General features: G+C 71.9%; 117 protein-coding genes and 2 pseudogenes (2 of these 119 only partly in view). 64 read left to right on the top strand and 55 right to left on the bottom strand.

All coding sequences use genetic code 11. The annotated features are described in order from the left end of the window. The 5 genes from ileS to V6U86_RS10255 form a co-directional block, all read right to left on the bottom strand. Positions 1–2,969: the 5' portion of an isoleucine--tRNA ligase gene (gene ileS / locus V6U86_RS10275; RefSeq protein ID WP_334501236.1), read on the bottom strand. Its footprint begins 202 nt before the window's first position; only the first 2,969 of its 3,171 coding nucleotides appear in the window; it begins with the start codon at positions 2,967–2,969; its stop codon lies off the left edge, out of view. A gap of 106 nt (positions 2,970–3,075) precedes the next feature. Then, positions 3,076–3,741: a hypothetical protein gene (locus tag V6U86_RS10270; RefSeq protein ID WP_334501234.1), complete on the bottom strand. Its 666-nt coding sequence runs from the start codon at positions 3,739–3,741 to the stop codon at positions 3,076–3,078. A gap of 30 nt (positions 3,742–3,771) precedes the next feature. Next, the gene (locus V6U86_RS10265; protein ID WP_334501231.1) at positions 3,772–4,287 is read right to left on the bottom strand and encodes a hypothetical protein; all 516 of its coding nucleotides are present in this window, start codon (positions 4,285–4,287) and stop codon (positions 3,772–3,774) included. 64 nt (positions 4,288–4,351) lie between these two features. Continuing rightward, on the bottom strand, positions 4,352–5,071 hold the full coding sequence (locus V6U86_RS10260; protein ID WP_334501228.1) for a hypothetical protein: 720 nt from the start codon (positions 5,069–5,071) through the stop codon (positions 4,352–4,354). After that, entirely contained in the window at positions 5,064–5,636 is a 573-nt protein-coding gene (locus tag V6U86_RS10255) for an RNA polymerase sigma factor (protein WP_334501226.1), read from the bottom strand. The genes V6U86_RS10260 and V6U86_RS10255 overlap by 8 nt, the downstream gene beginning before the upstream one ends. Positions 5,637–5,765: 129 nt before the next feature. Here V6U86_RS10255 and V6U86_RS10250 point away from each other — a divergent pair, with 129 nt between their 5' ends. Continuing rightward, positions 5,766–6,101, top strand: a complete 336-nt coding sequence (locus tag V6U86_RS10250; RefSeq protein ID WP_334501224.1) for a hypothetical protein — start codon at positions 5,766–5,768, stop codon at positions 6,099–6,101. 324 nt (positions 6,102–6,425) lie between these two features. On the opposite strand, the gene V6U86_RS10245 is transcribed toward V6U86_RS10250, so the two are convergent. The 6 genes from V6U86_RS10245 to V6U86_RS10220 form a co-directional block, all read right to left on the bottom strand. Further along, positions 6,426–8,579 (bottom strand): FtsX-like permease family protein, encoded by a 2,154-nt coding sequence (locus V6U86_RS10245; RefSeq protein WP_334501222.1) that lies wholly within the window; start codon positions 8,577–8,579, stop codon positions 6,426–6,428. Beyond that, positions 8,576–9,256, bottom strand: a complete 681-nt coding sequence (locus tag V6U86_RS10240) for an ABC transporter ATP-binding protein (RefSeq protein ID WP_334501221.1) — start codon at positions 9,254–9,256, stop codon at positions 8,576–8,578. The genes V6U86_RS10245 and V6U86_RS10240 overlap by 4 nt, the downstream gene beginning before the upstream one ends. Continuing rightward, positions 9,253–9,777, bottom strand: coding sequence for a PadR family transcriptional regulator (locus V6U86_RS10235; protein ID WP_334501218.1), 525 nt, complete (start codon positions 9,775–9,777; stop codon positions 9,253–9,255). Before V6U86_RS10235 ends, V6U86_RS10240 begins: the two co-directional genes overlap by 4 nt. Before the next feature lie 114 nt (positions 9,778–9,891). Then, positions 9,892–10,254, bottom strand: coding sequence for a fluoride efflux transporter CrcB (crcB, locus tag V6U86_RS10230; protein ID WP_334501216.1), 363 nt, complete (start codon positions 10,252–10,254; stop codon positions 9,892–9,894). Then, positions 10,251–10,724, bottom strand: a complete 474-nt coding sequence (locus V6U86_RS10225; RefSeq protein ID WP_334501214.1) for a fluoride efflux transporter FluC — start codon at positions 10,722–10,724, stop codon at positions 10,251–10,253. Before V6U86_RS10225 ends, crcB begins: the two co-directional genes overlap by 4 nt. Positions 10,725–10,817: 93 nt before the next feature. Further along, positions 10,818–12,038, bottom strand: coding sequence for an MFS transporter (locus tag V6U86_RS10220; RefSeq protein ID WP_334501212.1), 1,221 nt, complete (start codon positions 12,036–12,038; stop codon positions 10,818–10,820). Between the two features lie 135 nt (positions 12,039–12,173). Here V6U86_RS10220 and V6U86_RS10215 point away from each other — a divergent pair, with 135 nt between their 5' ends. The 7 genes from V6U86_RS10215 to V6U86_RS10185 all read left to right on the top strand — a co-directional run bounded on the left by V6U86_RS10215 (position 12,174) and on the right by V6U86_RS10185 (position 17,447). After that, on the top strand, positions 12,174–12,623 hold the full coding sequence (locus V6U86_RS10215; protein ID WP_334501210.1) for a MarR family winged helix-turn-helix transcriptional regulator: 450 nt from the start codon (positions 12,174–12,176) through the stop codon (positions 12,621–12,623). Between the two features lie 78 nt (positions 12,624–12,701). Next, positions 12,702–14,009, top strand: a complete 1,308-nt coding sequence (gene paaK, locus V6U86_RS10210) for a phenylacetate--CoA ligase PaaK (protein ID WP_334501208.1) — start codon at positions 12,702–12,704, stop codon at positions 14,007–14,009. A 56-nt stretch (positions 14,010–14,065) separates the two neighbouring features. Next, positions 14,066–14,191: a hypothetical protein gene (locus V6U86_RS10205; RefSeq protein ID WP_334501206.1), complete on the top strand. Its 126-nt coding sequence runs from the start codon at positions 14,066–14,068 to the stop codon at positions 14,189–14,191. A 66-nt stretch (positions 14,192–14,257) separates the two neighbouring features. Beyond that, positions 14,258–15,364: a nucleotide disphospho-sugar-binding domain-containing protein gene (locus tag V6U86_RS10200; RefSeq protein ID WP_334501204.1), complete on the top strand. Its 1,107-nt coding sequence runs from the start codon at positions 14,258–14,260 to the stop codon at positions 15,362–15,364. Positions 15,365–15,419: 55 nt separating this feature from the next. Continuing rightward, positions 15,420–15,992, top strand: coding sequence for a dienelactone hydrolase family protein (locus tag V6U86_RS10195; RefSeq protein WP_334501201.1), 573 nt, complete (start codon positions 15,420–15,422; stop codon positions 15,990–15,992). Between the two features lie 34 nt (positions 15,993–16,026). Next, positions 16,027–16,845, top strand: a complete 819-nt coding sequence (locus V6U86_RS10190) for a class I SAM-dependent methyltransferase (protein ID WP_334501198.1) — start codon at positions 16,027–16,029, stop codon at positions 16,843–16,845. A 56-nt stretch (positions 16,846–16,901) separates the two neighbouring features. Continuing rightward, positions 16,902–17,447: a YciI family protein gene (locus tag V6U86_RS10185; RefSeq protein ID WP_334501195.1), complete on the top strand. Its 546-nt coding sequence runs from the start codon at positions 16,902–16,904 to the stop codon at positions 17,445–17,447. Positions 17,448–17,511: 64 nt separating this feature from the next. Here the strand turns inward: V6U86_RS10185 and V6U86_RS10180 are convergent, their stop codons facing one another. Beyond that, the gene (locus tag V6U86_RS10180; RefSeq protein WP_334501193.1) at positions 17,512–19,644 is read right to left on the bottom strand and encodes an AAA family ATPase; all 2,133 of its coding nucleotides are present in this window, start codon (positions 19,642–19,644) and stop codon (positions 17,512–17,514) included. Positions 19,645–19,838: 194 nt separating this feature from the next. On the opposite strand from V6U86_RS10180, the gene V6U86_RS10175 reads away from it, so the two are divergent. The 5 genes from V6U86_RS10175 to V6U86_RS10155 all read left to right on the top strand — a co-directional run bounded on the left by V6U86_RS10175 (position 19,839) and on the right by V6U86_RS10155 (position 28,279). After that, the gene (locus tag V6U86_RS10175; protein WP_334501190.1) at positions 19,839–22,736 is read left to right on the top strand and encodes a helix-turn-helix transcriptional regulator; all 2,898 of its coding nucleotides are present in this window, start codon (positions 19,839–19,841) and stop codon (positions 22,734–22,736) included. 138 nt (positions 22,737–22,874) lie between these two features. Next, positions 22,875–23,645 carry a DUF5995 family protein gene (locus V6U86_RS10170; RefSeq protein ID WP_334501188.1) on the top strand — a complete coding sequence of 257 codons (771 nt, stop codon included), beginning with the start codon at positions 22,875–22,877 and terminating at the stop codon, positions 23,643–23,645. A 373-nt stretch (positions 23,646–24,018) separates the two neighbouring features. Then, on the top strand, positions 24,019–24,420 hold the full coding sequence (locus V6U86_RS10165; protein WP_334501186.1) for a hypothetical protein: 402 nt from the start codon (positions 24,019–24,021) through the stop codon (positions 24,418–24,420). 87 nt (positions 24,421–24,507) lie between these two features. Next, the gene (locus tag V6U86_RS10160; protein WP_334501184.1) at positions 24,508–26,604 is read left to right on the top strand and encodes an amino acid transporter; all 2,097 of its coding nucleotides are present in this window, start codon (positions 24,508–24,510) and stop codon (positions 26,602–26,604) included. 172 nt (positions 26,605–26,776) lie between these two features. Beyond that, on the top strand, positions 26,777–28,279 hold the full coding sequence (locus tag V6U86_RS10155; protein WP_334501182.1) for a hypothetical protein: 1,503 nt from the start codon (positions 26,777–26,779) through the stop codon (positions 28,277–28,279). A 279-nt stretch (positions 28,280–28,558) separates the two neighbouring features. Here the strand turns inward: V6U86_RS10155 and V6U86_RS10150 are convergent, their stop codons facing one another. Beyond that, a complete protein-coding gene (locus tag V6U86_RS10150) occupies positions 28,559–28,765 on the bottom strand; it encodes a hypothetical protein (RefSeq protein ID WP_030327576.1) in 207 nt (68 codons plus the stop codon). 257 nt (positions 28,766–29,022) lie between these two features. On the opposite strand from V6U86_RS10150, the gene V6U86_RS10145 reads away from it, so the two are divergent. Next, positions 29,023–29,850: a hypothetical protein gene (locus V6U86_RS10145; protein ID WP_334501177.1), complete on the top strand. Its 828-nt coding sequence runs from the start codon at positions 29,023–29,025 to the stop codon at positions 29,848–29,850. A gap of 36 nt (positions 29,851–29,886) precedes the next feature. Here V6U86_RS10145 and V6U86_RS10140 read toward each other — a convergent pair whose 3' ends face one another. The 3 genes from V6U86_RS10140 to V6U86_RS10130 all read right to left on the bottom strand — a co-directional run bounded on the left by V6U86_RS10140 (position 29,887) and on the right by V6U86_RS10130 (position 32,482). Continuing rightward, entirely contained in the window at positions 29,887–31,143 is a 1,257-nt protein-coding gene (locus V6U86_RS10140) for a low temperature requirement protein A (RefSeq protein ID WP_334501175.1), read from the bottom strand. 96 nt (positions 31,144–31,239) lie between these two features. Then, positions 31,240–32,196, bottom strand: coding sequence for a 5'-3' exonuclease (locus V6U86_RS10135; RefSeq protein ID WP_334501172.1), 957 nt, complete (start codon positions 32,194–32,196; stop codon positions 31,240–31,242). A gap of 58 nt (positions 32,197–32,254) precedes the next feature. Then, entirely contained in the window at positions 32,255–32,482 is a 228-nt protein-coding gene (locus tag V6U86_RS10130) for a hypothetical protein (protein WP_334501171.1), read from the bottom strand. Between the two features lie 174 nt (positions 32,483–32,656). Between V6U86_RS10130 and V6U86_RS10125 the strand changes: the two genes are divergently transcribed. Continuing rightward, positions 32,657–33,544, top strand: a complete 888-nt coding sequence (locus tag V6U86_RS10125) for a winged helix-turn-helix transcriptional regulator (protein ID WP_334501169.1) — start codon at positions 32,657–32,659, stop codon at positions 33,542–33,544. A gap of 71 nt (positions 33,545–33,615) precedes the next feature. On the opposite strand, the gene V6U86_RS10120 is transcribed toward V6U86_RS10125, so the two are convergent. Then, positions 33,616–34,983, bottom strand: coding sequence for a glycosyl hydrolase family 18 protein (locus V6U86_RS10120; RefSeq protein ID WP_334501167.1), 1,368 nt, complete (start codon positions 34,981–34,983; stop codon positions 33,616–33,618). 201 nt (positions 34,984–35,184) lie between these two features. Between V6U86_RS10120 and V6U86_RS10115 the strand changes: the two genes are divergently transcribed. The 3 genes from V6U86_RS10115 (at position 35,185) to V6U86_RS10105 (ending at position 38,043) form a co-directional block, all read left to right on the top strand. Continuing rightward, the gene (locus V6U86_RS10115; protein ID WP_334501165.1) at positions 35,185–36,300 is read left to right on the top strand and encodes a M24 family metallopeptidase; all 1,116 of its coding nucleotides are present in this window, start codon (positions 35,185–35,187) and stop codon (positions 36,298–36,300) included. Then, complete coding sequence (locus V6U86_RS10110) at positions 36,297–37,439, top strand: acyl-CoA dehydrogenase family protein (protein WP_334501162.1); 1,143 nt, start codon at positions 36,297–36,299, stop codon at positions 37,437–37,439. The genes V6U86_RS10115 and V6U86_RS10110 overlap by 4 nt, the downstream gene beginning before the upstream one ends. 97 nt (positions 37,440–37,536) lie before the next feature. Next, on the top strand, positions 37,537–38,043 hold the full coding sequence (locus V6U86_RS10105) for an Lrp/AsnC family transcriptional regulator (RefSeq protein ID WP_334501160.1): 507 nt from the start codon (positions 37,537–37,539) through the stop codon (positions 38,041–38,043). Here V6U86_RS10105 and V6U86_RS10100 read toward each other — a convergent pair. Beyond that, positions 37,973–38,584: a histidine phosphatase family protein gene (locus V6U86_RS10100; protein ID WP_334501158.1), complete on the bottom strand. Its 612-nt coding sequence runs from the start codon at positions 38,582–38,584 to the stop codon at positions 37,973–37,975. The two genes, V6U86_RS10105 and V6U86_RS10100, sit on opposite strands and share 71 nt — an antisense overlap. Before the next feature lie 156 nt (positions 38,585–38,740). Here V6U86_RS10100 and V6U86_RS10095 point away from each other — a divergent pair, with 156 nt between their 5' ends. Both V6U86_RS10095 and V6U86_RS10090 read left to right on the top strand, forming a co-directional pair. Next, complete coding sequence (locus tag V6U86_RS10095) at positions 38,741–38,935, top strand: CsbD family protein (protein ID WP_124856785.1); 195 nt, start codon at positions 38,741–38,743, stop codon at positions 38,933–38,935. A 416-nt stretch (positions 38,936–39,351) separates the two neighbouring features. Further along, entirely contained in the window at positions 39,352–40,011 is a 660-nt protein-coding gene (locus V6U86_RS10090; RefSeq protein WP_334501151.1) for a polysaccharide deacetylase family protein, read from the top strand. A gap of 60 nt (positions 40,012–40,071) precedes the next feature. Here the strand turns inward: V6U86_RS10090 and V6U86_RS10085 are convergent, their stop codons facing one another. Next, complete coding sequence (locus V6U86_RS10085) at positions 40,072–41,463, bottom strand: KamA family radical SAM protein (protein ID WP_334501148.1); 1,392 nt, start codon at positions 41,461–41,463, stop codon at positions 40,072–40,074. A 153-nt stretch (positions 41,464–41,616) separates the two neighbouring features. On the opposite strand from V6U86_RS10085, the gene V6U86_RS10080 reads away from it, so the two are divergent. The 9 genes from V6U86_RS10080 to V6U86_RS10040 all read left to right on the top strand — a co-directional run bounded on the left by V6U86_RS10080 (position 41,617) and on the right by V6U86_RS10040 (position 52,114). After that, positions 41,617–42,666, top strand: coding sequence for a zinc-binding alcohol dehydrogenase (locus V6U86_RS10080; RefSeq protein ID WP_334501628.1), 1,050 nt, complete (start codon positions 41,617–41,619; stop codon positions 42,664–42,666). Positions 42,667–42,670: 4 nt separating this feature from the next. Then, the gene (locus V6U86_RS10075) at positions 42,671–44,236 is read left to right on the top strand and encodes an amidohydrolase (protein ID WP_334501146.1); all 1,566 of its coding nucleotides are present in this window, start codon (positions 42,671–42,673) and stop codon (positions 44,234–44,236) included. Then, positions 44,233–45,792 carry a lysine 5,6-aminomutase subunit alpha gene (locus V6U86_RS10070; protein ID WP_334501144.1) on the top strand — a complete coding sequence of 520 codons (1,560 nt, stop codon included), beginning with the start codon at positions 44,233–44,235 and terminating at the stop codon, positions 45,790–45,792. The genes V6U86_RS10075 and V6U86_RS10070 overlap by 4 nt, the downstream gene beginning before the upstream one ends. Beyond that, positions 45,789–46,550, top strand: coding sequence for an OAM dimerization domain-containing protein (locus V6U86_RS10065; protein WP_334501142.1), 762 nt, complete (start codon positions 45,789–45,791; stop codon positions 46,548–46,550). The genes V6U86_RS10070 and V6U86_RS10065 overlap by 4 nt, the downstream gene beginning before the upstream one ends. Continuing rightward, entirely contained in the window at positions 46,547–46,957 is a 411-nt protein-coding gene (locus V6U86_RS10060) for a hotdog domain-containing protein (RefSeq protein WP_334501140.1), read from the top strand. The genes V6U86_RS10065 and V6U86_RS10060 overlap by 4 nt, the downstream gene beginning before the upstream one ends. Before the next feature lie 103 nt (positions 46,958–47,060). After that, on the top strand, positions 47,061–48,398 hold the full coding sequence (locus V6U86_RS10055; RefSeq protein ID WP_334501137.1) for a glutamate mutase L: 1,338 nt from the start codon (positions 47,061–47,063) through the stop codon (positions 48,396–48,398). A 581-nt stretch (positions 48,399–48,979) separates the two neighbouring features. After that, a complete protein-coding gene (lnt, locus tag V6U86_RS10050; protein WP_442934913.1) occupies positions 48,980–50,683 on the top strand; it encodes an apolipoprotein N-acyltransferase in 1,704 nt (567 codons plus the stop codon). A gap of 34 nt (positions 50,684–50,717) precedes the next feature. Then, positions 50,718–51,527 (top strand): polyprenol monophosphomannose synthase, encoded by an 810-nt coding sequence (locus V6U86_RS10045; RefSeq protein WP_334501135.1) that lies wholly within the window; start codon positions 50,718–50,720, stop codon positions 51,525–51,527. Between the two features lie 68 nt (positions 51,528–51,595). Beyond that, positions 51,596–52,114 carry an FxsA family protein gene (locus V6U86_RS10040; RefSeq protein WP_334501133.1) on the top strand — a complete coding sequence of 173 codons (519 nt, stop codon included), beginning with the start codon at positions 51,596–51,598 and terminating at the stop codon, positions 52,112–52,114. An 81-nt stretch (positions 52,115–52,195) separates the two neighbouring features. On the opposite strand, the gene V6U86_RS10035 is transcribed toward V6U86_RS10040, so the two are convergent. The 3 genes from V6U86_RS10035 to V6U86_RS10025 all read right to left on the bottom strand — a co-directional run bounded on the left by V6U86_RS10035 (position 52,196) and on the right by V6U86_RS10025 (position 55,322). Then, positions 52,196–52,537 carry an RNA polymerase-binding protein RbpA gene (locus V6U86_RS10035; RefSeq protein ID WP_030327608.1) on the bottom strand — a complete coding sequence of 114 codons (342 nt, stop codon included), beginning with the start codon at positions 52,535–52,537 and terminating at the stop codon, positions 52,196–52,198. A gap of 230 nt (positions 52,538–52,767) precedes the next feature. Continuing rightward, a complete protein-coding gene (locus tag V6U86_RS10030; protein ID WP_334501129.1) occupies positions 52,768–53,922 on the bottom strand; it encodes a hypothetical protein in 1,155 nt (384 codons plus the stop codon). Positions 53,923–53,948: 26 nt separating this feature from the next. Then, a complete protein-coding gene (locus V6U86_RS10025) occupies positions 53,949–55,322 on the bottom strand; it encodes an MFS transporter (protein ID WP_334501127.1) in 1,374 nt (457 codons plus the stop codon). A 57-nt stretch (positions 55,323–55,379) separates the two neighbouring features. Between V6U86_RS10025 and V6U86_RS10020 the strand changes: the two genes are divergently transcribed. The 3 genes from V6U86_RS10020 to V6U86_RS10010 are packed head-to-tail and all read left to right on the top strand — an operon-like array spanning position 55,380 to position 58,244. Next, on the top strand, positions 55,380–56,027 hold the full coding sequence (locus V6U86_RS10020; RefSeq protein ID WP_442934912.1) for a TetR/AcrR family transcriptional regulator: 648 nt from the start codon (positions 55,380–55,382) through the stop codon (positions 56,025–56,027). 55 nt (positions 56,028–56,082) lie between these two features. Continuing rightward, a complete protein-coding gene (locus V6U86_RS10015; RefSeq protein ID WP_334501125.1) occupies positions 56,083–57,423 on the top strand; it encodes a flavin-containing monooxygenase in 1,341 nt (446 codons plus the stop codon). After that, the gene (locus V6U86_RS10010) at positions 57,420–58,244 is read left to right on the top strand and encodes an SDR family NAD(P)-dependent oxidoreductase (RefSeq protein WP_334501123.1); all 825 of its coding nucleotides are present in this window, start codon (positions 57,420–57,422) and stop codon (positions 58,242–58,244) included. Before V6U86_RS10015 ends, V6U86_RS10010 begins: the two co-directional genes overlap by 4 nt. Positions 58,245–58,253: 9 nt before the next feature. On the opposite strand, the gene V6U86_RS10005 is transcribed toward V6U86_RS10010, so the two are convergent. Then, positions 58,254–58,904: a LysE family translocator gene (locus tag V6U86_RS10005; protein WP_334501121.1), complete on the bottom strand. Its 651-nt coding sequence runs from the start codon at positions 58,902–58,904 to the stop codon at positions 58,254–58,256. Between the two features lie 232 nt (positions 58,905–59,136). On the opposite strand from V6U86_RS10005, the gene V6U86_RS10000 reads away from it, so the two are divergent. Together V6U86_RS10000 and V6U86_RS09995 are read left to right on the top strand one after the other, a co-directional pair. Continuing rightward, a complete protein-coding gene (locus V6U86_RS10000; protein WP_334501119.1) occupies positions 59,137–59,628 on the top strand; it encodes a J-domain-containing protein in 492 nt (163 codons plus the stop codon). Between the two features lie 31 nt (positions 59,629–59,659). Continuing rightward, entirely contained in the window at positions 59,660–60,199 is a 540-nt protein-coding gene (locus V6U86_RS09995) for a GNAT family N-acetyltransferase (RefSeq protein ID WP_334501117.1), read from the top strand. A 3-nt stretch (positions 60,200–60,202) separates the two neighbouring features. Here the strand turns inward: V6U86_RS09995 and V6U86_RS09990 are convergent, their stop codons facing one another. Next, complete coding sequence (locus V6U86_RS09990) at positions 60,203–60,769, bottom strand: maleylpyruvate isomerase N-terminal domain-containing protein (protein ID WP_334501621.1); 567 nt, start codon at positions 60,767–60,769, stop codon at positions 60,203–60,205. 72 nt (positions 60,770–60,841) lie between these two features. Here V6U86_RS09990 and V6U86_RS09985 point away from each other — a divergent pair, with 72 nt between their 5' ends. Beyond that, positions 60,842–61,864 carry a helix-turn-helix domain-containing protein gene (locus V6U86_RS09985; protein ID WP_334501116.1) on the top strand — a complete coding sequence of 341 codons (1,023 nt, stop codon included), beginning with the start codon at positions 60,842–60,844 and terminating at the stop codon, positions 61,862–61,864. Between the two features lie 7 nt (positions 61,865–61,871). Here the strand turns inward: V6U86_RS09985 and V6U86_RS09980 are convergent, their stop codons facing one another. Both V6U86_RS09980 and V6U86_RS09975 read right to left on the bottom strand, forming a co-directional pair. Further along, complete coding sequence (locus V6U86_RS09980; RefSeq protein WP_334501114.1) at positions 61,872–62,345, bottom strand: hypothetical protein; 474 nt, start codon at positions 62,343–62,345, stop codon at positions 61,872–61,874. Between the two features lie 56 nt (positions 62,346–62,401). Further along, a complete protein-coding gene (locus V6U86_RS09975) occupies positions 62,402–63,265 on the bottom strand; it encodes an NmrA family NAD(P)-binding protein (RefSeq protein WP_334501112.1) in 864 nt (287 codons plus the stop codon). Positions 63,266–63,351: 86 nt separating this feature from the next. Between V6U86_RS09975 and V6U86_RS09970 the strand changes: the two genes are divergently transcribed. After that, positions 63,352–64,071 carry a TetR/AcrR family transcriptional regulator gene (locus V6U86_RS09970; RefSeq protein ID WP_334501110.1) on the top strand — a complete coding sequence of 240 codons (720 nt, stop codon included), beginning with the start codon at positions 63,352–63,354 and terminating at the stop codon, positions 64,069–64,071. 335 nt (positions 64,072–64,406) lie between these two features. Then, positions 64,407–65,789 (top strand): FAD-dependent monooxygenase, encoded by a 1,383-nt coding sequence (locus V6U86_RS09965; RefSeq protein WP_442934918.1) that lies wholly within the window; start codon positions 64,407–64,409, stop codon positions 65,787–65,789. A 99-nt stretch (positions 65,790–65,888) separates the two neighbouring features. Here the strand turns inward: V6U86_RS09965 and V6U86_RS09960 are convergent, their stop codons facing one another. Next, positions 65,889–66,641: an aminoglycoside phosphotransferase family protein gene (locus tag V6U86_RS09960; RefSeq protein ID WP_334501108.1), complete on the bottom strand. Its 753-nt coding sequence runs from the start codon at positions 66,639–66,641 to the stop codon at positions 65,889–65,891. Between the two features lie 47 nt (positions 66,642–66,688). Then, the gene (locus tag V6U86_RS09955; protein WP_334501106.1) at positions 66,689–66,943 is read right to left on the bottom strand and encodes a hypothetical protein; all 255 of its coding nucleotides are present in this window, start codon (positions 66,941–66,943) and stop codon (positions 66,689–66,691) included. A gap of 330 nt (positions 66,944–67,273) precedes the next feature. Here V6U86_RS09955 and V6U86_RS09950 point away from each other — a divergent pair, with 330 nt between their 5' ends. Then, positions 67,274–68,281 carry an RNA polymerase subunit sigma-70 gene (locus V6U86_RS09950; protein WP_334501104.1) on the top strand — a complete coding sequence of 336 codons (1,008 nt, stop codon included), beginning with the start codon at positions 67,274–67,276 and terminating at the stop codon, positions 68,279–68,281. An 18-nt stretch (positions 68,282–68,299) separates the two neighbouring features. Here V6U86_RS09950 and V6U86_RS09945 read toward each other — a convergent pair whose 3' ends face one another. From V6U86_RS09945 to V6U86_RS09920, 6 genes and pseudogenes are all read right to left on the bottom strand, one after another. Beyond that, positions 68,300–68,887: a dihydrofolate reductase family protein gene (locus V6U86_RS09945; protein ID WP_334501102.1), complete on the bottom strand. Its 588-nt coding sequence runs from the start codon at positions 68,885–68,887 to the stop codon at positions 68,300–68,302. A 164-nt stretch (positions 68,888–69,051) separates the two neighbouring features. Next, complete coding sequence (locus tag V6U86_RS09940) at positions 69,052–70,113, bottom strand: hypothetical protein (RefSeq protein WP_334501100.1); 1,062 nt, start codon at positions 70,111–70,113, stop codon at positions 69,052–69,054. Further along, complete coding sequence (locus tag V6U86_RS09935; protein ID WP_334501616.1) at positions 70,110–70,463, bottom strand: PadR family transcriptional regulator; 354 nt, start codon at positions 70,461–70,463, stop codon at positions 70,110–70,112. The genes V6U86_RS09940 and V6U86_RS09935 overlap by 4 nt, the downstream gene beginning before the upstream one ends. Positions 70,464–70,642: 179 nt before the next feature. Beyond that, complete coding sequence (locus V6U86_RS09930; protein ID WP_334501098.1) at positions 70,643–70,774, bottom strand: hypothetical protein; 132 nt, start codon at positions 70,772–70,774, stop codon at positions 70,643–70,645. 27 nt (positions 70,775–70,801) lie between these two features. Beyond that, a pseudogene (locus V6U86_RS09925) lies at positions 70,802–70,960 on the bottom strand (recombinase family protein); the annotation flags it as partial. Positions 70,961–71,079: 119 nt separating this feature from the next. Continuing rightward, positions 71,080–72,078, bottom strand: coding sequence for a GlxA family transcriptional regulator (locus V6U86_RS09920; RefSeq protein WP_334501096.1), 999 nt, complete (start codon positions 72,076–72,078; stop codon positions 71,080–71,082). A 70-nt stretch (positions 72,079–72,148) separates the two neighbouring features. Between V6U86_RS09920 and V6U86_RS09915 the strand changes: the two genes are divergently transcribed. Further along, entirely contained in the window at positions 72,149–73,129 is a 981-nt protein-coding gene (locus tag V6U86_RS09915) for an NADP-dependent oxidoreductase (RefSeq protein WP_334501094.1), read from the top strand. 63 nt (positions 73,130–73,192) lie between these two features. On the opposite strand, the pseudogene V6U86_RS33360 reads toward V6U86_RS09915, so the two are convergent. Together V6U86_RS33360 and V6U86_RS09910 are read right to left on the bottom strand one after the other, a co-directional pair. Beyond that, positions 73,193–73,255: pseudogene (locus V6U86_RS33360) on the bottom strand (hypothetical protein); the annotation flags it as partial. Beyond that, the gene (locus tag V6U86_RS09910) at positions 73,252–73,515 is read right to left on the bottom strand and encodes a DUF4158 domain-containing protein (protein WP_334501092.1); all 264 of its coding nucleotides are present in this window, start codon (positions 73,513–73,515) and stop codon (positions 73,252–73,254) included. The pseudogene V6U86_RS33360 and the gene V6U86_RS09910, both read right to left, overlap by 4 nt. Positions 73,516–73,811: 296 nt before the next feature. Between V6U86_RS09910 and V6U86_RS09905 the strand changes: the two genes are divergently transcribed. Both V6U86_RS09905 and V6U86_RS09900 read left to right on the top strand, forming a co-directional pair. After that, entirely contained in the window at positions 73,812–74,471 is a 660-nt protein-coding gene (locus tag V6U86_RS09905) for an HAD family hydrolase (RefSeq protein WP_334501090.1), read from the top strand. Between the two features lie 70 nt (positions 74,472–74,541). Continuing rightward, complete coding sequence (locus V6U86_RS09900) at positions 74,542–75,090, top strand: NUDIX hydrolase (protein ID WP_334501088.1); 549 nt, start codon at positions 74,542–74,544, stop codon at positions 75,088–75,090. Here the strand turns inward: V6U86_RS09900 and V6U86_RS09895 are convergent, their stop codons facing one another. The 3 genes from V6U86_RS09895 to V6U86_RS09885 form a co-directional block, all read right to left on the bottom strand. Further along, positions 75,091–75,741, bottom strand: coding sequence for a DUF6518 family protein (locus tag V6U86_RS09895; RefSeq protein ID WP_334501086.1), 651 nt, complete (start codon positions 75,739–75,741; stop codon positions 75,091–75,093). 115 nt (positions 75,742–75,856) lie between these two features. Beyond that, positions 75,857–76,318, bottom strand: a complete 462-nt coding sequence (locus V6U86_RS09890) for an HNH endonuclease (protein ID WP_334501084.1) — start codon at positions 76,316–76,318, stop codon at positions 75,857–75,859. A gap of 33 nt (positions 76,319–76,351) precedes the next feature. Next, the gene (locus tag V6U86_RS09885) at positions 76,352–77,284 is read right to left on the bottom strand and encodes a LysR family transcriptional regulator (protein ID WP_334501082.1); all 933 of its coding nucleotides are present in this window, start codon (positions 77,282–77,284) and stop codon (positions 76,352–76,354) included. Positions 77,285–77,411: 127 nt separating this feature from the next. Between V6U86_RS09885 and V6U86_RS09880 the strand changes: the two genes are divergently transcribed. Both V6U86_RS09880 and V6U86_RS09875 read left to right on the top strand, forming a co-directional pair. Next, a complete protein-coding gene (locus V6U86_RS09880; protein WP_334501080.1) occupies positions 77,412–78,665 on the top strand; it encodes an MFS transporter in 1,254 nt (417 codons plus the stop codon). Further along, positions 78,665–79,231 (top strand): GNAT family N-acetyltransferase, encoded by a 567-nt coding sequence (locus V6U86_RS09875; RefSeq protein ID WP_334501078.1) that lies wholly within the window; start codon positions 78,665–78,667, stop codon positions 79,229–79,231. Before V6U86_RS09880 ends, V6U86_RS09875 begins: the two co-directional genes overlap by 1 nt. Positions 79,232–79,330: 99 nt before the next feature. Here the strand turns inward: V6U86_RS09875 and V6U86_RS09870 are convergent, their stop codons facing one another. After that, entirely contained in the window at positions 79,331–80,071 is a 741-nt protein-coding gene (locus V6U86_RS09870; protein ID WP_334501076.1) for an SDR family oxidoreductase, read from the bottom strand. 134 nt (positions 80,072–80,205) lie between these two features. On the opposite strand from V6U86_RS09870, the gene V6U86_RS09865 reads away from it, so the two are divergent. Then, the gene (locus V6U86_RS09865; protein ID WP_334501074.1) at positions 80,206–80,688 is read left to right on the top strand and encodes an RrF2 family transcriptional regulator; all 483 of its coding nucleotides are present in this window, start codon (positions 80,206–80,208) and stop codon (positions 80,686–80,688) included. A gap of 34 nt (positions 80,689–80,722) precedes the next feature. On the opposite strand, the gene V6U86_RS09860 is transcribed toward V6U86_RS09865, so the two are convergent. Further along, a complete protein-coding gene (locus V6U86_RS09860; protein WP_334501071.1) occupies positions 80,723–82,276 on the bottom strand; it encodes an ArnT family glycosyltransferase in 1,554 nt (517 codons plus the stop codon). Between the two features lie 122 nt (positions 82,277–82,398). On the opposite strand from V6U86_RS09860, the gene V6U86_RS09855 reads away from it, so the two are divergent. The 5 genes from V6U86_RS09855 to V6U86_RS09835 all read left to right on the top strand — a co-directional run bounded on the left by V6U86_RS09855 (position 82,399) and on the right by V6U86_RS09835 (position 86,011). Continuing rightward, positions 82,399–83,430: an aldo/keto reductase gene (locus tag V6U86_RS09855; protein ID WP_334501068.1), complete on the top strand. Its 1,032-nt coding sequence runs from the start codon at positions 82,399–82,401 to the stop codon at positions 83,428–83,430. Further along, positions 83,427–83,933, top strand: a complete 507-nt coding sequence (locus tag V6U86_RS09850; protein ID WP_334501066.1) for a DinB family protein — start codon at positions 83,427–83,429, stop codon at positions 83,931–83,933. Before V6U86_RS09855 ends, V6U86_RS09850 begins: the two co-directional genes overlap by 4 nt. Before the next feature lie 24 nt (positions 83,934–83,957). After that, positions 83,958–84,551, top strand: coding sequence for a GNAT family N-acetyltransferase (locus tag V6U86_RS09845; RefSeq protein ID WP_334501064.1), 594 nt, complete (start codon positions 83,958–83,960; stop codon positions 84,549–84,551). Positions 84,552–85,043: 492 nt separating this feature from the next. Beyond that, positions 85,044–85,811 carry a DUF5753 domain-containing protein gene (locus tag V6U86_RS09840; RefSeq protein WP_334501062.1) on the top strand — a complete coding sequence of 256 codons (768 nt, stop codon included), beginning with the start codon at positions 85,044–85,046 and terminating at the stop codon, positions 85,809–85,811. Then, the gene (locus V6U86_RS09835; protein WP_334501060.1) at positions 85,802–86,011 is read left to right on the top strand and encodes a DUF397 domain-containing protein; all 210 of its coding nucleotides are present in this window, start codon (positions 85,802–85,804) and stop codon (positions 86,009–86,011) included. Before V6U86_RS09840 ends, V6U86_RS09835 begins: the two co-directional genes overlap by 10 nt. Before the next feature lie 66 nt (positions 86,012–86,077). Here the strand turns inward: V6U86_RS09835 and V6U86_RS09830 are convergent, their stop codons facing one another. Continuing rightward, a complete protein-coding gene (locus V6U86_RS09830; protein WP_334501058.1) occupies positions 86,078–87,310 on the bottom strand; it encodes an MFS transporter in 1,233 nt (410 codons plus the stop codon). Between the two features lie 68 nt (positions 87,311–87,378). Here V6U86_RS09830 and V6U86_RS09825 point away from each other — a divergent pair, with 68 nt between their 5' ends. The 7 genes from V6U86_RS09825 to V6U86_RS09795 all read left to right on the top strand — a co-directional run bounded on the left by V6U86_RS09825 (position 87,379) and on the right by V6U86_RS09795 (position 91,660). Beyond that, the gene (locus V6U86_RS09825) at positions 87,379–87,882 is read left to right on the top strand and encodes a MarR family winged helix-turn-helix transcriptional regulator (protein WP_334501056.1); all 504 of its coding nucleotides are present in this window, start codon (positions 87,379–87,381) and stop codon (positions 87,880–87,882) included. Positions 87,883–87,936: 54 nt separating this feature from the next. Next, complete coding sequence (locus V6U86_RS09820) at positions 87,937–88,452, top strand: DUF2087 domain-containing protein (RefSeq protein ID WP_334501054.1); 516 nt, start codon at positions 87,937–87,939, stop codon at positions 88,450–88,452. A 52-nt stretch (positions 88,453–88,504) separates the two neighbouring features. Further along, positions 88,505–88,981, top strand: a complete 477-nt coding sequence (locus V6U86_RS09815) for a MarR family winged helix-turn-helix transcriptional regulator (protein WP_334501052.1) — start codon at positions 88,505–88,507, stop codon at positions 88,979–88,981. 77 nt (positions 88,982–89,058) lie between these two features. Then, a complete protein-coding gene (locus tag V6U86_RS09810; RefSeq protein WP_334501050.1) occupies positions 89,059–89,472 on the top strand; it encodes a DUF6069 family protein in 414 nt (137 codons plus the stop codon). Positions 89,473–89,570: 98 nt separating this feature from the next. Then, positions 89,571–90,065: a GNAT family N-acetyltransferase gene (locus V6U86_RS09805; protein WP_334501048.1), complete on the top strand. Its 495-nt coding sequence runs from the start codon at positions 89,571–89,573 to the stop codon at positions 90,063–90,065. Positions 90,066–90,164: 99 nt separating this feature from the next. Beyond that, the gene (locus tag V6U86_RS09800) at positions 90,165–90,590 is read left to right on the top strand and encodes an Hsp20/alpha crystallin family protein (RefSeq protein ID WP_334501046.1); all 426 of its coding nucleotides are present in this window, start codon (positions 90,165–90,167) and stop codon (positions 90,588–90,590) included. Between the two features lie 71 nt (positions 90,591–90,661). After that, complete coding sequence (locus V6U86_RS09795; protein WP_334501044.1) at positions 90,662–91,660, top strand: tyrosine-type recombinase/integrase; 999 nt, start codon at positions 90,662–90,664, stop codon at positions 91,658–91,660. 7 nt (positions 91,661–91,667) lie between these two features. Here the strand turns inward: V6U86_RS09795 and V6U86_RS09790 are convergent, their stop codons facing one another. From V6U86_RS09790 to V6U86_RS09780, 3 genes are all read right to left on the bottom strand, one after another. Then, positions 91,668–92,039 carry a VOC family protein gene (locus V6U86_RS09790; RefSeq protein WP_334501042.1) on the bottom strand — a complete coding sequence of 124 codons (372 nt, stop codon included), beginning with the start codon at positions 92,037–92,039 and terminating at the stop codon, positions 91,668–91,670. Between the two features lie 67 nt (positions 92,040–92,106). Then, positions 92,107–92,523 (bottom strand): CAP domain-containing protein, encoded by a 417-nt coding sequence (locus tag V6U86_RS09785; protein ID WP_334501040.1) that lies wholly within the window; start codon positions 92,521–92,523, stop codon positions 92,107–92,109. A gap of 80 nt (positions 92,524–92,603) precedes the next feature. Continuing rightward, a complete protein-coding gene (locus V6U86_RS09780) occupies positions 92,604–94,307 on the bottom strand; it encodes an acyl-CoA dehydrogenase family protein (protein ID WP_334501038.1) in 1,704 nt (567 codons plus the stop codon). 148 nt (positions 94,308–94,455) lie between these two features. Here V6U86_RS09780 and V6U86_RS09775 point away from each other — a divergent pair, with 148 nt between their 5' ends. Both V6U86_RS09775 and V6U86_RS09770 read left to right on the top strand, forming a co-directional pair. Further along, on the top strand, positions 94,456–94,914 hold the full coding sequence (locus V6U86_RS09775; protein WP_442934911.1) for an Rv0361 family membrane protein: 459 nt from the start codon (positions 94,456–94,458) through the stop codon (positions 94,912–94,914). Further along, positions 94,898–96,094, top strand: coding sequence for a low temperature requirement protein A (locus V6U86_RS09770; protein ID WP_334501036.1), 1,197 nt, complete (start codon positions 94,898–94,900; stop codon positions 96,092–96,094). The genes V6U86_RS09775 and V6U86_RS09770 overlap by 17 nt, the downstream gene beginning before the upstream one ends. A gap of 15 nt (positions 96,095–96,109) precedes the next feature. Here V6U86_RS09770 and V6U86_RS09765 read toward each other — a convergent pair whose 3' ends face one another. The 9 genes from V6U86_RS09765 to V6U86_RS09725 all read right to left on the bottom strand — a co-directional run bounded on the left by V6U86_RS09765 (position 96,110) and on the right by V6U86_RS09725 (position 105,038). Beyond that, complete coding sequence (locus V6U86_RS09765) at positions 96,110–96,826, bottom strand: thymidine kinase (protein ID WP_442934910.1); 717 nt, start codon at positions 96,824–96,826, stop codon at positions 96,110–96,112. A 56-nt stretch (positions 96,827–96,882) separates the two neighbouring features. Beyond that, a complete protein-coding gene (locus V6U86_RS09760) occupies positions 96,883–98,274 on the bottom strand; it encodes an MFS transporter (RefSeq protein ID WP_334501034.1) in 1,392 nt (463 codons plus the stop codon). Between the two features lie 17 nt (positions 98,275–98,291). Continuing rightward, positions 98,292–99,059, bottom strand: coding sequence for a glycerophosphodiester phosphodiesterase (locus V6U86_RS09755; protein WP_334501033.1), 768 nt, complete (start codon positions 99,057–99,059; stop codon positions 98,292–98,294). 83 nt (positions 99,060–99,142) lie between these two features. After that, entirely contained in the window at positions 99,143–100,345 is a 1,203-nt protein-coding gene (locus tag V6U86_RS09750) for a serine hydrolase domain-containing protein (RefSeq protein WP_334501031.1), read from the bottom strand. Positions 100,346–100,490: 145 nt separating this feature from the next. Then, entirely contained in the window at positions 100,491–101,135 is a 645-nt protein-coding gene (locus V6U86_RS09745) for a response regulator transcription factor (protein ID WP_334501611.1), read from the bottom strand. Between the two features lie 2 nt (positions 101,136–101,137). Beyond that, the gene (locus tag V6U86_RS09740; RefSeq protein WP_334501029.1) at positions 101,138–102,541 is read right to left on the bottom strand and encodes a sensor histidine kinase; all 1,404 of its coding nucleotides are present in this window, start codon (positions 102,539–102,541) and stop codon (positions 101,138–101,140) included. A gap of 36 nt (positions 102,542–102,577) precedes the next feature. Beyond that, entirely contained in the window at positions 102,578–103,378 is an 801-nt protein-coding gene (locus tag V6U86_RS09735) for an ABC transporter permease subunit (protein WP_334501026.1), read from the bottom strand. Then, positions 103,375–104,112, bottom strand: a complete 738-nt coding sequence (locus tag V6U86_RS09730; RefSeq protein ID WP_334501024.1) for an ABC transporter ATP-binding protein — start codon at positions 104,110–104,112, stop codon at positions 103,375–103,377. Before V6U86_RS09730 ends, V6U86_RS09735 begins: the two co-directional genes overlap by 4 nt. Positions 104,113–104,264: 152 nt before the next feature. After that, positions 104,265–105,038, bottom strand: coding sequence for a lysophospholipid acyltransferase family protein (locus tag V6U86_RS09725; RefSeq protein ID WP_334501022.1), 774 nt, complete (start codon positions 105,036–105,038; stop codon positions 104,265–104,267). 152 nt (positions 105,039–105,190) lie between these two features. Between V6U86_RS09725 and V6U86_RS09720 the strand changes: the two genes are divergently transcribed. The 5 genes from V6U86_RS09720 to V6U86_RS09700 all read left to right on the top strand — a co-directional run bounded on the left by V6U86_RS09720 (position 105,191) and on the right by V6U86_RS09700 (position 110,539). Beyond that, complete coding sequence (locus tag V6U86_RS09720) at positions 105,191–106,603, top strand: cytochrome ubiquinol oxidase subunit I (RefSeq protein WP_334501609.1); 1,413 nt, start codon at positions 105,191–105,193, stop codon at positions 106,601–106,603. Between the two features lie 15 nt (positions 106,604–106,618). Continuing rightward, positions 106,619–107,617, top strand: a complete 999-nt coding sequence (gene cydB / locus V6U86_RS09715; protein ID WP_334501020.1) for a cytochrome d ubiquinol oxidase subunit II — start codon at positions 106,619–106,621, stop codon at positions 107,615–107,617. A gap of 156 nt (positions 107,618–107,773) precedes the next feature. Next, on the top strand, positions 107,774–108,961 hold the full coding sequence (locus tag V6U86_RS09710; RefSeq protein ID WP_334501018.1) for a GNAT family N-acetyltransferase: 1,188 nt from the start codon (positions 107,774–107,776) through the stop codon (positions 108,959–108,961). Positions 108,962–109,025: 64 nt separating this feature from the next. Beyond that, the gene (locus tag V6U86_RS09705) at positions 109,026–109,610 is read left to right on the top strand and encodes an RNA polymerase sigma factor (protein WP_334501016.1); all 585 of its coding nucleotides are present in this window, start codon (positions 109,026–109,028) and stop codon (positions 109,608–109,610) included. After that, positions 109,607–110,539, top strand: a complete 933-nt coding sequence (locus tag V6U86_RS09700) for a CU044_5270 family protein (protein WP_334501014.1) — start codon at positions 109,607–109,609, stop codon at positions 110,537–110,539. Before V6U86_RS09705 ends, V6U86_RS09700 begins: the two co-directional genes overlap by 4 nt. A 102-nt stretch (positions 110,540–110,641) precedes the next feature. Here the strand turns inward: V6U86_RS09700 and V6U86_RS09695 are convergent, their stop codons facing one another. Continuing rightward, positions 110,642–111,094: a MarR family winged helix-turn-helix transcriptional regulator gene (locus V6U86_RS09695; RefSeq protein WP_334501012.1), complete on the bottom strand. Its 453-nt coding sequence runs from the start codon at positions 111,092–111,094 to the stop codon at positions 110,642–110,644. A gap of 96 nt (positions 111,095–111,190) precedes the next feature. Between V6U86_RS09695 and V6U86_RS09690 the strand changes: the two genes are divergently transcribed. Then, a protein-coding gene (locus V6U86_RS09690; protein WP_334501010.1) for a MarR family winged helix-turn-helix transcriptional regulator crosses the window boundary here: on the top strand, positions 111,191–111,204 show its start. It continues 439 nt past the right edge of the window; 14 of the gene's 453 nt are visible here — the first part of the coding sequence; its start codon is at positions 111,191–111,193; the stop codon falls past the right edge of the window.

Here is a 111,204-nt window from a genome sequence, read left to right as displayed (position 1 = left end):
TCGCGGCGGGCCTGCTGGATGATGCGGACGACATCGCGTGCGACACCCTCGGCCGCCAGTTCGGGGGTGATCTCGGTGTCCAACGCGATCGTCACGCCGCGCTGGGACTCCACCACCCAACCGGTGCGCGGCACCTCGGTGATCAGGATGTCGTCCAGGCCCACCTCGACCTGCGCGCCGTCTACCGACACCGGGTACGTCCCGTTCGCCCGGACGCCGTCGACCAACTCCCGGGGATCCACGCCGGCAATGGCCTTCGCGACGTGCTGGGTGCGGTTGCCGAACCGGCGGCCCAGGCTCCGGAAGTTCGCCTTGACCTGCACGTCGATGACCCCGCTCTGGGGGTCGAGCGGCTGGAGGACCTTGACGTTCAACTCGTCGCCGATGTCGTCCAGCAACGCCTGCGGGAGAACGGTGCCGGCCGGCAGGCCCACCAGCGCCCGGCTCAACGGCTGACGGATGCGCAGACTGCTCGTCTTACGCGCGGACCGGCCCGCCTCCGCCAACGCCCGCGCCGTGGCCACCTGGGCCGACAACTCCGGGCTGATCAGTGTGGTGTCGGGGGTGGGCCAGGTCGCCAGGTGCACCGACTCCGGAGCGGACGCGGCACCACGCCGGACGACCTGCTGCCACACCTCCTCCGTGACGAAGGGAATGAACGGCGCGAGTAGCCGGGTGAGGATGTCGAGGCACTCGTACAGGGTGGTGAGGGCATCGGGGTCGCCCGCCCAGAAACGCTGCCGCGACCGCCGCACGTACCAGTTCGACAGGTCGTCGATGAAGTCGGCGAGCAGTCGGCCGGCGCGCGCCGTGTCGTAGTTCTGCAGTCGTTCGTCGACGGCCGCCGCGAGGGCGTGGACCTCGCCGACGATCCACCGGTCCAACACCGGGCGCTGGGCGACCGGTTGCGCCAGCTGCGGCGCCCACGTCGAGTTCGCCGCGTAGAGGGAGAAGAACGCCGCGGTGTTCCAGTAGGTCATCAACACCTTGCGGACGATCTCGTCGAGTGGGCCGGGCCCGATCCGGCGCGGCGACCACGGTGAGCCGGAGCAGGCCATGAACCAGCGCACCGCGTCCGCGCCGTGGGTGTCCATCAACGGGATCGGCAGCAGGATGTTGCCCAGGTGTTTGCTCATCTTGCGGCCGTCCTCGGCCAGGATGTGCCCGAGGCAGACGACGTTCTCGTACGGGGACCGGTCGAAGACCAGCGTGCCCACCGCCATCAGCGTGTAGAACCAACCCCGCGTCTGATCGATCGCCTCACAGATGTACTGGGCCGGGTAGGTGCGCTCGAAGATCTCCTTGCTGCCCGGCACGTGGGGGTAGCCCAACGACGCGAACGGCATCGCTCCCGAGTCGTACCAGGCGTCGATCACCTCGGGGACCCGGGTGGTGATCCGGCCGCACTCCGGGCAGGCGAAAGTGATCTCGTCGACGTACGGGCGGTGCGGGTCCAGCTCGGACAGATCGGCGCCGGCCAGCTTTCCGAGCTCCGTACGGGAACCGACAGCTGTCACGTGGTTGTCCGGGCATCGCCACAGCGGCAGCGGGGTGCCCCAGTACCGGGAGCGGGACACCGCCCAGTCGATGTTGTTCTTCAGCCAGTCGCCGTACCGGCCGTGCTTGATGTGCTCCGGGAACCAGTTGGTCTTCTCGTTCTCCCGTGTCAGCTCGTCGCGTACCTCGGTGGTCCGGATGTACCAGGACGGCTGCGCGTAGTAGATCAGTGGGGTGTGGCACCGCCAGCAGTGCGGGTAGGGGTGCTCGAACGGCTCGTGCCGGAACAGCCGACCCGACGTGCGGAGCCGGTCGATGAGCAACGCGTCGGCGTCCTTGAAGAACACGCCGCCGACCAGGTCGATGCCGTCGTTGAACCGCCCGTTCGGCGCGACCGGGTTGACCAGCGGCAACCCGTACGCGCGGCAGACGGCGAGGTCGTCCGCGCCGAACGCCGGTGCCTGGTGCACCAGGCCGGTGCCGTCCTCGGTCGTGACGTATTCGGCGAGGACCACCCGGTGCGCGTCCGGGATGTCCACCAGGTCGAACGGCCGCTCGTACCGCAAACCCTCCAGGGCCGACCCGGGTACGGTCGCCAGGATCTCCGCCTCGTCGCCGAGGACCCGCCGGGTCAACGGTTCGGCGACGACGAATGTGCCCTGCTCGGTGCGGGCGACGGTGTACGTCACGGTGGGATGCACGGCGACGGCGGTGTTGGACACCAGGGTCCACGGGGTGGTGGTCCAGATCAGCAGGTCGACACCGCTGTGTCCGGCCACGTCTCCGCGCACCGGGAACCGCACGTACACGGAGGGGTCGACGACAGTCTCGTACCCCTGCGCCACCTCGTGGTCGGACAGGGTCGTGCCGTCGCGGGTGCAGTACGGCGCGACCCGGAAGTCCTCCACCAGGCGCCCACCGTCGTGGATCTGCTTCAGCGACCACCAGACGCTGTCCACGTACTCCGGTGACATCGTCTCGTACGGATGCTCCAGGTCGATCCAGTAACCCATCCGCTCGCTGAGCTGCACGAACTCGTCGACGTGCCGGAGCACCGAGGTACGGCAGTGGGCGTTGAACTCGGCGATGCCCATTTTCTCGATGTCGGGCTTGCCGCCGAGCCCCAGTTCCTTCTCGACCGCGAGCTCAACCGGCAGGCCGTGACAGTCCCATCCGGCGCGGCGTGGCACCGAGAAGCCCCGCATCGTCCGGTACCGGGGAAAGAGGTCCTTGAAGACCCTCGCCTCGATGTGGTGGGTGCCCGGCGTGCCGTTGGCGGTCGGCGGCCCCTCGTAGAACACCCACGGCGTGCCGTCGGCCGTCTGCTCCAGGCTCCGGCTGAACACGTCGTTGGCCTGCCACCACTCGATGACGGCACGGTCCATCACCGCAAAGTCAATCTTGGTGGACAGTGGCACGAATGGCGACTGCGATGGACCGTCCGGCACCGGCGCTCTCCCTACACTCCACATCCGCTCACGCGGGCATCAGCTCACTGCCCACGCGGGGACGAAGCGCCGGATCGGTGCCGATGCCGCCCAGCATAGCTGCCCGAGCTCAGCGCCCGTGGCCGGAGCGTCAGGCGTGCAGCCAGATGCGGAGAGGGCCGGTGGTGGTGAAGCCAGCGGAGAGCGCCGGCGTCAGGTCTGAGGTGGTTTCGTACCCGACCAGCGGTGCGTTGGGCAGGGTCGCGCACACCGCGCGCCAGATGTCTTCGGAGTCGTCGGTGTGGGTGAACAGGTTGGAGACGCCGTACGGGCCGTCGCCGCTGAGCACCGCTCCACCGGTGAGCACGCCCCGAGCGTCGTGGCGGGCGAGCACCCGTACCCGCGGGTCGGCCAGGAGTGCGGGGCGGAACAGCTCCCCACCGCCGTGGGCCGCCGCCCAGGACGCCAGGTCGTCGGGGGTGCTGACCGGGTCGAGGGGCGCGTCGGCCGGTGGCACCGCCGGTTGACGCTGGATCCACTGCGCGTCGAAGAGCACCCGGAACCCGTACCCGGACAGGTCGAGATCGGCGAAGCTGTCCTTCACCGACGCGCCGGGCCCGGCGTCGATCCTTCTCAGCAGGGCCTCGGCATCGACGCCCGGTCGCAGGGTGACCGCGTCCGGGTACCACTGGGGCGACCGGTGCGGGACCGACCAGGCGTCGGCGTCGGTACGGCTGACCAGTCCGTGGCTGCCGCAGACGATGTCGCACCACTCGGCGTTGTTGCGGGCCGCCGCCACCCGTACGTCCTTCAGCACGCCAGGCAGCCTAGACGACCGGCCGCCGGCTCACTCGGCGTAGACCAGGTCCATCGTGTCGGTGTGCCCGGACCAGCTCAGGTCGAGGCGCCAGCAACCGGCCTGGGGCAGGTCGATGATCGACGGACCGGGGCCGCCGGGGACCTCCCGGATCACCTGCGTGTCGGTGCCGTCCAACCTCGCGGTGATCACCAGGGTTGCCGGTGCGACCGGGTCGGGCGAGGTGGTGGCGGCCCGGGCCACCCAGAGGATCTTGTTGTTCGACCCGTCCTCGCGGACCTGCCGCAGCGGATGGGCGAACAGCACCGCCACGATGTCACCCTTCCCCCCGAAGACGTGCGGGACCCGCGCGTCCCCGCTGAATCCGGCGTCCGCCCAGTCGGGCAGCGACCCCGTTTCGACCCGTGCCGCGCAGGCGGTCGGGGTGCTCGCCGTGGCGGTGGCTGTGGTGGCGGTCGGTGCGGCCGATCCGTCGCTGGCCGTGGTTGTGCACCCCGCCAACAGGGCCACCGACGAAACCAGCATCAACCTGCCCCGTGAACCCATCTCTACCCCTTTCGATACACCGGCCGTCGTATATTCAGGACACCGGCCGTGGCCGGCAGGTTCCCTAGCGCAGCGAGCGGGCGATCTCGATCGCTTCGGCCTTGGTGAGGTCGCCCTCCAGCCGGTAGCTCACGTCGTTGTCCTGCCAGATCAGGGTCGAGGCGGCCAGTCGGGCGGTCTCCCTGCGGATCTCTCCCGCCCGGTCCACGTAGGACAGCACGTGTGGGCCGTCGACCCAGACGGCGAAGTCGCCGTTGACCTGGACCCAGGTCGCTCCCGGCGGGATGACCTCCTTGTGGAAGGACAGGTCGAGGTGCCCGTCGAACGCGTCGACGCGCAGCGCGCCCCCGTCGTAGAGCAGCGTCGCCACCCGGTATCGGTCCGTGGCGTCCGGGTCGGCGACCAGCACCTGCTCGGGCGAGCCCAGCCTGGTCGGCAGGCGGATCGGGAAGCGGACCGCCCGTTGCGCCTCGTCCAGGGCGACGACCCGCTGCCCCGGTAACGGCGACGCGCCCCCGCCGGGCGGCGTCGGGGCGGGCCCGGTGGCGATGCTGACCCCGGCGAAGCGCAGCAGCCCCGTGACGACGTCGGCGATGGCGGCCCGCGTCGGCGGCAACACCGCCACCAGCACTGTGACGATCGCCACCGCGGCGAGCGACCGCCACCGCCGCCGCCGGGACGCGGGCGTGCTGAGTCGTACCCGGACGCGGGCGGTCACGTCGGGCGGATCGGGGGTGTCCAACCAGGCGGAGAGGTCACGCAGCTCCCGTTCGAGGTCACCCATGCCGGACCTCCTCACGGTCGAGCAGGCCGCGAAGCTTCGCCAGCGCCCGGGACGTGCGTGACTTCACCGTGCCTCGGGGCCAACCCAGCGCCGCAACTGTCTCCTCCTCGCTGAGATCGAGGAAGAACCGGCACACGAGCACCTCACGGTCGCGTACCGGCAGTTGCCGTAGCGCCTGCACCAGCGACGCCCGGCGCTCCCCGGCGAGGACCGCGCCGACCGCGTCGTCCTCGACGATCTCGGACGTCGGGTCCGCTGCCGCTGCCCGCAGGACGAGCCCGTCGCGCCGGCCCCGGGAGCGGTGCAGGTTGCGGGTCTCGTTGGCGACGATCGCGAGCAGCCACGAGCGGAAGGAGGCGTCGCCCCGGTAACGGGACAACTTCCGGTACGCCTTCACGAACGCCTCCTGGATGACATCCTCGGAGTCGGAGCCCGCGCCGAGCAGCACCGCCGTCCGGTGCGCGGACGCGGTGTGTCGGGCGACCAGGAGGTCGTACGCCTCCAGGTCACCGGCCCGAGCGCGGGTGACGAGCGCCTCGTCGTCCAGGGGAGCCTCCGTTCGCATCACCCACATGACACCGCCCACGCCTGGCGGGTTCCAGTCTTCGTCGGGTCAGCTGTCTCCCACCCGGCGTGCAGCGTATTGCCAGGAAGCGGTGCTGCACTGGAGGAGCGTCGAGGAGAGGGGCGGGGCATGGGCTGGTTCAATCGGCGGTCACGGGGTGCCGAGGCGACCCCGACGAAGCTGGACCGGGAGGCGACCCGCGACGACCTCGCGGCGTTGGAGGCGTTCGTCGCCACCCGGCGCGGGGTGGAGTTCTACCTGGAGCCGGAGACGACCGCGACGGACACCACAGTGGTGGCGATCGCCCACGACGGCGAGTGGATCCGTCGCCGTACCGGAACGCCCCGCGCGGCCGGGGCCATCGCCCGCAAGCACGCCGTGCCGCTCTACGAGGCGGCGCGCACCGGCTACCCGGAGCGGATGCGGACGTGGAGCCGGGCCCACCCGGAACGCCACGCCCGCTGATCGGGGTTTCGTGCGATGTCGGTCGTCACGCGTGAGGCGTGACGCCCCCCGGGTGGGCGAGCACCGTGGGCCCCGGCATGTGTGCTCCGGCGCCTGTGGAGCTGAATCGTTGGCGACATCACCGGCTACGACCGGGAGCCAAGGCGGCTGAATCGTTGGCGACATCACCGGCTACGACCGGGAGCCGAGGCGGCTGAATCGCCTACGACATCAGCTCGAAAGGCTGCGGGGACACCCTGCGCACCCCGACTCGCGGGCCGACTGGGCGGCACTGGCCCGGGCCCGGTGGTCGCCGTCGCCACCACCGGGCCCAGCATCTGACAGTCACTCGCTGCGGGCGGTCTCCGGCCCGGTTATGCGTTCCAGCAGCGGCAGGGTGGAGGCGATGACGCCGAGGCAGGCTGCCAACCCGACGACGACGATCACGTAGAAGCGTGGCTCCGGCGCGATCAGCGTGTAGCCCATCTGCGCCCGCAGGAACAGGTGCGCGGCGAGCAGGCCCATCCCGATGGCGACGGCGGCGACGGCGAGCATCGGTACGGCACTCTCCAGCGCCACCACCCGACGCAGCACCCGCACCGGTGCGCCGCTGAGGCGCAGCAGGCTGAACGGGCGTCGGCGTTCGGTGAGACCACCGATCACGCTGACCGCGAGGCTGCACCCACCGAGCGCGAGGCTGGCGATGATGATGACGTTGGCGAGCTGTTCCCAGGCGCGCAGCGTATCGGCGAAGTCCGACTCGAAGTCGCCGGGCACGTTCGGCCCGACCCAGAAGGTCGGGAAGGCGACCTCCAGCACGGTGCGGGTGCGCTCGACGGCGGCAGCGGAGCCGTCCGTGCCGACGACCATCGCTCCGACGGGTAGCCGTTGGAGTTCGTCGAGGGTGAGCGACGCGGCGGGCCAGACCGTCGCGGGCGACGCCGACTCCCGCCAGCGGCTGAGGCCGTACGGCACCTCGATGACGCTCGCGCCGTCGCCGCACCGGCCGTACGCGCTCGGGAGGTCGGTGCACGCGATCACCCCGACCTCGCCGGAGTTGGTCACCACCGGGTTCTCGCGGATGGCGGTCGCCGAGCGCACCCCGGTGATCGCCCGCAGCTCGGCGAAGAGCGTGTCGGGCACCGACGCTCTCTCCTCGTCGAAGACGGTGGTCACCGTGCCCGCGTCGGTCGAGCCGGTGGGTGCCGGGCCGCGGTTGGCGACGATCGTGGTGATCACACCGACGGCGACGCTCGTCACGAACAGGGCGAGCATGATGCCGCTGATCGCCCGGAAGCCGGCCTTCGGGTTGTCGGCGAGGCGTCGCGCGGCGATGAGCGTGGCCGGGCGGTTGGCGTACCGGGCCATGATTCGGGCGCCGACCATCGTCAACCACGGGCCGGCGAAGATCAGGCCGGCCATGATGAGCAGCAGGCCGGGCAGGAAGATCGCAGTCTGGCCGTCGGACGACTCGGGCCGGTAGCCGAGTGCGAACACCAGCACTGCGACGCCGAGCACCATCGGGATCAGCCGGTAGGCCCGTGGCGCGCGGGGGGTGACCCGACGGGTGACGCCCAGCGGCGAGATCCGTACGCGGCGCAGCGAGATCTGTGCTGCCACCGCCGCGCCGGCCGGGACGCCGAGCGCCACGAGCAGGGTGTCCAGCACGCCCAGCGACATGTCGCTGGGGAAGAACGGCATGCCGGTGAACGGGATGCCCGCGAGCGGGTCGCGGAAGGCGTAGAACAGTCCGAAGCCGACGGCGGTGCCGGCGACGGCGGCGGCCGCCGCCTCCACCGCGGCGACGATCGCGATCTGCCGGGGTGTCGCGCCGACCAGGCGCATCGCGGCGAAGCGCTGCTCCCGGCGGGCGGCGCTGAGCCGGGTGGCGGTGCCGATGAAGATCAGCACCGGGAACAGCAACCCGCCGGCGATCACGCCCAGGATGAGGTTCACTGCGGTCTCGGGCAGGGCGGGGGCGTCGCCGACGCTGGTGACCTGCTTCGCGGCGGGTAGCTCGGCGACCTGGTCGGGGGAGCCGCCGGCGATGACGAGCAGGGTGTCCGGTGAGGTCAGCGCGGCCGGGCCAACGGTGCCGAGGTCCCGCCCCGGGTAGCGGTCACCCAGTTGGTCGGCCGGGTGGGCGGCCAGCAGTTCGCGGAACGCGGGCGAGGCGTAGTACTCGCCGGGGCCCGGGATGCTCGGGATGCCGACCGGGGTGGGCGCGGTCGAGCCGGTCGCGGCGACGTCGATCCGAACGATCTGCTCACCGTGGAAGTAGTCCTGCCGGGTCGACCACCACAGCGGGTCGGCGTCGCCGGTCGAGGCGTTGGGATACATCGACGCGTACCGGGTGAGCTGCGCGTTCGTGGCGTTGACCCCGGCGAGGGTGGTCAGCAGCAGCCCACTGCCGATCGCGACGGCGGCGGCGATGACGAGCAGGCGGGTGAGCGCCTCACGTCCGCCGGCCAGGGCGAGGCGGAGCCCGAAGCGGATCATGAGGCGATCCGGTCCGGCGCGTTCACGCGCCCGTCGCGGACCATGACCTCACGGTCGGCGTACGCGGCGATCCTGGCCTCGTGGGTGACCAGGATGACCGTGGTGCCCTGCTCGCGGGCGGCGCTGACCAGCAGGTCCATGACCTGCTCGCCGGTGAGCGAGTCGAGCGCGCCGGTCGGTTCGTCGGCGAAGAGCACCTGCGGCTCGGCGACCAGGCCACGGGCCAGGGCGACCCGTTGCGCCTGCCCGCCGGACAGCTCACCCGAGCGCCGCTGCTCCAGGCCGTCGAGGCCGAGGCGCGCGAACCAGTCGTACGCCTTGTGGAGCGCCTGCTTGCGGCGTACGCCACTGAGCAGCAGCGGCAACGCGACGTTCTCCACCGCGGTGAGCTCGGGAACGAGTTGACCGAACTGGAACACGAAACCGAACCGGTCCCGCCGTAGGCTGCTGCGCTCGGTCTCAACCATGGCGTGCACCCGGGCCCCGTCGAAGAGGATCTCACCGGAGTCGGGCACCAGGATGCCGGCCAGGCAGTGCAACAGGGTGGATTTGCCCGACCCGCTGGGCCCCATGACGGCGAGGATCTCGCCCGCCTCCACGGCGACGCTGGCGCCACGCAGGGCGGGGGTCTGACCGAAGGAGAACTCGACGTCGCGCGCTTCGATCACGACGCTCACGGCCGCACCTCTTTCCGCAGGGCGTCCAGTCGGGCGCCGGTCATCTCGATCCATCGGAGGTCCGCCTCCAGGTGGTAGAGGCCGTGGTCGGCGAGGAGCGCGTCGACCAGGTTGCCGGCGCGCTTGATCTCGGTCAGCTCCCGCATCCGACGCAGGTGGGCGCTGCGCTGGGTGTCGAGGTATTCGGCGGCCGGCCGGTCCAGCATCAGCGCGAGCACGACCTTGGCGAAGAGCACCGTCTGCTGGTGCGGCTCCGGGTCGACAGGTTGGGTCAGCCACTGCTCGACCTCCGTCGCACCGACGTCGGTGATGACGTAGCGCTTGCGGTCGGGGCCGGCGCCCGGCGCGACGTCGCTGATCACCACCTTGCCGTCGCGGGCCAGTCGGCTGAGGGTGGAGTAGACCTGGCCGAACGGCAGTGGCTTGCCCCGGCCGAAGAAGGCGTCGTAGTCGCGCTTGAGGTCGTATCCGTGGCTGGGCTCTCGTTCGAGGAGGCCGAGCAGGGTCAGTGGCACGCTCATGCCAGCACCATACACTGAAGGTATACCTCGGGTATATACCCTCAGTGTGTTGCTGGTCGACGCCTGGTCCAGGCGTTGGTGGCGGTGCGATCGGGGTGCGGCGGCGGTGCGCGGTCAGCCGGTCAGAGCGCGGGCCAGGGCGTAGCCGGCGGTGGCCGCGGCGAGGCCGGCGGCCACGCTGCCCAGCACGTTGGCGAGCGCGAGGAGCCGATGGCCGCCCCTGGTCAGCCGCAGCGTCTCGTAGCTGAAGGTGGAGTAGGTGGTCAGCGCGCCGCAGAACCCGGTGCCGAGCAACGCGCTGACCGCCGGGCTGGCCGGCCAGCCGACCAGGACGCCGAGCACCAGCGACCCGACGACGTTGACGAGCAAGGTGCCCCAGGGGAACGCCGAGCTGTGCCGGGCCTGCACGGCCCGGTCGGTGAGGTAGCGCAGCGGCGCGCCGACGGCCGCGCCCAGCGCGACGAGCAGGACGGTCACCGGGTTGCCCGCCGCAGCAGCCCGGCGGTGACGACGTCGCCCAACCCGACCGCGACGAGCGCCCCGAGCAGCGTCGCCGCGAGATACGCCAGCGCGGTGCCCGCTGCGCCAGCGACGATCGCCTGCTGGATGTCGACCGCGTAGGTGGAGAAGGTGGTGAACCCCCCGAGCACCCCGACCCCGAGGAGCGGGCGAGCCAGCGGGTGTCCGCCGCCGAGGTGCCCGAGCACCGCCATCAGCACGCCGATCAGCAGGCAGCCGGTCGTGTTGATGGCGAACGTGGCCCACGGGAAGCCGGTCGGTGGGTGTGGAACGGCGTGTTGCAGGCCGGCCCGGGCCAGCGCGCCCAGCGCCCCGCCGGCCGCGATCGTGGCGAGGATCGTCGCGGGGCGCGCGGTCAGCTCGCGGCGGTCGGCGGGGACGCGCAGATCGACGTCGGGGTCGGTACGCGGCTCGAACGGCTCTGGCACGGCTCCCCAGCGTAGTGCCGGCAAATTTGGCGTCAGCGCGCTGCCGGCGACCGCGGCGTCAGCGCCCCGGCCCGGTGCCCTCCTCCCGGCGGGTCAGGCCGCGGCGTCCACCAGGCTCGCCTCGGCCCGGGCCGGTTCGTCGCGACGGGCCAGGCGCAGCGCGCCGAGGAGTACGCCCAGGCCGGCCAGGGTGAGTGCGGCGCCCGCCCAGATCGGCGAGGTGTAGCCGAACCCGGCGGCGATGGTCACCCCGCCGATCCAGGCACCCAACGCGTTGCCGAGGTTGAACGCGGCGATGTTCGCCCCGGACGCCAGGGTCGGCGCCTGGTGGGCGTACCGCATGATCCGCATTTGCAGTGGCGGCACGGTCGCGAAGCCGAACCCGCCCATCAGCACCAGCGCGACGACGGTCAGCACCGGGTTCGCGGCGGTCAGCGCGAAGCCGACGAGCACCACGGTGAGCACCGCCAGGACGATGACCAGGGTGCGCGACAGCGACCTGTCCGCCGCCCGGCCGCCGAGCAGGTTGCCCGCGAAGAGCCCCACCCCGAAGAGGACGAGCAGCCACGGCACGGTGCTGGTGGCGAAGCCGCTGACCTCGGTGAGCGTGTAGGCGATGTAGGTGAACGCGCCGAACATCCCGCCGAAACCCAGGACGGTGATCACCAGGGAGAGCCAGACCTGCGCGTGGGTGAAGGCCCGCAACTCGCCGCGCAACCCGCCGGCCGGACGGTCGGCGTTGGCGGTGTCGCCGGTCGGGATGAGCAGGGCCAGCCCGATCAGGGCGACCACTCCGATGACGGTGATCGCCCAGAACGTCGACCGCCAGCCGAAGTGCTGCCCGAGGAAGGTGCCGAAGGGCACGCCGAGCACGTTCGCGATGGTCAGGCCGGCGAACATCATGGCGATGGCGCCGGCGCGGCGGGCCGGCGCGACCAGACCGGCGGCGACCACCGCGCCGATGCCGAAGAACGCGCCGTGGCAGAGCGCGGCGACGATCCGGCCGGCCATCATCACGGCGTAGTCGCCGGCGACGGCGGAGAGCAGGTTGCCGATGATGAAGAGCACCATCAGGCCGAGCAGCACCGGTTTGCGCGGCAGCCGGGTGACCGCCGCGGTGAGGGCGACCCCGCCGACGGCCACGCTGAGCGCGTAGCCGGAGATCAACCAGCCGGCGACCGGCTCGCTGACCGCGAAGTCGGCGGCCACCTCGGGCAGCAGCCCCATGATCACGAACTCGGTGAGCCCGATGCCGAACGCGCCGATGGCCAGCGCGATCAGGCCGGGCGGCAGGGATTTTTGGCGTACGGACATGGTCTTCCCATCGGGAGAGGGCAAATAGAGGGCGTGTGCAACTACACGCGCCAGCAACGAAATACTTGCACGCGCCTTATATCGGCGCAAGCGTGGTAGCCTGGGGACCGTTCAGATCACACCGAGGAGGCAGCCATGGGCATCGCCGACGACGCGGTCGAGATCCGCGCGCAGGGCTGGCGCACCCTCGCCGCCCTGCACGGGCTGATCGAGACGTCCCTGGAGCGGGCCCTGCAGGCCAGCCACGACCTCTCCGTCGTGGAATACACGGTGCTCGACGCGCTCTCCCGGCAGGACGGCTGGCACATGCGGATGAGCCAGCTCGCCCGCGCCGCCGCGCTCTCCGGCAGCGCCACCACCCGCCTGGTCACCCGCCTGGAACAGCGCGGTCTGCTCACCCGGATCCTCTGCGCCGACGACCGGCGCGGCATCTACACCGAGCTGACCCCGACCGGCTCCGAACTGCTCGCCCAGGCCCGACCGACCCACGACCGGGTGCTCACCGATGCGCTCGCCCAGGCGGAGGCCACCCCCGAGCTGGCGCCCCTGGTCGACGCCCTGCACCGGCTGCCGGCCGGCCGCTGACCGCCCGGCCGGCGGGGGCGACCGCGGGCGTACGGTACCCGCAGCCCCACCGGGACCGCCGCGCCAAGGAGGCAGCCGATGCAGGACCGCACCCCTCGTCCCGAGGAGCTGGAGCCCATCGAGCGCGCCGGCATCGACGAGCTGCGCGCCCTGCAACGCGATCGACTGCGCTGGTCGTTGCGGCACGCGTACGACAACGTGCCGCACTACCGCCGGGCGTTCGACGCGGCCGGGGTGCACCCCGACGACTGCCGGGAGCTCGACGACCTGGCCCGCTTCCCGCTCACCGGCAAGGCGGAGCTGCGGGAGAACTATCCGTTCGGCATGTTCGCCGTACCCCGGGAGCGGGTCGCCCGCCTGCACGCCTCATCCGGCACCACCGGCCGGCCGACCGTGGTCGGCTACACCCGCGACGACCTGCGCACCTGGGCGCGCCTGATGGCCCGCTCGATCCGCGCCTCCGGCGGCCGGCCCGGCGACCGGGTGCACGTCGCGTACGGTTACGGGCTCTTCACCGGCGGTCTGGGCGCGCACTACGGCGCCGAGGAGCTGGGCTGCACGGTCATCCCGGTCTCCGGGGGCATGACCGAGCGTCAGGTCATGCTGATCCGTGACTTCGAACCCGAGGTCATCATGGTCACGCCCAGCTACCTGCTGGCCATCGTCGACGAGATGCGCCGCCAGGGCATCGACCCGCGCGCCACCTCACTGCGGGTGGGCATCTTCGGGGCCGAGCCGTGGACCGAGGACATGCGACGGGAGATCGAGCAGCAGGTGGACATCCACGCCGTCGACATCTACGGGCTCTCCGAGGTGATGGGTCCCGGCGTGGCGACCGAGTGCGTCGAGACCAAGGACGGGCTGCACCTGTGGGAGGACCACTTCTACCCGGAGATCATCGACCCGGTCACCGGGGCCGTGCTGCCCGACGGTGAGCGGGGTGAGTTGGTGTTGACCTCCCTGACCAAGGAGGCGATGCCGGTCGTGCGCTACCGCACCCGCGACCTGACCCGGCTGCTGCCCGGGACCGCCCGGCCGATGCGCCGGATCGAGAAGATCACCGGCCGGACCGACGACATGATGATCCTGCGCGGGGTGAACATCTTCCCCACCCAGATCGAGGAGCTGATCCTGCGGATCCCGCAGTTGTCGCCGCACTTCCAGTGCGTCCTCGATCGGCACGGCCGGTTGGACACCCTCACGGTGCGGGTGGAGCGGCGGGGCGGCGTCGAACTGGACGCCGCGCAGAGGGCCGGCGGCACGCTGGTCCAGCTGGTGAAGAACACAATCGGCGTGAGCGTGGCGGTCGACGTCCTCGCCCCGGACACGGTGGAACGGTCGATGGGCAAGATGCGCCGCATCGTCGACCAGCGACCGTCCGCCTGACCGCTGCCCGACCTACCGGGTCGGAAGCTGTGGGCGCCTCGCCCTACGCTCGGCCGGTGGACACCATGACGTACGGCCACCTGGGCCGCTCAGGTCTGCTGGTCAGCCGGATCGGCCTCGGCACCATGAACTTCGGGTATTTGGCCCGGCCGGGAGAAGCCCCACAGTCCTACGCCTGGTGAGCCGATGGCCCCGAAGGGCAGCAAGCGGGCCCCGGGCGTGGCCATGGTCGACATAGGATCCTGCCCATGCGCGTGCTGGTGGTCTCCGCCCCGCTCGTCGGGCACGTCTTCCCGCTGGTGCCGCTCGCGGTCGCCCTCCGCGACGCCGGCCACGACGTGCTGGTGGCCACCGGCGGCGGAGCTCTGGCCGCCGCCGAGGCGGGTCTGCCGGTGCACGACATCGCGCCGGGCTTCGAGTTCGGCCGGATTGCGCTGCGGGTCCTTCCCCGTCATCCGCTGATCGCGCGTGCGGAGCTGGCCGGCACCGCCGGCACCCGTGGCGCCGGCCTGCTGTTCGGCGCGCTCAACGACCAGCTCACCGACCCGGTGGTCGCGCTGGCCACCCGGTGGCGGCCGGATCTGGTGCTGTACGAGCCGTTCGCGGTCGCCGGTGCGGTGGCCGCCGCGCGGCTCGACGTGCCGGCCGTACGCCAGGAGAACGCCCTCTTCGACGGCCGGGACCTCGTTCGCGCCACCGTCGCCCGGCTCGGCGCGGCGCTGCGCCGCCACGGCCTCACCGAGCTGCCCGCGCCGGCCGCCGCCCTCGCCGTGGCCCCACCCAGTGTTGCCACGCAGGGCGGCTGGCCGATGCGCTACACGTCCTACGTCGGCGGCGGGGAGTTGCCGGCCTGGCTGCGCGAGCCGGGTGAGCGCCCCCGCATCCTGGTCACCCGCAGCACCCTCACCGGCCCCGGCGACCGGGGGCCGATGCCCGCCGTGGTGGCCGCCGCCGCCGAGGTGGACGCCGAGATCGTGCTGGTCCGCCCCGACGAGCGGTCGGCCCGTTCGGTGCCCGGCAACGTGCGGGTGGTCGACTGGATCCCGCTCGACGAGGCGTTGCCGGCGAGCGCGGCGCTGGTGCACCACGGTGGTGCGGGCAGCGCCCTCGGCGCCCTCGCCGCCGGCCTGCCCCAGCTGGCCACCACGGGTCCGGGGGACCGGCGGCACAACGCCGAGCTGGTGGCCCGCCGGGGCGCCGGCCTGGCGTTGCGGCCCCGGGACATCACCGCGCGGGCGCTGACCCAGCTGCTCACCGACGAGCGCCTGCGGACCGCTGCCGCGCAGGTCAGCCGCGAGATCGCCGAGATGCCGCCACCGACGGACCTGGTCGCGCGACTGGCGGCACTGGTCTGACGCCCACCCCGCGTGGCCACCCCGGATGCACTGTCGACTGCGGCAGGATGACCGGATGCGACACGTCGTGCTGTTCCACTCCGTGTACGGGCGGCGGCCCGCCGTGCGCGCTCTCGCCGACCGGTTGCGCGCCGCCGGGCACCGGGTCAGCACCCCCGACCTGTACGGCGTCCCGGCCACCGACACCGTCGAGGAGGGCTTCGCGCTACTCGACAAGATCGGCCACGAGGTGGTGCTGGACCGGGCCCGCGACGCGCTGCGTGACCTGCCACCGGAGACGGTGCTCGCCGGCTTCTCGATGGGCGCCGGGGTGGCCGGGGCGCTGCTGGCCGAACGCCCCGCCGCCGCCGGCCTGCTCCTGCTGCACGGCACCGGCGGCGCCCCGGACGCGGTCCGACCCGGGTTGCCGGTGCAGCTGCACCTCGCCGATCCCGACCCGTACGACGCGCCGGACGAGGTCGACGAGTGGCAGCGGGCGCTGACCGACGCCGGCGCCGACCTGACGGTCTTCCGCTATCCCGGCGTGGGTCACCTGTTCACCGACCCGGAGCTGGCCGAGTACTCACCGGACGCCACCGCGGCGGCCTGGCCACGCGTGCTGGCCTTCCTGGCCGCCGGCGGAGCGTGACACCATCATCAAGATCCTCGAAGGGCGCCTGGCAATGACGACGACGGCCTTCGACGAATATGAACGGTCGCGCTGGGCCGGGCGCGCCGGAGCGTACGACCGCAGTCTCGCCACGCTCTGCGCGTACCCCGCGCCAGCGTTGTTGGACGCCGCCGACGTCCGGGCGGGCACGCGGGTGCTCGACGCGGGCACCGGCTCCGGCACGGTGGCCAGGCTGGCGTGCGCGCGCCACGCCAGCGTCGTCGCCGTCGACGCCGAACCCAGCATGGTCGAGTTGGTGCGCGAGCGCGTTCCGTCCGTCGACGAAGTCCGTCTCGCGTCGCTGCCGCACCTCCCGTTCGCCTCCCGGTCGTTCGACGCGGCCGTGGCGAACTTCGTGATCAATCACGTGGGCGATCCGCTGGCCGCGATCACCGAGCTGCGACGGGTCGTCCGGTCCGCTGGTCGGGTCGCGGTCACCGTGTGGCCGCACCCGCCGCCCGAGGCGCAGAGCCTCTGGGGTGAGGTCTTCGACGCCGCTGGGGTCGAACGTCGCGCCGCCGCCCCGACGGTGGACGCCGACCGAGACTTCCCCCGTACCTCCGACGGGTTGGCGGGCCTGCTCGACCAGGCCGGGCTCACCGACGTACGCTGCGACACGATCACCTGGGCGCACCGCACCGACCCGGAGGCCTGGTGGAGCGGCCCCGCCAACGGCATCAGCAAGCCAGGTCTGGTGATGGAGACCCAGCCGGCGGCCATGATCACCCGCATTCGTGCCGCGTACGACGAGCTGACCGTCCGCTACCGTGGCTCCGACGGCCTGCTCGCGCTGCCCACCGCGGCGCTGCTGGCCTCGGCGTCCGTACCGTAGCGGCCAGGGCGGCACCCGGCCCGCCTTCGATGCGGGGCACCCGGCGAGAATGCGGCGTGGACTTTCTCTGTTACCACAGTGACCGGCCCGGCTCGGCGGTGTTGCGCGACGAGTTGTTGCCCGAGCACTGGTCCTACATGGACCGGTACGCGACGGGAATGATCGCCCGTGGCCCGACCTTCGTCGGCGACACGCCCACCGGCAGCGTGCACATCGTCGACGTGCCCGACCCGGCCGCCGCGCGAACCTTCGCCTTCGAGGAGCCGAACTACCAGGCCGGCGTGTACCGGGACGTGCTGCTGCGCCGGTGGCACAACATGCTGGGCCGCACCATGTGGGACTTCCCTGGCGGTCGGACCGGCGGCAACCGTTATCTGGTGCTCGGCCTCGGCGCCGGGCAGGCCGCCGACTTGGCCGTGCCACCCGACCCGGACGAGCTGATCGCGTACGGACCTCTGCTGGCCGACGACGGCGTCACCTGGCTCGGCACCGCCGCGCTGCTCCGGGCGCCGAACCCGGACGCGGCGCGCGCCATCCTGACGGCCGACCGGTATGCCGACATCGAGGTGCACAACTGGCAGTTCGGCGGGCGACCGTCCTGACCTGCCCTGCCGACCAGTCGGCGTGGGGCCGGTCTGGCTGCCGGGCATCAAGTGATCATCGGAGTCAGGCGGAGGCGGGCAGGCCGTCCAGTGGGCGGATCAACGGTGGGCGGGGTGCTGCCCGCACCATGCCCGGTGGAGTGCCGGCGTCGGCGAGTGTCCACCGCCCAGCCGAACTCGCCGGCCTGGGGCGGATCGACGCCGCGGGCCGTCCGACGTCCCGGAATGGGTCACCGCCCGCACTGCGCCGAGGTCGGGACGCGGCTGTGGCCGGCCTCGGCAATACGTCGCCCGCCGAGGCGACGGCGCGGAGCTGGCGTGGGCCCGCCGTACGGTTGACGTCGGGACCCGACGCGGCGGGACGGGGGGTCATCGTCGAGGTGGGCCTGCCTCGCCTCAGCGCGGTCGGGCCGGTGGCGTCACCCGGCGATGCCGGGGCCAGCGCCGCGGAGACGGCGTCGAGGTGCGGCACGTCGGCGGCCCGGCGTTGGAAGAGGGCCCGCAGGGCGCGGGGCAACCGCTCGACGGCGACCTGGCGCAGCGCGGGCGCGGCGAACGCGTACCCGTCGACGCGGTGGGGAAGCAGCAGCCCGGCGGCGACCAGACCGCGCAGTGCGGGTGCGGACCGGCCGGGCGTCCAGCCGAGCGCCCGGTCCACGGCCGCGCCGGAGACCAGGCCACCGAGGGTGGCGGCGGCCATCAGCACCGCCCGCCGCTCACCGTCGAGGTGGTCCAGTTCCGCGCCGACGGCCCGGCGAAGCGCCTCGGGCAGCGGAAGTGCCGTCGCATCGGCACCGTCCATCAGCGACGCGACGTACGCCGCCGCGTGCCCGGGGCGGCCTCCCACCAGCGGCAACAGTCGGTCGACCAGGGCCACCGGCTGCCCGGCCCGAGTGAGCAGGTGGCGCAGCAGCCGCCCGGACTGCACCGTCGCCAGCGGGCCGATCGTCACCCGTCGGGCCGGGCCGGGCCGGGTGTCGGCCCACTGCGGCTGGTGCACGGTGAGCAGGGCCAGCGGCAGCCCGCGCTCGGTGGCCGCGCTGAACAGCGCGTGCAGGAACCGGCTCACCGCCGGCGCGGCCCGGTCCAGGTCGTCGACGGCCACGATCAGCGGCCGGTGGGCGGCCAGGCGCAACAGGACCTCCCGGCAGATCGCCGCGCCGGCGAGGGCGGCGGCTGAGCCGTCCGGGGTGGTCAACATCCGCTGCAGCGCCGGGACGGCGGTGGCCACCCTGGTCGGCGGGAACAGCGGCGTCAGGGTGGCGACGAGCCGGTCGTGCACCGCCGCCGGGCCGTCGCTGTGCCGGATCCCGGCGAGGTCGCGAAGCAGGTGCGCGACCGGCGCCAACACCTGATCGGGGTACGGCTGGCACGCCGCCACGCACCAGCGGACCGACGTTCCGTCCACCGTGGTCAGCCCCCGGGTCAGCTCGTGCAGCAGCCGGCTGCGGCCACTGCCGGTGGGGCCGACCAGCGAGATCCAGCGTGGTGTCCGGTCCCGAATGGCCCAGCTCAACTGGTCGCGGATGGTGGCCAGCTCGCGGCGTCGACCGATCAACGGGCCGTCGTGCCGGTCGGCGCCGGGGCGTACCGGACCGACGGCGTGCCAGAGCGGCACCGGCGGCACCCGACCGGCGACCGGCACCGGCGTCAGCTGACGCTGGGTGATCAGGCCGGCGGTGGCGCGGGCGGTGGCCGCGCAGAGCGCGACGCCGCCCGGTGCGGCGTACTCCTGCAGGCGGGCGGCGGTGGTGATCACCGCGCCGCTGGCGACGCCGTGCCCGCCGGTGACGGCGTCGCCCAGGTCGACCACGACCTCGCCGGTGGCGACACCGACGCGGACGCGCAGCCTGATGTCGTCGAGCATGGGACGACGGTCCAGCGCGGCCTGGATCTCGAGCCCGGCACGCACCGCCCGGTACGCGTCGAAGCCGTCGGAGTGTCGAGCGCCGAAGAGGGCCATCACGGCGTCGCCGATGTACTTCTCCACCACCCCCTGCCAGCGGTGCAGCACACCGGCGACGGTGTCGAAGTACGCCTGCTGCAACGCGCGGACGTCCTCCGGGTCGAGCCGGTTCACCAGGGCCGTGGAGCCGACGATGTCCGCGAAGAGGACGGTGACGACACGCCTCTCCTGCGGCACGGGCCAGAGCGGGGTGACGGCCCGCTGCGTACCGACGATGATGCTGGTGGTCATGGGTGTCGCACCGGCCTTTCTCCCCGCTGTTGCCTGATCACCTCCGGAGATTGGCATTCCTGGGCCGACGGGGGATCTGCCGAACGACGTATGTCGGCCACCCGCAACCTTTAGTCGCAAAGTCGACGCGAGGAGTACCACAAGCGGTAGACAGCCGTAGAACGGTGTGGGGCCCTGTGATTAGGCTGCGTGGCATGGCCAGCGATGTGGACACCGCACCGCTCGTGGGCCGGGCCGAGCTGGTGCAGACGGTTCGGTCCGCGTTGCTCGGTGACGCCGCGCACGGGCAGACCGCAGCGGTCTTCCTGACCGGCGAGAGCGGTGTGGGAAAGACCCGGCTGTTGGGTGAGATCGGCGACCACCTGCGGGAGCGCGGCGCCGTGGTGCTCACCGGCAGCTGTCTGGACATCGGCGACGCCTCGCCGCTGCACCCGCTGTTGCAGGCGCTGCGCCGGTTCGACACCGAGGTGTCCACCTCGCACGCCCGCACCTCCTCGGCGGTGCGGGGGCTGCTGCAGATGTTCGCCGACGAGACCGCCGGCCCGGACGGCGCGGGCGCGCTGCTGGAGCGGGTCTCCCGGGGCCTGCACCTGATCGCCGAGGGTCGCCCGCTGGTGCTGATCCTGGACGACCTCCAGTGGGTCGACCGCAGCACCCGGCAGCTCCTGCTCTACCTGCTCGCCGGCCTGGGTGATCTTCAGCTGTCGGTGCTGGCCGCGGTGCGTGCCGAGTCGTTGCAGGGCGCGCACCCGCTGCGCCGGGTGCTCACCGAGCTGCGTCGGCTCCGGACGGTGCGGGTGCTCGACCTGGCGCCGCTGGGTCGGGCCGACAGCGAGACGCTCGCCGCGGCGGTGGTCGGCCGGCCGCTGGGCGCCGAGGCGGCCGAGCAAATGTGGCAGCGCAGCGGCGGCAACCCGTTCGTCATCGAGGAGCTGGCCCGCGACCTGCGCGATGGCCGCGACGGCCTGTCCGAGACGCTGCGGGAGGTCTTCCTCGACCGGGTCGACGCGCTGCCCCAGCACGCGCACGCCGTGGTGCACGCGGTGGCCGCCGGCGTCGAGCCGGTGCAGCACTGGCTGCTGGCCGAGGTGCTGCGGATGCCGGAGGACGAGCTGATCGCCGCGGCGCGGGCCGCGGTGGCGCACCGGCTGTTGGTCGGCGCCGACGACGGCTACCGGCTGCGGCACCGCCTCGTCGCCGAGGTGCTGGCGCACGAGCTGCTGCCGGCCGAACGCTCCGGGTTGCACCGCCGCTACGCCGAGGCGCTGACCACGGCCCCGGCCGAGCTGCACCAGGCCCGGCTGGCGCACCACTGGCGGCTGGCCGGCGAACCGGCGCGCGCCCTGCCGGCGACGGTTGCCGCCGCTCAGGAGGCCGAGCGGCTGCACGGTTACGCCGAGGCGCACCGGCACTGGTCGGCGGCGTTGCAGTTGGCCGCCGGGCCGGGCCCGCTGAGCGTGGACCGGGTCGAGTTGCTCGAGAACGCCGCCGAGGCGGCCCACCACTGTGGGGAGCACGCCCGCGCGTTGGCGCTGCTGGAGGAGCTGGTCGCGCTGCGGGGTGGCGAGCCGAGCTGCGAGCTGCACATCCGTCGCGCCCGTTACCTGGCCGCCGCCGGTCGCTCCGCGTTGGCCGAGGAGGAGTACCAGCGGGCGCTGAAGGCCGAAGACTGCTCTCCGCGGGACCGGGCCAGCGCCGCCGCCCGACTGGCCGAGCTGCTGCTGCACCTGGGTCGGTACGCCGACGCCGGCGAGCGGGCCCGCGAGGCGCTGGCGTTGGCCGAGAACGTGGAGGGCTCGGCCACCGAGGTGGTGCTGGCCAGTTCGGCGCTGGGCTACAGCGACGCCTTCCTGGAAGACCCGGACGCCGGTCTGGCGGTCATGCGCGACGCCCTCGACACCGCCGAGCGTGCCGGTCAGCCGGAGGACGTCGCCTGCGCGTACCTGCACCTGGCGGAGCTGCTGACCGGGCCACTGAACGTCCTGGAAGAGGGCGTGGTGGTGGCCCGTCGGGGTGCCGAGCGGGTCGCCGAGCTGGGGCTGGGCCGCACCTGGGGCACCCGGCTGCTGGCCATCGCCATCAACGGGCTGTTCCGGGTGGGCCAGTGGGCCGAGGCGGAGAAGGTGGTGGCCGCGGCCCTGCGGCACCGACCGTCCGGTGCGGACGCCGTGGAGTTGCTGCTGGCCCGGTGCCGACTCTCGGTGGGCTACGGCGACATCGAGGCGGCCGGTCGGGACCTCGACGCGGTGGCGACCCTGCTCGCCGGAGGCGGGGCGCGACACGTCATTCCGCTGCTCACCCTGCGCTCCGGGCTGGCCATGTGGGAAGGCCGACACGACGTGGCCCGGCAGGCGGTGCAGCGTGGCCTCACCGAGAGCCGCTCCGACGACGTGATGATCCTCTCCGCGTTGGTCTGGCACGGCCTGCGGGCGGAGGCGGAGGCGCACGCCAGCCGCAGCGTGGAGGTCGACCCGACGGCGGTACGCCGGCTGCGCGACGTGGCCGAGCGGATGGCCCGCAAGAGCGCCGGGGCCGCCCGGCCGGTGCGCTCGGTGGTGGAGGGCTTCCTGGCCCTGTGCGCCGCAGAGGTGAGCCGCCTCGACGGCAGCGACCCGGAGCTGTGGGCCGTGTCGGCCACCGAGTGGGATCGACGCAACCACCCGTATCCGGCGGCCTACTCACGGCTGCGGCAGGCCGAGGCGCTGCTGGCCCGCCGCAGCCGGGTGGCCACCGCCGGCAAGCTCCTGCGGGAGGCGTACCAGGTCGCGCAGGGTTTGGGCGCGGTGCCGTTGACCTCGGAGATCCGCGAGCTGGCCGGGCGGGCCCGGGTGTCGCTGGACGAGCACGACGCCACCACCGGTACGCGCAGCGCGCCGACCGAGGCGTCCGACGACGAGTTGACGGCGCTCACCGCACGGGAACGGGAAGTGCTCGCCCTGGTCGCGGAGGGGTTGACCAACAAGGAGATCGGGCAGCGTCTGTTCATCAGCGAGCGGACCATCGGTGTGCACGTGTCGCACATCTTCGACAAGCTCCAGGTCCGGACCCGGGTGCAGGCCAGCGCGATCCAGTTGCGCAACCAACGGGGCTGACTGACCACTCCGACGTATCCCGGCGCGTGTGCGCGCCGGGATACGTCGTTCTACTGATCCGGCGGGCCGGTGTCGGCTGAGAGGCTGGGCCGCGTCGACGACGGCACGGGGGATGCCGCCGACCACGATGGAGGAGAAATGATCGAACCGGTCTGGGGGCCCGTGCACCGGGACATCGTCGACCTGCTGGCCGACCACCCCGCTGACGTGCCGGCCGTGGTCGATCACCTGACCAAGCTCCAGGACCTGCTGGTGCGGCTGCCACCGTTGGAGGCCAGTTGCCCCCTGGCTGACTTCAACAAGCTCTACCTGACCATCACCAGCAGTGTGCTGGACGGGTTGTACGACGACCGCTTCATCGACCCGGCCTTCCTTTCCCGGCTCGACGTCGAGTTCGCCGCCCGGTATTTCGACGCGATGCGGTTGTGGACCGACTCCAGCCCCGGCACCCCGAAGGCGTGGTCGTGCCTCTTCGAGCGGATGCGGGGGCCGGATGCCCGCCCGCTGCCCTCGGCGGCGGCCGGGGTGAACGCGCACATCAACTTCGACCTGCCGTTCGCACTGGTGACCACGTTCGACCACCTGGAGTCGGAGCCGGTCGACGGCAGCGACCAGCACCACGACTACCTCGAGATCAACAACATCTTCGCGGACAAGATCCCCGGCCTGCGCCGTGGCTACTTGGAGCGGTGGCAGTTGCTCATCGACATGCTCAACGGTGACATCGACGACTGGTACCAGGGGGAACTGGTCCAGTACACGCGCGATGTCGCCTGGCGTAACGCGCAGAAGATCTGGCGGTGCCGGCACGACCCGGACGCCCGCGAGTGTGAGCGCACACGGTTGGACGACAACGCCGCGGCGCTCGGCCGGCTGCTGCTCTCGCCCCTCGGGGCGTTCCTGCAGTAGCCGGGACGGGGGGTCCCCGCGCTCCGCCCAGTGGGGGCGGCGGAGCGCGGGGGCGCGTCCCACCAGTTCCACCCCGCGAGGCCGCCCGAGGTCGGGTCGGTCACGCAGGGGACAGCCGGTCGGCCCGGGGGGTGTCGACCGTCTGCCACCGTCGGCCGGCCCGGGGGGTGTCGGCCGGCGGTGGGGGAGCGCCGAACGGGGGGCACGGCGACGGCGTGCGGATCCGGGGGTGTCGACGGGCTCGGATCGGGTACGCCCGCGCCATGACCGTCCTGGCCCGGCGTCGGCCCGCCGCCCGCCCCCGGCCCGCGCGGCCCGGCCCTCTGCGGCCGGGTGGCCCGGTGTCGCGACCCACCGCTCGGCCCGGCACCCGATGACCGGCGTCCCGGCCCGATTTCCGTTCCGCTTCGATCCGGTGTTCCGCCCGGTGCTGGCGCTGCTGGGGGTCCGACCGGCGACGGCCTGGGTCGCCGTCACCGAACGGGACCTGACGATCCGGTACGGGCCGTGGCGGCTGCGGACCGCCCGGGACAACGTCGTCGCCGTCGAGCTGAGCGGGCCGTACCGCTGGTGGCGGGCGATCGGCCCGCACCTGTCGCTGGCCGACGGTGGTGCGACCTTCGGCAGCAGCGCGGTCGGCGGGATCTGTCTGCGCTTCCGCGTACCGGTGCCGGCGCTGCTGCCCGGGGGACGGCCCCGGCACCCGGCGGCCACGGTGACTGTCGCCGACCCACCCGCGTTGGCCCGGCTGCTCGCCGTCGCGGACCTGTCCTGAGCAGGCCGTACAGGTGCCTGGTTCCGCCGATCGGGGGCGGGGGGACCGCCTACCGTCGGATCAGGACCTGTGAGGGTGGGACTGGCGATGGGTGACGAGCACCGGGCGAAACCACGACGCTGGAGCGGGCGCCGGCACACGCCCACCGGGCCGGACCCGGCGCTGCGGGCGGCCCGCGATCCGGCCCGCCCGCATCGGGGCGGCCGGCCGGGGGTGGTGGTGCCCGAACGGGTGCCCACGCCGGCGCGCTCGGCGCCGCCGGCCAGTCCGCTGCGCCGGTGGCTCTTCCAGCACCAGGTGCAGCCGCCGGGCCCCGAGGCGACCGAGGGGCAGAACCGTCGGCACGCCTGGTGGCAGGTGATGTGCCTGACCGGTGTGGACTACTTCTCCACGCTGTCGTACCTGCCGGGCATCGCGGCGGTGGCGGCTGGTGCGCTCTCCCCGCTGGCGACTCTGTTGATCGTCGTGCTCACCCTGTTCGGCATGCTGCCGATGTACCGGCGGGTGGCCCAGGAGAGCCCGCACGGGCAGGGTTCGGTGGCGATGTTGGAGCGGTTGCTGCCGTTCTGGCGGGGCAAGATCTTCGTCCTCGTGCTGCTCGGCTTCGTGGCCACCTCCTGGCTCATCACGATCACCCTCTCCTCGGCCGACGCCACCGTGCACCTGTTGCAGAACCCTTACCTGCCGGACACGGTGCACGGGTCCCTGGTGCCGGTCGTGGTCACGGTGGTGCTGCTCCTCGTCCTCGGCGGGGTGTTCCTGCTCGGATTCCGTGAGGCGGTGGTCGTGGCCATCCCGCTGGTCGCGGTCTTCCTGGTGCTCAACGCGGTGATCGTCGTGGTCGCGCTGGCCCGGATCGTCGAGGACCCGGGCATCGTGTCGAACTGGACGGCCGCGGTCACCACGAGCGGCGGCGGACCGGGGCATGTGCTGCTCACCGCCGTGTTGGCGTTCCCGCTGCTGGTGCTGGGGCTGTCCGGCTTCGAGACCGGGGTCAGCATGATGCCCCTGGTCGCGGCCGACGGTCCGGACAAGCAGGCCCGGCTCGCCGCCCGGATCCGCAACACGCGTCGGCTGCTCACCACCGCCGCGTTGATCATGTCGGTGTACCTGATCTCGACGACCTTCGTGACCACGGCGCTCATTCCGGCGGAGGAGTTCCGGCCGGGCGGCGGCGCGAACGGGCGGGCGCTGGCCTTCCTGGCGCACACCTACCTGGGTGAGGAGTTCGGCAGCGTCTACGACGTGAGCAGTGTGCTCATCCTCTGGTTCGCCGGCGCCTCCGCGATGGCCGGGTTGATCAACATCGTGCCGCGCTACCTGCCGTCGTACGGCATGGCGCCGGAGTGGGCGCGGGCGGTGCGCCCCGTGGTGATCGTCTACACCGTCGTCAGCGTCGGCATCACGATCGCCTTCCGCGCCGACGTCAACGCCCAGGCCGGCGCGTACGCCACCGGGATCCTGGCGATGATGGTCTCCGGGGCGGTGGCGGTGACGATCGCCGCGGCCCGTCGCCACCGGCGTGCCTCCGCGATCGGCTTCACCGTGCTGACCCTGGTGCTGCTCTACGCGCTGCTGGAGAACGTCATCGAACAGCCGGACGGGATCACGATCTCCGCGCTGTTCATCCTCGGCATCATCGTGGTCTCGTTGGTGTCCCGGGTCACCCGGACCACCGAGCTGCGGGCCGAGCGGATCGAGTTCGACGAGCCGGCCCGTCGGTTCATCACCGAGTCTCTGGCGCACGACGGGCAGCTGCACCTGATCGCGAACAAGCGGCAGAAGGGCTCGGTGAAGGAGTACACGCTCAAGGAGCGGGCGCAGCGCGGGATGAATCCGGTGCCCGGGGCCGCGGACGTGCTGTTTCTGGAGATCGACGTGGTCGACCCGTCGGACTTCAGTCAGGTGCTGCGCGTCCACGGGATCGAGGTGGGCGGCTTCCGGGTGCTGCGGACCAACAGTCCGGCCGCGCCCAACGCGATCGCCGCGATCCTGTTGGCCCTGCGGGACGTCACCGGGGTCCGGCCGCACGCGCATTTCGAGTGGTCGGAGGGGAGCCCCATCGCGCACCTGGCGCGCTACCTCATCCTGGGTCGGGGGGACACCCCGCCGGTGGTGCGGGAGATCATCCGCCGGGCCGAACGGGACCCGCTGCGCCGGCCCGGTATCCACGTCGGCGGGTGACATCGATGCCGGTCTGACAGCTTTGAAGATGAAAGAGGGGACTATTCACGTTCACACCTTCCTGTCCGTATTGCGGACCTATCGTGACGTTTGGTGGTCGACGAGCACGTCGAGCCCTCCGCGCCCGAATCAGCGCGGTCACGTCAGGTAGGCAGGAAGGTAGGCACCGTTGATGTCCACGTACCGAGAGGGAGACCGCGCGACCCGGCCCAGACGGCGGTCCCGATGGTTCATAGCCAGCGGTTTACTGGCGGGGAGCCTGGTCGTGGGAGCGGCCGGCGCGGCTGCCGCCGCCGACCGCGCCCTCACCCTCCCAGGTCTGGCCCGCCTCACCCCGACGGCCGACGACGATCGCCGCGACGGCGACCGGCAGACGTCGCAGCAGGGCGAGGACGGCGCCGAACGGGCCCGTCCCACCACCCCGGGCACCGGCAAGCGAGGAGTGGTGTCGGTGCCGTGCGACGCCGCGAAGCTGGTGGCGGCGCTGGTCGCGGCCAACGCGGAGGGCGGCGGCGAACTCCGGCTCGCGCCCAAGTGCCGCTACACCCTCAGCGAGGCGTTCCACGAGACCGACCAGTACGACGGCGGGATCCGTGACGCCCGGGAGGCCGCCGACGCCGCGGAGACCCCCGGTGACGCCGAGGCACCGCCGCACAACCCGGCCGACGACACCGCCGGCCTGCCGGTGATCTACCAGGCCATCACGATCGACGGCGCGGGCGCCACCATCGCCCGGGCCGCCCAGGCCGCCCCGTTCCGCTTCTTCACCGTCCGCGACGGCGGCGAGTTGACCCTGCGGGACATGGAACTGCACAACGGCCGTTCGGCGATCGAGGGCGGCAGCGTGCACGTGGTGCACGGCGCCACCGCCGTGGTGGAACGAGTCACCGTCTCGCAGAGCACGTCGCTGTCGCCCGAGGGCGGCGGTGGCGGCATCTTCAACGACGGCAACATGGTGGTCACCGACTCGACGTTCGTCGGCAACAGCGCATCCGGCGCCGCGGGCAAGGGCGGGGGCCTGCTCAACGGCGGCGTGCTGACGCTCAAGCGCTCCGAGTTCCACCGCAACAGTGCCAACGGGTACGGCGGCGGGCTCGGCAACTACCGGGGCGCCGCCGACGTGGAGAGCGTCTCCTTCACCCAGAACAGCGCCGCTCAGGGTGGTGGGCTGGCCAGCTTCTCGGCCCGGACGAAGGTCTCCGACACCGAGCTGCTGAACAACACCGCGCAGGTCGGCGGCGGGGCCGCCAACTCCGACGCGGTGCTGGTGATGCGCACGATGACCATCCGCGGCAACACGTCCACGGTCAACGGCGGCGGCATCTCGACGGTGAAGGGCCTGACGCCGCTCGACGACAGCGTGGTCGAGGGCAACACCACTCACGGCTTCGGCGCCGGCATCTACGCCGAGAAAGCGAACCTGCTGGTGCGAGGCAGTGACGTGACCCGGAACGAGGCCGTCGGCGCGGCGTCGCAGGGCGGCGGCATCTACGCCAGCGCGGGCTCGGTGGCGATCTACACCAGCAAGGTCACCCACAACGCGTCGACGCTGAAGCCCGGCGGTGTCTTCGGCATGCACGCCCAGGTCAAGATCGACGATGAGAGCGTGGTCGTCGAGAACGAGCCGACCAACTGTGAGGGCAGCCAGGTGCCGATCGCGCACTGTTTCCGCTGAACGTCGACCCGCGCACCCATCCCGAGCGCGCGGGCGAGCCGCCCCGATGACCAGTCGGGGCGGCTCGCCTGCGCCTGCCCTGGTCAGTCGCTGACCGCCCATTGGCCGCCACGCGGCCGAAGAGACCGCCTGCAAACCAGCCTCCTAGGATGCCCTACGGGATGTGACCCGTCCGCGCTACGGCAGCCCGAACCGGGCCACCCACGTCATCGACCCCCGCCCCGAAACGCGTCGGCCCGTGCTCCCGGATTTGGGAGCACGGGCCGACAGGCGTCTGTCCTACTTGGAAGGCTCCGGCAGCTTGCAGTCGACCTTCGGGTTGGCGCCGATGTAGTTCAGTGGCCCGGCCACGATCGTGACCAGGATGGTGCCGGCCTCGGCGCAGTTGGTGTCGTCACCGCTGTAGTAGCCGCGCTGACCGGCGGCGATCGCGCCGATCACCAACCAGATCACGACGATGACTCCGAGAATCGAGGTGCCGCGCATCGCTGCCTCCTGAGGTATGTGGTGGATCTGAGGTGCAGCCGTTGTACCCAATCGGGTCGCGCGGCTAACGGTTGCGTGCTACGCCCGCCTCCCGGCGGATCCTCCATCCGGCCGATGCCGTCCGCCGTTGCGTACCGCCCGGGCATCCGCCGCCCGCACCGGGTAGCGCCTGTCGGCTATCGGATCGGCGACCGACCTCGCCTTCATCCGGTCGAGTGGACGTAGAACTGCCTCACGGCCCCGCCGAGGAGGACTCAATGGACGCCCCGACACCGCCCCTGTACATCGACCGCCCCGAGGACGTCGCGGTCGCTGCCCGCGCGCTGGCTGGCGGCGCGATCGTCGCGGCGGCGTTCGCCAACTTCTACGTCATCGTCGCGCGCCCCGACGCGGCCACGGTGCGTCGGGTCAACCTGGCCAAGGGCCGACCGGTCCACCAGGTCGGCAGCATCACCACCGCGGTCGGTCGGATCCCGGGGATGTTCGACTGGACGCGGATCTCGCCCCGACTGCCGGTCGGTCGGGTGCGCGCGCTGATGGACGCCCTCTACGGGGCCGGGCCGTTCGGCTTCCGGGGCCCGGCGGCCGACCGGCTCCCCGACCACCTCACCCAGGTCGACCAGGCGATGCGGACCACCCAGGTGATCGCACCGGGCCTCACCTGCCCGTCCAATGCGCTCTTCGAGCGGGCGCTCGCCGAGACCGGAACGGATCACCTCTACATCACCTCGGCGAACCGGTCCCGGCATCTGACCGGCGCGGCGGAGGAGCCGGCGCACTGGAAGGCGGGAGCCCTCGCCGCGGATTTCGCCCACCTCGACGATCTGGTGGTGCTCGTCCACCGGGACGAGGCCGCCGCCCGCGCCGCGTACCCCGGTTACCTCACCACCTCGGTCACCCTGCTCTCGTTCCACGCACCGGAGGGTGACCTCGAAGAACCACCGGTGCTCACCGTCGACAGGCACGGATCGCTGCACCTGGACGACGTGCGCCGCGCCGCCGCGCCGCTGGGCCTGCAGGTGCGCCTGGCGGACACCGCCGGGCAACGGTTGCGGGTGCGGGGGTACGCCGGGGCGTTGGTGTGAGCGGTGCCAGTTGTGACCGGCCGGTGGGGGGTTGGTTCAGTGCGGCGGTGCCGGGGCCTCCGGTGGCTTGCCGTGGCTACGCCGGAAGTCCGCGTAGGCCACGCCGGCCAGCACCAGCAGCCCGCCGAGCGAGGCGAAGACCGGCGGCAGGTACAGCACGCCGGGGGCGATGGTCAGCAGCGCCAGCACCCCACCGGGTCGGGACCACGACACCCGGCTGAACACCTCGTACTCGAACGAGGCCCGGCCGGTCAGGAACAGCGCCGGGCCGCCGAGGATCACCGCCAGCCAGGCCGGTGGGGTCCGCCCGGTCGGTTCGTGCAGCACCAGGTGGAACCCGGACGCGGTGGTGACCACGCCGGCAATCATCAACAGGTGGGTGTACGGCGCGGTGAACAGGAACTTACTGGGTGACCGGGCCGCCTGGATGGCGGTCGGCAGCAGCTCGCCGGACTTGTGCACGTAGATCCGCCAGAGCAGCAGCGTGGTCAGGAATGCCACCGCGAAGGCCCCGATGTTCTCGGCCTCGTTGTGCTCCATGCTGAACATGGTGCCGATCGTCAGGATGGCGTCGCCGAGCGCGATGATGAAGAACTGCTGGTAGCGCTCGGAGAGATGCTCCGCGGTGACGTTGCGCTGTTTCTCGGGCACCACGCCGAGCCCCGGCACCGGGTACGCGAGCCGGAAGCCGAGGTAGTCGATGGCGAGTGCGATGGCCCAGCACACGATCCGGGCGTCCCCGCTGACGAACGCGCCGATGAGCCACGGGACCGCCGACACCGTGAACCAGACGAAGATGCGGGCCGCCCGACGCTGGGTCTGCGGTTCGCGGCGTACCGCTGGCATCAGGAACAGCCCACGCCCGAGGTGGATCGCCACGTACGTGCCCGCGAACACGAGCCCCCGGGCGTTGAACGCCTCCGGGATCGCCGTGGTCATCAGCAGCGCGCCGAACATCACGGCGCTGATCAGCAGTTTGATCTCGGTGCGTTCCGGGTTGTAGAGGTCGGTGACCAGCGTGGTGATCGCCCAGGTCCACCAGACGGCGGCCAGCATGATCAGTGCCTGGGCGGCCCGGTGCCAGTCGAGCTGGTTGACCATTCCCCGCGAGATGAGCGCCAGCGCGACCACGTACACCAGGTCGAAGAAGAGTTCGAGCAGGGTGACCCGGCGCGTGCCCTCCGGGTCGCGCACCGGGGGACCGCTGGCCCGTGGCGATCCGGGCTCCGGCGCGGCGAGGTGCACGGGATACTCCTGCGGAACCGATCGACTCGACGGACCGGTCCGGTCCACCGCTACCGACGGTAACGAGCGGGGGAGCGCGGGATTCCGCGTTCGCCCGCTCGTCCCCCAACCGGGTTGATCGACTCGGGTTTTCCCAGGTCGGGGCTATCCCGCTTGCCGGGAGGTCGACGGCGCCCCGTCGCCACGGGGGGCGGCGAGGGCGTCGACCAGACGGCGGGCCGAGCCGGCCAGGTTCCATCGTTGGGCGAGCTCGAGCAGCCGGTCCGGGTCGGCCGGCGCGGTCGGCAGCGCGGTGGGCAGCTCCGGCAGGGGGACGTCCAGGGCCACCCGGACCACTGTCGGCGCGACGGCGAGATAGTCGCGCGCCGCGACCAGTTTGGCGCGCAGGCCCGGTGCGAAGGACGAGTCGGAGTCGTCGAGCGCGGCCAGGATGCCGGCGATGCTGCCGTAGCGCTCGATCAGCCGGGCGGCGGTCTTCTCGCCGACGCCGGCCACCCCGGGCAACCCGTCACTCGGGTCGCCGCGCAGCGCGGCGAAGTCGGCGTACCGGTCTGCGGGCACGCCGTAGCGGGCCCGCACCGCGGCGTCGTCGCAGTCGTCGAGCTTGGCGACGCCGCGCCCGACGTAGAGCAGCCGGACCGCTCGGGCGTCGTCGACGAGTTGGAACAGGTCGCGGTCGCCGGAGACCACCTCGACCGGGCCCGGCTGGGTCACCGAGAGGGTGCCGAGCACGTCGTCCGCCTCGTAGCCGGTCGCGCCGACCGCGGTGATGCCCACCGCGGTCAGCACCTCCAGGATCATCGGCACCTGCGGGGAGAGGGTGTCCGGGACGATCTCGCCGCCCTGCGGTGCGACCCGGTGCGCCTTGTACGACGGCAGCAGGTCGACCCGCCAGGCTGGGCGCCAGTCGTGGTCCAGGGCGCAGACCATCCGGTCGGCGCCGCGCACCCGGATCAGGGTGGCGAGCATGTCGAGGAAGCCACGCACCGCGTTGACCGGGGTGCCGTCCTCGGCCTTGGCGGCGGACTCGGGAATGCCGAAGTAGGCCCGGAAATAGAGGCTGGCTGCGTCGATCAGCAGGATCGGGGGTCGGTGTGCCACGCCGGACAGCCTGGCACAGCCGTCCGACGATCTGGGGTACGCCCGGCCGCTGGTGGTGTCAGCGTCGCTCGTCGGGCCGGTAGACGGTCTCCCGGCGGGCCAGGTGCTGCACGACGTAGCTGGTCACCAGCAGCAGGATCGCGACGACCACCTCGACCCAGGCGGCGACGCCGTCGGCGACGGTGACGGCGATGATCAGCAGGACCAGACCGACGAGTGCGAGGACGCCGGCCCACAGTTGGCGGCGACGGCGGGTCGCCGCCCGGCTCGCCTGGTTCGCTGCCATGTCGGTCCTCCCGGTCGGGGAGTCCGGGCGGCTCCCCGCTTCCAGGCTATGGCTCCGGGAGGCGTTCGATGAGGAAAACCGACGCGCGGGGCGTGGACCGCGCTCCGATCGTCGTCGCGGTGCGTTCCAATCCGGAACGGACTATAGTCGCGGCGGAGCGAATGGAGGTGGCTGGTGCGGCGAGAGGATCTTGCCGATGCGGACTGCGGCATCGCGCAGGCGCTCGGCGTGCTGGGGGACTGGTGGACCTTCCTCATCGTTCGCGACGTCGCCGGCGGGACGACCCGCTTCGACGCGCTGCAGCGGGAGCTGGGCGTGAGCCGGCGGGCGCTGACCGAACGCCTCGCCGCCCTGGTCGAGCACGGTGTGCTGGAGCGCAGGCCGTATTCGCGACACCCACCCCGCTACGACTACCTGCTCACGGCGAGGGGCGAGGGGCTGTTGCCGGTGTTGATCGCGTTGCAGGACTGGGGGACGAGGCACCTCATGGGCGATGGTGACGTGACCGCGACGGCCGACGCCGGCTCGGCCGAGGCGCGCCGTGCGCACGAGCTGGTGGGCCGGCGACTCCCCGAGGTCGTCCTACCCGCCGCCGACGGGCAGCCGGTCGCGGTGGCCGCGACGGACACGTGGACCGTCCTCTACCTGTTCCCCGGGGCGTACGCGCCGGGGACGCACGGCTATCCGCTCGGCTGGGCGGAGATTCCGGGCGCCCGGGGGTGCACCCTGGAGTCGACCACCTACGCCAAGCGGCACCCGGACTTCCAGGCCGCCGGTGTGCGGGTGTACGGCGTCAGCAGCCAGCGACCCGACCAGCTCGCCGCCTTCGCCGCGTACGCCGAACTGCCGTTTCCGCTGCTGTCCGATGAGGATGGCCGGCTGGGGGCGGGGCTGCTGCTGCCGGTGTTCCGCGCCGGCGGGGTGAACCGGTTCAAGAGGCTGACGCTGCTGGTCGACCCGACGGCGGTGGTACGAGCCGTGCAGTTCCCGGTCACCGACCCGGCCGGCTCGGTGCAGGAGATGCTCACCCTGGTCCGTGAGCTCGCAGGGGCCCCCGACTGACGCCTTCGCGTCGATCGGGGACCATGCGAGCATCCTGCGGGCCCGCCACCGGGGAGCCTGCGGGCGAGGTGTCAGGCCGGGAGCGTCCAGCGCTGGTTGGCGCCGGCGAAGCAGTCCCAGATCTGCAACCGGGTGCCGTCGGCGGAGCTGTTGTCGGTGGCGTCGAGGCACTTGTTCGACTGCGGGTTGCGTAGCGTGCCGTTGGACTGCGCCTGCCAGACCTGTGCGCCGCTGCCGTTGCAGTCCCAGAGTTGGACCTTCGTGCCGTTGGCGGTGCCGCCGCTGGTGATGTCGGCGCACTTGCCGAGGGCGCGTAGCGTGCTGTCGCTGGCCACGGTCCAGGTCTGCGCGTTGGTGCCGTTGCAGGTCCAGAGCTGGATGGCGGCGCCGTTGGCGGTGCTCGCCGAGGCCACGTCGACGCACTTGCCGCCGATGCCGGTGATCCGACCGGTACGACCGGCGGGCGGCGGGGTGGTGCCGCCCATGATGGTGTCGTACATGGCGCTGAGCAGCGAGGTCGAGCCGGACATGTCCTGGCTCAGCTCCCAGTTCATCACTCCGCCGGCGTTGGCCAGCGCCCACTGCGTCTTGCGCTTGACCGTCGGGATGCCGTTCCAGCACTGCTGGCTGCCGCCGATGGTGGCGCAGTCCCGGTTGGCGTTCGCCGGGTCGAGTCCGACCAGGTACGAGTAGTTGTAGTACACGGGGCGGCTGTAGAACGGGATACCGAGGACTGCCTTGCTGGCCGGCAGGCCGCGGGCTTTCCACAGGTTGACGCTGTTGATCGACCAGTCGTAGTTGGCGTGCGGGCTGCCGCCGTCGTACGCCATGATGTTGAGCCAGTCGACCTGGTTGAACACGGCCGTCTGGACGCCCTGGACGCTGGGGCCCTCGGAGACCACGGCGGCGGTGAGCAGTTTGCCGCGACTGCGCATCGCGCTGCCGAGCTGCGTCATGAGCGCCGTGTAGTTGTTGGCCGAGGTGCCCGGGTCGGGGTATTCCCAGTCCATGTCGACGCCGTCGAGGTTGTACTGGTTGACGAGGTTGACCAGGTTGTTGACGAAGGTCGTCCGGGTGCCGGAGTTGGCCGCGAGGGCCTCGAAGGCCGAGTCGTTGCCGTCGTTCCAGCCGCCGACGGCGATGGAGACCTTCACGTTGTTGGCGTGCGCCTGGGAGACCAGCGAGGAGAGCCGTCCGCCGTCCACCCCCTGCAGGCTGCCGTTGCTGTTGGGGAGCACGAACGCGTAGTTGATGTGGGTCAGTTTGTTGTACTGGATGGTGTTGATGTTGCCGGCCCAGGAGGGCATGTAGCCGACGCTCTTGAAGTTGTTCGGCAGCACCACGGCCTGCGCGGCGGTGGGGACGAGGGTGAGGGTGGAGGCGGCTGTGGCCAGCGCGAGTGTGCCGGCGGCGAGGGCGCGGCGCAGTGGTGAGGACATCGGGGGCCTTCCCGTGGGCGGGGGATGACACCCGCCCGCGCAGGGTTGTCGCGGGCGGGGGGTGCGGGACGCAGGTACGGGTGGGCCTCGAGGCAGCCAAATCTTAAAGAGTGTTAACTGTCGGAGTCAATCAACATCTGTGGATTTCCGGCGGGACGGTGCGAATAGGGGGTTTGCCCAAACGACCGTTAAGCTGACGGGGTGGGAATCGACGAGCTGTATCCGCCGGATCGCCTGATCGCCGCGCAGCGCGCCACCGCCGCCGCCGGCCTGGACGCCCTGTTGCTCACCCCCGGCTCCGACCTGCGATACCTGACCGGATACGACGCCCACGCGGGGGAGCGGCTGACCTGCCTGGTGCTGCCCGCCGAGGGCGAGCCGACCCTGATCGTGCCGAGGTTGGAACGCCCCGCCGCGGAGGCGTCCCCCGCGCCGGCGACCGGGGTGCGCATCGTCGACCACGTCGACGGGACCGACCCGTACCCCCTGGTGGTCGCCGCCCTCGACGGCCCGGTCGCGGCGGTCGGGCTCGCCGACCGGATGTGGGCCGAGCAGGTCCTCGGCCTGCGCGCAGCGCTGCCCGACGCCGCCCAACGCCTCGCCGGGGAGGTGCTGCGCGAGCTGCGGATCCGCAAGTCCCCGGCGGAGGTCGCGGCGCTCGCCGAGGCCGGCGCGGCGATCGACGAGGTGCACCTGCGGATGGGCGAGTGGCTGCGCCCCGGCCGCACCGAGGCCGAGGTCGCCACCGACATCGCCGCAGCGATCCGCGCCGCCGGGCACGTCACCGTCGACTTCGTCATCGTGGCGGCCGGCCCCAACGGCGCCAGCCCGCACCACGGCACCTCCGACCGGCCGATCGGCGTCGGCGAGCCGGTGGTGGTCGACATCGGCGGCACGATGGCGTCGGGTTACCGCTCGGACTGCACCCGCACCTACCTGGCGGGTGGGCCGGCGCCGGCCGACTTCCTCGACTACTACGCGGTGCTGCGCGACGCCCAACGCGCCGCCGTCGAGGCGGTGCGGCCCGGAATCACCGGCGCGGCGGCCGACGCCGCGGCCCGGGCGCCGATCACCGCCGCCGGTTACGGCCCCGCGTTCCTGCACCGCACCGGCCACGGCATCGGTCTCGACGGGCACGAGGAGCCGTACCTGGTGGCCGGCAACGACAGACCCCTCGAAGCCGGCATGGCGTTCTCCATCGAACCGGGCATCTACCTGGCGGGGCGGCACGGCGCCCGCATCGAGGACATCGTCGTCTGCACCACGGACGGCGTGCAACGGCTCAACACCACCCCCACGGAGCTCATCGCGCTATGACTGTCGACCGGATCCTCCCCACCGACGAGGCCCACGACCTGCTGGGTCTCGCCACCGAGCTCGCCGACGGCGAGCTCGCGCCGAAGGCCGCGGCCTTCGAGGAACGCGCCGAGTTCCCCCGCGAGGTGCTGCGGACGCTGGGCCGCGCCGGCCTGCTCGGCCTGCCCTACCCCGAGGAGTACGGCGGCGCGGCCCAGCCGTACGAGGTGTACCTGCAGGTGCTGGAGATCCTGGCCAGCCGCTGGCTCGCGGTCGCCGAGGCGGTCAGCGTGCACACCCTGTCCTGCTATCCGGTGGCGGCGTTCGGCAGCGACGAGCAGCGCAAGCTGCTGCCGGACATGCTCGGTGGCGAGTTGCTGGGCGCATACTGCCTCTCCGAGCCGCAGGGTGGCTCGGACGCGGCGGCGCTGACCACCCGGGCGGACCGTGACGGGGACGCGTACCTGGTCTCCGGCACCAAGGCGTGGATCACCCACGCCCGGACGGCCGACTTCTACAACATCTTCTGCCGCACCGGCGGGCCCGGTCCGAAGGGGATCTCCTGCCTGCTCGCCGACGCCGGCACGGCCGGCATCACCCCGCAGGCGGCCGAGCGGACGATGGGGTTGCGCGCGTCCCCGGTGGCGCAGATCGCCTTCGACGAGGCGCGGGTGCCGGCCGACCGGCTGATCGGCGGCGAGGGGATGGGCTTCACCATCGCGATGTCCGCGCTGGACTCCGGCCGGCTGGGCATCGCGGCGTGCGCGGTGGGGCTGGCCCAGGCCGCCCTGGACTACGCCGTCTCCTACGCCCGCGAGCGGCAGCAGTTCGGCCGCTCCATCATCGACTTCCAGGGGTTGGGGTTCCTCCTCGCCGACGCGGCCACCCAGATCTCCGCCGCCCGCGCGCTGACCCTGGCGGCGGCCCGGCTGCGCGACGCCGGCCGCCCGTACGCGATCGAGGCGGCCAAGGCGAAGCTCTTCGCCACCGACATGGCGATGCGGGTGACCACCGACGCGGTGCAGGTGCTCGGCGGCGCGGGTTACGTGGCCGACCACCCGGTGGAGCGGTACATGCGCGAGGCGAAGGTGTTGCAGATCGTGGAGGGCACCAACCAGATCCAGCGGATGGTGATCTCCCGGGCCCTCGCGAAGGGCTGACGACGGCGCGTGGTGGCGCGGCTGCGATGGGTGCGTCGCGGCCCGCCACCCCGGTACCTCGTCGCCGTGCGGCGGTTTTCCCGGTAGGTTGCACGCCGTGGAGGAGATCGACCGCGCTATCGTCGCCGCGCTGACCGCCGACGGCCGTTTGTCGTACACCGACCTGGCCGAGCGGGTGGGGCTGTCGGTGTCCGCCGTGCACCAGCGGGTCCGCCGGCTGGAACAGCGCGGGGTGATCAAGGGGTACGCCGCCCGGGTGTCGTTCGAGGCGCTGGACCTGCCGCTGACCGCCTTCGTGGCGATCCGGCCCTTCGACCCGTCGCAGCCGGACGACGCCCCGGAGCGGCTGGCCCACCTGCCGGAGATCGACTCCTGCTACTCGGTGGCGGGGGAGGACTTCTACATGCTGCTGGTGCGGGTGGCCAGCCCCACCGACCTGGAGCGGGTGCTGCAGGACATTCGCACCTCGGCGAACGTCACGACCCGCACGACAGTGGTGTTGTCCACGCCGTACGAGAACCGGCCGCCGAAGATCAGCGCTGCGGCACCGAGTCGGTCGCGGTCCCGGGCGCCGGAGGAGCCGGCTGGTTCCACCGCAGGATGACCTGCCGGCCGTGTTCGTGGCCGAGCGCGCTGACCGTGGCGGTGTCCAGGCGTAGCCGCCCACCGGCGGACGGGGGCAGGCCGATCCAGCGGGCACCGAGCACCCGCAGGCTGTGCGCGTGCCCGACCAGCGCGACGGTGCCACGGTCGAGCAGCGGGGTGACGCGTGTCAGCACCCGGTCGAGCCGTTCGCCGACCTGCGCGGGGGACTCCCCGCCGGGGCAGCCGTCGGTCCAGATGTTCCAGTGCGGATCGTCGTCGTGGATGTCGACGGTGGTGCGGCCCTCGTACTCGCCGTAGTTCCATTCGCTGAGGTTCTCGTCGACGGCGTCGACGGTGAGCCCGGCCAGCTGCGCGGTGCGCAGCGCCCGGGAGCGGGGACTGGCCAGCACGCTGACGAAGCGCCGGCCGGCCAGGAACGCGGCCAGGGTGCGGGCCTGTCGCTCGCCGTCGGGGGTCAGCTCCAGGTCCGTGTACGAGGTGTGCCGCAGGCTGGCGCTCCAGGTGGTCTCGCCGTGCCGGATCAGCAGGAGCTCTCCCATGCGGTCAGTTAACCATCGTCGCCTGGGCCGACAGGCCGTCCTCCCTCAACCTATCTTCCTAGGACGCCTTAGCGGGTGTGCCAACCGGCACCGCCGGTTTCAGCACCGGGAGACCGGGCAAGTGAGCCTCGACAACCGCCAGACCGAGGAGGCGCGATGAGCTTCACCGAGAAGGCCAAGAACAAGGTTGAGCAGATGGCCGGCGCCGCGAGGGAGCGCGTCGGCGACATGACCGACAACGAGCGGATGCGTGGCGAGGGCGCCAGCCAGGAGAGCGACGCGCGCGCCAAGCAGGCCGGTCAGAACGTCAAGGACGCCGGTCGCAACATGAAGGACTCCTTCACGAAGTGACCTGAGCGGTCCGCGGGTCCCCGGGCGTCGATGCCGTCCGGGGACCCGTCGTGCTGCGGTTACTGGGTGTTGTTCGTGCGGCAGGCGGGGGGCGTGCGGGGCAGTGAGGGTGGCTCGCGTTTGGGATGATCGGCGGCGTGATTCGCGCTCGACTTCGTCCGTTGTGGTGTGGCGTACTCGCGGCAGTGACCGTTGTCGGCGGGGCCGCGTGTACGGCGTCTCGGGTGCCGCCGCCGGACCGGCCGGTCTTCGTCGGGTCGTCGGCCTCGTCGACCCCTACCGGTGCGCCGTCGGCGGTCGCCTCTTCGGCGGTGCCGTCGACGCGTGTTTCTCCGGCGGTACCGTCGGCCGCCGTCTCGTCGCCGCCGGCGGTTGCCACGACGCCGGGCGCGACGCCGATCGGGAGCAGGGCCCCGGTGGTGGATCATGGCCCGCGCACTGGTGCCAAGGTGGCGTTGACCTTCGACGCGGACATGACCAACGGGATGTTGGCCAGCCTTCGCACCGGCCGGGTGCGGTCGTACGCCAACCTGCGCATCCTGGACCTGCTGGAGCGGGAGCAGGTGCCGGCGACGTTCTTCCTGACTGGCAAGTGGGTGCAGCGGTATCCGGACGTGACCCGGCGGATCGCCGGCAATCCGCGCTTCGAGTTGGCCAACCACACCTACGGGCACGCGGCGTTCACCGCCGGTTGTTACGACCTGCCGCGGCTGTCGGTCGACAAGTTGGCCGGCGATGTGGCGCGAACGTTCGAGGTGATCGAGCCGTACGGGGGTCGGCAGACCCGGTACTTCCGGTTTCCGGGGCTCTGCCACGATGCGGCGGCGCTGGACGCCCTGGCCCCGTTGGGTGTGACGGTCGTTGACGGGGACGTGGTCAGCGGCGATCCGTTCGCGACGGCGTGGAAGCCGTTGGTGCGGGCGGTGTTGGACCACGTCCGCCCGGGGTCGGTGGTGATCATGCATGTGACCGAGGCGAACGCGGCGATGACCGATGAGGCGTTGCCGCACATCCTGGCGGGGTTGCGGGAGCGGGGGTTGGTGCCGGCGCCGTTGTCGGAGGTGCTGGCCGGCTGAGGGTTCCCGGATACCCGACACCCCCGGGAGCGAGCTCCCGGGGGTGTTCTGTGTGGAGGGTCAGTCGTCGCGGTGGTCGGCCCACCACTGCTGGCCGTCGGCGGGGAGGGTGTCGATCGGGTCGTAGTAGGCGTAGCGCTTGTTGAGCGCCTCCAGGTCGGCCGATTCGATGGACGTGCGGTAGTTCTTCGTCCAGTAGGAGATGCCGCGCTCACGGTCGTAGTCGGTGAGCATGTGCACCCAGCGCTTACCGACGAAGGGGACGTCGCAGACGATGCGGGGGGTGGCGTAGCCGGGGAGGTAGCCCATGATGTCGTGCTGGAGTTGCTGGGCGTGCCAGACCGGGACGCGCCAGTGTTCGGCGTTGGGGATCATGTCGCACATGTAGAAGTAGTACGGCAGGATCCCGGCCTCACCTTGCAGGGCGAAGCAGAGGTCGAGCAGTTCCGGGGTGGTGGCGTTGACGCCGCGCATGAGGACGCCCTGGTTGCGGACGTCGCGGACGCCGACGTCGAGGGCGGTCTGGGCGGCCTTGGCGACCAGTGGGGTGAGGGACTGGGCGTGGTTGACGTGGGTGTGGATGGCGAGGTTGACGCCGCGGCGGGCGGCGGTGCGGGCCACCCGCTCCAGGCCTTCGACGACGTCGGGCTGCAGCCAGTGTTGGGGCAGGCCCATGAGGGCCTTGGTGGCGAGCCGGATGTCGCGGACCGTCTCCAGTTCCAGCAGGCGCATGAGGTACGACTCGAGGTTGCGCCAGGGGACGTTGGCGACGTCGCCGCCGGAGACGACGACGTCGCGTACGCCGGGGTGGGCTTTGAGGTAGGCGATGTGGGCGTCGTAGCGGTCGACGGGCTTGAGGGTGAGTTTGAGTTTGTCGACGGTGGGGGTGGAGTTGCCGACGAGGTCCATGCGGGTGCAGTGCCCGCAGTACTGGGGGCAGGTGGACAGCAGTTCGGCGAGGACCTTGGTGGGGTAGCGGTGGGTGAGGCCTTCGGCGACCCACATGTCGTGCTCGTGGAGGCTGTCGCGGCTGGCGTAGGGGTGTGAGGGCCAGTCGGTGCGTCGGTCGGAGGCGACCGGGATCATGTAGCGGCGGATGGGGTCGGCGAGCAGCGCCTCGGTGGTGGGGGTCGCGAACGGCACCATCGTGTTGATCATCTGGGGTGGCACCAGCATGGACATGGTGGCCAGGGCCTTCTGGTCGGCCTCGAGGTCGGCGTAGAAGGTGTCGTCGATCAGGTCGCCGAGGACGGCGCGGAGCTGCTTGGTGTTCTTGACGCAGTTGACGCGCTGCCACTGGGCGGATTCCCACTGGTCTCGGGTGACGTGGCGCCAGCCGGGGAAGCGGGTCCAGTCGGGTTCGACCAGGGGGCGGCGGTGGTATTCGTAGGGCTGCCCGGCGGTCGGTGCGGCGACCGGGGCGTGACGGGGGTGCGGGATGGTGTGGGTCACGGCCCCTCCTCGGTGTTGCGGCTGATCATCGAAGCCCGAAGGCTACTGGAAAATATCCGGCAAAGAAATTAGTCTGCCGTAAGTTTTCCCGTTACGCGAGCCTTGACCGGGGCTTCAAACGGCTGGACAGGGGAGGTTGGCGTGACGTCACCGGTGGGACTGCACCGCGTCGTGCAACCGGCGGGGGTGCTGCCGCAGGCGGCTTGGCGCTTGGACGCGTCGCCGGCGATCGCGCCGAACGAGGTGCGGATCCGGGTGCAGCGGCTCAACCTGGACGCGGCGAGCTTCCGGCAGTTGTCGGAGAAGCACGGCGGGAACGGTGACGCGGTCCGCGCCGAGGTGCTGGAGATCATCACGACGCGGGGGAAGATGCAGAACCCGGTGACCGGGTCGGGTGGGATGCTGATCGGCACGGTCGAGGAGGCCGGTCGGCGTTCTCCGCTGGGGCTCAAGGCGGGGGAGCGGGTCGCCACCCTGGTGTCGTTGACGTTGACGCCGCTGGTGATCACCGACGGGTTGGCCCGTTGGGACGGGCGCAGTGAGCAGGTGCCGTGTGACGGGTGGGCGATCCTGTTCGCGCGGTCCATCGCGGCGGTGTTGCCCGACGACGAGGATCCGCAGTTGTCCCTCGCGGTGCTGGACGTGTGCGGGGCGCCCGCGCTGACCGCCCGGGTGGTGTCGGGCTACGTCGAGGAGCGTCGGCGTAGCGGTGATCCGACGCCGGTGCGGGTCGCGGTGATCGGTGGGGCCGGTAAGAGCGGGTCGTTGTCTCTTGCCGCGGCGCGGCGGGCGGGTGCCGCGCGTACCGTCGGTGTGGTGCCGGTGGCGGCGGAGCGCGACGCGCTGACGGCCGCCGGGCTGGCGTCGGTGGTGGCGTTGGCTGACGCGCGCGACCCGGTGGGGTTGTCGACGGCGGTGACGACCGCGCTGGGTGTGCCGGCGGATGTGACGGTCGTCTGTGTGGATGTGCCGGGGTGTGAGCATGGGGCGGTGCTGGCCACCGCGGACGGCGGCACCGTGATCTTCTTCTCGATGGCGACGAGCTTCTCGGCGGCGGCGTTGGGCGCGGAGGGGTTGGCGGCGGACGTGACGATGCTGGTGGGCAACGGGTACGTGCCGGGGCACGCGGAGTTGGCGCTGGGGCTGCTGCGGGCCGAGCCGGGGGTGCGTCAGCTGTTCGCGGCGCGGGTCGCGGCAGACTGAGGTCATGACGAACCCCTCGACGTTGTATCGCGGCGGCGTGCTGCACTGCCCCGCCGATCCGAGCGCTACCGCGCTGCTGGTGTCCGGTGGACGGATTGCCTGGTTGGGCACCGATGGTGACGCGCCGTCGGCCGACCGGGTGGTGGACCTGGGTGGGGCGTTGGTGACGCCGGCGTTCGTCGACGCGCATGTGCACGCCACCGACACCGGGTTGGCATTGTCCGGGCTGGCGTTGTCCGGGGTGCGCTCGGCGGGGCAGTTGCTCGACGCGGTGGCGGGGTTCGCGGCGGGTCTGCCGGCGGACGCGGTGGTGCTGGGGCACGGGTGGGACGAGTCGGGTTGGTCGGATCCGACGTTGCCGGACGCGGTGGCGTTGGACCGGGCGGCCGGTGGGCGGCGGGTGTATCTGTCGCAGGCGTCGATCCACTCGGCGTTGGTGTCGTCGGCGTTGCTGGCGGCGTGCCCGCAGGTGGTACGGGCGGCCGGGTACGACGCGTCGGGCTGGTTGCGGCGCGACGCGCATCATGTGGTGCGGGCGGCGGCGCAGGCGTCGGTGAGTAGGGCGCAGCGGGTCGCGGCGCAGCGGGTGGCGTTGGCGCACGCGGCGTCGTTGGGGATCGCGGCGGTGCACGAGTGTGGTGGCCCGCAGATTTCCGACGAGGAGGACTTCACCGGTCTGTTGGGCATCTCCGGTGCGGGGTTGCCGGAGGTGTACGGGTACTGGGGTGAGTTGGGTGGCGCGGCGCGGGCCCGGGAGTTGGGTGCGGTGGGCGCCGGTGGGGACCTGTTCGCCGATGGGGCGTTGGGGTCGCGCACGGCGCACGTGTCGCAGCCGTACGGCGACGGTGAGGGTTGCGGGCACGGGTACCTGACGGTCGAGCAGGTGCGCGATCACTTGTTGGACTGTGCGGCGCACGGCATGCAGGGCGGGTTCCATGCCATCGGTGACGCGGCGATCGGCACGGTCCTGGACGGTTTCGCGGCGGCGGCGCAGACGTTGGGTGTGGAGCGGCTGCGGGCGGCCCGGCACCGCATCGAACACGCGGAGATCATGAGCAAGGCGTTGATCGCGCGGTTCGTGGAGTACGGGGTGGTGGCGAGCATGCAGCCGGCGTTCGACCGGTTGTGGGGTGGCGCGGGCCGGATGTACGAGGCGCGGTTGGGGTTGGACCGGTCGTTGGAGTCGAACCCGATGGGTGCGATGCACTCGGTGGGGGTGGCGTTGGCGTTCGGGTCGGATTCGCCGGTGACGCCGCTGGACCCGTGGGGGTCGGTGCGGGCGGCGGCGGCGCATCACAACCCGGCGCAGCGGATGGGTGTGCGGTCGGCGTTCGCGGCGCACACCCGGGGTGGGTGGCGGGCGGTGCATCTGGATGTCGAGGGGGTCCTCGCGTTGGGTGCGCCGGCGACGTTCGCGGTGTGGTCGACGCCGGCGGGGGTGCAGCGGGGTCTGCCGGTGTTGCTGGCCGAGGACCCGGAGGCGCGGGGTCCGGAGGACCCGACGCCGCTGCCGGTGTGTCGGCGCCTGGTGCTGCGCGGTGAGGTCATCTATGAGGAAGGGTCATCATGACCGGGAAACTTGATCTTGATCCGGTGTTGGTGGCGCGGGCGCGGGAGTTGGCGCGTCGGGCCGGGCAGCCGGTGGTGGACCTCGCGCGCAGCCACACCACCGTGTCGGTGGAGCGGGCGGTCCTGCGGTTGGCCGGGGTGACCGGCGCCGACCCGGACGGCATTCCGTGGGTGAACCGGCTCGTCGACGCGGTCGCCGCGGACGTGGGGTTGGGTCACGGGGTGGCGGTGCCGGTGTTCGACGCCCTGGTGCGTGAGGGCAGCACCGACGTGACGTTGCTGGCGCAGAAGGCCGCCGCCGGGTCGGTGCGGTTCACCCAGCCCAGCGGGCGGGCGGCGACGGCAGCCCGGTCGGCGGCGCGCAAGGCGGTCGGTGCGGGCATTCGGCGCATCGACCGGCGGCGGGCCGAGCGGGACCGGCTCATCACGCGGCACGGGGACCCGAAGCAGCGGCCGTGGATCTACCTGATCGTGGCGACCGGTGACATCTACGAGGACATCCCGCAGGCGCAGGCCGCCGCGCGGGCGGGCGCGGACGTGATCGCGGTGATCCGCTCCACCGGGCAGTCGTTGCTGGACTACGTGCCCGAGGGCGCGACCCGGGAGGGGTTCGCCGGCACGTACGCCACCCAGGAGAACTTCCGGCTGATGCGCGCGGCGTTGGACGAGTCGTCGAAGGAGGTGGGCCGCTACGTGCGGTTGACCAACTACGCGTCCGGGCTGTGCATGCCGGAGATGGCGACCCTGGCCGGGCTGGAACGCCTCGACATGATGTTGAACGACTCGATGTACGGGATCCTGTTCCGCGACATCAACCCGGTGCGCACGTTCGTCGACCAGCGGTTCTCCCGGCAGGTGCATGCCCGCGCCGGGATCATCATCAACACCGGTGAGGACAACTACCTGACCACCGCCGACGCGGTCGACGAGGCGCACACGGTGACGGTGTCGCAGTTGCTCAACGAGTTCTTCGCGCACGAGGCGGGGTTGGCGGACTGGCAGTTGGGGTTGGGGCACGCGTTCGAGATCAACCCGGAGGTGCCGGAGTCGTTCCGGTTGGAGTTGGCGCACGCGTTGCTGGCCCGGGAGTTGTTCCCCGACGCGCCGTTGAAGTGGATGCCGCCGACGAAGCACATGACCGGTGACGTGTTCCGGGGCAATCTGCTCGACGGGTTCTTCAACCTGGCCGGCGCGCTGACCGGTCAGGGCATCCTGCTGGTGGGGATGATGACCGAGGCGGTGGTGACGCCGTGGCTGTCGGATCGGGACATCGCCCTGCAGAACGTGCGCTACGTCCTCGGCGCTGCCGGTGGGCTGCACGAGGACTTCGTGCCGGCGCCGGGCGGGTTCATCCGCCGCCGCGCCAATCAGGTCCTCGGTGAGGCGTTGGACCTGTTGGAGCGCATCGGGGAGCAGACGTTGCTGACGGCGATCGCCGAGGGCACCTTCGGGATCATGAAGCGGCCCGCGGGCCGGGGCAAGGGCCTCGACGGGGTCGCCGCGCACGAGGCCGACTACTGCAACCCGGCCACCGACATCCTGGAGGCCGCCGCGTGAGCGCGCAGACCGGTAAGCAGATCGTGCGCCCGTACGGGGACACCACCGGTGATGGCATGGTGCAGGTGTCGTTCACCCTGCCGGTGAGCCATGACAAGCGGGCCGAGGGCGCGGCGGTGCAGTTGGCCAACAAGATGGGCATCGACCCGGCGATGGTGGTGCACGCCAAGCCGATGGGCGACGGGTTCACGTTCTTCGTCGTCTACGGGCGGGTGAACCACCTGGTCGACCTCAACGCCGTGCAGGTGGTGGAGCGGGACTTCGCGTTGCTGTCGGCGAAGGACGTCAACACGGTGATCAAGCAGCGGTTGCGGCGCAAGCTGTCGGTGGTCGGGGCCTGCATCGGCACCGACGCGCACACCGTCGGCATCGACGCGATCCTCAACGTGAAGGGCATCGCGGGGGAGAAGGGCCTGGAGTACTACCGGGAGTTGAAGGTCACCAACATGGGCGCGCAGGTCAGCGTGCCGGAGTTGGTGGAGACCGCCCGGGCGGAAAAGGCCGACGCGGTGCTCGTGTCGCAGGTGGTCACCCAACGCGACGCGCACCTGCACAACACCCGGGAGATGTCCGCGGCGTTCCGGGAGGCGATGCCGGCGGGGCGGCGGCCGCTGCTGATCGTCGGCGGTCCTCGGTTCGACGAGACGATGACCGACGAGTTGGGCGTCGACCGGATCTTCGGTCGGGGCACCACGCCCGGCGAGGTGGCCAGCTACCTCGTGCACGCCCTGATCACGCAACGGAAGGCGCAGGCATGACCGACGCACGGCTCGGGTTGACGGTGACGCACCGGCGGTATGTGCCGTACTCGCACGCCCACTACGCCGGCAACCTGGTCGACGGGGCGTACGCGCTGGGGTTGTTCGGCGACGTCGCCACGGAGGTGTGCATCCGCACCGACGGCGACGAGGGTCTGTTCGCCGGGTACGCCGACGTGCGGTTCCTCGCGCCCATTCACGCCGGGGACGTGGTGCAGGTGACCGCGCGGGTGTCGCGGCTGGGTACCCGCAGCCGCACCCTGGAGTTGAGCTGCGCGGTGGTGTGCCGGGGCCGCCCGGACCGTTCCGCGTCCGCCGCGGAGGTCCTCGACCCGCCGATCGTGGCGGTCACCGCGACCGGCACCGTGGTCGTCCCCGCCGCCACCAGCGTGAGTCGCGAGGAGTGAGCCGGGGTTGCGAGCCCCGCAGTCGCGAACACCACAGACACGGTGAGTCGCGAGCAGTGAGCCGGGGTTGCGCGAGCCCGGCAGTCGTGAACAGGGGAGCGCTGTGACCCTGGTGGTCTGCGCGGACGTCGGTTCCACGTACACGAAGGCGGCGGTGGTGGACCTGGCCGCCGGTGTCCTCGTCGGCGCGTCGTCGGCGCCGACGACGGTGGGCACCGACGTGCTGCACGGCCTGGACGCCGCGGTCGCGGCGGCCACCGCCGGGCTGCCGGTGGGTGACGTGCCGTGGTACGTGTGCTCGTCGGCCGGTGGTGGGTTGCGGTTGGCCGTGATCGGCTACGAGCCGCTGGTCACCGCGCAGGCGGGGCGGCGGGTCGGGTTGTCGGCGGGCGCGCACGTGGTGCACGTCGCGGCGGGTCGGCTCGGCGCGGCCGACCTGACGGCGTTGCGGGCGGCCCGACCGGATGTGGTGCTGCTCGTCGGTGGCACCGACGGCGGTGACGCCGACACGATCACCCACAACGCCACCCGGCTGGCCCGGGCCCGGTGGCGCAGGCCCGTCGTGTACGCGGGCAACGCCGACGTACGCGACGTCCTGACCGGGTTGCTGTGCGACGCCGGGGTGCCGGTCACCGGCGCGGAGAACGTCCTGCCGCGCATCGGGGTGCTCGCCCCGGCGTCGGCGCGGGCGGCGATCCGCGCGGTGTTCCTGCGTCACGTCATCGGTGGTAAACGGCTGTCGCGGGGCGCCCGGTTCGCCCGGCTGGTGCGGGCGGCCACCCCCGACGCGGTGCTCACCGGTGTGGAGGTGCTCGCCGACACCCTCGGTGGTGACCTCGCCGTGGTCGACGTGGGTGGGGCCACCACCGACGTGTACTCGGTGCTCACGCCCGACGAGCGGGCCACTGGGCCGGGCCGGGAGGTCGCGGGGAGTCTGTGGCGGGCCCGCACCGTGGAGGGCGATCTGGGGATGCGGTGGAGCGCCCCGGGGGTGGTGCGCGCCGCCGTCGAGGAGCGGTTGCTCGCCGCCGACGAGGCCGACGACCTGACGGCAGCGGCGGCGCGGCGGGCGGCCGACCCGGCGTTGCTGGCCGTCGACGACGTCGAGCGGGCGGTGGACCGGCGCATCGCCACCCTCGCCGCGACGGTGGCGCTGCGCCGGCACGCCCGGGGGGCGGCGACCGGTGAGCGGGCCGGGCGGGACCTGCGCGACGTGCGGTTGCTCGTGGGCTCCGGTGGGGTGTTGCGGCACGCGCCGGCGGACGTGTCCGGGCAGGTGCTGACGGCGGTCCTGGCCGATCATGCCGGCGGGTGGGCGCTGCCGCGCGCCGCGGCCACAGTGGTCGACGCGGACTACGTGCTGGCCGCCGGAGGGCTGCTCGCCGAGGAGCACCGGGCGGCCGCGGGGGCGCTGCTGCGTCACCATCTGCGTACGCATTGAGACTCGCCGACCCGACACGCCGTGTCGCAACACACGACAGGCCGGGTGCGGGTTGACAACCGACGGGGGTCGGCACGTACCGTCTTTGAGTCCTACCACGGGAAGCGGCTGTTGTTCGCTTCGTCCCTTCGTCCGCTGGCCGAGCGACATTTTTCAGCGTCATAGTCGCGGCGGCCAGGTCCAGCGGGCGGGGGTCGGCGGGGCGGCGCGAACCGGCCGCGGTTACCGGTGTACGGGCAGGGTGAGGTGCACGGCCAGTAGACAACGGCCCGGCGGGGGCAGCCAGTCCACGTCCGGTCGGTCCGAAGGTCGTCGTGCCCCATCCTCGCCACACCGGCCGGGAAGGGCCTGGGAGCATCGGGGCGCGGCGCAAGCCGCGCCCCGATTTCATACCCCCCCCCCCACGACCGCGCCGATCTTGCGGTTTGTGTCGTTGATGTGGGTGGGAATGCCCCTTGTGTCGGCGCAGAATGCGCAAGATCGCCGACTGGGGGTGGTACGGCGCCCCTCAGCACGGCCCGACGCGGCCGTCGGGACCCTCAGCCAGGTAGCCTTCGCCGGGTGATCGAGGTGAAGCTGCGGTGACGATGCTGGACCGGGATGAGACGCACGCCCCGACGGGGCTGCCCCAGCCGGTTGGCCCCGGTGGGCCGTTGCCGCTGCGGGTCGCCGCGCCGCTGGCCGTGGCCGCCGGGCTGGCCCTGCTGGTGGCGTTCCCCCCGTACGGGGTGTGGCCGCTCGCGCCCGTCGGGGTGGCGTTGCTGGCCGCCGCCGCGCACCGGCGGCGGTTGCGGGCCGGCGCCGGGCTGGGCTTCCTGACCGGGGTGGCGTTCTTCGCCCCGCTGCTGGCCTGGACGAACCTGCACACCGGTTACCTGCCGTGGGTGCTGCTGTCGCTGCTGCAGGCCGGCTACCTGGCGCTGCTGGGCGCGGCCACCGCCTGGGCGTCGCCGCTGGCCGACCGCAACCGTTGGGCGTGGCCGGCGGTGACCGGGCTGCTCTGGGTCGGGCAGGAGGCGCTGCGCGACCGCACCCCGTTCGGCGGGTTCCCGTGGGGGAGGTTGGCGTTCAGCCAGGACGAGTCCCCGCTGCTGCGCCTCGCCGCGCTGGGTGGCGCGCCGCTGGTGACGTTCGCGGTGGCGCTCGTCGGCGGGCTGCTGGTCACCGCCGCCTGGCGCGGCTGGGTCACCCTGCGCCCCACCAACCCCACCGGCACCGACACCACCACGGGGCCAGCCACCACCGCGCCGCCCGCCGACCCCGCAGGCGGCGCGACGGCCACCGCGCCCGCGCGGCGGTGGACCCCGGTGCTCGCACCGGCCGTCGTGGCTGTCGCGCTGACCGCCGGGGCGCTGCTCGTGCCCGTCGCCACCGCCGGGTCCGGCGCGGACGTCACCGTGGCGATCGTGCAGGGCAACGTGCCGCGGCTGGGCCTGGACTTCAACGCCCAACGACAGGCGGTGCTCAACAACCACGTCGACGCCACCATCGAGTTGGCCGCGCGGGTCACCGCCGGGCAGCAGAAGCGACCCGACCTGGTGGTGTGGCCGGAGAACTCCAGCGACATCGACCCGCTGCGCAACCCCACCGCCGGTGCGCGGATCTCCCAGGCCGCCGACGCCATCGGCGCGCCGATCCTGGTCGGCGCGGTGCTGCTGGGCCCCGACGCCGGGCAGGTCCGCAACGCGGGCATCCTGTGGCGCCCCGGCACCGGCGCGGACCTCGACCAGCTGTACACGAAACGCCACCCGGTGCCGTTCGCCGAGTACGTGCCGTTGCGCGACGTGGCGCGGATGGTCAGCAAGCAGGTCGACCTGATCCGCACCGACTTCGTGCCCGGAAGCACCCCGGGCGTGGTACGCGCCGGCCCCGCCGTGCTCGGTGACGTGATCTGCTTCGAGGTCGCCTACGACGAGGTGGTCCGCGACACCGTCACCGGCGGCGCACAACTGCTGGTGGTGCAGACCAACAACGCCACGTTCAACGTGGCGGAGGCCCGCCAGCAGCTGTCCATGGTGCGGCTGCGGGCGGTGGAGCACGGACGGCCGGCGTTGATGGCCTCCACGGTCGGCGTGTCCGGGTTCGTCGCACCCGACGGGCGGGTAAGCGATGCCACCGGGTTCAACACCCGGGAGGTCGTGGTGCGGCAGATGCGCCTCGACGACGGACGCACCCTCGCCACCCGCCTCGGCTGGTGGCCTGAGGTGGCGCTCGCCGCGCTGGCCGCGGCGGCCCTGGTCGGCGCGGCGGTGCTGCGCCGGCGGCAGCGGGTCATGCCCGGATAGCAACAGCCGGTACGCCGGCGGGAGCGGAGGAACCATGATCCAGGCGACCGATACGATCCGACGCCCGGACGAGGTGCCCGGCGTGGGCCGGGTGCTGGTGGTGATCCCCACCTACAACGAGGCCGACAACATCGCCGCGATCGTGGGCCGGGTCCGGCGCGCCGTACCGGCGGTGCAGATCCTCATCGCCGACGACAACAGCCCCGACGGCACCGGTGCGATCGCCGACGCCCTCGCCGACGGCGACGCGCACGTGCAGGTGCTGCACCGCCGGGGCAAGCAGGGCCTCGGTGCGGCGTACCTGGCCGGGTTCGGGTGGGCGCGCGAGCGCGGCTACCAGGCGGTCGTGGAGATGGACGCCGACGGCTCGCACGCCCCGGAGGACCTACCGGCGTTGTTGGACGCCGCCCGCGACGCCGACGTGGTGATCGGTTCACGGTGGACCAGCGGCGCGCGGGTGCTCAACTGGCCCCTGCGGCGGCTGCTGCTGTCGCGCGGCGGCAACCTGTACGCGCGCCTGGCGTTGGGCATGCCCGTCTCGGACGCCACCGGCGGTTACCGGGTGTACCGGATCAGCGCGTTGGACGCCATCGACCTGGAGTCGGTGACCTCCCAGGGCTACTCGTTCCAGGTGGAGCTGTCACGCCTGGCGCACCGGGCCGGGGTGCGGATCGTGGAGGTGCCGATCACCTTCGCCGAGCGGGAACACGGCGACAGCAAGATGAGCCCGAAGATCGTGGCCGAGGCGCTGTGGCGGATCACCGCCTGGGGTGTGCGCGACCGGCGTCAGTCGGTACGCCGGGGCCTGCACGGCACGGCCACCGGTCAGGCCCGGTGGCCGTGAGCGTGGTCGTGTCATGCTGGATGAGCGGACCACGTCCGTGGTGTCCGCAGGAATGGCGATGAGGTGAGATGCGCCGAGGACTGAGGTTCGTACCGTTGGCCCTGTTGCTGGCGGTGGTGCTGGAGCTGGCGGTGTTCGTCGGCGTGGGACGGGCGCTGGGGTTCGGTGCGGCGCTGTTGCTGGTGTTCGCCGCGTCCCTGCTGGGGTTGGTGCTGCTGCGCCGTGAAGGGATGCGCGCCTGGCGTGGGTTCCGCTCTGCCGCGGCTGCCGGGCAGCCCCCGGGTGGGCAGGTGACAGACGGCCTGGTGGGGTTGGCGGGGGCGCTGTTGCTGGCGGTGCCCGGCCTGGTCAGCGGGCTGGTCGGGGTGCTGCTGCTGGTGCCGCCGCTGCGTCGACTGGCCCGCGCCGGGGTGCGACGTGCCACCGAGCGGCGGGTGTCGTCGATGGTCGCCGGTGACCTGTTCGGGCCCCGCACGGTGCGGGTGCGCCAGGGCGCGCCGCAACCGACCCCGCAGCCACAACAGCCGGTGGTGGTCGACGGCGGTCGGGCCATCGAGGGCGAGATCGTCGAGCCCGGTCGGCACTGACACCAGGCACCCACCGCCCACCAGACACGACGACGCCCCCGGGGGTTTCCCCGGGGGCGTCGTCGTGGTGCGTCGTGCGGCTCAGGCGCGGCCGCGGCGGGTCCGAACCTCCTGCAGGCGCTCCTCCAGGATGTCCTCCAGCTCGGCGATCGAACGCCGCTCCAGAAGCATGTCCCAGTGGGTACGCGGCGGCTTGGCCTTCTTCTGCTCCGGCTCGCTGCCGTCGACGAGTCGGGCGACGCTGCCGTCGAACTTGCATTCCCAGGTCGTCGGGACCTCGGCGTCGACGGCGAACGGCACCTCGAACTGGTGGCCCTTGGCGCAGAGGTACTCGCGGGTCTGACGCGGCGCGAGCTCCGTGTTGCGGTCGGATTCATAGCTCACCGCGCCAAGGCGGCTTCCGCGCAGCATACGCTCGCCCATGATCGACTTCCCCTCGTTCGTGGTGCTGGTCTTCTGGGTGTAACGGTGCGTCCCCGCCGAGCCATTCCCGCCCGAGGGCGTGAGGCGTCCACGGGTGGGCCGGGACCAAGGGTAACCGGCCGGGACACGCACCCGGAGAGGTGATCCCCGGGCAGGTCCCGACACGGTGTGTGTCCGCGGCCACCGGGGAGGTTAACCGCTCGAGCCTACCGGAGGTTGCGCCTCGATCCTCAGGTGGCGGCGCCGTCAGTGGCTGCGCCGAGGCGGGCCAGTGCCAACGCCAGGTCGCTGACCTGGTCGCCGAGCTGCGCCACCCGCCGCTGGGCCAGGTCCCGGTCGGTCTCGGCGGCGTCGAGTCGTACCGTCAGTGCGGTGACCTGGCCCTCGGCGGTCGCCGCGGCCTGCCGGGCCGCCGTCAGCTCGGCGGTGAGCGTGTCGCGGTGCGCGGCCAGGGCGGCCAGCTCCGCGCGCAGCCGCGCGGCCAGCTCCGCGGCCTCCTGCCGGGCCTCGTCGGCCTGCCGGGCGGCGACCTCGGCGCGGTCGCGGGCCCGATCGGCCTGCTCGCGCGCCCGGGCGGCGTCGGCGGCCTCGGCGCGGGTCCGCGCAGCGTCGGCGCGGGACTGCTCGATCTGTCGGCGGACGTCCTGCACCTCGGCCTGCCACCGCCCGGCCCGCTCACTCGCCTCGGCGGCGGCCCGGGTGGCCCGCTCGGCGTCGGCGCGCAGCGCGTCGCGTTCCACGCTGAGATCGGCCACCCGCTGCCGTTCGGCGTCGCGTTGCGTGCGCAGCTCCCGCACCTCGGCGCGGGACTGGTCGCGGTCGCGCTCGGCCTGGGCGCGCAGGGCCTCGGCGGCGCTGGCGTCGTGGCGCGCCTGGTCGCGGGCGGCCTCGGCGTGCTGTGCCCGCTCGTCGGCGGAGGTGGCCTGCCGCTGCGCCAGTTCGGCGCGCTGGCGGGCGTCGTCGGCCTCGGCGAGCGCGGCGCGGGCCTGCTCGCGGGCGCGCGCCGCGTCGGCCGCGGCGGTCTCGGCGTCGTCGCGGGCGTCGTCGCGTTCGGTCTGCGCCGCCGCGATCTCGGTGGCGGCCTCCGCGCGGGCCTGGGCGAGCTGGCGCTGCACACCCACCGGGGACAGCTCGGCGTGCAGCGACTCGGTCAACGTCTCGACGATCTGGTCGAGCCGGTCCACCGCCTCCCAGGTGCGGGCCACCTGCCCGGGCAGGCCGGGGGCGTTGCGGTGGCGCATCCGGCTGTTGCGGGAGGCGCGCTGGCAGGCGCCGTCGTTGTCGCGGCAGTAGCGAAACGGTCGACCCGCGCCGACACGCTGCGGCACCGGCGCTCCACAGTGGGCGCAGGGGCGGGTCTCGGTGGTGCTGGGCTGGGCGTCCATCGAGGGCGAAGTCTAGTGCCGGGCAATCAGCTCGTCGTCCGGGCCGTCGCGTCCAGGGTGTAGCGGCGTTGCAGCAGCAGCGCCGCGAGCATCGCCACCGCCGGGAGCAACCCGAAGCCGTAGCGGACCGCCGCGAGCGCGGCGTCGGGCTGCACCGGCGACTCACCGGCCGTCGAGGCCACGAACCCACCCACGGTCAGGCACAGCGCGTACGCGTACGGGCCCAGCGCCGCGCCGGTGGCCTCGGTGGCCGTCCACACCCCGGTGTAGGTGCCGGCCCCGGTGGGGGTGCCGTCGCCGTCGGCGGTGTGGGTGGCGGCGCGGATCACGTCGGGCAGCATCGAGAACGGCAACAGTTGCATGCCGGCGAACGCCACCCCGAGCACCGCCACCGCGGCGACGAGCACCGGCAGGCCCGCCGGTCGGCCCACCGCCAACACCAGGGAGCCGATCGCGAACGCGCCCTGCGCGCCGAGCAGCGCCCGCTGTTTGCCGACGCGGCGGGCCACCACCAGCCAGGCCGGGGTGACCAGCAGCGCCGGCGCCACGAACGCGGCCACCAGCACCGTGGTCAGGCCGGGGGCGCGCAGCTCGTACTCGGCGTAGTAGGGCACCCCGGCGAGCACCAGGTGGGTGGTGGTGGACATCGCCAGGTACGCGGCGACCAGCCAGCGGAACTGCCGGTCGCGCAACGCGATGCGCAGCGCCCGCCACCCGCCGTGCCCCGCCGGGGTCCGATCCGCCGCGGAGCCGCGCAGCCGGGCGATGCCGGCGACACCGACCAGCATGGCCACCAGCATCCCCACGGCGAGGACCACACCCATGCGCTGGTAGCCGCCACGCGTCGCGGAGTCGCCGCCGGTGAGCAGGGGGGCCAGCAGCCCGGCGACCAGGATGCCCAGGGTCAGCACCACCATCCGGAACGCCATCAGCCGGGTGCGTTCGTCATAACCGATCCGCAGGTCGGCCGGGGTGGCCAGGTAGGGGACCTGGTAGGCGGCGAAGAGCAGGTTGCCGGCGATGAAGAACACCGCCACCCACGCGGCCGCCGGCGCGCCGGTCAGGCCGCCGGGCACGGCGAAGAGCGCGGCGAACGCGACCGGCAGGGCGCAGCCGAGCAGCAGCAGGCGACGTCGGTCGCCGCGTCGGGTCTGCTCCACGTCGGCGCGGTGCCCCACCCAGGGGTGCAGCAGCACGTCGGCGATCTTCGGCAGCAGCAGCGCCAGGCCGGCCAGCCACGGCCCGACGGCCAGCACGTCGGTGAGGAAGTAGAGCAGCAGCAGGCCGGGCACTGTCACCCAGACGCCCATGCCGAGCGAGCCGGTGGCGAAGCCCGCCAGCGGGCCGCGGGGCAGTGTCGTGTCGGTGGCGGCCACGGGCCGCCGGTCCAGCCCGGTCATCGCCGCATCCTCTCCGCAATCCAACGGTTGCTGGATTCTAGGGGCAGAATGACGGCCATGACCATGCCCCGCCGCCGCCCGGGTCGGCCCCGCCGCGACGAGACCCGGCCGACCCGCGAGGTGGTGCTCACCGCGGCGACCGCGCTCTTCGCCGAGCGGGGCTTCGACGCCGTCGGGCTGCGGGAGGTCGCCGCCGCCGCCGGGGTCGACGTCGCCACGGTCGCGCACCACACGGGTACGAAGGCAGCCCTCTACGACGCGTGCTTCGCGCGGGTGTTCGCCGCCGAGCGGGAGGTGCTGATCGCGGCCGCCGAACAGGCCCGTACCGCCCTCGACGCCGGTCCGGACGCGGCGCGGCGGGCCCTGCACGAACTGGTCGACGTCTTCGTCGACTTCCTGGAGGATCGCCCCGAGACCACCGCGCTGTGGCTGCGCCGCTGGCTGGAGCCGCAGCGGCACGCCGAGCTGGACCAGCGCTACGCCGACCCGTTGTACCGGCTGGTCGCGGAGCTGCTCACCGCCGCCGCGGCGGCCGGCGCCCTGGCCGAGCCGACCCCGCACATCACCGTGCGGAGCCTGGTGTGGGCGACGCACGGGCATGTGGTGGCGTTGGCCGCTGGCGCGCCCGGCGCTCGGGAACGGCGCGAGTTCCGGGCGTTCGTGCATCGCCTGCTCGACGGGCTGTACGGACCACCGACCCCTTGACGGACCACCGCCGCCCGGCGATTATCCATCGGACGTTGGATTAATGGGGGCGGCAATGGGCGGACCACCACGGGTGGCGGTGATCGGGGCCGGCGCCGCCGGGCTCGCCGCGGTCAAGGCACTACGCGACGCCGACGTGCCGACGGTGGGCTTCGAGGCCGCCGAGCAGGTCGGCGGCCTCTGGGTGTACGGGGCACCCGACTCGCCCGCGTACCGCACGCTGCACCTCAACACCAGCCGTGGCCGCACCCAGTTCGCCGACCACCCGATGCCCACCGACTGGCCGGACTACCCCGACCACCGTCGCGTCGCCGGCTACCTCGCCGACTACGCCACGCGTTTCGGCCTCGCCGACACCATCCGACTGCGCCACACCGTCGAGCGGGTCACCCAGAATCCCACCGGCACCTGGACGGTGACCGCCAGCGGCCCGACCGGCCCGACCGAGGTCACCGTCGACGCCGTGGTCGTCGCCAACGGACACAACCGGGTGCCCCGGCTGCCCGATCCCGGGTACCCCGGCGTCTGCACCGCCGAGCAGATCCACAGCCACGACTACCGGGGCCCGGAGCAGTTGGCCGGCAGGCGGGTCCTGGTCGTCGGCGGCGGCAACTCCGCGATGGACATCGCCGTCGACGCGTCGTACGCCGCCACCCGCACCCTGCTGTCGCTGCGCCGGGGCGTCTGGGTGGTGCCGAAATACCTGCTGGGCCGTCCCTCGGACACCCTCAACGGGGCGCTGGCCCGCCGACTGCCGTGGCGGCTGCGTCAACGCATCAGCCAGACGATGCTGAGCGCCACCGTCGGCAACCCCGCCCGCTACGGGCTGCCCGCGCCGACGCACGGCTTCCTGCAGGACCATCCGACGCTCTCCGACGGGCTGCTGTCGCGGCTGACCCACGGTGACGTCGAGGCCCGACCCGGCGTCGCCGCCCTCGACGGCGACCGGGTGGAGTTCACCGACGGCCGCAGCGACAACGTCGATCTGATCATCTGGTGCACCGGCTACCGGGTGGACGTCCCGTTCCTCGACCCGGCGCTGCTCGCCGGGGGCGCCGACACCCTGCCGTTGTACCGGCACGTGTTCCACCCCGACGCCCCCGGGCTGAGCTTCGTCGGGTTGATGCAGTCCACCGGTTCCGCGTTCCCCCTGGTCGAGGCGCAGGCCAAGCTGATCGCGGCGCAGCTGGCCGGTCGGTACGCGCTGCCGGACCCGGAGCGGCAGCGTGCCGCCTGCCGGGCCGAGCTGCGGGCCGCAACCGCCCGCTGGGGTCAGCGCCGCCCGGCGATGCGGGTGGACTTCGACGTCTACCTGGCCGAGTTGGCCCGGGAGTTGACCGCCGGGACCCGCCGCGCCCGCTCCGGCGCGACGTCCCCGGTGGGGGCACCCCGGTGAGCGGTCGATCGCTGGCCGGTCGGCGGGTGCTGGTCACCGGGGCGAGCGGAACGTTCGGCCGCCACCTCGGCGCGGCGCTGAGCGCGGCCGGTGCCCGGGTGGTGGGGCTCGACCTGCACGCCCGTCCCGACGACGACGTGCCGGTGCTCGGCTGCGACCTGACCGACCCGGACGCCGTACCGGCGGCGGTGCGGGCCGCCGTCGACCGGCTCGGCGGGCTCGACCTGCTGATCAACAACGCCGGGGTCGGCGGTCCCGCGCCGGCCGAGTTGCCACCCGACGAGGTGGTCCGCCGGCAACTGGAGGTCAACCTGCTGGCCGCCTGGCGCACCACCGCCGCCGCGCTGCCCGCACTGCTCACCGCGCGCGGACGGGTGATCTTCGTGGCCAGCCGGATGGCGGTGCTGCCGCTGCCGCTCGCCGCCGCGTACGGGGTGAGCAAACGGGCCCTGGTCGCCTACGCCGACGCGCTGCGCCACGAAGTGGGCACCCACGTCGGGGTGAGCGTGGTCTACCCGAGCATGGTCGCCTCACCGATTCACGACAGCACCGCCGAGGCCGGGCTGTCCCTGCGGGGGGTGTCGCGCCCCGAGCCCGTCGAAGGGGTGGTCGCGGCGATCCTGCGCACCGCCACCGCCCGGCGGGCCCCCCGCGATGTGGCGACCACCGCACGCGGCCGACTGGAGATGGCCGTCGGCCGACACGCGCCCGCGCTGGCCGACCGGCTGGTACGCCGTACCCTCGCAGCCCGGCTCGCTGCCGGTGACCTGGACGCCGCGCCGCTGGCCGCCGGAATGATCGGCCGCCACCGGGAGCGGTGACCGCCCGGGTCAGGGCGTGGCGACCGCGGCGCGCGAGCGGTCGGCGGCGATGCGCACGGCCAGCGCCGCGAGCGCGGTGCCGGTCACCCACCGCTGCACCCGCAGCCACACCGGCCGGCGGGCGAAGAACCCCGCGAGGGCGCCGGCGCTGAGCACGATCAGCGCGTTCACGCTCAGCGCGACGGCGATCTGGGTCAGACCGAGCAGCAGGCTCTGCGTGGCGAGGTGCCCCCGGGTCGGGTCGACGAACTGCGGGAGCAGCGACACGTACAGGATGGCGATCTTCGGGTTGAGCAGGTTGGTGACCAGGCCCATGGTGAACAGTCGCCGGGGTGGGTCCGGCGGCAGCGGCGCGGGCGTGAACGGTGAGCCCCCGCCCGGACGCAGCGTCCGCCAGGCCAACCAGAGCAGGTAGCCGGCACCGGCGAGCTTCACCACCGCGTACAGCGTCGGCACCAGGACGAAGACGGTGGCCAGGCCGGCGACCGCCGCCGCCAGGTAGACGCCGAAGCCGGCGGCCACCCCGAGCAGCGAGACCAGCCCGGCCCGGCGGCCCTGCGCCACCGAGCGTGACACCAGGTAGACCATGTTCGGGCCGGGCGTGAGCACCAGCCCCAACGCCACCAACGCGATGCCCAGCACTGCACCCGTACCCACCACGACGATTCCCCCGTTCAATGGACCCCACACCGACCGTAATCGGGATGAACATCCCCACCCAGGGCCACCTGGCAGGAGGTGGCCTGCGATCCGGGGTGATCCACTCGCGTTCGGTGCTTCCCGGCGGCACGCTGCGCGGGAATGCTCGCCGGCGCCGGCGCGCTGATCACTGGCGAGCGCGCGTCGCCGGGCAGAGGCGGCGCGTTACGGTGGCCAGGGGAGGTGCCGCAGGGTGACTGATGCGTGGGAAGCGTCCGTGGAGGCGAAGATCCAGGGTGCCGTGCAGCGCGGCGAGTTCGACGACCTGCCCGGCATGGGCAAGCCGATCCCCGGCCGTGGGGCGCCCTACGACGAGTCGTGGTGGATCAAGAGTTTCCTGGAGCGCGAGGCACTCCCCAGTGACCTGCTGCTACCCACGTCACTGCAACTGCGCCGACGCATCGAGCAGGTCCCCGACGAGGTCCGTGACCTGCCCACCGAGCAGTCCGTCCGCGACTTCGTGGCGCAGCTGAACGCGCAGATCGTGGCGTGGCTGCGCTTCCCCGACGACGGGCCCCGGGTCGCGGTGCGCCCGGTGAACACCGATGACGTGCTCCGCCGCTGGCGCGCGGAACGGGCCCGGCCCGAGGTCAGGACGACCGTCACCGAAGCGGCGGCCGTCCTGCTGCCGCCGCGCCGGCACGGCCGCGGCTGGTGGCGGCGGTGGCGCCGTCGACGGGGCTGACCCCGGGCCACAGCCACGGCAGACTGTGCCGATGCTGATCGAATCGCGGACACCCGGCACGCCCTCGACGCCGGGTGTCGCCCTGCGTCAGTGGTGCGCCGACGACCTGGACGAGCTCGTGCGGGCGTACCGGGATCCGGTCCTGCGTCGCTGGACCAGAGCTCCGGTGACCACCGCCGCCGAGGCCCGACGGTGGCTGAAAGGCACACTGCGCGACTGGGCCGACGGCCGCCGCTACACCTTCGCCGTCCTCGAAGAGCAGGCCGACGGCGCCCGGCTGGTGGGCAACGTGGTGCTCAAGGGGGTCACGTCGGAGCGACCGGCCCCGGAGGTGGGCTACTGGACGGCGTCGTGGGCACGCGGTCGCGGCGTCGCCCCGCGCGCCGTCACCGCGCTGAGCCGCTGGGCGTTCGACCGGTTTCCCGAGGTGGCCCGTCTTGACCTGCTGCATCAGGTGGACAATGTGGCGTCCTGCCGGGTGGCGCAGAAGTGCGGGTTCGTGTTCCAGGAGGTGTTGCCGGCCCGGCCGCCCTTCCCACTCGACGGGCACCGGCACGCCCTGCACGCCTAGTCGTCAGTCCACTCTGGCCCGCCAGACCCAGGAGGTGAGCCGGGCCCGACCGGGCAACTCACCGCGGCCGGTCGTCCAGAGCAGCACCTCGGGCGCCGGCCCGGTCGGGGCATCCGGGAAGAGTCGGCGCAGCACCAGCGCGCACAGCCGCTGCGGCGGCTGCCAGGGCACACCGAGGCCGAGGGTGATGTCGTGGGTGTGCAGCAGGGTCTCGGCCACGCCCATGGCGGCGAAACCGGCCGGGTCGCACGGCCCGAAGTGCCAGGCCCGCATGTCCGGCGGGGCGGCGTCGACGGCGGCGGCGAGCAGACCCGCGCAGGCCCGCGCGACGGTGAGCACCTGCGCGGGGCTCGCGTCGGGGGAGACCCGCAGGTCGTACGGCAGGTAGCCGTCATCCGGGCGGCCGGTGACCTGGCCCGCGTACGCGAGAAGGTCGTGCGCGATGTGCGCCGCGGTGGTCCAGCAGCTCCAACTCAGCGAGCCGGCCGGCACCGACCAGTCGCGTTTCCGGTGTGGCATCAACACCCGGGTCGTCTCGTCGGCCGCCTCCAGCAGGTCGGCGCCGCTCACCGCTGACACTCGCCAACCTCCCCGGAAACCACTGCGCCTGGGAATTCCGTCATGGGTGCAAGCGATCGACGCATGCGAGAATCCATCCTCGCATGCGGGGAGGCGAGAAGAGTGTTGCCCAACCTGGTGGTGGACACGACGGTGTTACCGCCGGCGGACCGGTTCGAGTTCTGGTACGCACTGATCGCTCAGGAGACGGCGCCTGCGCACATCAGCAGCGGTCACCTGGACAACTTCGTGGCCTACGCCCAGGCCATCGATCTCGGCCGCGTTCGGATGACCTCGCTGCGGTACCCGTCGCTGGACTCGGTCCGGCCCGCGAAACTGGTCCGCAGAACCGAGGGCGACGTGTACCAGCTCGCGCTCCCACTCACCGGCCGCAGCACGCTGATCCAGGACCGCACCGAGTCCATGTTGGAAGCCGGAAACCACTTCACACTCCTGGACACCGCGCGGCCGCACGTCGCCCGGCACAGCGCTGACGGCCCCGGTCTCGCCCACACGATCACCGTGCAGATACCGCACGCGTCGCTGCCCCTGGCGCCGGACCGGGTCCGCCGCCTGCTCGCCACGCCGCTGCCGTCACACCTCGGCGTCGGCGGGTTGTTGGCCCACCACCTGCGCAGCATCGCGGCGCACCCGGAGCAGTATCAGCCCGCCCAGGCCGAGGTCCTGGGTGGTGTGGCCCTGGACCTGCTCGCCGCCGCGCTCGCGCAGTATCTCGACGTCGAGGACACCCTGTCGCCGGAGGCCCGGCAGACCGCGCTGCGGGCCCGCGTCGTCGACTTCATCGACCGCCATCTTGGCAGTGACGAGCTCAGCCCACGCAGCGTCGCCGCCGCCCACCACATGTCGTTGCGGTCGCTGCACCGCCTGTTCGAAGGTGAGGCGACGACGGTTGCCGAACTCATCCGCTCCAAGCGCCTGGAGCAGTGCCGTCGTGATCTCGCCAACCCGTTGCTGCGGCAGCCGATCCATGCCGTAGCGGCGCGTTGGGGATTTCGGGAGAAGGCCCACTTCAGCCGCCTCTTCCGGGCTCGCTACGGACGTTCACCGCAGGCCTACCGGGCGACCGTCACGCGCCGGGATCGGTGACCGGCCACTACCGGCGGTCGGTCGGATCGTCAGCGACGAAGTCACCGACGGCGGCGCGGATGCTGTCGCCGTACGGGTCGTCGGGTAGCCGCACCAGGTGTTCGCGGGCAAGGGCGAGGTGCTCCCGGGCCGCGGCGACGTTGCCCAGCCGCCGGTGGCAGTCGGCCAGATTGAGGTACAGCGACGGCAGGAACGCCTGGACCTGGAGCGCGGGCAGGTGTCGCTGGGCGCGTTCGTCGGTCAGCTCGGCCACCGCGGCCAGGGCGCGTTCGTCCCAGCTCAGCTCCGCCTCGGTGCTGTCCTGCAGGTCGGCGAGGTAGTGCGCCAGCGTGCATCGGTGCAGGGCGTCGCCGGTGGGGCCGAGCTCGTCCCACAGCGCGGCGAGCAGCGCACGGGCCTGGGCCGGTGCGCCGCTCCGGCCGAGCTGCACGGCCTCGCCGATGCGGGTCATGGTGGGGTCGGCGATCGATTGGTCGGTCATGCCGCCGATGCTCGGGCCTCAACCCGGTCGAGGGTCAAGCTCCGCCGACCGACCCCTCACCGCTGGGCGACGATCGCCTCGAGCACCGAGCGGACGGGCGTCGGGCGGTGGCCGATGACTGTCTCCAGCGTCGGGTCGGTCACCGCGAACTCTCCTTCCCGTGCCGCGCGGTAGATGCCGAGGGTGAACTCGGCTGCCGCCGAGGGCATGCCCCGCTCGATGGCGGACGCCAGCCACTGCTCGTCATCCACGGCGACACGCTCGACGGTGCGGCCCGTGATGTCGCTGAGGATGGCGGCCACCGCCGTGAGGTCGAGCATCTCCGACGCGGTCAGCGGTGCCGTGACCCCATCGAGCACGCCCTCCTCGGTGAGGGCGACGGCTGCGGCTTCGGCCAGGTCGGCGTGTGCGGTCCAGGACACCGGGCCGTCGGCCGGCGCCACGAGTTGACCGGTGTGCAGCGCCGTACCGATGGAGAGGCTGAGCGTGCTCGCGTAGAACCCGTTGCGCAGGGCGGTGAAGGGGACACCCAGGCCGGCCAGGTGCTCCTCGGTCGCGGCGTGCGTGGGCTGGGCGGCGAAGAGCGAGTCCCGGGAGGCGGCCTGGTGGCTGGTGTAGAGGATTCGTTTGGCTCCCGCGGCGTGGGCGGCGTCGATGGCGGCGCAGTTCGCCGCGATCGCGGCGTTGCCGCGGATGGCGGCGGACACGACGAGGACCGTGTCGGCTCCCTCGAAGGCGTGCTCCAGCGTGGCCGGGTCGGTGAAGTCCGCGGCGCGCACCCGCACGCCACGCTCGGCGAGGGCCGCGGCCTTGGCGGTGTCGCGCACGCTCACGCCCACAGCGTCGGGTGGTAGCCGGTCGAGCAGCCGGTCGACGATCTGCGAGCCGAGGTGCCCGGTGGCACCGGTGACGACGAACATGATGAACACTCCCTCGTTAACAGCGTTACGTCAGCGACGTTAGCAGCGATACGGCGAGGTTAACAAATCGCTGTTAGCATCGATTCATGGCGACGACGCAGGACACGGCATCGCGCGACGACATCCGTGCGGGCATCGTCGCGGCAGCGACCCAACTGCTGCGCGAGAACGGCGCGAACGCGGTGACGACGCGCGCCGTCGCCCAGGCCGCAGGGGTGCAGGCGCCGACCATCTATCGCTTGTTCGGTGACAAGGACGGCCTGATCGACGCCGTCGCCGAGCACGTCATGGCGAGCTACGTCAGCGGCAAATCGGCCGCAGCCGACGTCACGGCGGGCGACCCGGTCGCGGACCTGCGCTCCGGATGGCGCGCGCACGTCGAGTTCGGCCTGACAAACCCCGAGCTGTACGCGCTGATCGCCGCACGGGGGAGCCGTGCGCCCTCACCGGCGACGGTCGCGGGCCTGGACGTGCTCCGGCGCCGCGTCCGGCGACTCGCCACGGCCGGCCTCCTGCGGGTCGACGAGCAGCGCGCACTCCTGATGGTCCACTCGGCGGGCAACGGCACCATCCTCACCCTGCTGGGAATGCCCACCGACCAGCGCGACCTCGCTCTGGGCGAGGCCATGCTCGACGCCGTGCTCACCAGCATCCTGGCGACAACTCCGGCGACACCCGACACAAGGACCAACGCGGTCGCGGTGACCTTCGCGACGGTGCTGCCCGACCTCCCCGGGCTCACCGACGCCGAACGCGCGCTGATGGCCGAGTGGCTCCACCGATCACTGACCCACCCGACGCCATGATCATGCGGCGAGAAAAGACCTCGACGCGACCGCGCCGAGGGAGATAGCTTGCAGTCGACCGCGACACCGCCCGAGGAGGTGAGACCCATGAACGTTGTAGCGATGTGGGTGCTTCCCCCTGCCGTCACGGTCGAGCGACTGACGTAGGTGTCGCCGGGAGCGCCCTGCCCACACGGCACTCCCGAAAGGCAACACCTGTGCCCTCTTCACACGTCACCGCCGAGCCGCCGTCGACCGATCCGGTCCGGCACGACCTCACTGCGGGCGACGGTCCCGCGCTCCCATCGTCGACTTCCTTCGACGTGGTCATCGCCGGCTGCGGGCCGACCGGCGCGATGCTCGCCGCCGAACTACGACTGCACGACGTCCGGGTACTCGTTCTCGAGAAGGAGACCGAGCCGACGTCGTTCATCCGCATCGTCGGCCTGCACATCCGCAGCCTCGAACTGATGGCGATGCGCGGACTGCTGGATCGCATCCTCCCGCACGGAAGACAGCGTCCGGCCGGCGCCTACTTCGCCGCCATCGCCAAGCCCGCGCCCACGGGCCTGGATTCCCGGTACGCCTACCTGCTGGGCATCCCGCAACCGGTCATCGAACGTCTCCTCGAAGAACACGTCATCGAGTTGGGCGCGCAGGTCCGGCGCGGTCGCGCGGTCAGCGGGTTCGCGCAGGACCACGAGGGTGTGACCGTCCAACTGTCCGACGGAGAACAACTGCGTACGCGCTACCTCGTCGGCTGTGACGGCGCGCGCAGCACCGTACGCAAACTGCTCGGCGTCGGCTTTCCCGGCGAGCCCGCACGGACCGAAACGCTGATGGGCGCGATGGGAGTGGGCGTGTCACCGGAGGAGGTCACCGCCATGCTCGCCACCATTCCCGAGACCCACCGGCGATTCTGGCTCCGTCCCGCAGGCGCGGGGGTCTACAGCGTCCTGGTCCCCGCCGCAGGGGTCAGCGACCGGTCGGCACCACCCACCATCGAGGATTTCCGACAGCAGTTGCGGGCCATCGCCGGCACCGACTTCGGCGTGCACTCCCCGCGCTGGCTGTCCCGCTTCGGGGACGCCACCCGGCTGGCCGAACAGTATCGGGTCGGCCGGGTGCTCCTGGCCGGCGACGCGGCCCACATCCATCCCCCCATCGGCGGACAGGGCCTCAACCTGGGAGTCCAGGACGCCGTCAACCTCGGTTGGAAACTGGCCGCACAGGTCCGCGGCTGGGCGCCGGAGACACTGCTCGACACCTACCAGGCCGAACGCCATCCGGTCGCCGCCGAGGTGCTGGACAACACCAGAGCCCAGACGGAGTTGCTGTCCACCGAACCGGGCGCACAGGCCGTGCGCCGGCTGCTCACCGAGCTGATGGACCTCGACGACGTGAACCTCCATCTACTCAAGAAGATCACCGCTATCGGCATCCGCTACGACTTCGGCGACGGCCCCGACCTGCTCGGCCGCCGGCTGCCCGACATCGACGTGAAGCACGGACACCTCTACGGTCTGCTGCACCGCGGGCGTGGCCTGCTGCTGGACCGCACCGAACGCCTGACCGTCGGCGGCTGGTCCGACCGGGTCGATCACCTCGCGGATTCCACCGCGGCACTGGACGTACCCGGCCTCCTGCTCCGCCCCGACGGCCACGTCGCCTGGATCGGCGACGACCAGCAGGATCTGGACCACCACCTCGCCCGCTGGTTCGGCCGGCCCGTCCACTGATCCCACCGAACCAACAGGTGCCGAGCCGTGGCGACGTCCCGGTGGGTCGGGACGTCGCCACGACACCCCACCGGAATCGGCGTCACGCTGGCCGGTGGTTCAGAAGGATTTTTGGCACAGCCCATCGGCGTACCTGATGATCCACGCCGCGTCGCGTCGATAGAGCCCGACGTGACTGCGAACCGTTTCCTGACCCCGGTCAGCGCGGGCCTCGGTGAAGGTGGCGAGATCGTGCAGCCGCGCAACGGCGACGGGCAGGATGTCCGCCGGTGCCAGGTGCGAGCCGTAGGCAGCGCAGAGCAGACGCAGGCGTCGCGCGCGCTCGCCCAGGTCGCTGTCAATCGCGTCGCGGGTGCTCGGGTCGGCCAACGGCACCAGCCGGTAGGCAAGGTACGCCAGATCCCACGACCGGGGGCCTGGCGAGGCCGTGTCCCAGTCGATGACGCCGCTCAGCCGCCGATCGGTGAAGACCATGTTGTACGGCGCGAAGTCGTTGTGGCAGATGACCTCGACCGGCTGCCGCACCGCGGACTGCCAGACGGCATCGGAGACATCGAAACCCAGACTGGCCTGGTGAAGATGCGAGAGGTAGGCACCGGCGTCGGTGAGGACCTCCCGGCTCCAGACCCAGGCCGGCAACGGGTACCGAGGCACGACGCCCGGTAGGTACGAGACGCGGTCACGCCCATACTCATCGGTGCCCAGCGGCCGCGGCACCCCGGTGAGGCCACGGTCGTGAAGGTGCCCCAGCAGGCGCTGCACGGTCGGGTTCCAACCGGCGGCAGCTCGCCGAACGGTGTCACCCACGCGTATCGCGCCGCCCATGTTGCCTCCGGGCAATATCTCCTCCACCGGAGGATGCTCCCGTTACACCTCGCCTACCGCAACCGCGTCGATCGTCATTCGCTGGCGGCTAGTTCGCGAAGCACCGGGCGCAGCCGATCGGCCAGGGCCGCGTCCGTGCGAGTGAGTTCTGCGGTCAGGGCCGCTACGGCGGCCGACAGTGCGCGACGCAACTCGGGCTCATCCAGGGAGCGGAACAGGGTCGTTTCGAGCGGCCCGGCGATGGTGGTGGGTAGAAGGTGGGCGCCTTTGGCGTAGCTGGTGGCATGGCCAAGGCGCTGGCAGGCGAGTGAAATCGTCTGGGTGCGCATGGCGCTTATCCAGTGCTCCGCTTGCCAGTACCTACCTCGCTCGATGCTGATCCGCGCGTGCAGTGCATGGTGCCACGCCAGGCCAACGATTCCGTCGTGACCGCTCGGCTGGACCGGCCGCGACGGTGTGGATCGCCCGAACACGAGTCGCCAACTCGGGCCTTGCGGCCCGAAATCGGCTTCCGCGCTGAAGGCGAGTGAGCCTTTCCCCACCGCCGCGATAGGAAGCAGCTGGGCAGATTGAGGCCGGTGTCGGCGGCCGCACCGATCAGAAATCCTCCGCCACGTCGTCAGTTCTGTGAGCTCCCACCGGTGGAAGGATTGCTGACCATGACCGACGCCAGCCTGCCGGGCGCCAACGAGGCCGCGTTCATCGCGGCGGCCCGCTCAGACGACACGGCACGGTTCGCGCTCATGACGGAGCGCCACCGGCGTGAGCTGCAGGTGCACTGCTACCGGATGCTCGCGAACTACGAGGACGCCCAGGACATGACGCAGGAGACGTTCCTGCGAGCGTGGCACAAACGAGCGTCGTTCAGGGGCCACGCGGCATTGCGGACCTGGCTGTACCGGATCGCGACGAACGCCTGCCTCGACTTCCTGAAGAGGCGCAACGACCGCACACCCATACCGACCGAGCTGGCGGACGTCGGCTCCGAGGTGCTGTACCTGCAGCCGTACCCCGACCGGATGCTCCCCGAGGACCCGCAGGAATCGGTCGTGGCGCGGGAAACGATCGAGCTGGCGTTCATCGTCGCCGTCCAGCACCTACCGCCGCGGCAACGGGCGGTGTTCATCCTGCGTGACGTCCTCGGCTGGCCGGCGGCGCAGGCCGCCGACGCCCTCGAACTGACCGTCGCGTCGGTGACCAGCGCACTACAGCGGGCCCGCGTGACGGTGCGCGAGCAGCTGCCCGACCGCCGCCTCGACTGGCGGAGACCCGCCACCGACGAGCTGTCGAGTGACGAGCGCGGCGTGGTGAAGTCGTACATCGACGCCCACGAGCGCAACGACCTCGACGGGCTGACGTCCCTGCTGCGCGACGACCTGCGCTTCGTGATGCTGCCCGAGGCGGGCACCTCGGTCATCACGGCCAAGGACGCGGTGGACGGCTGGGTCTCCGCTGGCCTCTTCCAACGCGGCTACGACGACTGGCGCGGTATCACCACGACGGTCAACCGCATGCCCGCCGCCGCGCTGTACCGCCGCACCCCCGACGACCCGGCTTACCGCTTGTTCACCATCGCCGTCCTGCGCATCGTCGACGGGAAGATCGCCGAACTCACCGGATTCGACGCCGCCGACAAACCATGGCTGGACCTGCCCCCGACACTGTGATCACACCTGTCCCCGTGGTCATCGCCTCGTCTCGTACCGGGTCAGCACGACGCCGCCGGGAAATGTCCGCGTTTCCACGAGGTTGAGGTGCACCCAGGTGTCCAGGGCGGTGAAGAACGGCGTGCCGCCGCCCACCAGGACCGGATGAGTGACCAGCATGTACTCGTCGATCAGCCCGGCCCGCATGGCCGCCCCGGCGAGCGTCGCGCCGGCGATGTCGATCGGGCCGGTGTCCGCTGTCTTGAGCCGGGTGATCTCGGTAACTGCGTCGCCGGTGACCAGGCGGGTGTTCCAGTCGACAGTGTTGATCGTCGAGGAGAACACCACCTTCGGCATGTCCCGCCAACGGCGGGCGAACTCGATCTCCGCCGGTGTGGCGCCGGGCTGCTGGTCGGCGGTCGGCCAGTGGGAACTCATGTTCTCCCACAGCTTGCGCCCATACAGCGACAGGCCCGTCGCCCCCACCCGGTCGGACCACCACTGGAACAGTTCGCCGCTCGCCGACGAGTTCGAGCCGTCACCACCACTCCAGCCGAGGTCGTCGCCGGGTGCGGCGATGTAGCCGTCCAGGCTCACATTCATGCCAAAGGTCAGTTTCCCCATCATGCCCGCCTCTCGTTAGTCGATCTCGTACGTACAGACGGGCGCGGCGCGGAAACCTAATCGGTGCACGGTCCGCTTCTTCGATCTCGCTGTCCGGCTGGAGTTCGCCTCGGTACTCGGGTCGCTCTCGCCTTCTTCCCGTTTGCCGCCCGGGATGTAGATGCCGATCAGGTCACCGTTGCGGTGGGCCGCGCTTCGCGCTGGCGGCGGCTCATGGCGGCTACGACCAGGATCGCAAGTCCCATGGCCAGCGCTCCGTGCAATTGTTGGGCGCGGTGATTGAGAAAGAGCCAGAAGTAGGCCGGGTCAGCCGGTTGGGCTTCAGATCCGGGGAAGGCCAGGTCGGCCAGCGTTTCATACAGGCCGATGGTGGGTCCGGCGGCGAGCCACAGCGCGGTGAGGCCGAGAGCGACGACGGTCAGCCGGCGAGACAATGTTCGGCGTCGCAAGCGATACCCGGCCCAACCGGTGAGGAGCCAGCCGATGACGGCGCCGACGAGTCCGCCCAGCATGATCGCCACCGGTTCCCAGCGCGGCCCGGTGACCCCAAGGTGAGTCGCCAGACTGGTACCCACCTCACCGGGCGTCAGAATAGTGACGGCGGATACGGTGACGACGGCGCCATCCTTGATCGCGTGGAACTCTTCAGAGGCCGCCTCCAGCTGCCTGCCACCTCGGATGACCGGGGCGCCGGAGTACATCTCGCTGCCGCCAGGGGTCCAGCCCTCGGCCCGCAGGCGGGCCTTCGCTGCTTCGAGCGTCCAATCTGATGACTGCTCGTCGGCGACGTTGACACCATTGCGTTGGGGATTTCCCAGCCAGTCCTGACGACTGAGTTCAGGTGCCCGCAATGGGACACCCCGAACCGTTTCGGCAGTGTGGATGGCCGATGCGTCGGACGGCAGCACGGCCGCCTGCCAGGCCAGCCACGAGCCCACGCCTGCTCCTACGGCTCCGAGGATCACGGCCGATAGCACGGCCGCCACCACCGCCATACGGCCGATCGGCAGCCGGAACCACTGCCGCACCGCCCCGCGAACCAAATCCACCACGTCGGCGCGGGCGGGAATCCGACGGTCCGGCTCGGCGGAGTCCATCAGCACGGCGAGGATCTCCTCGCCGTGGGCGCGGCGGTACCCGATCGGATATGCCCACAGCAGCCGCCGGTACCAGCGTTCCAGCCGAACGTGCGCCGGCAGCTCCCGCATGACCTCCCCCGAGGCGGTCATGGGCGAGCCCCGAACGGGGTGGCCGTGAATCCGAACGCCACGTTCGGTCGCGCCTGCAGTCGGCTTTCCGCCGCCTCCGCATGCTTGCGCAGGCGGCGGGCTTGCTCGGCAAGCTTGCCGGCGCCCGCGTCGGTGAGCCGGTAGTAGCGACGAAGCCGCCCGTCGACGATCTCCTGCCGGTCGACCATGACGAGTTCCTGCTCCACCAGGCGGTCGAGGGCTCCGTAGAGGGTGCCGGCCCGTAGCTTCACCGTTCCCTCGGAGAGTTCGGCGACCTCCTGAGTCACCCCGTAGCCGTGCTTGGGCCCGGTCGCCAACGCGGTGAGGATCAAGAACGTCGGTTCCTGCATCGATGTCATACAGGTAGATTACGTTTGCCGGTATATACCGTCAACTTGTGTCTGAAGATGCACCCATCGCCACCGCCAACGCGACTCGACGCAGCTCGACCCTCTCGGCTCGTCAGGGTTGTGGCACGGCCCTTGAGGACCAACGGCAGTGGATCCGGCGCTAAGCGTTGAAAGCCTGGTCAGCTGCGTGACGACGGCTCGGGTGTGGGGGTTCGAGCGCTGTCGGTGCGGATGTTGCGGTAGATCGTCATGGGGGTGACGCCGCAGGAGGCGGCGATTTCGGACATGGTGAACTGGCGGCCGTCGTACATCCGCTGCGCCTTGTTGATCAGGGTGTCGCCGGGGCGCAGGTCGGCCAGGCATGCCTGCCATTGGAGGCGGCCGGCCTTGGTGCCGGTTGCGACATCCTTGTAGATCTTGAGGCAACCTTCAGCGGCGAGTGCGTCGAGCTGAAGCTGCGGATCCTGGTAGGCGGTACCGACTCGGGCGTACCCGATCTTGTGTCTCGGTTTTGGTGGAGCGCGATGCTGGGCCGATGCTCCACGGCGTAGATCCAGGCCGGGCCTATCGGAAACGGTCGTTTACGTGAGACGCAGCAGCACGATCATTGTCCGCGCTATCGGCTGTCACGACTCAACCCCGAGGTCATCGGGACCGGGGCCCGAAACGTGCGCCGGTAGTGCTGCGGCGTGACTCTCAGCACCGCGTGCATGTGTTGTCGTAGCAGGGTGGCGCTGCCGAAGCCTGCCTCGGTGGCGATCCGTTCCACGGGCAGGTCGGTGCTCTCCAGCAGGGTCCGGGCGCGGTCGATGCGCCGGGCGATCAGCCACTGCAACGGTGTCACGCCCATCTCGGCGACGAAGCGTCGGCTGAAGGTCCGCTTGGTCATGGTGGCGTGCTCGGCGAGGTCGGCCAGGGAGAGTGGCTGGTCCAGCCGGCCCAGCGCCCACGTCCGGGTCGGGCCGGTTCCCTCCTGCGACGCAGGCGGGGTCGGATGGGCGATGAACTGGGCCTGGCCGCCGTCTCGCCAGGGGGCCACTACGCAGCGGCGGGCGGCTTCGTTGGCGATCGTCGCTCCGTGGTCGGTGCGCACGATGTGCAGGAACAGGTCGATACCGGCCGCCGCTCCCGCCGAGGTCAGGACACGACCGGCATCCACGAACAGCACGTCCGGGCGCACCTCGACGGCGGGGAACAGTGCGGCGAGCCGGTCGCTCAGCGCCCAGTGGGTGGTCGCCGCGAGCCCGTCGAGGAGGCCGGCGGCGGCAAGGGCGAACGCTGACGTACAGGTGCTCACCACGCGGGTGGCCGGGTCCAGGGTCTGCAGCGCCTCCACGACCCGGGGGTCGGACTCGCCGGTGGCGAGCATGGCGGTGGATGGCTCCTGGGTGGCGACCACGACCGTGTCGGCCTCGGCGAGCGCGCGGCGGCCGTGGTGCGCCTGGATCGTGAATCCGGCGTTGGTGCGGACCTGCTGGTCGTCGAGAGAGCAGGTGACGATTTCGTACAGCGGCCGGCCGGCCGCGTCGTACGCCTCGCTGAGCACCCGGGCCGGGATGCCAAGGTCGAACGGGATGACGCCGTCGAGGGCGAGCACGGCAACGCGATGGGCCATGGCACGAATCTTACGCACAATGTCATTCAAGACGCTGTTGAAGGGCGGCTGCGGTATTGAGACTGGGATCATGAGCGAGAACAGCACCATGAACGCAATCCGTCAGCACACATTCGGTGGCCCCGAGGTCCTGTCCGTCGAACGCGTCGAGCGTCCCGCACCCCTGCCCACCGAGGTGCTGGTCCGGGTGCACGCCGCTGGCATCAACCCGGTCGACTGGAAGACCCGCGGTGGCACCGGCATGGCTGGGGTGCTCGGCGCGCCGCCGTTCGTCCTGGGCTGGGATGTCGCCGGTGTGGTCGAGGAGGTCGGGTTCGGCGTTACCACCCTGGTCCCGGGCGACCGGGTCTACGGGATGCCCTGGTTCCCGCGGGCCGGCGGCGGTTACGCCGAGTACGTCACCGCGCCGTCGCGCCAGTTCGCCAAGATGCCCGCCGGCAGTACGTTCGAGCAGGCGGCCGCGGTGCCTTTGGCCGGGCTGACCGCGTGGCAGGCGCTGGTGGACACCGCCGACGTGCGGCCGGGGCAGCGGGTGTTGATCACCGCCGCAGCCGGTGGGGTGGGGCATTTGGCGGTGCAGTTCGCCAAGCATCTGGGCGCGTACGTGATTGCGGTGGCAGGCTCGCGCAACCAGCAGTGGCTCACCGAACTGGGCGCCGACGAGGTCGTCGACTACACCACCGGCCGCTTCGAGAAAGAGGTCAGCGACATCGACGTGGTGCTCGACCTAGTCGGCGACGCGTACGACGCCACCAGCACCCGCTCCATCAAGACGCTGCGCCCGGGCGGGCTGCTAGTGGCCGTGCCGGCCGGGGTCTCGCCGGAGCTGGCCGTGGCCGCCATCGCCGCCGGAGTGGGTGTCACCGGCTTCCTGGTCGAGCCGGATGGTCCGGCGTTGGCGCGGATCGCCGCGCTGATCGGGGAGGGCGCCGTCACCGTCGAGGTCGCCAAGGTCCTGCCGCTGGCCGAGGTCGCCACCGCCCACCGCGAAGGCGAGCAGGGCCACACCCGCGGAAAGATCGTGCTCCGCATCGCCGACGATCGGGCATAGCCCTTCCTGGTGCAGCTCGCCCTTGCGGCCGTGGAAGACGTGCCGGCCCAGGCCGTGGCGCTGCTCTTGCAGGTTGCGCATGCCCTTGAGGTGCCGACGGTAGCCGGGGTCGGCGGCGAAGGTCAGTACGTGCAGGGTCTTGAAGATGCGTCCGCGGCGACGAACAACGCCTTCGGCCCGTCACCGGTCGTCCACGCCCGCCGATCCAACCACTCGACCAGCTGCTCCTGCGCCGACGTGAACGACACGAAGCCGCCAACCTGCGCGATCTCCCACTGATGATCCAGCCGGGTCTTCTCCCGCTCGGTGTACCGCTTCACACACGACGGATCAGCCACCTCGACCTGCGCCGCGACGTAATCCAGCACCACCAACGGCACATCCATGAACATCAACAGAGCAGCGGCTTAGTGCCGGATCCACTGCCGTTGGTCCCCAGGGGCCGGCACCCGCAGGCCGGCAGTCCAAAACCTGGTGCCAGTGGTGCTCGGACGTGGCAGTGATTTATTGGATTGCCGGTAACAGTAATTCGATAAATCACTGCCACAAAACGGGCATACCGTGCGTGCATCATAATGACAGTTCTTGTGCGTAATGCATCAGGTTGGTGCCCTCGGGGTGGCGCTTAGCCCGTGTCCTGATTGCCCGAGTGCCCAACGCCTGACGGGTAATGTCTCGATGCATGATCCGTGGAGCGGTGTTCTTTGATGTCGATGGAACGCTCACGCCGACCAGCAGCGGCCAGCACCTCGCCGAGCTCGTCGGCAATGCCAAGGAGATCGCACAAATACAAGCCGGCTACGCAGCCGGCACCTTAAGCAGTGACGAGTCTTGCGTGCTCGAGGCTCGTGGGTGGGCAAGCAGGACACCCGCTGAAGCTCAGGCGTTTCTGGAGTCGATGCCGCTGGTGGACGGCATAGCGGAGACGGTTTCGTGGTGCCGGGCACACTCGCTCGTGCCTGTGCTGGCCACGCTGGCGTGGGACTTCGTCGGCACCTACCTGTGCAGCTGCTTCGGCTTCGACCGAGCGTGCGGGCCACGGTTGCAGATAGTCGACGGCCGCTACAGCGGCGAGGTCGCCGAGCAGTTCGACGAGCACGCCAAGCGCGATTTCGCCGTCAGGGTGGCCGCCGAGTTGGGCGTCGACCTCCGGCATTGCGCGGCCATCGGCGACGGGCGATCGGATGTGCCGCTGTTCGGCGTGGTCGGCTGTGCCATCGCGTTCAACGCAACCCCCGAAGCTCGTGCCGCCGCCAGCGCAACGGTCAACGGCCCTGACCTCCACGCCGTCGTGCCCGGCCTGAGCGCCTGGCTGGAGACCATCGCCTTGCCCGTCAACTGACAAACGCTGGGAGAAGCGTCCTCCCGGAACTTGCGCGCCCGGAGCCCTGCTTGCTTGTTTCTGGGTGTGCATGTCGACGCAGTGCAGTACGCGCGGCGGGCAGCTACCGAGGCGTGGATCGCGGGATCCTGTCAGTGTGATCGCACAACGGCTCAGGGTCGCCGCGTACGCGGTGTGTTTGCGAGACGATCGTCTGCTGCTCGCCCGCTGGGTCTCACCAGACCGGACGCGGCGGCACTGGACGCTACCCGGCGGAGGGGTCGAGCACGCCGAGGATCCGTTCGACGCCGTCGTGCGGGAGGTGGCCGAGGAGACGGGGTACGAGGCGCAGGTCGAGCTGCTGCTCGGTGTGAACTCGCGGACCCGGACCGTCGAGAGTTACGACGGCGGGGTTGTCGACCTGCACACGTTGGCTGTCTTCTACCGGGCTCGGATCGCGGGCGGTGAGCTGCGATCCGAGACGGACGGCACGACCGACCTGGCGCAATGGGTGCCGCTGGCACAGGTCGCCACCCTGGAGCGTTCCGTGGTCGTCGACATCGGGCTTGACCTGCATCGCAACACACCGCCAACGGGGCACGGGGAGCCCATTCGCAGGACGGGGCTGATGCGGCACTGATCAGCTGCCGAAGCCGGCAACGGTGTACGCGGCGAAGCCGAGCACCGCGAGTGCCGTTGCCGCGGCGAGCGCGCGCAGACGTACCCGGTTGGTCCGAGCGACCACCAGGATCAGTGCGACGCCGAGCGCCGCTTCGATCACCGCGGTCTGCAGGCTGTCGGTGCGGTAGTGCGAGTCATGGCCGGGTTGCGCGCTGCGGTTGACCAGCATGGCCGCCTCGGCGAGCAGGACCGCGCCGGGCATGGCCACGGCGATCGCTCGAACCCACGGTTGCCCGTAGCGGCTCAGCCCACCCGCCACCCCGAAGAGTGCGCCGGCGAGGACCCCGAACAACAGCCACACCAACGTCGTCGGGGACCACAGGTTCTGCGCGCTGTCGTCCAACAGGACGACAGCCGCGACGTAGTACACCTCCACGGCGACGACCAGCAGCACGATCCCGGCGAACGCGGACCGCCGCCAGTCGGCGCGGAGCCACCATCCGATGGCGAACGCGCCGACCGCCCAGACGGCGCTGGAATTGGCCAGGTTCGCCCAGGGGTACGGCAGACCGAGCTGTAGCAACAGGTCCATCACGCCGAGAAGAACCCCACCGCCCACCACGGTGAGGACCCGATGGCGGCGCTGTACTTCACGATCAACTGTCGTCACGGGGCAAAACTGTCACACCGAGCCGCCGGGGACATCTGCCTAAGGATGGGTTTGTGGCCGGGCCGCATCCGCCGCACGGCCGGCTCCGTTCAGCGCTGCGCGTCGGGCGCGCGCGCTACGTGCGGCCGTACGAGGCGCGCGCCTGCGCCACCTCGGCGGCCTCGCGTTCACGCCACCGACGCTGCGCCTCCCGGTTGCAGGCCCGACAGACCCGCCGGTAGCGACCCGTCGCGTCATCGAGCTCACGGTCGTGGCCGTTGCGGCACTGTGCTGGCTGTGACCGGGTTCGGCAGGTTTCCGAGCGGCTGACCTGACGTAGGTGGGTTGGTTCGATGCAGTCGGCGGCCCCGCAGGTCTGGTCGACGTCGAGGGCAGGGTCGTAGTCACCGACGAGCACCACGTACGCGGCGATGTGCGCCCACGCGCGGCCGGCGACCTTCTGGTGGATCCCGCGTCGCGGCCCGTAGCCGTGGACGACGAGGCAGCCATTCTCGGTGCGATGCGAGCGCTGCAGCAGGTGCGCGCGCAGCGACTCCTCGGTGTGGTAGCGGGACAGTCCCTTCACGGCCGAGAGCACGGTGTCACCGTACCCACGTGTTGCGGCGTCGTCTCAACCCCAGGGAGGTAGCCAGACCTCCTCGGCGTCGGCTGCCTGCCCACGCCGGGCGTCGAGGTGCTGGCGCAGTGCGCGCAGCGCGGGGTGCGGGTTGTCGTCGCGCCAGATGAGTGACATGGGGTAGATCGGCGCCGGGCCGCGTACCGGTATGCGCCGCAGGTCGTAGCTGTCCGGCCACAGGTACCGGGTGCGTTCGCCGGCGAGGGTCGCCAACTCGGCGGAGTCGGCGATCTCGGCCAGCAGGGCCTCGTTGCCGAAGACCGGCCCGACCAGGTCGATGGTGAGACCGAACGCGGCGGCGAGTTCGTCGTAGTAGTCGGCCCATTCGGTGCCGGGGGCCATGCCGGGCATCCAGATGCGGTGCTCGGCGAGTTGCGCGGGTGTGACGGTACGGGCGTTGGCGAGTGGATGGCGTGGGCCGACCAGCAGCTCGTGGTGCTCGTCGATCACCCGTGTGGCCCTGATCGCGGCGGGCAGGTGGCGCGCGGCGACGGTGACGGCGTGGAAGGTGGCGTCGACCGTCCCCGCCTCGACGGCGGCCATCGCGGCGTGGACGTCGGCGTCGAGGGTGACCACGTCCAGCTCGATGCGGGGATGCGCGCGGTGGAAGTCCTGCAGCAGCACTGCCGGTGCGATGCGGCGGCTGTGGACGTCCACGCGCAGGGCACGCCGGCCGGGGCGTACGGAGGCGTCGGCGCGCGCCTCGGCCCGCAGCAGTTCCCGGGCGTGGGGCAGGAAGCTCTGGCCGTCGACGGTGAGGTGCGCGCCGCGAGCAGTGCGGGTGAACAGCCGCACGCCGAGGTCCTTCTCCAGTGCGCCGATGCGCTTGGAGACGGCCTGCTGGGTGATCGACAGCGTGGCGGCGGCGTCCTGGAACTGGCCGGCGTCCACGGCTGCGACGAAGGTGCGGACGGCGTCGAGGTTCACTCGACGAACCCTACTGACACAACGTCTGGTTGTGGCACGCCGCTCATCCGGTTGTTTGATCAACGGTCAGTGGCCTTGCTTTGATCTCGGCGGTCAACGACGAGTTGTGAGGAGCGGGAGGTGCGGCTTGTCCGCGAGGCGACCGCTGGGTCGGCGGTTCGGGTGGTTGTGGGCGTCGTACGCGGTCAGCGCCTACGGCTCCGGGCTGGGGTTCGGGGCATTGCCGTTGATCGCCGTGCTGGTGGTGCAGGCCAGCCCCGCCCAGGTGTCGGTGTTGGCCGCGCTGGGGCCGGCGGTCGGCGCGCTGATCGCGCTGCCGCTCGGGCCGTGGGTGGAGTTGCGCCGCAAGCGGCAGGTGATGGTCGCGATGGACCTCGTTCGGTTCGCGGTCCTGGTGACGATCCCTGTCGCGTACGCGCTGGGGAGGCTCAGCTTCGGGCAGTTGCTGGTCGTCTCGGCAGTGCTCGCCACCGCCAAGATCGCCTTCAACGCGGCCAGCGGCGCCTTCCTCAAGGCCCTCGTCCGACCGGACGACCTGCTGGTGGCGAACGCGCGGTTCGAGTCGACGACCTGGAGTTCCATCGCGGTCGGGCCGCCGCTGGGCGGCGCGGCGGTCGGCCTGTTCGGGCCGGTGGTCACCATCGTGGTCGACGCGCTCAGCTACCTGCTCTCCGCGCTGGGCATCGCGGCCATTCGCGGGCACGACGACCACCCCCGGCGCAGCGGCAGAACCCGGGTCCGGGCCGGCGACCTGCTGGACGGCTGGTGGCACCTGTTCGCCCACCCCGGCCTGCGGGCGCTCTACCTCAACCAGGTGCTCGTCAGCGGACTGATCATGGCCACCGAGCCGCTGCTGGCCGTACTCCTGCTCGGCGAGCTGGGTTTTCCACCCTGGCAGTACGGCCTGGCCTTCGCCGTTCCGTGCGTCGGCGGGCTCATCGGCTCACGTCTGGCCCGTCGGGTCGTGGAGCGCTACGGCCAGCAGCGGATCATCCGCACCGTGGGCACGCTGCGCGCGAGCTGGCTGATCGGCCTCGCCGTCGTCCAACCCGGCGTCGTCGGTCTCGCCACGGTGATTGCCGTCGAGTTCGCGATCATCATCAGCATGAGCCTGTACAACCCGGTGCTCGCCACGTACCGCCTGGAACAGACGCCGAAGGATCGCATCGTCCGCACGTTGTCGGCCTGGTCGATCGGCAGCAGCGCGACCATCGCCGTCCTCAGCGCGCTCGGTGGGCTGCTCGCCGAGGCCACCAGCCCCCGCGCGGCGATCATGGTCGCCGGGCTGGTGATCCTGGCGAGCCCGCTGCTGCTGCCCCGGCGGGTGGACGCCGCACGACCGGCACCGGAGCGCTCCGCCCGGGTCTCTACGCTCGCCTGATGTTCCAGCCGACCTACCCGATCCGCACCGCGCGGCTCACCCTGCGTCCGGTCACGATCGACGACCTCGACGACGTGTACGCGTATCAGCGCCGACCCGACGTCGTGCGCTGGATGCTCGGCGCGGAACCGCGTACCCGTGAGCAGTCACGGGTGTCGGTGCTCGCCATGGCGGGGGAGGACGCGTGGCGCGCGGAGGGTGACTGCCTGACCTCAGCCGTGGTCACCGACGCCGGGGTGATCGGGATCGTGGAGTTGGTGTGGCGCAGCCAGTTGGACCGTACCGCCGAAATCGGGTTCGTCTTCCACCCCGACCACGGCGGTCGCGGGTTGGCGACGGAGGCCGCCACCGCGGTGCTGGCCTGGGGGTTCGACGAGTTCGGGCTGCACCGGGTCTACGGCCGGTGCCACGCCAGCAACGAGGCCTCCGCCCGCCTGATGACCAGGCTGGGGATGCGTCGGGAGGCACACCACGTGCGGAGTTACCTGTTCGACGGGGAGTGGGCCGACCAGTTCGTCTTCGCGATCCTGGCCGACGAGTGGCGCTCCCGGGCCGCGCAAGACTGACGAGCGGCCACGCCCGCCGTGCGGGACCGATGAGCGGCCACGCCTGCCGTGCCGCCGCGGCGATCGACTGCCGCAGCGGCACGCGGGGCAACCAGCGACTCAGCCCTGGCGGCCGAGCCACTCCCGGTAGGCGGTGGGCGCGATGACGGCGTCGTCCCCTGCGATGAGGACGTCGCCGGACATGGCGGCGAACATTCCGGCGGTGTCGTCGATGGTCACGGTGCGCTGGTCGTCGCGGGCGGCGAGAGTGATCCGCCCGAGCTCGTCGAGGGTGAAGACGTCGGGCCCGGCGACGTTGCGGATGCCCTTGAGCGGCGCGCCCATGCTGACCTCGGCGACGGCCTGTGCCACGTCGGCGGCGCCCATCGGCTGCACCGGCGTGCTGGGCAGGCGGACGGTGGTGTCGTCGGCGGTCCAGGACATGATCGCGTCGACGAATTCGAAGAACTGGGTGGCCCGGACGATCGAGTACGGAACGGGACCGGCCTTGAGGATGTCCTCCTGGCGGGCCTTGGCGCGGTAGTAGTCCAGGCCGGGCACCTGGTCGACGCCGACGATGGAGAGGATCACCGCGTGGCCGACTCCCGCGTGCTCGGCGGCGGCCAGCAGGTTGTCCATGGTCGTCTGGAAGAAGGCGGGGGAGGCTTCGTCGAAGGTCGGCGAGTTCGTCAGGTTGACGACGACCTCGGCGCCGGCGAGCCCGTCGGCGAGGCCCTGCCCGGTGAGCAGGTCCACCCCGGTGGACGGCGAGAGCGGCACCGCCTCGTGGCCCGCGGCCTGCAAGATCTTGACGACCTGTGACCCGATGAGGCCGGTCCCGCCCAGTACCGCGATCTTCATGCCCGTGCACCTTCCCGTGACTGTGTGGTCGTTTGTCCGGCTGCCGAAGCGCCCGCCGAAACTCGGACCTCTTATGTCCGAGAACTATACTCGGATACAACGAGTCCGAGTAACGGGGTGGCTAGGGTGACGTCATGAAGATGTCCGGCGGGGTCGAGTGGGCGTTGCACTGCTGCGTGGTGCTCACGGTCACCAACGCGCCCGTTCCGGCCGCCAAGCTGGCGGAACTGCACGACGTCTCCAGCAGCTACCTCGCCAAGCAACTCCAGTCGCTGGCCCGCGCCGGCCTGATCCACTCCGTGCAGGGCAAGTCCGGCGGCTACGTGCTGACCCGCGCACCGGAGAGCATCACCCTGCTCGACGTGGTCCGGGCCGTCGACGGCCCCGGCCCGACCTTCGTCTGCACGGAGATCCGCCAGCGCGGCCCCTTCGCGACCCCGGCCGACGCCTGCACCACGCCATGTCCGGTCTCCCGGGCGATGTGGGCGGCCGAGGCCGCGTGGCATCAGGCGCTCGCCGCGGTCACGATCGCCGACCTCGCCCGCGACGTCGACGCCACCTCCGGCCCCGAGGCCCTGGTCGGCATCCAGGCCTGGCTGAGCAGCGGAACCGGCTGAAGCTGGCCAACCTGGCCACACCAGCGGCGCACGATCAGCCGGTGTGGCGTACCTCGGTGTCCCAGATCTGCGCCCACGGACGCCGCAGCCCCCGGCACACGTGGATCGGGCCGCCGTTCTCGTCGTTCTCCACCTCGACCCGCTGGTCCACCCGCCCGGCGAGCGTGCACTGCTCGAACCAGGCGCTCAGCTGGTCGGGGCGTTCCCAGCCGACGGCGATGACCACGTCCGCGTCGGCGGGCGGCCGACCGAAGTCGACCATGCTGTTGTGCCCGGAGTACGCCTGGGGCAGACCACGGGCCGGCCCGTACCGGGCCACCGCACCGGCCTCGCCGTAGTTGGCGGTGAGCACGACCGCCCGCGAACGCTCCTCGGGCGGCAATCCGCTGTGGACGGCGGCCAGGGAGTCGGCGAACGCCGGCCAACCGATCGTCTCGCCGGCGTCGTAGTTGACGTCGACCACGAAACCGGGCAACCGGTCGGCCGGCAGCACCGGCAGCAGCAGCACGATGTTGGGCAGCAGGAACGGCACCACGCCCAGCGCGAGCAGCCCTCGCCGCCACCAGAGCGACCCGCGCGAGGCCCACGCGACGGTGACCAGCGCCCCGGCGGCGGTGAGGACCAGCAGCAGCGGCGCGTCGTAGTAACCCTTGCCGCCGGCAACCAGCACGATGCCGACCACCACCAACCAGGCCCAGCCCACCGCCCGGTAGGCCCGCCAGTGCGGCCGGCGCAGCAGCGCCACGAGGCCGGCGATCCAGATGGGTACGGCGTACGGGCTGATGATGACGAACTGGAGGGTGAACGCGTCGAGCCGACCACTGTAGGAGCTGTCACCGTCGGAGATGGACGCGGCCACGCCGAGCTGCGGGAAGCCGTGCGACGCCTGCCAGATCAGGTTCGGTGCGGCCAGCAGCACGGTGATCCCGGCGGCGGCGAGCACCCACCGGTCGCGCAGCAGCCGACGCGGCCCGGCGATGAGCACCCCGGCGACCAGGCCCACGGCCAGCAACCCCGGCAGCAGCTTGCTGAGCATGCCCACACCGAGCGCCAGCCCGATGCCCAGCGCCCAACGGCTGTCACCGGTGCGCAGCAACCGCACCGCACACCACACCGCGACCAACCAGACCAGCAGGTCGACGGTGGTGGTGCTGAGCAGGTGACCACTGGCGAGCACGATGCCGGACAGCGCGGCGAGCACCGCCGCGACGAGCTGCGCGCCCCGGCCGCCGCCCAGCTCCCGGGCGATCGCGGCGACCAGCAGCACCGCGCCGCCGGCCAGCACCGCCGACGGGGTACGCAGCACCACCAGGTTGCCCGGGGCGATCGTGTCGAGCAGTCGAGCCAGCGCCGGGACCAGGGGGCCCTGGTCGACGTAGCCCCAGTCCAGGTGTCGGCCGGCGAGCAGGAAGTACAACTCGTCGCGGTGATAGCCGTAGCGGCCGGCGAGCAGCAGCAGCGTCACGGTGGTGGCGGCGGCCACCAGCCACGGGCCGCGCGTGCGCTCGCCGAGCTCCGGTGGCTGCGCCGGCGGTGGCGACTGTGCCGGCTGGTGAGGTCGGTCGATGTCGATCGCGGGCTCGCTCACCCGCTCATGATGACCCCCGGGGTCGCCGCGCGGGTGCCCGTGCCGGTGGCTGGTGGCCTCCATGTGCAGGTGGCCCAGCCGAGTGCGAAGATCGGCTTTGTCACTCGGACCGAAAGGACGATATGCGCTATCGCACTCTGGGCAACACCGGCACCGTGGTGTCGACCCTGTGTCTGGGCACGATGACCTTCGGCGCGGAGACCGACGAGGCCGGCAGCTTCGCCCAACTGGACCGGTTCGTCGAAGCCGGCGGCACCTTCATCGACACCGCTGACGTCTACTCCGCCGGCGTCTCCGAGGACATCGTCGGACGCTGGCTGCGCAGCCGACCCGACGTGCGTGACCGCCTGGTGATCGCCACCAAGGGCCGGTTCCCGATGGGCCCGGGGGCGAACGACGCCGGCCTGTCCCGCGTGCACCTCACCCGGGCCCTGGACGCCAGCCTGCGGCGCCTCGGCGTCGAGGCCGTCGACCTGTACCAGGCGCACGCCTGGGATCCGCTGACCCCGCTGCCGGAGACCCTGCGGTTCTTCGACGACGCGGTCAGCGCCGGCAAGATCCGCTACGCGGGGGTCAGCAACTTCACCGGTTGGCAGTTGCAGAAGGCCGCCCTGCTCACCCAGCACCTCAACCTCACCCCGATCGTGACCCTGCAACCGCAGTACAACCTGCTGGCCCGGGAGATCGAGTTCGAGTTGGTGCCGGTCTGCGAGAACGAGGGCATCGGCATCCTGCCGTGGTCACCGCTGGGTGGCGGTTGGCTGACCGGTAAGTACCAGCGCGACAGCACGCCCACCGGCACGACGCGCCTCGGCGAGAACCCGCAGCGCGGCGTCGAGGCGTACGCGGGTCGCAACGCCGAGGAGCGCACCTGGCGGGTGCTCGACGCGGTGCGCCAGATCGCCGGGGACCGTGGCGTGTCCATGTCGGCGGTGTCGTTGGCCTGGCTGGCGGCCCGACCGGCGGTCACCTCGGTGATCCTCGGCGCGCGGACCACCGAGCAGCTCGACGACAACCTGACCGCCGCCGACCTGGTCCTCGACGCCGAGCAGATGCGGCTGCTGGACGAGGCGAGCGCCCCGTTGGTGGGTGACTACCCGTACGGCGGGGCCGGTGTACGCCAGCGCGCCCGCGACCTACCGACCGGATCATGACGTCGTTCCCCGAGCCGACCAGCCCGGCCGGCAGCCGCACCGAGGTCTTCCTGCGTTACCTGGACTACTTCCGCGAGTCCCTGGTGGACAAGGTGTCGGCGCTGGCCGAGCCGGAGCTGCGGCGCAGTCGGCTGCCGTCCGGGTGGACCCCACTGGAGTTGCTCAAGCACCTGCGTCACGTCGAGCGGCGCTGGATCGAGTGGGGCTTCCAGGGTCGGGACGTCGCCGAGCCGTGGGGCGACCGCCGCGACGACCGCTGGTACGTCGCCCCCGACGAGACCCGCGCGGACCTGGTGGCGGCGCTGCGGGCGCAGGGCGCGCACACCACGGCCGTGGTGACGGCACACGACCTGGCCGAGATCGGTGCGCCGGGCCCGCGGTGGAACGGCGCGGACCCGGCGTCGCTGGAGCGGGTGCTGTTCCACCTGGTGCAGGAGTACGCCCGGCACCTGGGCCACCTCGACGTGGTCGCGGAACTCGCCGGAGGCCCGACCGGAGAGTGAGGCGGCCGGCTCGATAATGGGCTGATGCCGCTGCTCGTCGCACCAGCCCTGCCCGCCGGGAGCCTCGCCGCCCAGGAGCAACCCCACCTTCCGGTACGCCCCGGGCTGGCCCTGCGGCCGTGGCGCGGCGACGACGCCCCGGCCGTTCGGGCCGCCTTCGACTGTCCGGCGATCCAGCGATGGCACGTGCGCCGCCTCGACAGCGACGACGAGGCGCGGGCGTGGACGGCGCAGTGGGCCGGCCGTTGGCAGGCCGAGAGCGCCGCCAGTTGGGCCGTCGTCGACGCCGACGACCGGCCCGTCGGTCAGGTGGGGTTGCGCGATGTGCTGCTGACCGAGGCGTCGGCGCAGGTGTCGTACTGGGTGGCGCCCACCGCGCGAGGTCGGGGGGTCGCCACCGAGGCGCTGCTCGCGTTGACCGGGTGGAGCTTCACGGCGGCCGGGTTGCATCGGCTCGCCCTGGAGCACTCGACCGGCAACGCGGCGTCCTGCCGGGTGGCCGCGCAGGCCGGCTTCACCGAGGAGGGCGTGGCTCGCGGTTCAGTGCGCCACGCCGACGGCTGGCACGACATGCACCGGCACGCCCGGCTGGCGACGACTACGGCGGAGCCCAGGTAGGCGCGGCCGAGGTTCGCCGCGTTCGTCAACGGCATGCGAGCGGAGTGACCGGTGACCAGATGCCCATCCACTGTTCGGCACCCCACGCCTCGTACCGTTGCACCTCGGTGAACCCCAGCTTCGCCGCTAGCCGCATCGCCCGGTCGTTGGCGGTCTGGGTGCCGTCAGGTGGAGCAGCAGACCCGGCCGATCCCCGCGGTACTCGCCGAGCAGGCGCAGCTTCGCTGCCGAGCACGGCCACAGGATGCCGCAGACCGGGCAGCGCCACGAGGGGCGTAACGGGGAGTGCTTCGGACGTTCGGGCATCAGCCCACCCCCACGGTTACGCACCACCGAACCCGTGTGGACAGACAGGTCTGCAGTACCTCGTTCTGCACAGCTTCCTCCTTGTCGTAACGCCCTCTACAGGCACTTTGCCGGGGGTCGCTGGACAAACACACAGCGTTACGTAACCTCTTCATCTCAGCGGATTTGTTCTAGGGGAGGGACTGCATGAACCACGCCTTTGTCGCAGCACTGGCCGCGGCGGGTCACACCGCCGAGAGCTTGGCGGGTCAGCTCGGTGTGCACCCGAAGACCGTCGCCAGGTGGACAAGCCCGGGGCACATTCCCCAGAGCCGACACCGGGCCACCGTGGCGGGGCTGCTGGCGAAGGACACCGACGCGCTGTGGCCGGACGTGGTCCGTCGCCGTGAGCCGGTGTGGTTCCGGCCGTGGGTCGACCTGGAACGTGAGGCCGTGACGCTGCGGTCATTCCAACTCGCCTGGGTGCCCGGGCTGCTACAGACCGAGGCGTACGCCCGGGCGACCCTGGCCGGTGGGGTGCTGACGCCGGAGGCGGTCGCCGAGTTCGCCGAGGCGCGCATCAACCGGCAGGCGATTCTCGGCCGCAGCGGCGGGCCACTGCTGATCGCGGTGCTCGACGAGGGGGTGCTGAGGCAGCGCGTCGGCGACGACCGCGCGTTGATGGCGGCGCAACTGGCACGCCTGGTCGGCTACGCCGAGGCGGGCACCATCCAACTCCACATCGTCCCGGCGGACGCGCCCAGCTATCCCGGGCTCGACGGACCATTCACGATCGCCGACATGCCGGACGGGTCGCGGGTAGCGCACGTCGACAGCGCGGCACGGGCGCAGATCCTCGACCAAACGTCGGATCTTGTTAGCCTGGAACGGCGGTGGGAACGTATTCGCGGCGAGGCCCTGCCCCGAGGGCGTTCGTTGGAACTTCTCAGAGAAGCGGCAGCATCATGGACATGACCGGTGCCCGGTGGCGGAAGAGCACGAGGAGCGGCGGCAACGGCGGTGACTGTGTCGAGGTTGCCGACAACCTTCCGGGCGTCGTCCTCGTTCGTGACACGAAGGACCGCGACGGTGGCACGCTGACGTTCAGCCCGCAGTCGTGGCGTGGCTTCGTCGCGATGGCACGCGACGCCGCCCTGACCGACCACATCGTATGAATGGCTCCCGGCCGGCGCCGGGAGCCATTCATGCGGTCGGGGCCCGGGCGCCGCGCATCGGTCCGATCAACTGACGGAGGCGGGCTCGGCCGGTTGCGGTTGCCCGGTCGCCGGCCAGGTGAGGCGGCGTACGCCGGGGACGAGCGCGGTGCCCGCGCAGGAGGCCAGAACCAGCAGGCCCGCGACGGCCAGCGGGACGGGTGCGCCGAACGCGTCGGCGGCCAACGGCGCCAGCGCATAGCCCAGCGGCATGGCGCCCAGCGACACCAGCCAGTCGTACGAGGTGACCCGCGCCAGGACCTCGGGCGGGAAGTGGTGCTGCACGACGGTCTCCCACACCGGGTTGAGGTAGCCCAGGGCGGTCAGCGCCACCGCGTAGGCGGCGATCACCGCGGCGGCGGGCGCGGCGACGGCGAGCAGGAACAGCGGCGCGGCGTAGCAGGCCAGGCCGAGGTTGGCCAGCAGCACCGGCCGGTGCAGCCGGACCCGCCCGGCCAGCAGCGAGCCGGCGAGCATGCCGATCGCCCCGGCCTGCAGCAGCAGCACCCAGGTCGTCTCGCCGCCGAGTCGGTCGATGGCCACGGCCGGCCCGAGGGTCATGAGCACGGCGGCGGCGCCGTTCCACACGCCGTGCCCGAGCAGGCTGGTCCAGAACCAGTCGCGGGCGCGTACCTCGCCGAAGCCGTGCCGTAGGTCGGCGAGGACGGAACGGCGGGGCACCGGCACGTGGCGGACGCGCACCAGCGCGAGCAGGGTGGCGCTGAGCGCGAACGACGCGCCGTCGAGGATGAATGCCCAGCCGGGCCCGGCGGCCCAGATCAGCGCGCCGGCCAGCGCCGGCCCGGCGAGGCGGCTGGTGTTGGCGGTGATCCCCATCAGGGCGTTGGCGCGCTGCCGGTCGGCCGGTTCGACGGTGCCGGCTACCAGCGGAGACCCGGTCGGAATGGCGAACGCCGAGGCGACGCCGCCGAACGCGGAGGCCACCACCACTGTGGTCAACGACGGGTCGCCGCCGAGCAGCTCGACGCCGACCGCGACCTGGGTGGCGCAGCGGACCAGGTCGGCCAGCAGGGCGACCCGGCGGGCGTCGAACCGGTCGGCCACGACACCACCGAACGGCAGCAGGAGCAGGCGGGGGACGACCGCCGCGGCGAGGACGACGGCCAGCGCGCCCGTGGAGCCGGTGGCGCGCAGCACGGCAAGCGCCAGCGCGGCGGGCACCACCGCGTCGCCGATGGCGGAGATGCTGCGCCCCAGGAACAGCAGCCGGAAGGAGGGGTTGCGCAGTGGGTGAGCCATGAGCGGAGCTTAGTTTGACGTCGAATATTTCGGCAACGAATATTTCGGTGCTGCGGTAAGCTGGCGCGGTGACCACCACCCCCGACGCCGTCGACCAGCACATCGAGCGCTGGCTGCCCGTGGTGCCCGACCTCGACGCGGACGTCGAGGGGGCGGTCACCAGGATGATCCGACTGACCCGACATCTGCGGGCGGTCAAGGAGCGGGTCCTGGTCGATTTCGACCTGCCGGCCCACGAGTACGACACCCTGCACGCTCTGGCCGGGCGCGGTGGCCGGGCGGCCCCCTCGGATCTCGCCACGGATCTCGCGATGGCCCCGGCCTCGATCACCGCGCGAGTGGACACCCTGCTGCGGCGGGGCTTCGTGCGACGGACTCCGTCCACGGTGGACCGCCGGCGGGTGGATGTGGAGCTCACCGAGGCGGGTCAGGCCGCGTGGCGCGGGGCGATGGAGGTCCAGGGTGCGGAGGAGCACCGCCTGCTCGGCGCGCTCACCGCGACCGAGCGGCGACACCTCTCCGACCTGCTGCGCCGGGTGCTGCTCGTCGCCGAGCAGCCGCAGACCGACTGAGCGGGCGGGAAAACGCCTGGCGGCCCGCGTACCGCTGATGCGAGGGTGACCGGCGTGACTGCGCATACGCTGGCCGGCGCCCTGGCCGACGATGGACGACGACGGATCTTCGCGGCGATCGTGCTGGGTGCGACCAGCGCGACCGAGGTCGCCGAGCGAGCCGACCTGCCGGCGCGGGTGGTGCTCACCGGGGTCCGCCGGCTCACCGACGCGGGCCTGGTCACCGGCGCGGACGGTGCGCTCGCGGCCGACGAGGCGTCGCTGCGGGCCGCCGCGCGCGACAGCCGCCCCGACGACGACACCGAACCCGGCGTTGACCCGGTGTTGCGGACCTTCCTGCGCGGAGACGTCCTGGTGGGTCTGCCAGCGCAGCGAGGCCGGCGGCGGGTCCTGCTGGCGCACATCGCCGAGCGGTCGTTCGAGGCGGGCACCCGCTATCCGGAGCGGGCCGTCGACGACGCGCTCAAGCCGTGGTGCGCGGCGGGAGGGTCGGATCACGCGACGCTGCGCCGGTACCTGATCGACGAGCAGCTGCTCACCCGCGAGCACGGCATCTACCAGCGACTCTGATCGCCCGCCGCGCAAAACGTCTCGTCGCGGAGGATCTTGCTAGCCTCGGCGCATGACCTCCTGCACGCCCGCCGACGGCCCACCGGACCTGTTGTTCCTGCTCTCCTGGGCGAGCCACGCGCTGCAGACCGAGCACGCCGCGGGGCTGGCCGAGTTGGGCATCTCGCCGCGGGCGCACTACGTGCTGGCGCAGGCCCGCACCGGCGAGCTGACCCAGCGGGAGATCGGCGAGCGGTGCGGCGTGGACAAGACCACGATGGTCGTCACGCTCGACCAGTTGGAACGCGCCGGGCTGGCCGAGCGTCGCCCGGCGCCGACTGATCGGCGTGCCCGGCTGGTCGCGGTGACTCCGGCGGGGGAGCAGGTGCTGCGGCAAGCGCAACAGGTGGTCCGGCGCATCCAGGACGACCTGCTGGCAACCCTGCCCGAGCAGGACCGGGAGGCGTTCCTGCGGGCTCTCCTTGCGCTCGTTGGTGGACCGTTGGCCAACACCTCCCCGTACGCGCCGGGGGCCCGCTCCGGCTGTTAGTTCCGAGAAAGATAGTTCCGAACAAGACTATCTGTTACGGTCGTACTCGTTCGTTTCCCCTGAACGAGGAGCCCGTCATGAGTGCTGCCACCGTCGCGACCCCCACCCCCTCACCACTGCGCCGCCGCGCCCTCGGTGTCGTCGCCGCCGTCGTGGCCCCCCTGGCCGTCTGGGCGATCGGCGCGCTGGCCGGTGTCGACTACACGGTCGAGAGCCCGGGCCAGCCCGCCACGGTCATCGGGGCTGGCGCAATCGTCATGATCGCCCTGGGTGCCGCCCTGCTCGGCTGGGCGGCGCTGGCGCTGCTGGAGCGGTTCGCCAGCCGGGTCGCCCGACCGGTCTGGATCTCGCTGGCCATCGTCGTGACGGTGCTGTCCTTCGTCCCCGTGTTCAGCGTCGAGGCCACCGTCGGCGCGAAGCTCGCCCTCGGCGCGACGCATGTAGCAGTGGCGGCGGCGCTGATCGCCCTGTTGCCCCGCCCCCGCCGGTAAACACGACTGGCAGCTGCCGCAGATCGGCGCCCGCGGCACCGGACGCGCGAGGCCGGCAGCCCGGATAAAGCCGTTGACCGGGCGGTAATGATCAACAGGTGACCATTACCGCCCGGCCCACCTGGATGACCACCGATGTCCGGCCCGACCAGCCCGACGCCGTGCTGCTGCTGCGCGAGTACATGACCGAGATGGTCGTTCGCTACCACCGTCGCCCGGCCCTGCCCGGCGAGGTCGACGCGGCCCTGGCCGACTTGCCCAGCGACGACCTGGCCGCGCCGAGCGGGCTGCTTCTGCTCGCCCACCACGGCGACGACCTGGCCGGCTGCGCCGGGCTGCGCTGGCAGCCGGGCTGGGCCGAGCTGACCCGGGTGTTCGTCCGCCCCGAGCATCGCGGTGCCGGTGGGGGCGCCGCGCTGCTGGCCGCAGTCGAGGAGCGGGCCCGCGCGGCCGGGGCGGACCGGATCCGGCTCGACACCCGCAACGACCTGGTCGAGGCGCGCGCCCTGTACGCCCGGCACGGCTATGCGGAGATCCCGGCGTACGCGCAGCGCCTCTACGCCGATCACTGGTTTGAGAAGCGGCTGTCGTGAGCAGTTGACGTCCGCGTGCGGACGCGCTAAATAAGAAGAGGAAGTTGAGTCACCCCGGCTCAACTCATCACCTTCGGCCAGGAGAACCGAGGAGGCACCATGTTGATGCGTACCGACCCGTTCCGCGAGATCGACCGGCTCGCCGAGCAGTTCTTCGGTACGGCGGCCCGGCCCGCGATGATGCACCTGGACGCCTACCGCGACGGCGACCACTTCTACGCGGCGTTCGACCTGCCCGGCGTCGACCCGGACAGCATCGACTGCACAGTCGAACGCAACGTGCTCACCGTCCGCGCCGAGCGGAGCCGACCGGCCGGCGACGGCGTCGAACTGGTCGCCGCCGAACGCCCGATGGGCACCTTCACCCGGCAACTGTTCCTCGGCGACACACTGGACACCGACAAGCTGGAGGCGGGCTACGAGAACGGGGTGCTGACGCTGCGCATCCCGGTCGCCGAGCGCGCCAAGCCCCGGCGGGTGAGCATCCAGGCCAACGGCGCCGCCCGCCGAGAGATCAACGCCTGATCCGCCACGGCCTCGGGTGGGATCGGCGCGCCTGCACGCCGATCCCACCCGAGGCTGAGAGTCTTTTTCACATGGTGTTCTCCGACGCTCCGGTGCTCGCCCGTCCGCCCGCGCCACCGGCGCTGCCGAGCGGGCCGGTCGAGGTCACCGAGGCGTGGCTGCGCAACCGGCGGCTGTCCGAGCACACCCGCGACGCCTACCGACGCGACGTCACCGGCTGGCTCCGCTGGTGCGCCACCCACGACCTCGACCCGCTGCGGGCCACGTTCCTGCACGTCAACGAGTACGCCCGCACCCTGGAAAACAGCGTCGGCGCCCGCAGCGGCCGCCCACTGACCCCGGCGACCGTCGCGCGCCGGCTCTCGGCGCTGTCCAGTTGGTACGACTTTCTCGTCAAACTGGGCGCGGTGCCGGCCAACCCGGTCTCCGGCGCCGACCGCCCCCGCGTCGACCGGGACCACTCCGCCACCGTCGGGCTCACCCCCGAAGAGGTGGACGCCCTGCTCAGGGCCGCCGAGGTGGACACCGGTGCAACCGCCGTACGCAACCGGGCGGCGCTTGCGCTCCTCGCCGACCTGGGGCTGCGGGTCGGCGAGCTGATCTCGCTGGACCTGACCGACCTCGGCACCGAACGCGGCCACCGCAGCGTGCGCTTCGTCGGCAAGGGCCGCAAACAACGCCGCCGCGCGCTCACCCCCGGCACCGCGCACGCCCTGGACGCCTACCTGGCCCAGCGGGCCGCCACCACCGGCGTGCCGGTGCCGCAGTTGACCGGCCCGCTGCTGGTCACCGCCAGTGGTGCCCGACTGGACCGACACTCGGTGTTCCGGATGGTCCGTCGGCTCGCCCGCGCCGCCGGCCTCCCGGCCTGGGCGAAGCTGTCCCCGCACTCGCTGCGGCACGCCTTCGCCACCACCGCCCGCTCGGAGGGAGTGCCGTTGGAGGACGTGCAGGACGCCATGGGGCACGCCGACCCGCGCACCACCCGCCGCTACGACCGGGACCGGCACAACCTCGACCGTGACCCGGCCTACGCGGTGTGGGCGGCCCGGTCGCGTCGGCGCAGCTGACGCTGCGTCAGCCCTGTGGGCGCGGGCAGATGCAGAACGGCTGCCCGATCGGGTCGAGAAGCACCACCCACCGCTCACCGCCGGGCTGGAAGGCCGGCTTCGACGCGCCCGCGGCGACGAACTTCTCCTCCGCCGCCGCCAGGTCATCGACGTAGAGATCCAGGTGGTAGCGCTTATCGCCGGTCTCGTCCGGCCAGGCGGGCGGCCGGTAACCCTCGACCAGACCGAAGCCGATGGAGACGCCACCGGAGCTGATCATCGCGTACTCGGGTTGGCTGTGGGTGACCTCCCAGCCCAGCGCCTCGTGATAGAACGCGGCGTGGCCGGCGGGATCGGAACTGTCGAGGTTGACCATCGCGAGGTCGGCAGAAGTCGTCACGCCGGCAGTATGCCGCCGAGGTCCGACAACGACGGCGTCGCGACACTCACCGCGGCCCGGCCCGCCGTCACCCGTAGCCGAAGGTCTGCGTCCACAACGGGCCGTAGCCGAGGTGCACGCCGACGCCGATCTCGGAGAAATCCGGATGCAGCAGGTTGGCGCGATGCCCAGGGCTGTTGAGCCAGGCATGAATCACCTCGTGCGGCTGGCGCTGACCCCCGGCGATATTCTCCCCGGCGGGCTCGGCGTACCCGTGTGCCCACATCCGATCAAAGGGCGTGACGCCATCCGGGTCGTTGTGGGCGATGTAGCCGCGCCGCGCCATATCGAGGCTGTGGCTGCGCGCTGCCTGACGAAGCAGTTCGTTGGTCTTCAGTGGGGGCAGACGAGCCTTGGCTCTGGCCTGATTCGTCAACCGCACCACCGTGTCCTCAAGATGGGTCCGGTAGGTGTCAGGGCCAATGCTGGTTCGACTTCCCGGCATGTCTCGTCCTCTTCGGCATGTCGCTGCTCACCGATCCGCAGATACATGATCCACCAGGCGAGCTCGGCTGCGCCGACCGGTCAGCAGAGCAGATCCAGGTGGTGGTGAGCGTCCTCGGCGATCTCCTCGTGCCGCAGCCAGCGACGCGCCCACAGCCGGGCGGCCAACTCCGCCTGCTCGTCTCCCCAGGCGGCGTGCTCGACGAGCAACGCGGTGATCAGCGCGTACGCCAGGCGCAACGCCAGACCACGGGCGCCCGCGAGCACCGCCGACGCACCCGGGTCGACGGTGACCGCGGCGACGGTCTCCCTCAGCTGCGCGGTGGTGGTGGCCAGGGTGTCGGCCAGCGTCGGCGACAGCGGCCGAGCCAGGTCGACGGCGGCGGCGAGCCGGCTCAACAGCGGGGCCCCGGCGTCCTCCCGGGTCAGCGCGCGCAGCACGTCCAGGGCCAGCACGTTCGTGGTGCCCTCCCAGATCGGCAGCACCTGGGCGTCGCGCAGCAGCCGGGGCACCCCGGTGTCCTCCACGTAGCCGGCCCCACCGAAGCTCTCCACGTACTCGCTGGCGGAGCTGACGGCGAGCCGGCCGGTAGCCAGCTTCGCCAACGGCGCCACGATGCGCAGTTCCGCCGCGGCCTCCGGGTCGGCGCCGACCTCCACCCGCCCGAGCAAGGCGAACGCGTGCCCGGCGAGCGCGAAAGCGCCCGCCGCGTCGACAGCGAGGGTGCCCAGGGTGGCCCGGTGCAGGGGTGAGGAGACCAGCGGGCCGCCGGCGACGTGCCGCACCTCGGCGTACGCCCGGGCGTAGTCGAGACCCCGTCGCATCCCGCCGGCCGCCGCCGCCGCGTTGTGCACCCGGGTCACCACGACCAGCGTCATCGCCCGGACCAGACCGGGCACCGCCGGGTCACCCAACGGGAGGGCGTACGCGTCACGCAGGCCGATCTCGGCGGTGGGCAGCGCCCGGGTGCCGAGCTTGTCCTTGAGCCGGTGCACTGTGACACCCGGTGCGGGTGCGCCCGGCGTCGCGCCGTCGGCCAGCGGCGAGTCGACCGCGTACCGGGGAACGAGGAACGGGGCGAGCACCCGGCTGCCCCGCCCGGCGCCCTCCGGTCGGGCCAGCGCCACCGCCATCGCCGCGTCGGCGGCAGAGCAGAACCACTTCTCCCCGGTCAGCCGCCACGACCCGTCCGCCGCGGGTCGGCCGAGTGTGCTGGAGCGGCCCAGGTCGGAGCCGCCCTGCGACTCGGTCATCCACTGCCCGCTGGTGATCGCCGTGCCCGGGTCCGTGGAGATCAGCCGGGGGAGCCACGCGTCACGGGCCGTGGCGTCGACGTCGGGCATGCTGAGCAGCGCCGCCGCCCCGTCGGCCATCGCCACCGGGCAGGAGAACGTCGCCGACTCCGGCCCGTACAGGTGCAGCAGGGCGTGTTGCACGACCCGCGCGGCGGCACCCCAGGTGCCCCGGGCGTCCGGCAGGTAGGGCAGCGCGACCACGGCGTGACGGGCGGCGGCGGCGCGTTGCGCCTGCCAGCCGGCGGAGGTGTCGATGCGGTCGATCCGGGCACCCCACGGGTCGTAACGGACCAGCGTCGGCGGGTGCGCCTCCGCGTCGGCGTGCGCCGCGCGCAGCGGCCCGGTGACGTCGGCGGCCAGGTCCGCGAGCCGGCCCTTCGCGGCGGCGTGCCCGCCCGGGCCGAGGTGACGCTCCAGCCAGGAGCGCAGCAGGCCATCGCTGGCGTACGGGTCGACGGGGGGTGGTGCCGGCTGCACGAAGCGGCTCATCGATCGACTCCTGGCACGGCTCGGGGGGTGTGCGCCGACGGTAGACGATCCAGGTCCGGTCCGAACAGGGCAGTCCCCACCCACCACCGACGCCTTATTTCCGACTTGTCGCACTTCAGTGCAATCACGTTCTCTACGGTCGGTAGTCGTGGGTGCGGGCCAGTCGTGGAGCCGACCGGCCCGGCGTCACCGCCCGATGCGCACCGGGTTGGCGTTCGCCGGGATCGGTGTGGCGCTGTGCTGTGTGGGGGTGGCCGGGTTGGGGGCCTGGAACCTGCAGACCGTCCGGCAGGCCGCCGGCCCGATCCGGGAGACCGCTGACGGTTTCCTCAGCGAGGTGGCCCTCGGCGACAGCGACAGGGCGTACGAGCGGCTCTGCGAGGACGCGCGCAGCCGGTGGAGCGCGATCGGCTTCACCAGTTGGGTACGGACGCCCCCGATGGTCACCGACTACGAGATCACCGACGTGTCGGTCGCCACCCGCAGCGGACGACCGCAGGGAACGGTGACCGTGAAGGTGACCCGCGACGGCGGGCTCAGTGAGGAACGCCGCCTACCGGTGGTCCGTGAGGACGGGAACTGGCGGGTCTGTGGCGACCCCTTCTGAGCCGCCCGCCGTCCGCCCGAAGCGGCCCTGGTTGCTGCGCGAGCGTCGGGGGGTGGAGCCCACCACGTCGATGGAGCTCTTCTTCGACCTGGTCTTCATCTTCACCACCACCCAGTTGGCGCACTACCTGATCGCGCACCCGGACTGGCGCGGCGCCGCCCGCACCGCGCTCTTGCTGATGCTGGTCTGGTACGTGTGGATCTACACGGCCTGGGGGACGAACTGGCTGCGACCCGACCAGCCGCCGGTACGGGCGCTGCTGATCGCGCTGATGTTGGGCAGCCTGCTGCTCTCGGCGGCGATCCCCGAGGCGTTCGCCGGCGCCGGCCTGCTCTTCGCGCTGGTCTACGCGGCCGTGCAAGGGGGGCGCACCATCTTCTCGCTGTGGGCGGTGCAGGGCCAGCCGTGGTTGGTCGACGGGTTTCAGAAGACGTCCCCGTGGTTCGTCGCCACGTCGCTGCTCGTCGTGCTCGGCGCCGTGGCCGGCGGGGCCTTCCAGGAGGCGCTGTGGGCGGCGGCGATCGCGATCGAAGTGATCGGCCTGTCGACCGGGTTCCCGGTGCCCGGTCGGGGCCACAGCCCAGCCGAGCGGTGGATGGTGGAGGGCGGGCACCTTGCCGAGCGGTGCCAGGCGTTCATCCTCATCACCCTGGGTGAGTCGATCCTCGTCACCGGGAGCACCCTCGCGCAGAACCTGGACCTGAGGACGTCCGGCGCGTTCGTGCTGGCGTTCGCCGGCTCGGTGGCGCTGTGGTGGGTGTACTTCGCCCGGTCCGCCCCGCTGGCGGCGGAGATCATCGCGCGTGCCGGTGAGCGCACCGGCGCGTTGGGTCGGCTGGCGTTCAACTACCTGCACCCGGTGATGGTCGCCGGGATCATCGTCACCGCGGCGGGCGACGAGCATCTGCTGCGCGAACCCGGTGCCCCCGCCACCGCGGCGGCTGCGTTGTTCGCCCTGGGCGGCCCCGCGCTGTTCCTCGCCGGGCACGCCGCCTACCAGGCGGTGCTGTGGCGGACCCTGCCGACCAGTCGGATCTCCGCGGCGGTGGTGCTGCTGGCGCTGGTGCCGGTGTGTGTGCGGCTGGGGGTGACCGTCGCGGTGTGCGCCACGCTGGCGCTGGCGGTGATCATCGCCGTCACCATGACCGACCGGTTGTGGGTACCGCGGGCCGTGCGGTGAGCCGCGGCGGGCCGCTCAGTCGCGGGGGCCGAGGTCGCCGCTGCGGTAGTGCCGGCGGCAGAGCACCTGGTAGCGCACCTCGGCGGTGTCGACGGTGTCACCGATGACGACCTGGGCTCCTTCGCGGACCACCCGCCCGTCGACGACCCGGGCGTTGAGCAGCCCCTCGCGCCCGCACCAGCAGAGCACCTCGACCTGGATGCGGGCCACCTCGTCGGCCAACTCGAAAAGTCGCTGCGTGGCGGGGAACATCCGCGACTGGAAGTCGGTGGCCAGGCCGAACGCGAACACGTCGACGTCGTAGCTGTCGACCAACTCGGCCATCTGCTCCACGTGCTCGACGGTGTAGAAGCACGCCTCGTCGCAGATCAGGTAGTCCACGCGTACCCCGTCGGCCCACCGGCCGCGCACCAGGGCCCGCAGGTCCAGGTCATCGGTGACCTCGATGGCCTCGTGGGCCAGGCCGATACGGGTGGTGACCTGTGGTCCCAGCGACCGGTCGATGCGGGTGGTGACCAGCCCGCGCCGGCCCTGCCGGGCGTGGTTGTAGTTCATCTGCAACGCCATCGTGGACTTGCCGCAGTCCATCGGCCCCCAGAAGAACTTCAACGCCGCAGCGTGCACCGGACGCCCGTCGAGCCCGCGCGCGGCGGCGCAGCCGGCCGGAGCATGTGGCTGGCCGGGGAACGGGTGGGCCAGGCAGGTCGGTGCGGTGGCGGCGTCGTCGGTCACGGTCGGGCAGCCTAGCCCATTGACCGGCCCGGATCGGTCGGGCGCGGGACCCGTGCTCAGAGCACCCGGGGTGGTGTGTTGCCCGCGGCCACGATGGCACGGCGGATCGGCACGGCGGCGAGGAGCAGGAACCCGACCACGAAGAAGATCAGCAGTGAGACCAGGCCCACCCGGTACGAGGCGGTGAGTTGGAACACCAGGCCGAAGGCGAGCGGGCCGAGCCAACTGGTGCCTTTGTCGCTGATCTCGTAGAAGCCGTAGTACTCGCCTTCCTTTCCGGCCGGGATGAGCTGGCTGAACAGCGACCGGCTCAGCGCCTGGCTGCCGCCGAGGACCAGGCCGATGGCCGCGCCGAGGATCATGAACGGCACCGGTGCCTCGGCCGGCAACCGGAACGCGCCGATGATCACACCGGTCCAGAGCACCAGGCTGAGCAGCACGGTCTTCCAGGCGCCGATGCGCTTGGCCAACGCGCCGAGGCTCAACGCGCCGCCGAAGGCGAGGAACTGCACCAGCAGGATGGTGATGATCAGCGTGCTCTGCTCCAGGCGCAGTTCCTCGGTGCCGTACTGGCTGGCCAGGGTGATGACGGTCTGGATGCCGTCGTTGTAGACCAGGAACGCCAGCAGGAAGAACAGCGTCAACGGGTACGCCTTGACCTCGCGGATGGTTCGGCCGAGTTGGCGGAAACCGTCGGTGAGTACGTTGCCGCCACCGGCCAGCGCCGCCGCCGGGGGGCGCTCACGCAGCCAGCGCAGCGGGACCAGCGTGAACAGCGCCCACCAGACCCCCGCCGACACGATCGACCAGCGGGCCAGGTCCAGCGTGCGTTGCGGGTTGTCACCCTTGTCGAGCAGGGTGATCGCGACCAGGTTGAGCGCCAGCAGCAGGCCGCCGCCCAGGTAGCCCAGCGCCCAACCACGGCTGGAGATGCCGTCGCGTTCGTCCGGGCCGCCGAGCTGCGGCAGGAACGAGTTGTAGACCACGATCGCGGCGCCGAACGAGATGTTGGCGACCAGGAAGAGCGCCCCGCCGAGCAGGTAGCGGTCGCCGGTCACCAGGGCCATCGCGATGGTGGCACCGGCGCCGGTGAACGCAGCACCCCCGAGCAGCCGCTTCTTGTGCGCCGACCGGTCCGCGATCGCCCCGATCACCGGCAGCACGAACACGGTGAGGAACACCGACAGCGAGATCAGGTACGGGTAGTACGACCCGGCGGCGACCTTGATGCCCAGCGGGTACACGAAGCCGTCGCAGGAGTCCGCGCCCAACTCGCAGCCGGCCGCTACCTCGGCGACGGTGGTCAGGAACGGGCCGAGGAACACCGTGATGACGGTGGTCTGGAACGCGGAGTTGGCCCAGTCGTAGATGTACCAGCCGCGACGCTCGCGGCGGGTGCTCGCCGAGGGCGGGGTGTCGTTAGCCGTGGGGGTCACGGTCTCGGCCATCGGGGGTCCTTCGATGGTCAGGCGGCCCAGTGGCCGCGGCTGCGGTAGACGTCGCGCAGCACGCCGACGTGATCGGTCATGATGCCATCCACGCCACGATCCAGTAACTCGTGCATCTGGGCGGGTTCGTCGATCGTCCAGACGTGCACCTGCAGGCCGAGTCGGTGGCAGTAGTCGAGGAAGCGGCGGTCCACCACCGGCACCCGCCCGTAGCGTGGCGGCACCTGCGCGGCGACCACCGACGGCGGCAGCCGCAGCGGCCGTCCGTGCAGGGAGGCGAGCCGCAGCCGGGCGACCCCCCGCATGCCGAGGCTGGTGGCGATCCGCCCCTCGGTGAGCGCCCGCAGCCGGGTCAGCCGGGCGTCGCTGAACGAGGCGAGCAGCACCCGGTCGGCGGCACCGGCCCGGGTCACCGTCGCGACCGTGGGCTCGACGCCGCCGTCGGCCTTCACGTCGATGTTGAAGCGGACCTGCGGCCAGGCAGCCAACACCTCGTCGAGCCGAGGTACGACGGCGGCGCCGCCGACGCGTACCGAGGCGAGGTCGGACCAGCGCATCTCGGCGATGCGCCCCGCCTCACCGGTGACCCGGCGCAGCGTCGGGTCGTGGAAGATCACCGCGACGCCGTCCGCGGTGGCGTGCACGTCGGTCTCGACGTACCGGTAGCCCAGCCCGATGGCCCGGGCGAACGCCTCGGTGGTGTTCTCGTCGCCCTCGGCCGCGCCGCCGCGGTGGGCGAACGCCAGCGGCGCGGGCGCGTCGAGGTAGCCGAATCGGGTCAACACGCGACGCAGTATGCCCTCGGTTGGTGGCCGGCGGGTGGCCGGCTGGCGTCTGTCGCCCGCTCGCGCCGCCACCGCGATGCCCATCAGCCGCAGAGCAGATCGTCGAGCAGTGTCATCTGCCGCTCGATGACCGCCATCGCCGGGCCCGGGTCGGCCAGCTCGGTGGCCAGGTACAGGACCGTCGAGCGGTGCCCGTCGGGGCTGACCGCCGCGAGGGTGCTCATCCCGGGCATGGAGCCGACATGCGCCCAGGAGCCGCCGCACCGGTTGGGTATCCACATGATGCCCAGCCCGTAGCGGATGCCTGCTCGGATTCCCTGGAACTCGTCGGCCAGCACGGTCTGGTGCAGTTCGGCCACCTGCCCGGGACGCAGGAGCTGACCCTGGCCGACCGCCTGCCAGAAGCGGGTCAGGTCGGCGGGGGTGCTGACCAGGCCGCCAGCGGAGGCCGTCACGGTCGGATTGAACACGGTCGTGTCGACCATCGGCCCGCCGGGCACGAACTGCCGGTACCCGTTGGCGTGCGGCTGGGGCAGGGTCGGCCGGTCACCCGGGTAGAACGTGTGGGTCAGGCGCAGCGGCATCAGGATCCGCGAGTGCACCTCGGTGTGCCACCGGTGTCCGGTGAGGCGTTCGATGAGCATCCCGGCCAGCAGGTAGTTGGTGTTCGAGTAGCTCCAGCGGGTGCCGGCGTCGAACAGCGGCGAGTGCCGCATCGCGCTCGCCACCTGCTGCGCCTCGGTGTAGTGGTCGAAGCGGTGTGCCCGGAACTCGTCGGCCGAGTGCAGGGCGGCGAGGTCGCCGGTGGGGTCGTAGAGACCGCTGGTGTGCTGCAGGACCTGGCGAACGGTGACGTGCCGGCCGTCGTTGCCGTTGCCGTTGACAACACCGGGCAGCCAGCGGTCGATCGGATCGTCCAGCCGGACCCGCCCCTCGCCGACGAGTTGGAGCAACACCACCGACACGAATGTCTTCGTGGTACTGCCGATCCGGAAGTACCCGTCGAGCGGCATCGGCGCGCCGGTGTCCAGGTCGGCCACGCCGCTGCGTGTCGTGGTCACCCGGCTTCCGTCGCGAACCAGGCCCTGTGTCCCGGACACGCCCAGGCCGTGCAGCTCGTCGAGGCCGCGCTGAAGCACCGTGGCCGTGGACCTGCGATCCGGGGTCGACGGTGCGGCCGACCCGGCCGCCGCGCCGACCGTGGAGGCCAACACCGCCGCGACCGTCGCGCCGGCCACGACGCTGCGCCAGCGCACCGCCCTCCGTACTGCGAAAACTGCGCTCATCTCCAGGCTCCCCTCGGGACATCGACTGTGCCCAAACGGTACGAAGAGCCTCGATGTCCGCACCAACCGGAAAACCCCAGACCCGACGTGGGGGATAGCCCCCAACACCCGGGAGGACCTCGACGCCAGGGCGCGGAGTGCGGCCCTACGGGCTCAGGTAGCGCAGGACCGCGAGGACACGGCGGTTGTCGGCCTCGTCCGGGGGCAACCCCAGCTTGTCGAAGATGCTCGCGACGTGCTTCTCCACGGTTCCGCCGGTCACCACGAGCGCGTCGGCGACGCCGGCGTTCGAGCGCCCCTCCGCCATCAGCGCCAGCACGTGGCGCTCGCGAGGGGTCAGCGCGGCCACGCCGCCGTCGCGGCGGCTGACGCGCAGTAGTTGACCGACGACCTCCGGGTCGAGCGCTGTGCCGCCCGCGGCGACCCGCTGTAGCGCGTCGGCGAACTCAGCGACGTCGGCCACCCGTTCCTTGAGCAGGTAACCGGCGCCCGCCGCGTTGCCTGCCAGTAGCCGGGCCGTGTACCTGGTCTCGATGTACTGCGACAGCACCAGTACGCCCGTGCGGGGATGCTGGCGGCGGATCTCGAGTGCGGCGCGCAGCCCTTCGTCGGTGTACGTCGGTGGCATCCGGATGTCGGCCACCACGACGTCGGGCTGATGCTCGGTCACCGCGGCCAGCAGCGCGTCGCCGTCTCCCACGGCGGCGCACACCTGGTGGCCGTGGTCCTCGATCAGCCGGGCGAGCCCTGCTCGGAACAGGGCCGCGTCTTCGGCGATCACCACGCGCACACTCATGCGCGCAGCGGAAGCTCGACGGTGATCTTTGTTGGGCCACCGGGCGGACTGGCGATGGTGAGCGCGCCGTCGACCACGGCGACCCGTTGCGTCAGCCCGGACAGGCCGGTGCCCCGGGTCGGGTCGGCACCGCCCGTGCCGTCGTCGGCGACGCTGAGCCGCAGCACTCCCCGCGCTCCGGCCACCCCGATGGCGATGGTGTTCGCGAAGCTGTGCTTGGCGGCGTTGGCCAGCAGTTCGGCGGCGCAAAAGTACGCGATGGTCTCGATGGCGGGGGTGGGGCGTACCGGGATGGCGACCGTCAGCTCGACCGGGATGGCACTGTCGGCGGCCAGGGAGGCGAGGGCGTCGGCCAGCCCGTTGTCGAGCACCGGCGGATGGATCCCCCGGGTCAGACTGCGCAGCTCGCCGAGCGCGTCCTTGGCGCCGCGCAGCGCGGCGTCGACCAACTCGCGGGCAGCGGCGGCGTCCGCGACCTCGCCGCCTTCGCCGAGCTTCTTGCGGGCCATGCCGAGGTTCATGGCCAGCGTGGCCAGCCGGATCTGCGCGCCGTCGTGCAGGTTCCGTTCGAGCCGACGCAGCAGTGCGGCGGAGTTGTCCACCGCCAGCGCCCGACTCAGCTCCAGGTCGTGGACCCGCTGCGCCAGCCGCCCCGGCCCGAGCAGACCTCGGATCAGCCAGGCGTCGACGGATGTGACGGCCCTGGTCACCCACGGGGCGGCCACCAGCATCGCCGCTCCCGCCGCAGCGGCGGCGAACGTGCCGGGGAGGGTCGCGACGCGGAACGTGCCCTCGCCGAACAGTCCGAACGGTGTGAACACCGGCACCGGGCTCAGCCGGACCCCCGGCGGGTGGTTGCGGAACGCCCCCCACAGCAGCGGGTAACTCAGGTTGACCAGCCCGCCGATCCAGAAGAAGGCGGCGTACAGCTCGATCAGACTGGCCGGCAGCTTGGCCAGCAGGTACACGATGACCCGCCAGCCCGCCCCGTCGCGAGGGCCGGGCCAGGCCCGACCGGCGAAGCGGGAGCGCACCGGCGGCGGTGCCCCGACTCGTACCCCGAGCAGCCGGGCCGCAAGCCCGCGCTGCAGTGAGCCGAGCGTCCGGGCCCCCGCCGTCGATACCAGCACTGTCAGCAGTAGTCCCACGCTGACGGCGGCGACGACCGCGTCGGCCGGGGAGGGATTACCCCGCCCTCCGCTGCTGGCCAACCAGCTCAGGTCCAGCGCGACGACGAAGAGTGCTACCGGGTTGGCCACGACGAACGGCAGCCCGGCGAGGCAGAACACCAGCTCACGGCCGGCACGCTGGTGGAACGGGGCCACCAGCACCGCGCGGGCGCCCCGCCGCTGGTCGCCCGGCGGCGGGTCCGCGGTCGGCGTGCTCACCGGAAGAGCCATGCCGTCATCCTCCTCCCTGCCCACCGCGGTCTCTGCTTACGCGTCGCGCTTGGCCAGCAGCCAACCGCCGACGGCCAGGGCGACCGCGGCGTACAGGCACAGCACGCCGAGCCCAGCCCCCGCGGACAGGAAGTCCGGGCAGGACGCGGCGTCCGTGCCGCAGGTCACCGGCCGGGTCGTGCTCAGCGAGTTCTCCACGATCAGGATCGGCATGTACGACGCCATGCCGTGCGCGATGAAGCCGATGAACTGCGCGACGACGTACACGCCGGCCACCAGCACCCCGACCGCTGCCGCGCTGTGCCGGATGATCGCGCCCAGGCCCAGGCCGAGCAGCCCGATCAGGCAGAAGCCGGCCCCGGTCACCGCGACCGCCCTGAGCACGCCGGGTTGGTCGAGCGTGGGGGCCACGACGCCGTGGCGCAGTGCGGCCCCCACGGCGATGAACGCGACGAACGACGCGACCTCCCCGACGATCAGGGTCACGGCCCCGAACACCGCTGCCTTCGCCACCAGCACGAGGGGACGCCGTGGCACGGCGGCCAGCGTGGCCCGGATCGTTCCCGAGCTGTATTCGCTGGTCATGGTGAGCACGCCCAGTACGCCGGTGAGCAGCAGACCAGGCACCACGCCGGCAAGCGCGTTGTTGGTCACGTCCCCGGCGCCGTTGCGGGTGTTCAGGCCGACGGCGATCCCGATCCCGACGGTCCCGACGGCCGTGACGATCAGGGTCCACCAGGTCGAGCGCAGGCTCCGCAGCTTGATCCATTCCATTCGGGCCGCCTGCGCCAGTCCGTAGCGCCCGCTGGGCACTCGGGATTCTGCGGTCGTGGTCATGACGTCGGCTCCTTCGCCTGGTTCCCCTGGTACTCGACTGCCGCGCTGGTGAGCTGGAAGAACGCGTCCTCCAGGGATGCCGAACCGGCCGACAGTTCGGCGACCGTCGTGTCCGCGAGCAGCCGCCCGCGGCCGATCACCACCAGCCGCTCGGCGGTCAGGGCCATCTCGCTGATCAGGTGGCTGGACACGAAGACGGTGCGGCCCTGCGCGGCCAGCGACTTCAGCAGGTCGCGGATCCACCGGACCCCCTCGGGGTCCAGCCCGTTCACCGGCTCGTCCAGCAGGAGCACCGCCGGATCACCCAGCAGCGCCGCGGCGACCCCGAGGCGCTGTCCCATCCCGAGGGAGAACTTCCCGGCTCGCCGTCCGGCCGCGCTGGTCAGCCCGACCATGTCGAGCACCTCGTCGACCCTGGCGCGCGGGATCGCGTTGCTGGCGGCCAGCGCGGTCAGGTGGTCGCGGGCGCTGCGGCCCGGGTGGAACGCCCTGGCCTCCAGTAGCGCGCCGACCTCTCGCAGCGGCCAGCGCAACTCGCGGTAGCGGCGACCGCCGATCCGCACCTGGCCGGCGTCGCACCGGTCCAGCCCGAGGATCAGCCGCATCGTGGTGGACTTGCCCGACCCGTTCGGGCCCAGGAAGCCGGTGACGCTGCCGGGCCGTACGTCGAAGCTGAGCGCGTTGACCGCGACCATCGGTCCGTATCGCCTGGTGAGATTCCGGGCCTCGATCACCCGAGCTCCTTCCGTCGTCGATGGCTACGGAAGATCACGCTAGGCGCGCGGTTGTCCGGGCAGGAGCCGGCTGACAGCCGTTTTGCGCTGGGGGATTTCCCCCAGGCCGCCCAGCGGTGTCAGCGGTGCGAGCTACGCCAACGGCCGGCGGCTCAGCGGGGGTTGCGGCGGTGGACGCGGCTGGGGTCGCTCGGACGGCCGGGGTCGACGTGCCGGGGCAGGTCGGGCTCGTCCGGGCGCAGCGGGGCGAGGGTGTCGGTGAGCGCGTCGATGATCCGGTCGGTGGCGCGGCGGGCCGCGCCGGGGTGGGCGGCGGTCGTCTCGCCCAGATCGACGGGCGTGCCGAAGTGCACCCGGACCACCGGGCGGCGCCACAGTGAGCGGGCGATGCCGCGCAGCATGCCGCGGGGCGCCTGGTAGGGCAGCACCTCGTGCGAGCCCCACTGGGCGACCGGGACGACCGGGGCGCCGCAGGCCAGGGCGAGTCGGGCGGCACCGGTCTTGCCGCGTTCGGGCCACATGCCGGGGTCCAGGCCGATGCGCCCCTCGGGGTAGATGAGGATCACCGACCCCCTGGCGACGGCGCTGGCGGCGTCGTCGAGCGCCCGGTGCACGGCGCTGGTGCCCCGGTCGACCCGGATGTGCCCGGCGTGGCGCATGGCGGCGCCGAGCACCGGCACCCGGAACAGCCCGGCGGTCGCCATGATCCGGGGGCCGATACCGCGGGTCTGGCAGGCGGCGGCCATCACCAGGGGGTCGAACGGGCTGATGTGGTTGGCGGCCAGCACCAGCGGGCCGCGCCGGAACTGCTCCGGGACGTCGCCGGTGACCTCGAGGCGGGCGAGCAGGCCGACCAGCGCGCGGGCCAGCAGTTGGGCGGCGCGCCAGATCAGCGGCGGCTGCCAGGGGGAGTGTGCGGTGTCCATCAGCGCGCCATCGTCGCATGCGGCGGGGTGGTCGCGAGGGCGGGTCGGGTGATCAGGGTCATGTCCGGCGGGTGGGTGCGGACCGCCCCACTATCTACGACGCGCAGTAGTATTTACTACGTCTCGTAGTACGAATGGCTGGGGGTTCTCAGGTGGACGCGTTGGACGTTGCCCGCTGGCAGTTCGGTGTCACCACCGTCTACCACTTCCTCTTCGTTCCGCTGACCATCGGCCTGTCCGTGCTGGTGGCCATCCTGCAGACGATGTGGCACCGCACCGGCAACGAGCGCTACCTCAAGCTCACCAAGTTCTACGGCAAGCTGTTCCTGATCAACTTTGCCATGGGCGTGGTCACCGGCATCGTGCAGGAGTTCCAGTTCGGCATGAACTGGAGCGACTACTCCCGCTTCGTCGGCGACATCTTCGGCGCACCCCTGGCCATCGAGGCGCTGGTCGCGTTCTTCCTCGAATCCACCTTCATCGGCCTGTGGATCTTCGGCTGGGACCGGCTGCCCAAGCGGGCGCACCTGGCCAGCATCTGGGCCGCCGCGATCGGCACCAACCTGTCCGCGTACTTCATCCTCGCGGCGAACTCGTTCATGCAGAACCCGGTCGGCTACCGGATCAACCCCGACAGCGGACGCGCCGAGTTGACCGACTTCCCGGCCGTACTGACCAACAAGGTCGCCCTGATCACCTTCCCGCACACCCTGGCCGGCTCGTTCCTGGTCGCCGGGTCGCTGATCGTCGCGGTCGGCCTGTGGCACGTCATCCGCAACCGCGACTCGGCCGACACCGGCGCGTACCGCTTCGCCACCAAGTTCGGTTCCTGGGTGGTCCTGGTCGCCTCCGCCGCCGTGCTGTTCACCGGCGACATCCAGGGCAAGATCATGACCGACGTGCAGCCGATGAAGATGGCCGCCGCCGAAGGCCTTTACACCACCGAGAGCCCCGCCTCGTTCTCCGTGCTCACCATCGGCAGCCTGGACGGCAGCCGCGAGGTGTTCGCCCTGAAGATCCCGTACCTGCTGTCGTACCTGGGCACCGGCGACCCGCACGGCACCGTGCACGGCATCGACGACCTCCAGGCCCAGTACGCCACCCAGTACGGCGCGGGCAGCTACACCCCGATCATCCCGGTCACCTACTGGAGCTTCCGCTTCATGATCGCCTTCGGGATGGCGGCCGGCGCGATCGCCCTGCTGGTGCTCTGGAGCCAACGCAAGGGCCGTACCCCGAGCAGTAAGTGGCTGCTGCGCGCCGGGCTGGCCATGCCGGTGCTGCCGTTGCTGGCCAACTCCTTCGGCTGGATCTTCACCGAGATGGGTCGCCAGCCGTGGATCGTCTTCGGCGAGATGCTCACCCGCAACGGCGTCTCCCGCAGCGTCTCGCTGGCCGAGGTGCTCACCTCCTTCACCGCGTTCACGCTGATCTACGCCACGCTCGCCGTGATCGAGGTCAAGCTGCTGCTGCGCTACGCCAAGGCCGGCGTGCCGGATGTCAGCGAGCAACCCCCCACCGACGACACCGACGACGCCGAGCGCCCGCTCGCCTTCGCCTACTGATCACCGGAGCCTGCCGTGGACCTCACCACCATCTGGTTTCTCCTCATCGCCGTGCTCTTCACCGGGTACTTCATCCTGGAGGGCTTCGACTTCGGCGTCGGCATGCTGCTGCCCGTGCTCGGCCGCGACGACCGGGAACGCCGCGTCCTGATCAACACCATCGGCCCGGTCTGGGACGGTAACGAGGTCTGGCTGATCACCGCCGGTGGGGCCATGTTCGCCGCGTTCCCCGAGTGGTACGCCACCCTCTTCTCCGGCTTCTATCTGCCGCTGCTGCTGATCCTGTTGGCCCTGATCGCGCGGGGCGTCGCCTTCGAATACCGGCACAAGCGCCCCGAGGCGTCCTGGAAGCGCCGCTGGGACACGGCGATCGTTGTCGGTTCACTGCTGCCGGCGATCCTGTGGGGCGTCGCCTTCGCCAACATCCTGCGTGGCGTGCCACTGGACGCCGACCACGAGTACGTCGGCGGCCTGCTGGACCTGCTCAACCCGTACGCCCTGCTGGGCGGCGCGACCACCCTCGCGCTGTTCCTCACCCACGGCGCGGTGTTTCTCGCCCTGAAGACCACCGGCGACATCCGCGAGCGCGCCCGCGCGCTCGCGGTGCGCCTGGGGGTCGGCGCCGCCGTGCTCGCGGTCGGGTTCCTGACCTGGACGCTGAACATCCGCTCCAGCACGGCCGCCGTCGCGCTCGCCGTCGGCGCGGCCCTCGCCCTGCTCGGTGGTCTCGCCGCCGCCCGGGTACGCCGCGAGGGCTGGGCGTTCACCGGTACCGCCGTGGCGATCGGCCTGGCCGTGGCGACCCTGTTCGCCGCGTTGTTCCCGAACGTCATGCCCTCCACCCTGGACGCGGCCGGCACGCTGACGGCCACCAACGCCGCGTCCACCCCGTACACCTTGAAGATCATGACCTGGGTGGCGGTGATCTTCACTCCGGTGGTGCTCGCCTATCAGGGCTGGACGTACTGGGTGTTCCGCAAGCGCATCGGCGTGGCCAACATCCCGCAGCACTGACCGAACTCGACACCCCCGCCGATCTTGCAGTTTCGGTCGTCGTGATGCGTGGAATGCCCCGTATGCCGCGACCGAAACTGCAAGATCGCGTAGTGAATTGATCATGGCGGCGTTAAATCGGCTCTTGGTGCGGAGATGTCTCGCTACGGTGTGCCGATGCCCGCCACCGTGCACGTACGCGAACTCACCGCCGACGACCTCGACGCCGCCTGGGAGCTGGGCCGGTTCGCGTTCGGCTCCGACCCGCAGCGCCCGGCGCCCGCGCCCTCGCCGGTGCCCGGCCTGACCCGTTACGGCGCGTTCGACGACGCCGGTCGGCTCGTCGGCAAGGCCGTCGACCTGCACCACGATCAGTGGTGGTCCGGGCGGGCGGTGCCGGCCGCCGACGTGGCCGGAGTGGCGGTCGCACCCGAGGCCCGTGGTCGTGGCGTGGCTCGCGCCCTGCTCGGCGCGCTGCTGCGCGGCGCCCGCGAGCGTCAGGCGGCGATCAGCGCGCTCTATCCGACAGTCGCCGCCCCGTACCGGGCCTGCGGGTGGGAGACCGCCGGGGTGCTACGCACCGTCGACCTGACCACCGCATTGTTGCCCCGGCACCGGCCCGCGTCGCACCTCACCGTCCGGGCCGGTACGCGCGCCGACCTGCCGGCCGTCGACGCCCTGTACGAGCGGGTCACCCGACACCGCAACGGCATGCTGACCCGCCGGGGTGAACTGTTCGACGTCGCCGACCGCGGTCTGCCCGGCGACGCGGTCACCCTCGTCGAGGCCGACGGCGAGCTGGTCGGTTACGCCACCTGGCAGCGGGGCCGGGGCTACGGGGCAGACTCCGTGCTCACCGTCGATGAGGCGCTGGCCGTCACCGCCGAGGCCGCCCGGGAACTCGTCGGGGTGCTCGGCAGTTGGGCAAGCGTCGCGCCGACCCTGCGGCTGTGCCCCCTCGACGGGGATGCGGTCAGCGCCCAGCTTCCGTTGGAGTCGGCCCGCGAGCACGAGCGGGACCTGTGGATGCACCGGCCGGTGGACGTGGCGCGGGCGGTAAGCGCGCGGGGGTGGCCCGCCCACACCCGCGGCGTCGTCGACTTCGGCCTCACCGATCCGCTCGCCGACTGGAACTCCGGCACCTGGCGGTTGGCTGTCGCCGACGGCGCCGCCGAGCTGACCCGCGTCGGCGGCGAGGCGGAGCTGCGGTTGGACGTCCGCGGTTTCGCGTTGCTGTACGCCGGGGTGGCGCAGGCCCGGTCGGTCGCGCAGGCCGGCCTGCTGCACCACAGCCCGGGTGTCGATCCGGCCGCGCTCGACCTCCTGGCCTCCGGCGGGCCGGCGCAGTTGCTCGACTACTTCTGACCGGCGGCCGATGGTTTCCGCCTCCGAAGTGGGAACTCAGCGGCGGCAGCGGACAGATACAGGTGTGACAGCCGAGATGCGGGCCCGGATCCGGGCCGGAGACTCCGATGCGTTGGGTGAGCTCTTCGACGCGCACGCCGACGCGGTTCATCGACATGCGCTGTGGAGCGGAAGCGATCCGGCGCATGCCGAGGACGTGGTGTCGCTGACCTTCCTCGAGGCGTGGCGGATCCGCGAATCCCTGCGCCCGGGTGGGGACAGCCTGCTGCCGTGGCTGCTCGGGATCGCGACAAACGTCCTGCGCAACAGCCGGCGAGCAGCGCGACGGCACCGGGAGGCGTTGCGGCGGCTGCCGGTACGCGACACCGTCCCGGATTTCGCCGACTCGGTGGTCGACCGGATGCACGACGCCGACCAGGTGGCCGCCGCCATGGCGGGACTGCGGGCGTTGCGCCGCGCCGACCGGGAGGTGTTCCTGCTCTGCGTGTGGTCGCAACTGGACTACGCGGCGGCGGCCGAGGCGCTGGGCGTACCCGTCGGGACCGTGCGCTCTCGACTGTCGCGGGCCCGGACCCGGCTGCGAGCGCTGGCGCAGCAGGAGCTGGCCGGCACCCGGATGATCCCCGTCGAGCAGGGAGAGTACCGATGAGAGAGCCCACCGCCCCGCCCGTGCCGGCCCTGCCGGCGATGCGCCGACAGGCGCTGCGGCATCATCTGCTGACCGAGATCCGGCGGCCGTCGCGGCGGCAACGACGGATGCGGGTGCTCGCGCCCGTGGCGGGCGTGCTGACCGTCGCGGTCGCCGCCGGGGTGATCGCCCAGCCGTGGTCGCCCGACAGCGCGCCACTGATCGTCCCGGTCGAGCAGGGGGAACGCGTCGGGGCGTCACTGCTGCTGAACCGGATGGCCACGGTGGTCACCGACAGGCCGGGGCCACCGTCCGGCGTGGGCGGGTACGTCTACATCAGGAGCCGGGGCGCCTTCGCCGAGCTCGGTGACGGCCCGGCGCGGCTGCGACCGGTGCACGAGCGGGAGATCTGGATCCCCCGGAACGAGCGGGGTGACGGCCTGCTGCAGCAGCCGTTCTTCCACGCGCCGATCATCGGTGTGATCCCGCAGCGCGAGACGCTCACGGAGGTGACGCCGAACGCGACGCTGGTCGACCTGCCCGAGGATCCGGAGGCCCTGCTGGAGAAGCTGTACCGGGAACGCCAGCAGCGGGGCCGGGGCAACAGCCGCGACGGCGCGGCGTTCACCGCGATCGGCGACATCCTGCGCGAGTCGTTGGTGCCGCCGGCCACGAGCGCCGCGCTCTACCGGGCCGCGGCGAAGATCCCCGGGGTCGAGGTGGTGCGCGGGGTCGCCGACGCGGCCGGGCGGCGGGGGATAGCCGTCGCGCACACCGAGCAGAGCCGCCGCGACGAGTGGATCTTCGATGAGCAGAGCTTCGACTACCTCGGTGAGCGCAGCTATCTCGTGGCGGACACCGTCGACGGGCCGGCCGGGACGGTGCTGGGCACGACCGCGGTGCTGCAACGGGCCGTGGTGTCGGAGCTCGGGCAGCGCCCGGCGCGGTAGGTGGTCCAGGCGGCCGGCCCCAGGCTCCGCGTCCTGGGCGCCGGTCGCCCGGTGGCGGCGTCCGGCCAGGCCGGGATCACCACCACCACGGCCTTGGCGCGGTCAGGCCGGGATCGCCGCCAACTCGGCGTTCGCGCGTTGGGTGACGAGGGTGAGCACCCGTGCTGCCGTGCCGGCCTCGTCGGCGGGGATGTCCGCGTACAGCCGGGCGGAAAGATCCGCGACGGCGGCGGCGATGCCGCGCTGCGTGGTGTGACCGGTGTCGGTGAGCGTCATCCGCGGCCCGTCGCCGGCCGGGGAGCTGTCGACCTGCGCGAGGCCGGCGTCGACGAGTTGGGCGATCACCTGGTGCACGACCGACTCGTCGACCTTGAGTGTGCTGGTGATCCGTTGGGTGAGGTGGGCGCGGTCGACCGGGCCGGTGGCGAGGACGTTGAGGGCGAGCACCTGGTTGAACTCGACGCCGAGGGCAGCGACGGCCTGTTCGAGCAGGGCCCGGGTGGCGTAGTGGGCCTGACCGATGACCTGGCCGTTGAGGGTGGGGACGGTGGACATGACGCCTCCTTCAGTACGTTGGCCGAGCCAACGTTGGTAGCGCCAACGTAACACTCGATCGTGGGTCGCGCCAACGATTCCTGGTAGGCTGCGCCCATGGATCACGCGGC

It is taken from the genome of Micromonospora sp. CPCC 205558, assembly GCF_036902955.1.
In the GTDB taxonomy this organism is placed as follows: domain Bacteria; phylum Actinomycetota; class Actinomycetes; order Mycobacteriales; family Micromonosporaceae; genus Micromonospora.
The sequence above is the reverse complement of the archived record's forward strand: the minus strand, read 5'-3'. Positions and strand labels throughout refer to the sequence as shown.

Coding starts and splice junctions, on each gene's coding strand:
- V6U86_RS10220 (WP_334501212.1), bottom strand. CDS start 12,038: ATGTCCGTACGCCAAAAATCCCTGCCGCCCGGCCTGATCGCGCTGGCC.
- V6U86_RS09940 (WP_334501100.1), bottom strand. CDS start 70,113: ATGACCGCCTCGGGGGAGGTCATGCGGGAGCTGCCGGCGCACGTTCGG.
- V6U86_RS09835 (WP_334501060.1), top strand. CDS start 85,802: ATGGACATGACCGGTGCCCGGTGGCGGAAGAGCACGAGGAGCGGCGGC.
- V6U86_RS09995 (WP_334501117.1), top strand. CDS start 59,660: ATGCTGATCGAATCGCGGACACCCGGCACGCCCTCGACGCCGGGTGTC.
- V6U86_RS09840 (WP_334501062.1), top strand. CDS start 85,044: ATGAACCACGCCTTTGTCGCAGCACTGGCCGCGGCGGGTCACACCGCC.
- V6U86_RS10120 (WP_334501167.1), bottom strand. CDS start 34,983: ATGTCCTCACCACTGCGCCGCGCCCTCGCCGCCGGCACACTCGCGCTG.
- V6U86_RS10025 (WP_334501127.1), bottom strand. CDS start 55,322: ATGACCGGGCTGGACCGGCGGCCCGTGGCCGCCACCGACACGACACTG.
- V6U86_RS10110 (WP_334501162.1), top strand. CDS start 36,297: ATGACTGTCGACCGGATCCTCCCCACCGACGAGGCCCACGACCTGCTG.
- V6U86_RS09700 (WP_334501014.1), top strand. CDS start 109,607: ATGAGAGAGCCCACCGCCCCGCCCGTGCCGGCCCTGCCGGCGATGCGC.
- V6U86_RS09910 (WP_334501092.1), bottom strand. CDS start 73,515: ATGGATGTGCCGTTGGTGGTGCTGGATTACGTCGCGGCGCAGGTCGAG.
- V6U86_RS09945 (WP_334501102.1), bottom strand. CDS start 68,887: ATGATGGGGAAACTGACCTTTGGCATGAATGTGAGCCTGGACGGCTAC.
- V6U86_RS10040 (WP_334501133.1), top strand. CDS start 51,596: ATGCGCCGAGGACTGAGGTTCGTACCGTTGGCCCTGTTGCTGGCGGTG.
- V6U86_RS09810 (WP_334501050.1), top strand. CDS start 89,059: ATGAGTGCTGCCACCGTCGCGACCCCCACCCCCTCACCACTGCGCCGC.
- V6U86_RS10150 (WP_030327576.1), bottom strand. CDS start 28,765: ATGCGCGGCACCTCGATTCTCGGAGTCATCGTCGTGATCTGGTTGGTG.
- V6U86_RS09695 (WP_334501012.1), bottom strand. CDS start 111,094: ATGTCCACCGTCCCCACCCTCAACGGCCAGGTCATCGGTCAGGCCCAC.
- V6U86_RS09740 (WP_334501029.1), bottom strand. CDS start 102,541: ATGGCTCTTCCGGTGAGCACGCCGACCGCGGACCCGCCGCCGGGCGAC.
- V6U86_RS09725 (WP_334501022.1), bottom strand. CDS start 105,038: ATGGACACCGCACACTCCCCCTGGCAGCCGCCGCTGATCTGGCGCGCC.
- V6U86_RS09950 (WP_334501104.1), top strand. CDS start 67,274: ATGACCGACGCCAGCCTGCCGGGCGCCAACGAGGCCGCGTTCATCGCG.
- V6U86_RS10045 (WP_334501135.1), top strand. CDS start 50,718: ATGATCCAGGCGACCGATACGATCCGACGCCCGGACGAGGTGCCCGGC.
- V6U86_RS10175 (WP_334501190.1), top strand. CDS start 19,839: ATGGCCAGCGATGTGGACACCGCACCGCTCGTGGGCCGGGCCGAGCTG.
- V6U86_RS09875 (WP_334501078.1), top strand. CDS start 78,665: ATGTTCCAGCCGACCTACCCGATCCGCACCGCGCGGCTCACCCTGCGT.
- V6U86_RS10235 (WP_334501218.1), bottom strand. CDS start 9,777: ATGAGCGTGCCACTGACCCTGCTCGGCCTCCTCGAACGAGAGCCCAGC.
- V6U86_RS10145 (WP_334501177.1), top strand. CDS start 29,023: ATGGACGCCCCGACACCGCCCCTGTACATCGACCGCCCCGAGGACGTC.
- V6U86_RS09845 (WP_334501064.1), top strand. CDS start 83,958: ATGCCGCTGCTCGTCGCACCAGCCCTGCCCGCCGGGAGCCTCGCCGCC.
- V6U86_RS09915 (WP_334501094.1), top strand. CDS start 72,149: ATGAGCGAGAACAGCACCATGAACGCAATCCGTCAGCACACATTCGGT.
- V6U86_RS10020 (WP_442934912.1), top strand. CDS start 55,380: ATGACCATGCCCCGCCGCCGCCCGGGTCGGCCCCGCCGCGACGAGACC.
- V6U86_RS09710 (WP_334501018.1), top strand. CDS start 107,774: ATGCCCGCCACCGTGCACGTACGCGAACTCACCGCCGACGACCTCGAC.
- V6U86_RS10130 (WP_334501171.1), bottom strand. CDS start 32,482: ATGGCAGCGAACCAGGCGAGCCGGGCGGCGACCCGCCGTCGCCGCCAA.
- V6U86_RS09975 (WP_334501112.1), bottom strand. CDS start 63,265: ATGTTCGTCGTCACCGGTGCCACCGGGCACCTCGGCTCGCAGATCGTC.
- V6U86_RS10215 (WP_334501210.1), top strand. CDS start 12,174: ATGGGCATCGCCGACGACGCGGTCGAGATCCGCGCGCAGGGCTGGCGC.
- V6U86_RS10250 (WP_334501224.1), top strand. CDS start 5,766: ATGGGCTGGTTCAATCGGCGGTCACGGGGTGCCGAGGCGACCCCGACG.
- V6U86_RS10030 (WP_334501129.1), bottom strand. CDS start 53,922: ATGGACGCCCAGCCCAGCACCACCGAGACCCGCCCCTGCGCCCACTGT.
- V6U86_RS09980 (WP_334501114.1), bottom strand. CDS start 62,345: ATGACCGACCAATCGATCGCCGACCCCACCATGACCCGCATCGGCGAG.
- V6U86_RS09985 (WP_334501116.1), top strand. CDS start 60,842: ATGCGAGAATCCATCCTCGCATGCGGGGAGGCGAGAAGAGTGTTGCCC.
- V6U86_RS10265 (WP_334501231.1), bottom strand. CDS start 4,287: ATGGGTTCACGGGGCAGGTTGATGCTGGTTTCGTCGGTGGCCCTGTTG.
- V6U86_RS10200 (WP_334501204.1), top strand. CDS start 14,258: ATGCGCGTGCTGGTGGTCTCCGCCCCGCTCGTCGGGCACGTCTTCCCG.
- V6U86_RS10195 (WP_334501201.1), top strand. CDS start 15,420: ATGCGACACGTCGTGCTGTTCCACTCCGTGTACGGGCGGCGGCCCGCC.
- V6U86_RS09970 (WP_334501110.1), top strand. CDS start 63,352: ATGGCGACGACGCAGGACACGGCATCGCGCGACGACATCCGTGCGGGC.
- V6U86_RS09870 (WP_334501076.1), bottom strand. CDS start 80,071: ATGAAGATCGCGGTACTGGGCGGGACCGGCCTCATCGGGTCACAGGTC.
- paaK (WP_334501208.1), top strand. CDS start 12,702: ATGCAGGACCGCACCCCTCGTCCCGAGGAGCTGGAGCCCATCGAGCGC.
- V6U86_RS09815 (WP_334501052.1), top strand. CDS start 88,505: ATGACCTCCTGCACGCCCGCCGACGGCCCACCGGACCTGTTGTTCCTG.
- V6U86_RS09965 (WP_442934918.1), top strand. CDS start 64,407: ATGCTCGCCGCCGAACTACGACTGCACGACGTCCGGGTACTCGTTCTC.
- V6U86_RS09750 (WP_334501031.1), bottom strand. CDS start 100,345: ATGAGCGCAGTTTTCGCAGTACGGAGGGCGGTGCGCTGGCGCAGCGTC.
- V6U86_RS09935 (WP_334501616.1), bottom strand. CDS start 70,463: ATGCAGGAACCGACGTTCTTGATCCTCACCGCGTTGGCGACCGGGCCC.
- V6U86_RS10035 (WP_030327608.1), bottom strand. CDS start 52,537: ATGGGCGAGCGTATGCTGCGCGGAAGCCGCCTTGGCGCGGTGAGCTAT.
- V6U86_RS10060 (WP_334501140.1), top strand. CDS start 46,547: ATGACCGACGCACGGCTCGGGTTGACGGTGACGCACCGGCGGTATGTG.
- V6U86_RS10255 (WP_334501226.1), bottom strand. CDS start 5,636: ATGCGAACGGAGGCTCCCCTGGACGACGAGGCGCTCGTCACCCGCGCT.
- V6U86_RS09800 (WP_334501046.1), top strand. CDS start 90,165: ATGTTGATGCGTACCGACCCGTTCCGCGAGATCGACCGGCTCGCCGAG.
- V6U86_RS09930 (WP_334501098.1), bottom strand. CDS start 70,774: ATGTACGACGGCCGCCAGTTCACCATGTCCGAAATCGCCGCCTCCTGC.
- V6U86_RS10180 (WP_334501193.1), bottom strand. CDS start 19,644: ATGACCACCAGCATCATCGTCGGTACGCAGCGGGCCGTCACCCCGCTC.
- V6U86_RS09780 (WP_334501038.1), bottom strand. CDS start 94,307: ATGAGCCGCTTCGTGCAGCCGGCACCACCCCCCGTCGACCCGTACGCC.
- V6U86_RS10095 (WP_124856785.1), top strand. CDS start 38,741: ATGAGCTTCACCGAGAAGGCCAAGAACAAGGTTGAGCAGATGGCCGGC.
- V6U86_RS10160 (WP_334501184.1), top strand. CDS start 24,508: ATGGGTGACGAGCACCGGGCGAAACCACGACGCTGGAGCGGGCGCCGG.
- V6U86_RS10190 (WP_334501198.1), top strand. CDS start 16,027: ATGACGACGACGGCCTTCGACGAATATGAACGGTCGCGCTGGGCCGGG.
- V6U86_RS10260 (WP_334501228.1), bottom strand. CDS start 5,071: ATGGGTGACCTCGAACGGGAGCTGCGTGACCTCTCCGCCTGGTTGGAC.
- V6U86_RS10245 (WP_334501222.1), bottom strand. CDS start 8,579: ATGATCCGCTTCGGGCTCCGCCTCGCCCTGGCCGGCGGACGTGAGGCG.
- V6U86_RS10075 (WP_334501146.1), top strand. CDS start 42,671: ATGACGAACCCCTCGACGTTGTATCGCGGCGGCGTGCTGCACTGCCCC.
- V6U86_RS09900 (WP_334501088.1), top strand. CDS start 74,542: ATGTCGACGCAGTGCAGTACGCGCGGCGGGCAGCTACCGAGGCGTGGA.
- V6U86_RS10100 (WP_334501158.1), bottom strand. CDS start 38,584: ATGGGAGAGCTCCTGCTGATCCGGCACGGCGAGACCACCTGGAGCGCC.
- V6U86_RS09920 (WP_334501096.1), bottom strand. CDS start 72,078: ATGGCCCATCGCGTTGCCGTGCTCGCCCTCGACGGCGTCATCCCGTTC.
- V6U86_RS10015 (WP_334501125.1), top strand. CDS start 56,083: ATGGGCGGACCACCACGGGTGGCGGTGATCGGGGCCGGCGCCGCCGGG.
- V6U86_RS10170 (WP_334501188.1), top strand. CDS start 22,875: ATGATCGAACCGGTCTGGGGGCCCGTGCACCGGGACATCGTCGACCTG.
- V6U86_RS09905 (WP_334501090.1), top strand. CDS start 73,812: ATGATCCGTGGAGCGGTGTTCTTTGATGTCGATGGAACGCTCACGCCG.
- V6U86_RS10155 (WP_334501182.1), top strand. CDS start 26,777: ATGTCCACGTACCGAGAGGGAGACCGCGCGACCCGGCCCAGACGGCGG.
- V6U86_RS09865 (WP_334501074.1), top strand. CDS start 80,206: ATGAAGATGTCCGGCGGGGTCGAGTGGGCGTTGCACTGCTGCGTGGTG.
- V6U86_RS09830 (WP_334501058.1), bottom strand. CDS start 87,310: ATGGCTCACCCACTGCGCAACCCCTCCTTCCGGCTGCTGTTCCTGGGG.
- V6U86_RS09760 (WP_334501034.1), bottom strand. CDS start 98,274: ATGGCCGAGACCGTGACCCCCACGGCTAACGACACCCCGCCCTCGGCG.
- V6U86_RS10070 (WP_334501144.1), top strand. CDS start 44,233: ATGACCGGGAAACTTGATCTTGATCCGGTGTTGGTGGCGCGGGCGCGG.
- V6U86_RS09955 (WP_334501106.1), bottom strand. CDS start 66,943: ATGCGCACCCAGACGATTTCACTCGCCTGCCAGCGCCTTGGCCATGCC.
- V6U86_RS09795 (WP_334501044.1), top strand. CDS start 90,662: ATGGTGTTCTCCGACGCTCCGGTGCTCGCCCGTCCGCCCGCGCCACCG.
- V6U86_RS09785 (WP_334501040.1), bottom strand. CDS start 92,523: ATGCCGGGAAGTCGAACCAGCATTGGCCCTGACACCTACCGGACCCAT.
- V6U86_RS09850 (WP_334501066.1), top strand. CDS start 83,427: ATGACGTCGTTCCCCGAGCCGACCAGCCCGGCCGGCAGCCGCACCGAG.
- V6U86_RS09855 (WP_334501068.1), top strand. CDS start 82,399: ATGCGCTATCGCACTCTGGGCAACACCGGCACCGTGGTGTCGACCCTG.
- V6U86_RS10165 (WP_334501186.1), top strand. CDS start 24,019: ATGACCGGCGTCCCGGCCCGATTTCCGTTCCGCTTCGATCCGGTGTTC.
- V6U86_RS09735 (WP_334501026.1), bottom strand. CDS start 103,378: ATGACCACGACCGCAGAATCCCGAGTGCCCAGCGGGCGCTACGGACTG.